We start from the raw sequence: 81,491 nt of genomic DNA, 5'->3' as shown, positions 1-81,491 counted from the left end.
GGCGAGGCCCGCGAGGCCGACCTCGGCGTCGCCTCCGGCAACGGCAAGGGCCAGATCTTCGTCAAGGGCGAGGTCATCAAGACCGTGCCCGAGTCCAAGATCGTCGAGACCCTCATCGAGGAGGCCATGAAGCTGGCCGAGCAGATGGAGGCGGACGGCGTGGCATCGGGCGAGCCGTCGGTGTCGGTGGCCGGCTGACGACGGGGCGGCAGCGCCCCGGAAGGGTTGCGGACCCCGCGCGGTCAGCCCCGCACGATTCGCAGTCGCCCACCACCCCCCACTTTTGAGCCCATGGGCGCCCGGCCCCGGCGGCGTAGCCGAGGGGCGGCATGGCCCAGCTTCCGCAGGTACAGTGCGGAGACCAGCAGCTCCCCCGGAGGGCCCCCGCACGTGTTGACCCAGACCACTTCACGGGTGCTCGAACCGAGTGACCTGGACGCCGCGCTCGCCGTCCTCGACCGCGAGCCGGTCGCGAACGCCTTCGTGACGTCCCGAGTCCAGGTCGCCGGCCTCGACCCGTGGCGCCTCGGCGGCGAGATGTGGGGCTGGTACGAGGACGGCATGCTGACGTCCCTGTGCTACGCGGGCGCCAACCTCGTCCCGATCTGCGCGACCCCGCGAGCGGTACGGGCCTTCGCCGACCGGGCCCGGCGAGCGGGCCGCCGCTGCTCCTCCATCGTCGGACCCGCCGATTCCACCGCCCAGCTGTGGCGCCTGCTGGAACCCGGCTGGGGCCCGGCCCGTGAGGTCCGCGCCCACCAGCCCCTCATGGTCACCGACCGCATGCCGGCCGACATCACCCCGGATCCGTACGTCCGCCGCATCCGCAAGGACGAGATGGAGACGATCATGCCGGCGTGCGTGGCGATGTTCACCGAGGAGGTAGGCGTCTCGCCGCTGGCCGGCGACGGCGGCCTCCTCTACCAGGCCCGGGTGGCCGAACTCGTGGGCTCCGGCCGCTCCTTCGCCCGCCTCGACCAGCACGGCAAGGTCGTCTTCAAGGCCGAGATCGGCGCCGCGACCGACCGGGCCTGCCAGATCCAGGGGGTGTGGGTGGCCCCCGAGTACCGCGGCAAGGGCCTCGCGGCCCCCGGAATGGCGGCGGTTCTGCGCTACGCCCTGGCGGACGTGGCCCCGGTGGTCAGCCTCTACGTCAACGACTTCAACACGGCGGCGAGGCGGACGTACCACAGGGTGGGCTTCCAGGAGGTCGGCGCCTTCATGAGCATCCTGTTCTGAAACCGCCCGGGGGCGCGGGGCACCACGCGAGCAACCGAGGACGAGCCACACCCGGAACACGGCGCGAACCCCCCTGTAGGCTCCCCACATGCGCCTTCCCGGTCACGCACACCGCCGCCACCCCGACGACATCGTGATCGGCCCCCTGGACCTCTCCGCCCACGTCGACGAAGCGCTCGCCGTCCAGGCCGTCGCCTTCGGCCTGGGCCCGGACGAAGTGGCCGTACGCCGCCAGATCGTCCTGCGCCACATGACCTACCCGGGAGCGAGGGCCCTGGGCGCGACCTCCGCGGGCAGCCTCGTCGGGTTCGTGTACGGCATGCCCAACGACCGCACGCACTGGTGGTCCACCGTCGTGGAGCCCTACCTCCGGGCCCAGTCGCGCGACGACTGGCTCGACGACTCCTTCGTCATCACCGAACTCCACGTCCACCCCCGCTACCAGAACCGCGGCATCGGCCGCTCCCTCATCACCACCATCACGGACGGCGCGACCGAACCCCGCTCGATCCTCTCGGCGATCGACATCGAGAGCCCCGCCCGCGGCCTCTACCGCTCCCTCGGCTACCAGGACCTGGCCCGCCAGGTCCTGTTCCCCAGCGCCCCCAAGCCGTACGCCGTGATGGGCGCCCCTCTGCCGCTGCGCCGCCCCTAACCGATTTCCACCGCCCGGTGCCACCCGGCTAACCTCCTGCCATAACCCAAACCCGGCAGGAGTACGAGAACCATGGCGAACGCACCGGTCCAGCGCATGTCCCAGTTGATGGCGAAGACGCTGCGCGACGACCCGGCCGACGCCGAGGTCCTCAGCCACAAGCTGCTGGTCCGCGCGGGCTACGTCCGTCGCACGGCGGCCGGCATCTGGTCCTGGCTGCCCCTCGGCAAGCGGGTCCTCGCCAACGTGGAGCGCATCGTCCGCGAGGAGATGGACGCGATCGGCGCCCAGGAGGTGCTGCTTCCCGCGCTGCTGCCGCGCGAGCCCTACGACGCGACCGGCCGCTGGGACGAGTACGGCCAGGAGCTGTTCCGCCTCAAGGACCGCAAGGGCGGCGACTACCTGCTCGGCCCGACCCACGAGGAGATCTTCACCCTGCTGGTGAGGGACCAGGCGTCCTCCTACAAGGACCTGCCGGTCATCCTCTACCAGATCCAGCACAAGTACCGTGACGAGGCCCGCCCGCGCGCCGGCATCCTGCGCGGCCGCGAGTTCCTGATGAAGGACTCCTACTCCTTCGACACGGACGACGAGGGCCTGGCCCAGTCCTACGCCCTGCACCGCCAGGCCTACCAGCGCGTCTTCGAGCGCCTCGGCCTCGACTACCGCATCTGCGCCGCCACCGCCGGCGCGATGGGCGGCTCCAAGTCGGAGGAGTTCCTCGCCCCGGCCGGCGCCGGCGAGGACACCTTCGCGGACTGCCCGAACTGCGACTTCGCGGCCAACACCGAGGCGATCACGTACGAGCTGAAGCCGGTGGACGGCTCCACCGTCCCGGCGGCCGAGGAGATCCCCACCCCCGACACCCCGACCATCGAGACCCTCGCCGCCTCCCTCGGCGTCCCGGCCTCGGCCACCCTGAAGAACCTCCTCGTCAAGGTCGACGGCGAGATCGTCGCCGTCGGCGTCCCCGGCGACCGCGAGGTCGACATGGACAAGGTGGAGGCGCACTTCGCCCCGGCCGTCGTCGAGATGGTCACCGAGGCGGACTTCGCGGGCCGTGCGGACCTGGTCCGCGGCTACGTCGGCCCGCAGGGGCTGGGTGAGAAGGTCAAGTACCTCGCCGACCCGCGCGTGGCCCCCGGCACCTCCTGGATCACGGGTGCCAACAAGGAGCACACGCACGCCAAGAACGTCGTCGCGGGCCGTGACTTCGAGGTCGACAGTTACGTCGACGTCGTGGTCGTGCAGGAGGGCGACCCCTGCCCGAAGTGCGGCACCGGCCTCAAGCTCGACCGCGCCATCGAGATCGGCCACATCTTCCAGCTGGGCCGCAAGTACGCCGACGCCCTCAAGCTCGACGTCCTCGGCCAGAACGGCAAGCCGGTCCGCGTCACCATGGGCTCCTACGGCATCGGCGTCTCCCGCGCGGTCGCCGCTCTCGCCGAGCAGACCGCCGACGACAAGGGCCTGTGCTGGCCCGCCGAGGTCGCCCCGGCCGACGTGCACGTCGTCGCCGCCGGCAAGGCCCTGCAGACCGAACTGGCCCTGGACGTCGCCGAGAAGCTGTCCGCGGCCGGCCTGCGCGTCCTGTGCGACGACCGCGCCGGCGTCTCGCCCGGCGTGAAGTTCACCGACTCCGAGCTGATCGGCGTCCCGCAGATCCTGGTGGCCGGGCGGCGCGCGGCCGAGGGCGTCGTCGAGCTCAAGGACCGCCGCACGGGCGAGCGCGAGGAGCTGACGGTCGACGAGGCGATCGCCCGCCTGACCGCGTAGCCGCGGCCCCGCACGACAGGAGCCGGGAGGCGCACACCGCCTCCCGGCTCTCACCTTCCCAGGCCGCGTCCGCGAAGCCCCGCCCGCCCGCACGCCCGGCACTGCCGGAAGGGCAGGGGAGGCGCCCCCTCGCCGCAGCGGCCGAGAGCCCGCGTACCACCACCGGTGCGAGGGCATCCGCCCGGCGCCGAGAACACGCACCGCCACACCGCGGGGCCCGCCCTCCCGGCGGCCGACAGGCCTTCACGGACGCGGCCTAGAGCCACCCGGCGAACTCCAGCAGCAGTTCCGCGTCCTTCGGCCGCCCCACCCGAAGCGCCCGCACCCCGGACTCCACCGCCCGGAACAGCGTCCACCCCCGCAACCGCTCCTGATCGACGTCCAGCGACTCCGCGAGCCGCTTCACGCGCCGCCGGGTCGTCGCGGCGCCCGACGGCTGCGCGATGAGATCCTCCACCCGGTCACGTACCAGCCGGGCGAGGTCGAAGGCGCACTCACCGACCACCGGGTCAGGACCCACCGCCAGCCACGGCATCCGCTCCCCGGCCAGCACCTTGCTCTGCCGGAAGGTGCCGTGCAGCAGCCGGTGCTCGGGCGGCGCGGTCAGCAGCTCCTCGCGGGCCGCGAGCGCGGCGTCCACCAGCGGGGCCACCTCGGCACGCGCCGTCGCGGTCGTCCGCATCGTCTGGGCCTGCCGCCCGGTCCGCTCGGCCACGGTCTCGAAGACGTGCCCGGCCGGGGGCTCCACCCACAGCCGCCGCAGCGTCCCCGCCGCCTCCAGCAGCGCCTTCGCCTCCGGCAACGACCGCACCGACAGATCCGGATGCAGCCGCTCCAGCAGCAGCACGCCCTCGGTCACCGGGGCTCCCTCCCGCTCGAGCGAAGCCGAGAGTGAGGGAGGTTCGAGCAGCTGGACGGATCCGCGGCCGCCCCAGTGTGCGAGCGCCGCCCGTTCGCTCTCCGGCCGGGACCGGGGCGGCGCCAGCTTGAGCACCGCCGGGGTGCCGTCCGCGCGCCGCACCAGCACCACGAGGCTGCTGCGACCGCCCGGCATCTGCACCCGCTCGACGGTCAACTCACGCAGGACGACGGCCCGGTGGGCCACCTCCGGCAGCTTCCCCAACCAGTCGTCACCGTCCGGTGCCGTCTCACCGAGCGCCCTGACCAGACGCTGCGGCGGTTCGAAAGCCATGCGCGAGTCGTTCCCTTCCCGTCCTGCCCCCACGTGTCCTCCGCCCCCGTCACGCCGTGGGCGCCGCCGCTGCCGACGGGGCGCCCGCCCGCTCGGCGAGCCCAGGGAAGGCTACGCTCTCGCCCCGCCAGCGCACCGCCCGCACCGCCGCCTCCCGCAGCGCCTCGGCGGCCGTGGTCCGCAGCCCACCCTCGGCTGCCCGCACCAGGTCGGAGTACACCGCGGCGACCCGGTCCTCCAGCTCGGCGGCGAGCCGGACGGCCGCTGCCGGGTCCGGCACCGGGAACGGCAGCGCATAGGCAGCGCTCGCGACGGCCGGATCGGCGCCCAGGTCGCGCACCTCGCGCGCCAGCGCGTCCCGCCGCGCCCGGTGCGCGTCGTACGCCGCCCGTGCGTCCCTGCGCCGTTCCTCGGCGATCCGGGCGCCGACGACGCCGTACCCGTACACCGCCGCGTGCTCGGCGGCGAGCGCCGCCTGCAGGGCCGTCAGCCGCCGCTTCCTCGTCTCGTCGCCCGCCTCGCTCACTTGGCCCCCTCGGTCAGCAGGTACGCGTGCGCCGCCCCGGCCGCAGCCACGGAGGCCAGCAGCCGCGCCAGCTCGCCGGGCACGTCGAGGAGCGCCTTGGAGCGCCGGTCCGCCAGCTCCCGCTCGGCCGCGGCGAGTTCGGCCACGGCGTCCTTCTCGTTCGGCGGAACACCGGGCGAACCGGAGGCGGACGGCGCCGCCTTCCCGGCCTCCGGCGCCCTGGAAGAGCCGTCGTCGGGCCCCGAGGTTCCCGAAGCCCCCGGCGCCCCGCCCCCGAACGCCTCCACATGCCGTACCGCGGCCGCCCGCAGCGGCCCCAGCAGCTCCGCCAGCACCGGGTGGGCGGCGAGCACGGCGTCGTAGCGCCCGACCAGCCCCTCGCTGTCCCGGGCCGCACGCGCGCGTGCCCGCTCGGTGAGCGACGGACCGCCGCCGGTCGTACGGCCGTCCGAGTCCCCGGACCCGGAGGAGCAGCCCACGAGCAGGGCGGCCCCGGCGGCCGAGACGAGCAGGGTTCTTCTGCGCGCGCCCGAGGGGGTGCGCGGCGGCGAGGGGTACGGCACGGCAGACGTCCTCGGGGAACTCGTTCGAAAGCGGTTACGAAGGCACCTGTGCGATCAGCGGATCGCAGGCCCGTGATCACCGTACCCGCGCAACCGGACGGCACCACTCAGCGGCACCGCTCGTACGCAGGTGGACGGCAACACCCCCCGCGACCCGATACCCTTTGACCTGACAGCGACCCATCCCACAACAGCACACGCGGCCGAGGAGTCACCCGGATGAGCACCACCCAGAGCGAGAGGCTGCGAGAACTACTGGAACCGCTCGTCAGCTCCCAGGGCCTGGATCTCGAAGAGATCGCAGTGGACTCGGTCGGACGCAAGCGTGTGCTGCGCGTCGTCGTCGACTCCGACACCGGTGCCGACCTGGACCGGATCGCCGATGTGAGCCGTGTGCTCTCGGCGAAGCTCGACGAGAGCGACGCGATGGGCGAGGGCGAGTACACCCTCGAGGTCGGAACCCCGGGCGCGGAGCGCCTCCTCACGGAGCACCGCCACTACGTGCGCGCCGTCGACCGGCTGGTGAAGTTCCAGCTGGCCGAGGGCGGCGAGCTGGTGGCCAGGATCCTGAAGGTCGACGACGAAGGACTCGACCTCGAAGTACCGGGGGTGAAGGGCCGCAAGGCCACCTCGCGCAGGCTCGGCTTCCCGGAGATCGACCGGGCGCGCGTGCAGGTCGAGTTCAGCCGCAAGGACAGCAAGGACGAGAAGGAAGAGGAGGCGTAGCCGTGGACATCGACATGAGTGCCCTGCGGGGCTTGGTACGGGAGAAGGAGATCTCCTTCGACCTGCTGGTCGAGGCGATCGAGTCGGCCCTCCTCATCGCCTACCACCGCACCGAGGGAAGCCGCCGCCACGCGCGCGTGGAGCTGAACCGGGAGACCGGCCATGTGACCGTGTGGGCGAAGGAGGATCCCGAGGATCTGGAGGAGGGCCAGGAGGCCCGCGAGTTCGACGACACCCCGTCCGGCTTCGGCCGTATCGCCGCCACCACCGCCAAGCAGGTCATCCTGCAGCGGCTGCGCGACGCCGAGGACGACGCGACGCTCGGCGAGTACGCCGGCCGCGAGGGCGACATCGTCACCGGGGTGGTCCAGCAGGGCCGCGACCCGAAGAACGTCCTCGTGGACATCGGCAAGCTGGAAGCCATCCTGCCGGTGCAGGAGCAGGTGCCGGGGGAGACGTATCCGCACGGCATGCGGCTGCGCTCGTACGTCGTCCGGGTGGCCAAGGGCGTCCGCGGTCCGTCCGTCACCCTTTCGCGTACCCACCCCAACCTGGTGAAGAAGCTCTTCGCCCTGGAGGTGCCGGAGATCGCCGACGGATCCGTCGAGATCGCCGCCATCGCCCGTGAGGCCGGTCACCGCACCAAGATCGCCGTCCGCTCCACCCGCAGCGGCCTGAACGCCAAGGGCGCCTGCATCGGCCCCATGGGCGGCCGGGTGCGCAATGTCATGGGCGAGCTGAACGGTGAGAAGATCGACATCGTCGACTGGTCGGACGACCCGGCCGAGATGGTGGCGAACGCGCTTTCGCCGGCCCGGGTCTCCAAGGTGGAGGTCGTGGACATGGCGGCCCGCTCCGCACGCGTGACCGTGCCCGACTACCAGCTGTCCCTGGCGATCGGCAAGGAAGGGCAGAACGCCCGGCTCGCGGCCCGGCTCACCGGGTGGCGGATCGACATCCGTCCGGACACCGAGCAGGCCGGGGAATAGATCCAGGCCGCCAGGCGCTCAGATCACGTCAGGTTATCGCGCGGCAACTGTTCGAATCCTGCCCCAAAGGGGTGAGGTCGGTACGGGGAGGTAGACTTAACTGTGTCTGGCCGGACACGCGTCCGCGCATGCCCTGAACGCACCTGTGTGGGGTGCCGGGAGCGAGCGGCCAAGACTGATCTGCTGCGCATCGTGGCGATCGAGGACGAGTGCGTCCCTGATCCTCGCGGTACGCTGCCCGGCCGGGGTGCGTACGTACACCCCGCACTGGTCTGTCTCGACCAGGCGGTACGCCGCCGGGCGTTCACGCGGGCGTTGCGCGCCCCGGGAGCGCTCGACACAAAGGCGTTGCGCCGGTACGTCGAGCAGGCAACAGTTGCTGAGCAGGCAACACCGTAAGAAGCGTCGTGCGGAACCCCCGTGCGGCCCTGGTACCTCGCGAGTCGGAAGTAGGTCGAGATTGCGATGAGCACTCGATGAGTACGCGATGAGTACGCCCATGAAGTAGCGACGGTCCGGCCGCAACCCGGACCTAAAAGGAGCGAAGTGGCTAAGGTCCGGGTATACGAACTCGCCAAGGAGTTCGGTGTGGAGAGCAAGGTCGTCATGGCCAAGCTCCAGGAACTCGGTGAATTCGTCCGTTCGGCGTCTTCGACCATCGAAGCGCCCGTAGTCCGCAAACTGACGGACGCCCTCCAGCAGGGCAACGGAGGCGGCAAGCCCGCCCCCGCCCGCAAGGCTGCCCCGGCGAAGCCGGCAGCCCCCTCTCCGGCGCAGGCAGCCCGTCCGGCCGCCCCGCGCCCGGCGGCCCCCAAGCCGCCCGCCGCCGAGAAGCCCGCGCCCGCCGCGCCGGCCGCTCCCGGCCCCCGTCCGACCCCGGGCCCGAAGCCCGCGCCGCGGCCCGCCCCGGCGTCCCCGGCTCCGACCACGCCCGAGTTCACGGCACCCCCGTCGGCTCCCGCCGCGCCGGCCGCCTCCCAGGGCTCCGGCCCGCGTCCGGGCGCCCCGCGTCCGGGTGGCCAGGCGCCGCGTCCCGGTGCCCCCCGTCCGGGTGGTCCCGGGCAGGGCGGCCAGGGCCGCGGTGAGCGTCCCGGCGCTCCGCGTCCGGGTGGCCAGGCGCCGCGTCCCGGTGCCCGTCCGGCCGGCCCGCGTCCGGGCAACAACCCGTTCACCTCTGGTGGCTCCACCGGCATGGCGCGCCCGCAGGCGCCCCGTCCGGGCGGTGCTCCGCGCCCGGGTGGCCCCGGCGCTCCCGGCGGCGCTCCGCGTCCGCAGGGCCAGGGCCAGGGCGGTCCCCGTCCCCAGGGTGCCGCGGGCGGTCCCCGTCCGCAGGCTCCGGGCGGCCCGCGTCCCACGCCGGGCGGCATGCCCCGTCCGCAGGGCGGCGGCCCGCGTCCCGGCGGCGGCCCCGGCGGTCCGCGTCCGAACCCCGGCATGATGCCGCAGCGTCCGGCTGCCGGCCCGCGTCCCGGTGGCGGTGGCCCCGGTGGCCGCGGTCCCGGTGGCGGCGGTCGTCCCGGTGGCGGCGGTCGCCCGGGTGGCGGCGGCTTCGCCGGTCGTCCCGGTGGCGGTGGCGGCGGTTTCGCCGGTCGTCCCGGTGGTCCCGGTGGCGGTGGCGGCGGTTTCGCCGGTCGTCCGGGTGGTCCCGGCGGTGGCGGCGGTGGCCGTCCCGGCTTCGGCGGTCGTCCGGGTGGTCCCGGTGGCCGTGGTGGCACGCAGGGTGCCTTCGGTCGTCCCGGTGGTCCCGCGCGTCGTGGCCGCAAGTCGAAGCGGCAGAGGCGCCAGGAGTACGAGGCCATGCAGGCCCCGTCGGTCGGCGGCGTGATGCTGCCTCGCGGCAACGGCGAGTCCATTCGCCTGTCGCGCGGTGCGTCGCTCACCGACTTCGCGGAGAAGATCAACGCCAACCCGGCGTCCCTCGTCGCGGTCATGATGAACCTCGGCGAGATGGTCACCGCGACCCAGTCCGTCTCCGACGAGACGCTCCAGCTCCTCGCCGACGAGATGAACTACACGGTTCAGATCGTCAGCCCGGAGGAGGAGGACCGCGAGCTGCTCGAGTCCTTCGACATCGAGTTCGGCGAGGACGAGGGCGACGAGGAGGACCTGGTGGTCCGCCCGCCGGTCGTCACCGTCATGGGTCACGTCGACCACGGTAAGACCCGACTGCTCGACGCCATCCGCAAGACGAACGTCATCGCGGGCGAGGCCGGCGGCATCACCCAGCACATCGGTGCCTACCAGGTCGCGACCGAGGTCAACGACGAAGAGCGCAAGATCACCTTCATCGACACCCCGGGTCACGAGGCGTTCACCGCCATGCGTGCCCGTGGTGCGAAGTCGACCGACATCGCGATCCTGGTCGTCGCGGCCAACGACGGCGTCATGCCGCAGACGGTCGAGGCGCTCAACCACGCCAAGGCGGCCGAGGTCCCGATCGTCGTCGCGGTCAACAAGATCGACGTCGAGGGCGCCGACCCGACCAAGGTGCGCGGTCAGCTCACCGAGTACGGGCTGGTGGCCGAGGAGTACGGCGGCGACACCATGTTCGTCGACATCTCCGCCAAGCAGGGTCTGCACATCGACTCCCTGCTGGAGGCCGTGGTCCTCACCGCGGACGCCTCGCTCGACCTGCGGGCCAACCCGAACCAGGACGCGCAGGGCATCTCGATCGAGTCCCGTCTCGACCGTGGCCGCGGTGCCGTCTCGACGGTCCTCGTCCAGCGAGGCACCCTGCGGGTCGGCGACACGATGGTCGTGGGCGACGCCTACGGCCGCGTGCGCGCCATGCACGACGACAACGGCAACCTCGTCACCGAGGCCGGCCCGTCGACGCCGGTCCAGGTCCTGGGTCTGACCAACGTCCCGGGTGCGGGCGACAACTTCCTGGTGGTCGACGAGGACCGTACGGCCCGTCAGATCGCCGAGAAGCGCGCCGCCCGTGAGCGCAACGCCGCGTTCGCCAAGCGCACGCGCCGTGTCTCGCTGGAGGACCTGGACAAGGTGCTCAAGGCCGGCGAGGTCCAGCAGCTGAACCTGATCATCAAGGGTGACGCTTCCGGTTCGGTCGAGGCCCTCGAGTCCTCGCTGCTCCAGCTGGACGTCGGCGAAGAGGTCGACATCCGCGTCCTGCACCGCGGCGTCGGTGCGGTCACGGAGTCCGACATCGACCTGGCCATGGGCTCCGACGCCATCGTCATCGGCTTCAACGTGCGCGCCGCCGGGCGTGCGCAGCAGATGGCCGAGCGCGAGGGTGTGGACGTCCGGTACTACTCGGTCATCTACCAGGCGATCGAGGAGATCGAGGCGGCCCTCAAGGGCATGCTCAAGCCGGAGTACGAAGAGGTCGAGCTCGGCACGGCGGAGATCCGCGAGGTCTTCAAGTCGTCCAAGCTGGGCAACATCGCGGGTGTTCTCATCCGCTCCGGCGAGGTCAAGCGCAACACCAAGGCGCGCCTCATCCGCGACGGCAAGGTGGTCGCGGAGAACCTCAACATCGAGGGTCTGCGTCGCTTCAAGGACGACGTCACCGAGATCCGCGAAGGGTTCGAGGGCGGTATCAACCTCGGCAACTTCAACGACATCAAGGTCGACGACGTCATCGCGACGTACGAGATGCGCGAGAAGCCGCGGGCGTAACAGCCGACGGTTCGTGCCGGCCGGCGGGACTCTCGGTCCCGTCGGCCGGCACGGCGTTTGCCGACCTGCGCCGCAGGCGGGCGCGACGGTCCACGGAGCGTAATATCCGTCGATCGTCCTGGCCCCTTCGTTGTACGGTTCTGATGTTCCTGCCTCACAGCCGGCAGGGCCATCGATCCCGTACCGGCGGGTGAACCGGTTACACACATGTATGTGGGGACGCTGTCCTTCGACCTCCTCCTCGGCGACGTACGGTCGCTGAAGGAGAAGCGCTCCGTCGTCCGCCCGATCGTCGCCGAGCTCCAGCGCAAGTACGCGGTGAGCGCGGCCGAGGTGGACCACATGGACCTCTACCGGCGGGCCGGGATCGGCATCGCCATGGTGTCCGGCGACGCCGGTCACCTCACCGACGTACTGGACCGGTGCGAACGGCTGGTCGCCGGCCGTCCGGAAGTCGAACTGCTGTCGGTACGACGGCGCTTCCACGGCGATCACGACGACTGACGACACACAGCCAAGAACGAGAAGAAGAAAGAACGGGAGACGGACCAGTGGCCGACAACGCGCGGGCGAAAAGGCTGGCGGACCTCATCCGAGAGGTGGTGGCCCAGAAGCTGCAGCGCGGGATCAAGGACCCGCGGCTCGGCTCGCACGTCACCATCACGGACACCCGGGTCACGGGTGACCTGCGGGAGGCGACCGTCTTCTACACGGTGTACGGGGACGACGAGGAGCGCAAGGCCGCGGCCGCCGGACTGGAGAGCGCCAAGGGCGTGCTCCGCTCGGCCGTCGGGGCGGCCGCGGGCGTGAAGTTCACACCGACCCTCACCTTCGTCGCGGACGCCCTGCCGGACACCGCACGCACCATCGAGGACCTCCTCGACAAGGCGCGCCAGTCCGACGAGAAGGTGCGCGAGGTGTCCGCGGGCGCGAAGTACGCCGGTGAGGCCGACCCGTACCGCAAGCCGGGCTCCGACGAGGAGCCGGACAGCACTGTCGAGACGGACGGCGACACCGCGGAATGACGCAGAAGCACACCACGCCCGACGGCCTTGTCATCGTCGACAAGCCGTCGGGCTTCACTTCGCACGACGTGGTCGCCAAGATGCGCGGCATCGCGCGCACCCGCCGCGTCGGGCACGCCGGCACCCTCGACCCCATGGCGACGGGCGTGCTCGTCCTCGGCGTCGAGAAGGCGACCAAGCTCCTCGGTCATCTGGCCCTGACCGAGAAGGAGTACCTGGGCACCATCCGTCTGGGCCAGACCACCGTCACCGACGACGCCGAGGGCGAGATCACGGGGTCGGCCGACGCCTCGAAGGTCACCCGCGACGCCGTCGACGCCGAGATCGCCAAGCTGACCGGCGACATCATGCAGGTGCCGTCCAAGGTCAGCGCCATCAAGATCGACGGTGTCCGCTCCTACAAGCGGGCTCGCGAGGGCGAGGAATTCGAGATCCCGGCCCGCCCGGTCACCGTCTCCTCCTTCGCGGTGTACGACATGCGGGACGCCGTCGCCGAGGACGGAACCCCCGTACTCGACCTGGTCGTGTCCGTCGTCTGCTCCTCCGGCACCTACATCCGCGCCCTGGCCCGCGACCTCGGTGCCGGTCTCGGCGTCGGCGGCCACCTCACGGCACTGCGCCGCACCCGCGTCGGCCCGTACAAGCTGGACTCCGCCAGGACGCTGGAGCAGCTGCAGCAGGAGCTCACGGTGATGCCGATCGCCGAGGCCGCCGCGTCCGCGTTCCCGCGCTGGGACGTGGACGCCAAGCGCGCCCGCCTGCTGACGAACGGGGTCCGCCTGGACATGCCCGACGAGTACGCGGGCGTAGGCCCCGTTGCCGTCTTCGACCCCGAGGGCCGCTTCCTGGCGCTCGTGGAGCAGCACAGAGGGAAGGCGAAGAGCCTGGCCGTGTTCGGCTGAGGCGCCGGCAACCGGTGTCCCGTGCGGGTGCCCGCCCGCGGAGCGACGGCCACGGGGTCGTCCACTGCCCGTCGCTCCGCGGTCCCCCTCGGTTCCCCCACCCCTAGGGTGTATCCAACGACCCCCGCCTGTTCACCCGTCCGTGCGGGCGCTCGGAGTGAACCGAGGGAGCGGAAGGGGGCGCGTTCGTCACGCGATCTGTCCCACTGATCATCTCGCGCCTACCGTCGACAGCAGCGCGCGGGTGTGCGGGGCGCGCGGACGTACGGCGTGGAGGTTCGACGATGGCGGAACGGGGCCCGCAGGCGGGCGGGGGCCGCCGGATGCCGGGTGCGGCGGGGGACACGTGGGCGGGCCGGGGGGCCTGGGGGCCGTCCGACGCCGAGGGGGAGCGGTGCACACCGGCCGGGCAGGAGCCGCGGACCGGATGCGCCTCGGGCGGGTCGTCGCCCTCCGGCGACCGGGCCCTGGTCCGGATCCACGACCTCGGCGGACGGCCCCGGGGCCTCGGTTTCGTGGCCGACCACCACGGCACGGTCGTCACCGGCCACGAGGTCGTCGACGGCCTGTCCCGTCTCGTCCTGTGCGCTGTCGAGGGGGGCCGCAGCTGCGCCGTCTCCGCGAGCGCGGTGATCGCGTTGCCCGCGTGCGACCTGGCCCTCGTACGCACGGAGGGACTGGGCGTGGCCCCGCTGCCGGTGGCGGTGCGGGACCGGGCCGAGACGGGTACGTACGTGCGGATCGCGGCCGGTGGCTGGCGGGAGGCACGGGTACTGGGGGCGGCCTGTGCGACGTACCAGGCGACGGACGGGGTCCATCTGCTCGACGGCGCCGTGGAGTTGGCGGTCGGGACCGCCGGGCGGGACGCCTTGCGGATGGGCGCCGGAGCGGCCGGAGGACCGGTGCTGGACGCCGGGACCGGCGCGGTCGTGGGCGTGCTCGGCAGGGCCCTGCGGTCCGGTGACCGTGACGCCGTCCTCGCCGTGCCGCTGCGGCCGACGTCCCACGGACCGCTGGCCGACCTGCTCGCGAAGAACGCGGCGACGGTGCCGGCGTACGGCGCCGACCTGAACGTGGCCGGAGTCCTCGAACTGACGGCCACGTCGGTGGCGCAGGACGGTCCACCGGAGACGCCGGGACGCGCCGGGCGGGCGGACGGCGGGGGAGCGGGGGCTCAGGCGCCCGTCGAACGCGCCTCGGTGGCACGGGAGTTCGACGCCTTCCTGCGGGGCGGGGCCGCGATCCTGGGCCTGGTCGGAGCTCCGGGCAGTGGCCGTACCACCGAACTCGCCGCCCTGGCCGCGCGCCGCCACCACGGTCCCGAACCGGCCCCCACGCTGTGGCTGCGCGGCGCCGACCTCAAGGACCACGACACCTCGGTGGCCGACGCCGCGCGTCGTGCGCTGAACCGGGCGGCCCGCATCGTGGCCGCCTCCCTGCCGGCCGGCTCCACCGCCCTGGGCGACACCTCCCCGGAGCGCCTGGCCCACCTCTCCCACGCCACCGGCCGCCCCCTGCTGCTGCTCCTCGACGGTCCCGAGGAGATGCCGCCGTTCCTGGCGCACCGCCTGGCGAACTGGACGCAGGGCACGGCGCGTTGGCTGCGGGAGACCGGGGCGCGGCTGATCGTGGCGTGCGGGGCCGAGTACTGGGAGGAGGCCGCGTTTCCGGAGGAGTCGCTGCACCGGGCCGGTGAGTGTGCGGTGCGGGAGGCCGACCGGCCGTCTCCGGCCTGCGTACGGCTCGGTGACCTCACCCCCGACGAGGCACGGCAGGCCCGCGCCCGGTACGGCATCCCGGAAGGCGCCCTCGCCGCCCCCGACGCCCGGCACCCCCTCACCCTGCGCCTGCTCTCCGAGGTGCGCGCCGCCCTCCCCGGCACCCCGGCGCCTCGGCGGGCCGACCGTGACGACGTGCTCTCAGCCCACCTCGACCTGATGTGCCTGCGCATCGCCGTGCGCCTCGCCGCGCAGAACGGGCTGCGCGGAACCGCCGTACGCCGCCTCGCCGCCAAGGTCTCCGGCCAGGTCCACGAGGCCGCCCGACGCAGCCTGGGGCCCGGGCAGGGCGAACTCGACCGGGAGTCGTTCGAGGCCGTGTTCCCCTGGGGCCCCGCCCCCGCCAGACTCGGCGGCGGCACCGGCTGGGCCTCCGCGGTCCTCACCGAGGGCCTCCTCGTGCCGGCCGGCAACGGCTACCGCTTCGCCCACGAGGAACTCGCCGACTGGATCCAGGGCATGCACCTGGACCTGGACGAGGCACTCAAGGCCCTGGTGCACCGCCGCCGCAGCCACCCCGACGCCGTGCACCCCCTCCCCGTACCGCACCACCGCATCGGCCCCGTGGTGCAGGCCCTGCTCCACCTGGCGCGGCAGCACGGAAGCGCCCGGCTGGCCGAACACCTCGACCAGTTGACGTACGCCCTCGACGCCGACGGGGACTCCTGGTGGGCCTCCCGGCTCCTGTCCGAGACCCTGGTGCGCGTCCCGGACGCGACGCCGTACCTGGACGTACTGCGCCTGCTCGTCGACCACATCGTGGCCTGGCGGCACCGCGGACGCCCCGCACCGCCGGACTTCGGCCCCGGCTTCTGGACCGCCCTGCGGCTCTCGGACACCGACCGCTTCGACCTCCTGCGCGACCTGGTCCGCGCCGACGGCCCGCCCCAGGGCACCGACGGCGCGAGGACCGACGCCGTGACCGACCCCCTCCCGTACACCACCGGCCCCTTCCACCCCGGCGGCCCCCCGGTGCCGGGACCCCCCTCGACCGGCGTCCACGACGCGCGCTACCTCGACGCCGCCGCCCACCTCCTCGCCACCACCCCCGCCGCCGTCCAACCGCACCTCACCCGCTGGTTCGACGACGACCGCCCCCTGCCCGCCACCCCGCACGCGACCGTCGCCCGCGCGGCCCAGGCACTGCTCTACACCCACCGCCACCGCGCCCTCGACGACCTCACCGAGACGCTCGTCGACAGCGCGCACCGCAAGGCCGACGAACTCCTCGCCGTACTGGCGGAGGAGGAGCCGTCCGCCGTCTGCCGGGCCGTCGACCGCTGGGCACACGACGAACGACCCCGGCGGCGCGTCGCGGCGGTGACCTACGGGCTGCGTGCCGCGCCCCACGTCCACGCCGAGACCGACCTCGAGCTCCTGCGCCGCGCCGCCCGGGCCCTGCTCGCCCGCCCCGCCGACACCACCCTCCACGGCGGCGCCCTCGCCCTCCTCGTCCGGGACCCGCGCACCCGGACCCGCCACCTGCCGCAGGCGCTGGCGCTCTTCGCCGCCGCCGACCCGCAGGTGCCGCCCAGCGCCCTGGTCGCCGCCCTGGCGACCCACCCCGAACCGGTCCTGGAAGCGTTCCGTGAGCGCCTGAAGCGGCCGGAGGCCGGTGAGGCGCTGCGCACCCTCGCCGACGTCACCACACCGGCCCTCGCCCGCCGCGTCGCCGCCCTGGTCCGGGAGGCGGTGGGGCGGCGCCCCGAGACCGCCGCCGATGTGGCCGCTTACGTCGACCGGCGCCTCGACCACGGCCCCGCGGCCCGTGCCGTACTGTTCCCGCTGGTCACCGGGCTGCTGGACGGCGGCACGGACCAGGTGCGGGCCGCCCTCGCCGCCGTACTCGCCGCTCCCGGCGCCCCCGAATCGCGCCCCCTGCGTGGTGAACTCCTCGAGTTCCTCCTCACCCACGAGCACGCTCCGGCCGTCCTGGAAGCCCTCCTGCGCGCAGCGGTCCACCAGGGCGGCGACCGGGCGGACGGCGACCTTCACGGCCTCGTCCGACACACCGGCCTGCTCCTGGTCCGCACCCCGGACGGCGCCGCCCGATTCGACCGGGGCCTGGTCGACCTGGGCCGCCGCGTTCCGGGCTTCGCCGGGCGGGTCGCCGGCTGGCTCGCCGCGAGCCCCCAGGAGTGGGCGGCCGTGGTCGGCCCGAGCACGCGCCGGATGATCGAGAACCTGGCGGGCGTACGAGTTCCCGCATGACCAGCGCGTCCGTGCGTGCACCCGGTCACAGCCCGATGCCGATGCGTGCCCGGGGCGCCCGGCATGGCACCCTTAGACCTGCGTAAGAGCGTCTGAGGCACAGACGGACACGAGTTCGACGAGTTTGCGACAAGGAGCAGGCACAGTGCAGCGCTGGCGTGGCTTGGAGGACATCCCCGAGGACTGGGGGCGCAGCGTCGTCACCATCGGCTCCTACGACGGCGTCCACCGCGGACACCAGCTGATCATCCGGCATGCCGTGGAACGCGCCCGCGAGCTGGGCGTCCCCGCGGTCGTCGTCACCTTCGACCCGCACCCCAGCGAGGTCGTCCGCCCCGGCAGCCACCCGCCCCTGCTCGCGCCGCACCACCGCCGCGCCGAGCTGATGGGCGAACTGGGCGTGGACGCGGTGCTGATCCTGCCCTTCACCACCGAGTTCTCGAAGCTGTCGCCGGCCGACTTCGTCGTCAAGGTCCTCGTCGACAAGCTGCACGCCAAGGCCGTCGTCGAAGGCCCCAACTTCCGCTTCGGACACCGCGCGGCGGGCGACGTCGAGTTCCTCGCCGAACAGGGCAAGGTCTACGACTTCGAGGTCGAGGTCGTGGACCTGTACGTGACCGGCGAGGCGGGAGGCGGCGAACCCTTCTCCTCGACCCTGACCCGCCGTCTGGTCGCCGAGGGCGACGTCACCGGCGCCGCCGAGATCCTGGGCCGCCCGCACCGCGTGGAGGGCGTGGTCGTCCGCGGCGCCCAGCGGGGGCGCGAGCTCGGCTTCCCGACCGCCAACGTCGAGACACTGCCCCACACCGCCGTCCCCGCCGACGGCGTCTACGCCGGCTGGCTGCACGCCCAGGGCGAGGCGATGCCCGCGGCCATCTCCGTCGGCACCAACCCCCAGTTCGACGGCACCGAGCGCACGGTGGAGGCGTACGCGATCGACCGGGTCGGCCTGGACCTGTACGGCCTGCACGTCGCCGTCGACTTCCTCGCCTTCGTCCGCGGCCAGGCGAAGTTCGAGACGTTGGACGCCCTGCTGGAGCAGATGGCCGAAGACGTGAAGCGCTGCCGCGAACTGGTGGCGGCGGCCGAGTAGCCACCCCGCGACGCCGAAGGGCGGCCGGTGCCTCACAGGCACCGGCCGCCCTTCGTTGCGTACGGGGTCGCGCTACTGCTGTGTCCAGCCGGGCGGTACGACGCCCTGCTGCTGGGGCTGCTGGGGGTCCTGGGGCGGCGGCGCCTGCTGCTGCCAGCCCTGACCGGGCGCGGGCTGCTGCGGGGCCTGGCCCCAGCCCTGACCGGGCTGCGGGGCGCCGCCCGGCTGGGCGTACGGCTGCTGCGGCGGCTGCTGCTGGGGCGGGTAGCCCTGCTGGGGGTGCTGGTCGTACCCCTGCTGCGGGTGCTGCTGGTACTGCATGTTCGGGTTGCCGAAGCCCTGCTGGGTGCGGGCGATGTCCTCGGCGATGAGGGCGGCGAGGTCGAAGTAGGCCTCGCGCGTCTTGGGCCGCATCATGTCGAGGTCCACCTCGGCGCCCGCCGCCAGGTGCTCGTCGAACGGGATCACGACGACACCGCGGCAGCGGGTCTCGAAGTGCGCGACGATGTCCTCCACCTTGATCATCTTGCCCGTCTCGCGGACACCGGAGATCACCGTGACCGACCGCTGGACGAGGTCCGCGAAACCGTTCGCCGACAGCCAGTCGAGCGTCGTCGAGGCGCTGCTCGCACCGTCCACCGACGGCGTGGAGATGATGATCAACTGGTCGGCGAGGTCCAGCACCCCGCGCATCGCGCTGTAGAGCAGCCCCGTACCCGAGTCCGTGAGGATGATCGGGTACTGCCGGCCCAGCACGTCGAGCGCGCTGCGGTAGTCCTGGTCGTTGAACGTGGTGGAGACCGCCGGGTCCACGTCGTTGGCGATGATCTCCAGACCGGAGGGCGCCTGCGAGGTGAAGCGACGGATGTCCATGTAGCTGTTCAGCTGCGGGATCGCCTGCACCAGGTCACGGATGGTCGCGCCCGTCTCGCGCCGCACCCGTCGGCCGAGGGTGCCGGCGTCCGGGTTGGCGTCGATCGCCAGGATCTTGTCCTGCCGCTCGGTGGCGAGCGTGGCGCCCAGCGACATGGTCGTCGTCGTCTTGCCGACGCCGCCCTTGAGGCTGATGACCGCGATCCGGTAGCAGGACATCACCGGCGTACGGATCAGACCCAGCTTCCGCTCCCGCTCCGCCTGCTCCTTCTTGGCACCGAGCTTGAAGCGGGACGGGCCCTGGTTGTTCTTGCGGGCCTTGGGCTGGTTGCGCAGCAGCCGGTCGGAGGACAGCTCCACGGCGGCGTTGTAGCCGAGCGGGGTTCCGGGCGCGGCTTGCTGCTGCTGCGGAGCGCCGGGTCCGGCCTGCGGCCCGGGCGGGGCGGTCCAGCCCTGGTTGCCCGGCTGGCCCTGGTTGCCGTAGGCGGCGGGCGGGACGGCCGGGTTCTGGGCGGGGTGCTGCTGCGGCGCCTGCTGCTCCGGCTGGGCCGGGGGCTGCGGGGCAGCCGGCTGCTGCGCCTGGGCAGGCTGCGGGTAGCCGTAGCCCGCCTGCTGGGGCGGGTAGCCGTAACCGGGCTGGGGCTGCTGCGGGTAGCCGTAACCGGCGGCCTGCGGTGGGGTGGGCTGCTGCGGATACGGCTGCGGCTGCGGCTGCGCGGGCCCGCCCGCCTGGCGCGGGTCGACCGGCGCGGGCTGACCGCCCTGCGCCCCGGGGTGGCCGGGTTGCTGCTGCGCCGGGTGACCGGGCTGCTGGGCCGGGTGACCGGGCTGCTGGGCCGGGCCGAAGGAGCCCTGCGGCGGCGCGGGGTGGCCGGGGTGCGGCTGCTGCGGATGGGTGGGCTGGCCCGGGTGCTGGGGGTAGCCGTATGCGCCGGCTTGTGCGGCGGCGGCCTGCGCGGCTGCGGCTGCGGCTGCGGCGTGCGGGTCGGGCTGGGCGGGCTGGCCCGGGTGCTGGGGGTAGCCGTATGCGCCGGCCTGCGCGGCGGCTGCGGCGGCAGCGGCCTGCGGGTCGGGCTGGCCCGGCTGCTGCGGGGCCCCCTGGGCGGGGTTCGCGGGCACGAAACCCTGGGGCAGCGGGGGCAGCGGCTGGCCGGCCTGGGGCGGTGCGGGCACCTGGCCGGCGGGCTGCGGCTGCTGGCCCTGAGCGGCGGGCTGGCCCTGTGCCTCGGGCTGCTGTACGGGGACCGGCGCGGGCTGTGCCTCCGCTTCCGGTTCCGGCTGCGGCGCCTGCGGCTCCGCCTCCGCCGTAACCGGCGCGGTGCCGGCCTCGGGCTGCGTGGCGTCGGGCGCGGGGGAGTCGTCGGACCCGACCGGCGCCGGTCCCTCGTCCTCGGCTCCCGTCACGGACGCGGCGGTGTCGTCCGTCTCCGCCTCGTCGCGCCGCTCCTCCGGCTCATCGTCGTCGGCACCGCCGAACAGCCGTGCCGCCTCCGCGTCGGCGGCGGCGTGGTTGAGCTCGGCCTCCCGCTCCTCGGCCTCCCGCTGTTCGGCCATCGGCTGCTCGGCCATCGGGTGCTCGGCCACCGGCTGGGCCGGGGCGGGCTGTTCGGGCTCGGGCGCCGCCGGAACGCCGGCCGCAGGGGTGGGGGCGGGTGCGGGTGCGGGTGCGGGCGGTGCGGCCTGGGCGTCCTCCTCGACCGGGCGCAGCACGGGGAAGCCGGGCGCGGCGGCGGGCGGTTGGGCCTGGGCGGCCTGCTGCGGTGCGGCGGCGGGCGGCTGCTGCGGTGCGGCGGCGGGCGGTTGCTGCGGTGCCACGGCGGGCGGCTGCGCGGGCGTCTGCTGCGGGGACGCGACAAAGCCGCCCGACGTGCCCTGGGCGGGCTGCTGGGGGTAGCCGTAACCGCCGGACGTGTCGTGGTTCGGCTGGGGCGCGCCGAAACCACCCGACGTGTCCTGGCCGCCCGGCTGCTGGGGATAGCCGTAGCCACCCGCCGCGGGCACCGGACCCGGCGCGGGCTGCTGCGGGAACCCGTATCCACCCGTGGCCGTGCCCTGGGCCGGCGTCGGCTGCGAGGGCTGTGCGGGCGGTCGCGGTGTGCCCTGCGCGGGCGGCTGGGCCGGTGCGGGACCCTGCGCGCCGGGGCCGCCCGGGGGCCCGGTGGGTGTACCGATCGGTGGTCCGGTCGGCGGTGGTGGTGACGTGTGCCCGGTGTCCTGCTGAGCGCCGGACGCGGAGCCACCCTGCGTGCCTTGGGCGTACCAGGCGGGAGGTGTGTAGACGATTTCGAACTCGCCCGTCAGATCCACCTCGTGATCGTCCCCGTCCGAGGAAGGGCTCCCGCCGTTGTACTCGGACCGATCCCTGTTCACTGCTTGCCTCCTGGTCAGCCACTGCTGCTGAGCTGGTCGTCGTCGCGGCCGGGCGGACCGAGTGGCGAGTCCCACGCGACTGCGATCGTCACCGCACCACCAGAAGCCTAATCACTCGCATGGCGGGACGGAAAAGCCCCCATGGGGGCGGACGAAAACGCCCCATGGGAGCGACTTGTCCGCACCCCGCCGCGCAGGCGACGACGCGTCAGTCCATACGGCGGGCCACACCGAGCAGACCCGTCTCCGCATCCGTGGCTTCGGTCATGACGAACTTGTGGTGCTTGCGAGTGCACCACAGTGCGACGCCGTCGTGAAGGGTCGGCAGGTGCTGGAGATGCTCCTCGGGCACGCCCAGGGTGTCCCGTACGACCTCGGTCTCGAACGGCGAGATGCGCTGGATCCCGACGAGATGCGCCTGGGACAGCCAACGCGGCGCGTGTTCGCTGACGAACGGCAGCACCGTCACCACGGACTGCCACGGCACCGACGTGACCCGCCCGCGCGGCGGCCGGATACCGCAGTCCCGGAACAGCACGACCGGACTCGACACGGACGGACCCTGCGCGGGCACCCGGCCCACGGGATAGACCGTCACGCACTGCTGACCGCCGCCGGCCGCCTGGGCCAACTGCTGCCAGGCCTGCGGACGTCCGGTCTCCACACCGACGCGCGCACCGGTCGCCGCGGCGCGCAGCGCCAGCACCTGGGCGAGCCACAGGCCGCCCACGAGGACGACGTCGAACGGGGTGGGGCGGGCCAGCCCGAGCACGGCCGGCTGCGACTCCGGGTCGGTGCCGATGATCACACCGTCGTCACCGAGCGGCATGCTGATCGCCGCGAGTTCGTCGGCGGTCACCACATGGCGGTTGCGGCGCGGACCGCGCAGCCCGAACCCCGGGCTGAAGATACGGCGTTGCTGCTGAGGAGGCTCCGGCTGCCGGATGATCGGGATCATGCCGGTGTCCGTGGGCGAGGCCACGTGCGCGGGCGTGCGTGCGGGGGTGCGGCCCTGCTGTCCCGGGGGCATCGTCGGGGCGGGCTGGGACATCAGTACGTACCTCCGAGCGGCAGAGTGGCGAGGGCACCGGGGACCTGCTCCCGGTCCAGACGGACGAGGCCGACCTTCGCGGCACTCGCGGCCCGCTCCAACTCGCGCCCCACCTGGCCGAGTTCGTCGTCACCGCGGGCCGTGACGCGGATGTGCCCGGTGAGGGCGACACCGCGGTTGCCGGCCCGGCTCAGGGTCATGCTGAACGTGGTGGCGAGCACGGGCAACGACGTGAACCGCGTCACCAGCTCGGGCAGCGCCACACCGCCGCTGCCCAACTGCGGCCAGCGCGACACCCAGTACGTGGTGTGCCAACGGTCGTCCACCCGCCAGGTCCGCACCGCCTCGACCGTACGACGCTGGGGTGCCCGGCCCTCCTGGGAGTGCTGGGCGTTGGCACGCGGGTTGAGGCAGCTGGACGTCGCCAGCGCCTGCACCAGCTCGGTCTCGTCCAGGATCGTCGCCTTGAAACCGGCCCCGGCGAGCCGGCTCGCCAGCTGGTCGGCCACCCGCAACAGCGCCCGCTGCGCACCGGGAACACCGTCCCCGCGCGCCTGCACCGCCTCCGGGCACAGCTCCGGATCGAGCTTGAGGGCGACCCAGGTGAGCCGCAGCGCGGGCGAACCGGCCTGCGACTGAAGGGGGCCGTACGAACGCGCGGCGAGCGACTGCTGCGGCAGGTGCGGCGCGGGCGCCGGCTGGGTGTGCTGCACGACCTGCACGGAGGCGAGCCGGATGCCGTCGACCTCCAGGGCGTCCTGGATCAGCCGCAGCGGCAACTGCCGTCCGGCGGCCCCCGGGCGCAGCGGCTCGTCGCCCGGCTGCACGAAGAGCACGGCCGTCAGGAAGGTCCCGTCACCGATCATGCCGATCGAACGGTCGTCACGGGAGACGAAGGAGTACGTCCGCAGGGCGGGGTCGCACTCCACGACCGGTGCCATCATCGCGTCCGTCCCCGGCGGGACGGGAGCCTTGGCGTCGCGCCGGCGCTGCCTGAGGGCGCGCGACGTCTCGTACCACTCGGGCAGCGGGCGACGACCCCGGCGCAGGACCGCCAGGAGGAGCAGCAACGCCGCCACGACACCGGCCGGAACCAGCAGCCACGACGTGTCGGCGGCCCAGGCGGCCAGCATGACCGCGGCCGCGAGCTCCACCAGGACGAGTTGCTGCAGCCGCACCGGGCCCAGACCGCCGGGACGGGGCAGCGTGCGCGGCGACGCGGCGGCGGGGGAGGCCGGGGCGTTCGGCGTACGTCTGCCGCTCGGCCCTCCCTGTTGCTGCGGTGCGCGGCGTCCGCGCCGAGTGCTCGTAGCGCTGGTCATCCCCCGGGACATCCCTTTCGCGAAGTATCGGCCCATCTCGTGGGGCGGAATCCTCTGTCCGGGATTCCGGCGACGGGCCAGGGGCCCGACGGCCCACGACATCCATGCGAGTGGCTCACGGTACCCGCTGCGGAAGTCGAGGTGACACAGGGGACACCGAAACCCCAGGTGGTCAGAGTGCCACGGACGGGCCCACGGTGGTGGAGCGCTGTGGTGAAGCTCTGTGAAGATGCGGGGTCGGCCGCCCACCTGATGAATCGTCGTCCGGCGGCGCAGGGCATAGTAGGTGCCTGCGTGGCCGACGTGACCTTCGCGCACGACTGCGAGCAGGACTACCAGCACGACTGCGAGCGCGACTGCGAGAAGGACTACGAGTACGACTGCGAGCGCGACCGTGAGAAGGACTACGGGCGTGACTTCGAGTACGACTTCGAGCACGACTTCGAGCACGACAAGGCCGCGCTCACGGAGCATTGTTGAGCTTTCGGGCACGGTCGAGCACCACGAACGCCACCGGTCATCACAAGGTGATCGAGCGGTACGAACGCGATCGAGCAGTACACATCGGGAGACACGGGGACCATGGCAAAGCAGCGTCGGGATGAGCTCGCCGCCTACACGTTCGCTCGCAAGCGCACCGTCGCGGCGTTCCTGGCGCCGTCACCGGGCGGCTCGGAGGAAGGCGCACCGCGCCCCGTCCGCACGGTGATGCCCAGCCTCGCCGTCGGCGTCGTTCTGGTGATCGGCTTCATCGCCTGGGGCGTGATCAAGCCCACGGCGCCCAAGGGTTGGGACACACCGGGCGAGCACATCATCGTCGACAGCGACTCGACGACGCGGTATGTGGTCCTCGACCCCGACCCGAAGGACGGCAAGGTGGAGAAGGTGCTCCACCCCGTCCTCAACTACGCCTCCGCCAAGCTGCTGCTCGACAAGGGCAAGGGCAGCGTTCTGGAGGTCCCTGGCAAGGAGATCGACAAGAGCGGCATCCGGCACGGCGCGACGATCGGCATCCCCTACGCCCCCGACCGGCTGCCCTCCAAGGAGGACGCGGAGAAGCCGAAGACGTGGGCGGTGTGCGAGCGTCCGGCGCCGGGCGCCAAGAACGCCGTCGACCGTGCCGTCTTCGTCTTCGACGACGAGGACGCCAAGTCGCTGAGCGACTCCGGCCGGGTCAACCACCGCGAGGCCCTGTACGTGGTGGACCAACAGACCGGCCGGGAGTTCCTCGCGGACGGCAACGGCAACCTCTTCCTGCTCGGTGACCAGGCGGGGCTCGACGAGACCACCATGGCGCAGCTGCGCGCCGCCGTCATCGGCAGCAGGGCCGAACCGCAGCCGGTGAGCCGGGAGTGGCTGCGCACCTTCAACGAAGGCGGGGTCATCACCTTCCCGACGGTCCCGTCGATCGGCGGGCCCACATCGGTCCAGGGGCTCCCCGCCGAGGCGAGCACCGTGGGCCGGGTGCTCAAGGCGCGGGACGCGCAGGGCGAGCAGTACTACGTCGTCCTCAAGAACGAGGTCGCCGCCATCACGCCGTTCGTCGCCGACCTGCTCAAGCGGTCGCCCGACGCGGACAAGGCGTACGGGACGGACCCGATCACCGACATCGAGGTGAACCCGCAGCAGATCATCGCCGCCAACAACGGCGAGGCGAACTTCTTCTACGCCGACAAGGGCTGGCCCCAGGCCGTTCCGCAGCAGGCCAACCCCGCGAAGACGGCGACCGGCCGGGCCCTCACGACCTCGTGCAGCGTCTACAAGGGAACGATCGGCGAGGGCAACAGGCCGCAGCTCGCCACCTGGGCCGGAACGGCCTACCCCAAGAAGGTCATCACCGACGCGCAGAGCGCGTACGTCTCGTCCGGCTCGGGTCTCCTCTTCCAGGAAGTCACCGGCAAGGCGGGCGGCGGAGGCGGCTGGTACCTGCTGACGGACACGGGACTGCGGTACTCGCTCCCGTCGAACAACGACAGCCAAGCGGGCACGGACGCCGGTGCTTCGTCCTCGTCCTCGTCGCAGGGCGGTGCCACCGAGACGGACAAGGCGCGGACGCGGCTGGGCTACGAGGACGTCGCCAGGCCCGCGATCGTGCCCCAGACGTGGGCGGCGTTCATCTCGAAGGGCCCCATGCTCGACACCGGGAGCGCGGCCCAGCCGCAGAGCCAGTGACGGCGGGCCCTGCGGGGCGACCGACGTCCGACGCGCCCGTCGGCCGACGGCCAACGGGCCGACGGGCAGCAGCACTTGGAGTAAGACGGCGCACGGGTCACAGGATGATCGCCCAAGTGTGTGAGCCGTGTAACTGATTGGCCGTGCCTGTGGTTGAGTGACAGGCTGACGATAGAGTGTTTGCAGCGCTCAAGCGTGCGAAGCTTCTCCGGGCACCGGCACAGGTTTCCCGGATCAACGACGACATGGGGGAAGGTTCATCATGGCCGGCCAGTTCCGGGTAACAGAGGACGAACTCACCAAGCTCTCCGGTGACATCAGCACTGTCAACGGCCAGCTGCAGGGCGAGATCCGCCGCCTCAACGGAGTGATCGACCAGATCGCCGGCGGCTGGAAGGGCCAGGCGGCCCAGTCGTACCGCCAGCTGCAGGACCGCTGGAACGCGGACGCGAAGAGGATGAGCGACATCCTCAACGACATCAAGGAAGCCGTGGACTCCACGCGGAGCAACTACTCCGCGTCCGAAGAGCAGCAGAACTCCGAGATCAGCAAGATCATGTCCGACTTCGGCTGATCCAGCCGTTTCGGTCGGAAGTGCTTCAGCAGCTGACGGAGCCCTCCAACTCTTCCTGATTTCCACCGACTTCCTTAGATTTCTTCCTGAAAGGGAATGACGATGTCGATCCTCGTCAATTACGCAACGATCACCAACGCGTCCACGGACGTGAAGACGACCGCCGGTCGCATCAAGCAGCAGCTGGACGACCTCGAGGCCGCGGTCAAGCGCGTCGCCAACACCTGGGAGGGTGAGGCGCAGGAGGGTTACCAGCGCAAGCAGCGCGAGTGGGACAAGACCGCCGCTGACCTGCACGCGACCCTGCTGAAGATCTCCACGGCGCTGCAGAACGCCGCCGAGAACTACCAGGCCACTGAGAAGAGCAACGCCCAGACCTGGGGCTGAGCCCGTCGGCGACCCGAGGGACATGAGATGAAGAGAATCGGCCCAGCCGACGCGATGGCGTCCGCTGGGCCGACCTCTGCTTCAGGGTCGACCACTGGTTCCGCGGAACCGCACGAGGCTCCTGCGGGGGCACGCGAAGCCTCCACAGAGGCGCACACAGCAAATTCCGCAAACATTCACACACGTCGCCACACCGGTGACACAGACATGACCCAGCTTCGTAGTAGGAAGCACGACGGCAAGGAAGCCCTGGGGGGCCTGAACATGAGAGGCCTGAACGTGGCGGGCCGCACAGCCCGCTCGCGTAGCCGCAACGGTGGAACCCGCGCACTGCAGCGGGCCTTCGGCGTGCTCGCGGTGACCGGGATCTGCCTCGTGTCGGCACCGCCCGCGCCGCTCGCTTCGGCGGCACAGGCTGCACCGGCGGACACGGCGGTACCCACCCACCTCGCGGACTCGGGCGCTCCTGCTTCGGGCGGCGGCTCCGGCAGGACGGACTTCGGCCTGTCGAACAGTACGGAGTGCGTCTTCGGCGGTGACGTCATCAAGTCCACGCCCTGGTCGCTGCAGCGGATCCTCCTGGACCAGCTGTGGGCGCAGGCGGAGGGCGAGGGCGTCACGGTCGCGGTGATCGACACGGGCGTCGACAAGAGCAATCCCCAGCTGACCGCCGCCGTGGCCGGCGGGGACACCTACGTCGACGGCCCCGCCACCGAGGACATCGAGGGCCACGGCACCCGGGTCGCCGGCATCATCGCGGCCCGCCCGATCAAGGGCACGGGCTTCGTGGGCATCGCACCGAAGGCCAAGATCCTCTCCTACCGCTACACCGGCGGGGAGGAGAAGCAGGGCGACTCGGGCACGATGTCCGCCGCGATCCGGGACGCGGTCGCCAAGGGCGCGGACGTCATCAACATCTCGTCGGACACCGCGAACAAGAAGGACAACGGCCCCCTGCGGCGGACCGTCGCGGACGCCGTGCAGAAAGGTGCCCTCATCATCGCCGCCGCCGGGAACGACGGCGCCGACGGCAACACCGGCAAGACGTACCCCGCTTCGTACGAGGGCGTCCTGGCGGTTGCGGCCTCCGACCGCAACGACGAACGCGCCTTCTTCTCCCAGTCCGGCGACTTCGTCGACGTCGCGGCACCGGGCGTCGGCATGGTCTCCACGGTCCCGACGAAAGGCCAGTGCACCGCGGACGGCACGAGCTTCGCGGCACCGTACGTCGCGGGCGTCGCGGCGCTGCTGAAGGAGAAGTACCCGGACTGGACCGCGTCCCAGATCGCCACGCGCATCGAGGAAACGGCACAGCGCCCCGGCCGCGGCCCCAACCCGTTCATCGGCTGGGGTGTCGTCGACCCGGTCGCCGCCTTGACCGACGACTCGACCCCGGGCACCACTCCGAAGCCGGACCAGCCGGTCGCAGCCGGCTCCGGCGGAGTCGTACCGATGGCCGTGACCATGGGCGAGACGGAGACGGAGCGGGAACGCCGGGTGGCGATCTACGTACTCGGCACGGGACTTGCGCTGGCTCTCGTGGTTGCGGGGAGCGGGGTAGCTGTGCGGGACTGGCGTAGTCGGCGAGTTGGCCGGTCCGGCAGCGGAGTTGGGCGATGACTTGGGCACCGGGTGGTGCTGACGACTTGGACAACAGGGGAGAGGACAACGGGGTATGAGTAACGGGATGCGGGTTGATCTCAGCGCGCTGGATGAGGTCATCCGGAAGCTGTGGACGTTGCTGGACGATATGGATAAGGCCGGGCAGACGTCTCGGTACAACACGGAGATCCCGATGGATGCGTTCGGGAATTCGTGCCTCTTCAAGGAGGCCGGGGATCTGCATGCGGCTCACGGGACCATGAAGTCCGATCTCGAGACAGCGATCAAGAGCCTGCATGGACTGATCGACAAGTTCGGCACGAGCACCTCCAAGGTCAAGGACAAGTACACCGAGCAGGAGTACGCGAACAAGAACCAAATGGGTGGTGACACGGGGAACTCGAACGGCTCGTTTGCAAGGTAGTCGGTTCGAGAATCACCTGTAGAGGGAGGAGTTCAAAATGGCTGGTGAAAAGGACCTGCCCAAGCCCGAAATCGTGAACGACACCTGCGTCGCGGATCCTGGGCGACCTCAGACCAAGACTCAATTCATTGAGTACTCGCTGAAGGAACTCAAGCAGATGCTTGAGGGTACCAACCCCGGCGCGATTGAGGAGGCTGGTCGTCACTGGGGCAAGGTCAACGACATTCTTTCCGGTGGCGAGGGTGGTGGCATCGCCGGGCTGCTCGACAAGGCGGTCGACAATGTCCTGGAGCATTGGGAAGGAGATGCGGCTCGGAGCTTCGAGAAGAAGGCCCGAGAAATCTCCCAGAGCATCAGGAATGCGGCTTGGCACGCCGATCTCAACAGCTCACAGATGGCTGACGCTGGCTCGCAGCTCCGGCGGTTCAAGGCGCAGTTGGATCAAATCGAAGAGCCCAGTGGTTGGGCTAAGGTCGGCGACGCTCTCAGCGACTGGAAGTGGGACAATGGCGAAGCCGTCGCCAGTGACCTCCAGGACCGCAAGCTGACTGCTAAGGAAGTAGCGGAGATTAACGAGGGCAAGATCGGCGCAAGCCGGGAAGCCCAGCTCAACGGTGTTGCCGTTATGGAGAATCTTGCGGCCCAGTACATCCGGGTAAAGGGAAACCTGGATAGGAACCGAGTGGTCGTCGATGACAGAGGCAACATCAAGGACCCCAACCGCGACGTAGAGTATCCGCCGCCCGTTACGCCGCCTACCGGTGGGGCGTCGCGCCCAGGGGCATCAGGCTCGGCTCCCAAGCCGTGGAGTGCCGGACCGACAGCTACTGTGAAGCCAGCTCCGACAGTTCCCCGTGACGGGGGCATCACGGGTGGCACGCAACTGCCGACAACCAGGACGAAGGTGGACAGCCTCACGCCTGGATTGACAGGTCCCGGCCTTCCTCCGAGCACCGGAGGTGCTGGGGGCGGTGGCGGAGGCCTTGGCACCGGCGGTGGGCAGGGCCCGGGCTTCGTGGCACCTGGCGGAGGAGCCGGCCTCGGTCGTGGCGCCACGGCCGGGCGTGGTGGCATTGGGGTAGCGGGCGGTCGCGGTGGTATGGCTGGCGGTGGCGCGGCAGCAGGTCGTGGCGCCGGAGGCCGGGCCGGTATCGGTGGTATGGGTGGTGCCGGAGCCGGTGCCGCTGGCCGAGGCGGTGCTGCTGCTGGCGGGGGCCGTGGGGCCCTCGCCAAGGCTCGTGGTGGTGTTGTAGGCGCGGCTAAGGGCATTGCTGGCAAGGGCGCTGGCGGTGGCGCGGGCCTGCACGGCAGCCGTGGCGGAACCCAGCGCGGCGGCATGGCTGGTGGAATGGCTGGCGGCATGGGTGCACGCAACGGTCGACGGTCTGAGAACGAGGGCAACCAGAGCGAACGTCCCGACTACCTGGTCGAGGACGAAGAGACCTGGATCTCGGAAGAGGACCGGAACCGCAACGTGCCGCGGACCATCGAGTAGTACACGAGTCGGGCCGCACGACTAGCGTGCGGCCCGCTCGTATGAGGGCTGGTGGTACCAGTCGTAGTTATGTGAGGAGTAAAGCAGTGAGTTTCAAGCGAGCCCGGTCTGCGGCGGGAGTCGTGGCACTGACAGGAGCTTTGCTCCTCACTAACGCCCCAACCGCATCGGCGGACTACGTAAGAGACCAGCAATGGGTTTTGAACGCGTTTGCGGTAGAAGACGTTTGGGCTGAATCCCAAGGGCAGGGCGTTACCGTTGCCGTAGTCGACTCTGGAGTCGATGCCAGTCATCCCGACCTAACTGGGCAGGTCCTCGCGGGTAAAGACTTCACCGGAGGAGGTAACGCTCAAGAGGACAAGCTCGGACACGGGACGATCATGGCCAGCATCATTGCTGGTCACGGCCATGGCGCGGGGAACGCATCCGGCATGGTCGGTCTTGCACCGAAGGCGAAGATCCTGCCGCTGCGTGCTCTTCAGACGGAGAAGGACCCACTGCATGACGAGACTTGGGCTGCAGCGGTTCGATATGCCGTAGACCAGGGTGTGAAGGTCATTAACCTCTCTTTCGCCAATGATGGCGGAAAGACCCTCAGCGATGGTCGGGAGGCAATCGCTTATGCGCAAGCTCACGACGTTGTCGTCGTGGCTGGTGCTGGAAACGACGGCTCCATCGCTGTCGACGAGCCAGCAGCGCTACCTGGTGTGGTCGCTGTTGGGGCCATCGATAAGAACGCGAACCGCTGGGAGGGCTCAAACAGCGGCAAGGGGCTTGCCCTGATGGCTCCCGGCGTAGAGGTTCTTGCTGCGGATCCGACCAATTCGAGGCAATACACTTTGTCTACCGGTACTTCGGATGCCACGGCCTATGTATCCGCCGCCGCCGCCCTCGTCCGATCCAAGTACCCCGACCTCACCGCAGGCCAGGTGATCAACCGCCTGATCAAGACGGCCACCTTCGCCCACCACAAGGGATTGAAGGCGCCCGACGAGGAATACGGCTACGGAATCGTGCGCCCCTACTCGGCGCTGACGATGGACATCCCCGCCGGGCCCAAGAAGAACCCTCTTGGTCAGCTCTCGTCGTCCACCTCGACTTCCAGCGAGGCGGCCAAGGGGACGGACCAGTCCGCTCGGGCCAAGAAGAAGAAGTCCTCTTCCGGCAGCCTTCTCCTTCTCGCCGGTGGTGTCGCAGTCGTCGTGGTCATCGGCGCCATCGCCTTCGCCGTCCTCCGTAGCCGGCGCAACGGCGGCGGCCCTGGCGCTGGCAGTGGCGGCTCGCAGCATCCCCCGTACCCGTCCGCGGGGCAGCCGTACGCCCCTCCGGGACAGGCGCCACAGCAGCCCGGCCCCTACAATCAGCAGCCCCCGTACCAGGGCCAGTAGGGACAAGGCGACCGCGCTGCTGCCGATGAAATGACCTCGCAGGCTGAGCAGAGTTTCATCGGCATATTGCCTTGCAGCAGCGACTTCAGTTCCGAGAACGAGAAGGGACACTCCTCGAATGGGCGCAATCGTCCTGGTCGTCGGCATCCTCATTGTCGGTGCCGTGATCGCCGCGGTCGTGGTATTCGCCGTGGCTCGAAGCCGTCGTCACCCCGGCGTCGGGCCAGTCGCTCATGGCGTGGCACCCCACCCCGCCCCCGGGTATCCCGCTCAGCAGCCCGTTTACCCGCCTGCCCAGGCCCCGTATCCCATGCCTCCCCAGCAGGGGTACCCCACTCCTCCTGCTCAGCCGCCGCAGCATGCCAATCCGTACGCCCAGCAGCCTCCCCAGCATGGCCAGTAGCCGTGGCTGGTGATGACCAGTGCGCACCCGTGACCAGGCCCCGATTCGCTGAGCAGGCCCAGTTACGTCTCAAACCCGCAAGGCGCTCGCTCGCTGGGGTGTGAGACGGCCCCCACGGATACCGGAGCGGCCGGTCTGCGTACGAACTCCAGTGGGCACGCCGCGGTCCCAAGTGCTGGCAATCCGTGCATACCGGGGAACCGTTCGCCGCGCAGATGGGCGGCTCTGGGTCCTTGTGAATCCACCTGCTGCCACCAGGCTTGCCGCCAGGCCCGTACATGCAGCAACTATCTCCGTTCAGGCCAAGCCGCGGCGGGCTGTGGGAACTGAGCGGGCGGCGCTCAAGCGGCATGAGTCGGCGAGCGTGTCTCCGTGATGAAATGATCGCGTCGCGGCTACCGGAACGGTCGCGTCCATTTAAGTACCGAACTAGTGAGGGGACTTATGAGCGGGGGATTTGATGTCGAAGGCGACGCCTTGCGCAAGTATGCGAAGGCTGTGGAAGCCTCGGCCGGCCGGATCGACAGCATCAGGGCCCGCACCCAGCAATTGGGGCTCACGCAGGAGACGTTCGGCAAGCTGCCTCAGTCGGACGAACTGAAGGCCGACTACGACACTCAGCGCAAGGAATCCGGGAACGATCTCGCCGACGCCGTCGACTCGTTGTACGCGATAGCCGACGCGCTCAAGGACTCCGCGGCCGCGTACGACGACACGGAGCTGGAGAACCGGGGCATGATGGGCGGGGGGAACTGATGGGCGCGGGACAGGCAGCCGGCGACGCACTGAGCCGGATCAACTTCGTCCTGGACTGGAGCAACCCGCTAGCCGGTGTTCTCGACGAAATTATTCGGGGCATTCTCAAGCAGTTCAACCTGGACGAACTCCTCGAGCAGGTCAGCGGGGACAACGAGCTCCTCGCCGAGACCGCGATCCAGTGGCGGAAGCAAGCCAACGAACTGCGCGGTGTGGTCGAGGACCTGGTTGCCGACCGCCGTACGCTCGCCCAGCAGTGGCAGGGCGAGGCCTTCGGCAAGTTCGACACCATGATGACCGAGTTCGAGGAAGCCCTCAGGGGCGAGGCCGCGGACATGGACACCATGGCGGAGCTGCTCGAAATGGCGGCCCAGGAGTGCGCGGCCGCCGAGCAGTTGATGCTCGAGCTCATCGTCGAGATCGTGGAAGTCGCGCTCGCGACCGCCGCGACCACGGCGATCCTCTCGCTCCTGACGGCGGGCGCCGCGGCCGCCATCGGCCCGCTCATCGCGGCTGCGGGCATCGCTTCCAGAGCGGCGAAGGCCGTGAGGATCACCGCGAAACTGGCGGACGCCCTGTCGGACATCGCCAAGCGCATGCAGCTGCTGCGCAAGATGATGAAGCTCCGCAATGCACTGCGTAAGGGACCCAAGCACTTCAAGGGGGGCCTCGGGCGTTACATCCGTGGCACCAAGAAACGCGACGAGTTCGGCAACGAAATCACGGTGCGCAACCCCAACGACCTGGCCATGTATGTGGGCTACAAGGTCGTCAAGAAGGGCGTGAAGGGTGTCGTCAAAGATGCCATCGGCGCGGATCCGGCGGGGGCCGTCCAGGACAGTCTGCTGCAGGACGGGCCGGGGGTGGCGGAGGAGCGCTACGAGTACCACCAGCGTCCTGATCCGCAGCGTTTCGACGAGCGTACGGGCGTGACTCCTGCGGGTGCGGCGAGGACAGTGAGGGACGATTTCGGGTGAGCGGAAAGGGTAGGGCGGACTTCGTCCGTCAGACGGTCGAGCGGGCCAGGGCGTTGGTGCCGGCGGGTGATGTGCTGCGTGCCGATAACGGAGTCACGCTGGCCGAACGGGCGCCGTCGCCCGGACATTTTCGTCGCCCGCGCGTTCTGCGATCAGAACGCCGCACGCTCGGTGGCTGGTTGTGGATCCCGGTGGGCTGGCTCGTGAGGATCTTCACGGTCACTTCCTGGAACCCGATCGAGTGGCTCGTCGAAGCGTTCACGGAGCGTGAGGAGAAGAAGCCGGGCAAGCCGTTTCACGGCGGCTGGGACAGCATGGCCGGCCAGCTGGCCTGCAGCCTGGTTCCTCGGACGAAAAACCCCTCGACTCGGCCGACCGTGATGATGCAGGTGACCGACCGTCGTCTGCAGATCGTGTACGTGTCCCGCGTCCGTTCCTTCACCGGCGCACCCGGCCCGGTGGAAGCGGGGTGGGCCACCGATATGCGGAACGTGACCTGGATCCGGGATCGCAGCGACGTAGTGGGCGGCGACCATGAGATCGGCTTCGTCGACGGTTCGTGGTGCACGGTCCGCTTCTGGGGTGACGGGTGGAGCCGGATGTCGGACGCGTTCACCCTCCGGTTGAGTCACCTCGACCCCATTCCGAACCTGCGATGACCAGCCATATGTGAGTGGGCGTCAGTTCATGCGCCTGGGGCCGGCGGCCCGGCCCCAGGCCACGCCTTGGGAGCACTTCCAGACGGTCCGAGGTGTCCGGCTCAGGCGAGGAGAAGGCCCCGGCGGCCCGGCGCCTGGCGGCGCAGCCGTGGTTGGAGCGTGGCCGGATCGCTAGCCGAAGTCAGCCCGCACGCGATCGGTGACGGTGTGCCTCTGCTCCCCTCCATCGCCCCCGGCTGCGTCGGACCCTCCGCCGCTGGAGACCGTCAGGTCATGCGCGGTCTTCGACAACAGGGAGACGTAGAACGGGAGATCGGGCAACGAGGGTGTGGTGAGGCTCAGGACCAGGAGTCGCTGCATCCGGGGGAGTGGCAGGTACACGTCCGCCCTGGCCAGGGGGAGAGAAGGTGCCGTGCGTCCGCTGGATCCGACCGCCACTCGACACCGCACAGGACCAGAACGCCAGGCCCGGCCGGGACGCGGATCTCCTCGACGGTGTTGTTGTCGTTCGTGGACAGCGCCTCGAAGAGACCGCGCGCGGAGAGTTCAGCGTCAGGTTCGTCCAGTGGGTCGAGGCGGGCCAGCAGTGAGGCTGTGGTGAGGCGGCCGTCAGGGGCCTCGTCGAGGCAGAAGCCGGCGTAGAAGGAGTTCTCGGCCAAGGCGTGGTCGGCCATCTCGCGGTAGGCGTGGAAGGCGACTTCGCGCTGGAAGTCAGTTCCGGTCGGCCAGACCTCCTCGGCGATGGCCCAGAGTTGTTCCAGGCGTTCCTCGCCGGCCAGGTCAAGGCCCAGGGAGTAGAAACCCCCAGGAATGTCCAGATGAAGCTCTGATGTGGCGGACTGCATTACCGGACCTTCCCGTGCTGGGGGAGCAGAGCCACGTGCCGGAGCCCCTTGGAGGCGTCCAGGTTCAGGCCGTGCTTGTACGCGAGGCGGGTGAGTGTGCTGAGAGGGGTCCCTCGGAACTCTCGCGGGGACAGCCACAGGCCCTTGAGGAAGCCGCCGTCGGGCATGAGCGCGGGGGCGCCGAGGTGGTGGAAGTTGGTGCGGCGGCTGAATTCCTGCCGTGCGATCTCGTGCGACAGGCGGGCGAACTCCCTGTCCAGGTACGCCTCGTGCTTGGACGCATCGTGGGACAGCCGGAGCATGAGCCTGTCAGGTGACAGGAACGAATGAAAGGCGAAGCGGTCAGGCAGCAGGGAGCCCACGTCGCCCTCTCCGATCACGAGCACGAGCCGGCACACCAACCGGATGGGGATGTCCAGGGGAATGACGACCCACTGCACGATGAACCACAGGACCAGTCCCAGCCGTGACGGGTGGGGGAGGACGGGGTCCACGGACGACGGGGAGTGCGGTGTGGAAGCCATGCCTATTCTCCGGTCACGCTGTTGTAGATGCCGCTGACCGTTCCGGGCAGGGACTGGGCGAGCTGAGGCCCCCTGGACCACCACGACAGCGGGTCGAGGCTGCCGTCCGGGCGAATGGCCGCCTTGAGGGAGTCCAGGTCCCGGAGTACCGGGGCATTGGCGATCATGTTGTTGAGCTTGCCCTCGGTGAACGTGGAGCCGAGGTTATGGGCGACCGAGTTCTCCCAAGCGAGCTTCAATCGGTTGCCCACACCGCTTGCCGCCTCGAAGACGCGGCCTTCCGCGGCAGGCATGATGCGGCCGGCCTCGCGGGTGAAGTTGCCCGCCTGCGCGACTCCCTCGTCCGCGAGGCGGTTCAGCCGCAGGACCTTCTGTACGTCGTCGACATTGGCGACGACTCGCTCCACGCCCTCTTCCACGACCGTCGCCGTACGCACCGCGACCTTCGCGGATCCGGTGACCGCCGTCTTCGCGAACCCGGCCCCGGGGATGATCCCGACCGCGTCACCTACGAGATCCATGACCCCTACGTCAGCGCCACCGATCTTGGCCGCGCCGTGCGCGAGCAGCGCGCCCGCGGAGAACCCGGCGCTGGCCAGGGCCAGGGCACCGGACAGAGGCGGACACCACAGGGTCAGCAGAGCCAGGACGCCCAGGACCGCGGAGATGTTGCTCAGCCAGTCACCGATCGTCTTCAACAGGTCCTTGTGCCGGGCGCACCATTCCTGGATGGCGTGCCCGAGCTTTTGGAACTGGTCGCCCAGGCGCTCCCAGAACCCCGGGTCGGGTGCCTTCTCGGTCGCCTTGCGCAGCTGACTCGCGACGCCCCGGGCCTGGGACTGGTGCTCCTCCAGCAGGCGCTCGGCCCGCTTGATGATCTCCTCCAGTTCACGCTCGGCCTGGTCGAGTCGCGCCGAGGCCGCAGACAGCTCACCGTCCGCCTGCCGTAGCCGGACGCTCGCCGCGTCGATCTTCGCCTGGGCGTCCTGGAGGGCGGGGCCGGTGAAGTACTGACCGCTGAGACGGAAGGCGGGGTCGGACGCAGCCTGGTTGTAGCGGCTCGTCGCGGTGTCCTTGTTCTTCTCCGCTGAGGCCACCTGCCCCTTGGCCTCCTTGGCCTGAGCCTCGTACGTCCGCGCCGTGTGCTGGTAGTCGGCGAGTGCCTCGCGCCACTTCGTCAGCTCCGAGGACGCGGTGCTCATCGCCTCCTGGCTGTCCTTCAGGTAGCGGGGCAGCTCCCCGACCTTCTTCGAGAAGGCGGAGGCGGCCTCTCCGGCCCATGTGACGTTCCCGGTGAGGCGCTTGATGCTGTTCTGCGCGTTGTCGAGCGCGGCTGCCGCCCTCTTGGTGCGGGCGGCGAGTGAGTCCACGTTGCCGGGGCTGCCCGGAGCAGGATCGAAGCCGAGCGAGGGGTAGGAGTCGCTGCTCACTGGGTGCCGCCCTTCCCGGCGAAGCCGTCGCGAAGTGCCGTCTCGACGTCCCGGTAGGTGTCGCGGGTCTTCTTCAGGCCGTCCTCGATGCCCTGCGTGCCCTCGGCGATCTTCGTGATCGCGTCGTCCCAGCTGTCGTGGAACTCGTCGCAGGCGTTGTCGAGTTCCTTGCTGCCCGTGGTCTTCGGTCCGGTGTCGCGGAGGGCGTTCAGTGCCGCTCGCATCTCGTCCTGGCTCCGGTTAAGTTCCCTGACCAGGGTGTCCAGCTCGGATATGTCTACCTTGAAGCCCGCTCCCATGGCGTGGCATCCCCCTTGTCTTGCACAGGCGCACGTCAATCGCGCCGACACGCTATCCAACGGGACTGTGGAACCACGCTGGGGGTTTGCTCGTTCGCACAACCTTCACGGGTTCTTCCGGGGCGGGTGCCGAAACGGGTGTCAGGAGACATCGGGAGACGCAAGGACCCCTGGTGACGAACGGAGTGTCGGGAACGCGGCAGCCGGGCTCGGCAGAGGTGCAAGGTTCTCGGTGGCTACTTGCACATCGTAAGTCGCATCCATGCGCACCACGGTTGCCGGCGGCTGTCAGGGGCGGCAAAGCGATCCGTCCGGGGACTGCGGCAGTGGGGTTCGGCCCCGCGGTCGTCGCGCTGCCGCCGGTGTTCGTGCCGACGTGGCCCGAGGCCGTGCGCGGTGCGGATCGCCGTTGTCCTGCCCCTGCCGGGCGACCGGCCGGCCGCTATGCTCGCCTGCCATGACAACGCAAGGCGGTGACGCGGCGAACAGCGCGGACGGGACGGGAGGGCGGCCCCTGGGGTCCGGGGAGAGCGCGGACGAACTGCGGGCACGGTTCCACAGCCAGGGCCGACCGGCGCTCGCGGAACAACGGCGGCGCGATGTGCGGCAGGCACGGGGTATGTACGCGGCGTTCGCCGGGTTGGTCGCCGTCGTCTGTCTGGTCCTGCTCGCCGTACGCCTCGGTCAGGGCGACGCGCTCGGCGTGTGGGTGGCCACGTATGCCGTGGGTGTGGTCCTCGGTGGTTGGGGTTTCGTGCTCGCGCGCATCGGCCACACGCGCTGGGCGATGATGGTCGCCTGCGTGGCGGTGGCGTTGGCGGGCCTGGGCGACAGCCCGGCGTTTCGCTGAGCAGCGGGGACGCGGCGTACAGCTCGGCGAGCAGGACCTCGCGCAGCCGCCGGCGGATACCGGCCTTGTTCCAGTGCCGTGGTCGACGCCGGCAGATACCGGCCTCGTTCCAGTGCCGTGGTCGACGCCGGCAGACACCGGCCTCGTTCCAGACCAGCCGTCGATGCCGGCAGACACTGGCCTCGTTCCGGACCAGCCGTCGACGCCGGCAGGTCATGCCCGAGCCGAATCCGAGCTCAGGCATGACCACCAGCCATACGCCCGGCATGAGCGGAACAACCCCGCAAGCCGGCCGATGGACCCACCTCAGGCAGCAGACCCCACGGCACCCGGGTTGCCGCCCGACTGCCTCTCGGTCGCCGGGTCGTGCCGTGCGGCGAGATACAAGCCGTATGCCAGCAGCCCAACCGTGCCGGCGATTCCGACGACCAAGCGCCAAGCCACCCCGGGAACGGGAAGCGCGAGCACGACGACGCAGAGCGTCCAGAGCAGGAGCACGTTCATCGAGCGGTTGGAGATGCTCAGGATCCAGCAGCCGTTGAGGTCCAGCAATCGGCTCTCGCTTCCGGGGTTGACGGGAACCTGGTGATCGATCCCCGCGCTCGCTGACTCCTCGTACTCCGGGGCGAGCCCGCCCGGGATGAACCAGCCGGCCTCGCTGACGAAGACCGCCCCCGTACGCGGCGGCCCCTTGCGACCCCCGTGCCGGTTGCGGCCGGGCACCCAGACCAGATGGCCTTTCGCACGCCCCACCGTCTCCACGTACCTGGCATTGTCCGCATGGACATGCAGCTGCACGGGGCCATTGGCGCCATCGGCGATGTCCAGGGAGATACGTGCCTTGTCAGCCCCGTAACCGTCGTACCCGGAGACACACGCCCCCAGCACGCGTTCGTTCCCGCGCAGCCGCCGCGGAAAACGCTGGTCCCTACGGGTCGCCAGACCCCCGAAGGTGATGGTCGCCATGAGGACCAGCCACGCCGAAGCCAGAATCCAGGTCCACCAGTTGCTCATGGCGCGACCTGACAGCCGACGGTCGACCTCGCCCCTGTCGTTGTCGCCCACGGCCCCCAGTTCCGGTCGGTCGGGGGCGTAGGCGACGTAGACCTTCCCACCGACCACTGCGGGATCCGGGAACTCCGACCTGAAGTCGATGCGCTGCCCGCGCCCGGTCCCGTCGGCCGCGGGCAGCGTCACCGTCACCGTGCAGTGGTACGTGCTGCGGTTCCTGTGTGCGTCCTCGACCACATCCCGCACCGACTCCACCGGCAACGCCCGCACCACGGCGCCCGCGGAGGCGATGTCCGCCGCCTTGCCGGTGGGGGTGGCTTCACCCACCCCGAGGGCGAGCGGGAGGACCAGCGCCAAAATCCCGACGTAGAACACCAGGACTTCGTTGCTCCACAGAGCGGACGCGCCCCGCAACCTTCCGGGCAGCTCTCCGGGGTCGTTCCCGCCCGCCTGTGACAGGTGGTCGGCGAGGGCGCGGTAGACCCGCGCGGGCTCCGAGGGGCCCGACGCGCGTCGCAACGCCCATACCGAGACGGCCAGGACTGCGAGGGCGCCCGCGCAGCCCAGCACCAGAGCGTCCCGCAACGTGGACTTCACCATGAAGAGCCAGCATCCGAGGAGCACCGTCATCAGGATGCATGCTCCCCACACCACCACTTTGCCCAGGACGACGGCCGGGCCGAGCGTGCGCATGTCGCCCTGCTTCATGGCTCCTGTCCGTGTCCCTTCCGAGCCGTTCATCCGAAGTCGTCCACCAGAGTCGTGTTCTTCGCGTGCTCACGGAGCCGCTGGGCCGTCCTCTGCTGCCCTTCGGCCAGGTCGTCCTCGATGCCGTCCGCCTCCTGGAGCCGGTTACCGGCCACACCGAACCCTGCCCCCACTCGGCTGCTCGTGGCTTCGTCACGCATCGCGTCGCGCTGCTCCTGCGTCAGGCCGCCCGCATCGGCTCCGGTGCCGGACGACGTCGCCCGGTCACCACTGTCTTCGCTCGCGCCGACAGCCCCGCTGCTCCCGCCGGTTCCGCCCATGTCGGCGGCCCTGCCGGAAGCACCGTCCGCTGTGCCGCTTCCGTCGGCCGCCCCGCCTGAAGCGCCTTCTCCACCGGTGGCACCTACTCGGAGGCCGGATGCCTCACTTGATCCCGGGCCATGTGCCATTCCACCTCCGACGCCCCCGCCGGCCGCCCCTGCCCCTGCCCCGATCAGCGACTGCGACCAGTCGAACACGTCATCCTTGTCGGCCCACGGACCGGAAGCGTTGACGGCATCCCCGACCAGGCTGCCCGTCGCTCCACCCACGGCACCCGCGCCGATCGACTCACCGATCCCACCCCCGAGCCTTCCGCCGAGCGCCGCATCGGCAAGCTTGCCCATGCCTGCCCCTGCCATCCCGCCGACGAGGTTGTTCTCCCACTCGGGGCCCTTGCCGCTGATCATGCTGGTGGCGACTCCGTTGCCGAACTCTATCGCGGTCCGGCCGGCGAACGTGCTGCCGAGACGAACGCCGTACTGCAGGAACTTCCCCGAGGGCTCGTAGGTCCGCAGCCATGCGAACCCACGGGCGATCGCGGCCAGGATCCTGCCGAGTCGTGCGGCTGCGGCCGCCGCCTGCCCGGCAAGTCGGGCCGCGTTCGCGGCACCGGCTGCGGCGGAGAAACCGAGGGTGATGAAGGAGGTGGCGAGGGAGACACCGATCGTGACGCCGATCTCGGCGTAGATCGCATGAATCTCGTCGTTGATCTCCTTGATCTTGTCCGCTGCCTCGTTCAGGCCCTTCCTCGCCTCGTCGAAGGCCGGTTGGGCGTCCTCGACGGACTTCTTGACCTCCATCCAGTGCTCGACGAAGGCATCGGCAGCCGGCCCTCGCCACTCATCGCCGTGGACGTCACGAACGACCTTGTCCATGTGGACGACGAACGTGTCGAGGGCTTCCCTCATCGCACCCCACGCGGTGGCCGCGTTGCGCAGCACGTCCGGCTCGCCACCGGGGTTCCAGAGCTCCAGACCGGCTTCGTACACGGTCTCCGCGGCCGACTCGCCACTCATGCGCTCTTCCCCTTGAACAGATCCGCCAAGGCATTCTCGGCGGCTGCGGTGTTGCGGGAGTTGGCAGAGAGGTTGTCGGCCATGTCGTAGAGGTGTTCCTGTAACCCCCGGATCGCCTTGGTCATGTGCTCGGCCAAGTCGATGTATGCGGTGGTCACTTCCTCGGACTCCGTCAGAAACCCGAACCCGTCGTGAATGGCCTCGGCATCCGTCTTCGGCTTGAACTTGGCCAACTGCTCACCGAGCGCATCGGCCTCTCTCTTGAAAGCGCCGCTCAACCTTCCGAGCGCTGAGTGGCCGATATAGAACCCGTCCGACACAAGGTCCTCCCTCTGTGCTTGTCGCGCGACACGCAGCCAGCCCTGCGGCTGCGAGCCTCGTGTCACACGTTCCTTGAGCGGAATCGCCGATTCTGCCGGGCAGGCGAGTGCGACTCTGCACATCTGGAGCGCCTGCTGCGCATCGCCACAAGGGTCCACGCCATGCCCTCAGCTGCGGCGCGACGGTCCTGGTGGCCGCTCGGTCGGCGAGCGGCGAGTCACGGCATCATGCATATGAGGGACGGCTTGATATGTCACGTAAGTGCTGTGTGCCCGGTTTCACGGGGAATGGCGTCCCTCAAGAGGGTGAGCCTGTCAGCTCACCGGACGGAAGACGACACGAGCCTCGGGCGCCCGAGTGCGCGGTTCAGGTGGACACCCACCGTGGAGAGGGACGTGCAGATGACGAAGCACACCGACGAATTCCTCGTCGAAATGTAGGGGGAAGGCGCACGGCGGAACAGGCCGGCGAAGACAACTGCATCGCCGTAGAAGGCGTAAGTGCTCTGGGTGGGCCCTTCATGCCGAGCCAGAGGTGTGGGGTGTACGGCCACTTGGGCCCGGCGTGATCGAGCAATCCTGGCCCGACCGTCCACAATCTATGCGGGCAGTCGCGCGACGGCGGTTTTGGCGGGGCTCGGTGACAGCCCCGCCCTCCACTTAGGCGGACCGCCGAGAAGTCACACGTGACGGCGCTTGTTGCCGACGAGGTAGGCAATGCCCCAAGCGGCGGCTGCGGCGATCACGAGACCCAGCGGGGAGGTCCAGTCGACTCCGCCGCTGGCTTCGTCGATCCACCATGCCTTGGCCGGGAAGAAGGGCTCGGACTCCAGCAGTGACTTGAGAGCCATGCCCCCGTCTTCCTTGACGATGAAGATCGGCAGGAAGTTGGCCCAGCCGAAGAAGGCGCCGAGCGCGGCGATGATGGCTCCGCCGATCCGGGCGCCGTTGCTGCGATGACCCACGCTGCCGATCAACGCGCCGACGATCGCTCCGTTGAGGAGCGCGTGCGCCAAGTAGAGGGTGGTGGACGTGGCGAACGTCAGGTCCTTGGCTATGACCACGATGAGGACGCTGAAGAGCAGCGCGACGACGAAGGAGACGAGGAACCCGAGCAGGACCGCGCCGACCGGATTGCCGCTCCTGACCGGCTGTTGCCCGAAGGGAGGCACCTGGTACGACGGTGCCGCGTACATCGGGGCCGGTCCGGGCGGGGACGGCTGCCCGGCCTGCATCGGCGGTTGCCCGGGGACGGGGGGCGCTCCGAAGCCCGGCGGCTGCGGCGGACCGGGCTGGGCGTACGGGTTGTAGGCGGGCGGCGGTTGCTGTGGTTGCTGTGGTTGCTGCGGTGGTTGGGGAGGCTGCGGGGGCGGCTGGAAGGGCGGCTGGCTCATCGATTTCCCACTGAGTGAATTGATGGGAACAGCAAGTTATCAGTGAGATCAGGAGGGGGCCGTCGGAGCAGGAGCGGGCTGCGTGAAGAGCGGCCGTCAGCCCTCGGCCGTTGCGCTCCCCCCGTAACCGTCCTCACGGTCCATCCTCCGGTACTCCTGGTCCAGCCTCAGAATGAGCTTGCGGGCCCGGTCGGAGAGCAGAACTGACGAGAACGCGCACGGCATCACGGTGATCGAGACGGACGCCGATGTGTTGCGGGACTGGCCGCACGGCACGCAGACAACCGCAGTGTGGTGGCTGCCGAGGTGGGGAATCTCGGCTCGTCTTTGTCGAGGGCGGGGAAGCTGAGGCCGGTCAGGGTGGCGCGCCTGCGGTGGACGGCTCGTATTCGTCCGGTCGCGCGCGGAATCTGCCGCCGAACGACCGGGGTCGGCGCGTCAGATCCGGTCCTCGAAGTCGTAGTCCGCGAACACCCTTTGCCAGCCCTGTGTTTGGTAGGCCGCAGGGTCGATGAGGTCCAACCAGTGACGTAGATCCGACTCCGTGTCCTCGATCGACCAGTCGGAGGCGTGCCACCAGTAGTAGAGGCGGACCATGGCGACGAACTGGGCGAGGCTGCTTCCGGCCGGCTCGTCCTCGATCCCCGACCGGCCGTCGCGCAGCACGCGCCCGTCGCGGCCGTCGAGGAGGAGTCGCGCACCTTGCCAGCTGCCGAGGGAGAAGTACGGGGACTGTGTCCCGTCCGGTTTGCCGAACGGCTCGGCAACCGGGTGTAGGCCGGTGTCCTCAAGGCCGGTGGTATCGAGTTCGAGGAAGCCGGTGACACAGGGGAAGCCGACTTCGGAAAGAAAGGTGCGCGCACCGACGTCGGAGAGCGCGGCCGACAGGCTCTCCTGCGGGAACCGTCTGACCGCCGCGGATCCGAAGACGTCCGTCAGCCAATCGGTCGTGGGGGCCAGTGCCCGGGCGGGCAGGTCGGCCCGAGCAAGCGTCGTGTCGGTGCCCACCAGATGCTTGAGGAGGCCTGATGTGCCCTCCTGGCCGGCGCTCTGGTTGATCTCGACCACACAAACCCCGTCCATGGTTGCCAGAGCGATGTGCTGGCCCGAGCGCGTGGCTCGACGGATGTACCGGGGCATGCGGGGCAGATCCACTTCCCCGTCGGCGGCACCGGCGGGGCGCCACCCTCGGGGCCCCTGATCCGCCCGCATGGTGCCGGACGCGTCCGCGGCCTCACCGGGATCGGCTCGTGGTGTGCCCGTGACCAGATCCCAGGTGCCGATGTGGTCGCGGCGCGTGCGGGCTGTGACCAGATCGCCGGTCGGGGTGCGCACGATCTGCAGTGTCCGGACGATCGGGCGCCTGACCACCGCGTCCGTGCCGAACGCGCCGGCCCCGACGCCCTCGGCCCAGAGTGTCCGCCAGGGCAGGAGCCCCGGGTCGGCCGACGACAGGAGTAGATCGGCGGCGGCTTCCTCCGCCGGTCCGGCCTGCATCAGGGCCAGATGCAACAGCGCCAGCCACTCACCTCGGGACGACGGCTGAACGCCGCGGCGCGCCAGGTAGTGGAGGCGGGCCCCGGCACATCCCTGCGGGATCGGCCGTCCATGGAACGCGGCCTCGAACGCCTCGAAGAGCGTCTCGTGGCCGCACCCGACGACTGCTGCCGCGTCTTTGAGGAATGCCTCGAACTGGCCGGCTGCCGCAGCGTGACCGGCCAGCGTGACCGGCCAGGGCGCGTTCGGCGTACCAGCGCGTCGCCTCGGAGGCGTCTGCGGCAGACAGCGCGGTGACTGCGCGCGCGTGCCAGGACCTGGCCTCCTCGGCGGGCATCTGCGTACGCAGTCGTCGGGCCGCTGCCTCCTGTTGGAAGGAGATAAGGGGAGTGCCGGTCCCGTCGCCCGTCCGGCGGAGCCAGTCTCCGGCCATCGGCTCGCCGAGCAGCGACTCCAGCCGGGACTCGGGGACGTCTTGTCCGAGGGCGGAGCAGAGCATGGACCACACGGGGAGGGGAACGAAACGGTGCTCGGCCAACGCCAGCGCATCAAGAGCGGACGTCAGGGCCGCATCCTCGGCCTGCTCGGCGAAGGCGGGCATGCTCTCGAAGCCCCCCTGCAGGGTGAGATGCCGTCCGCCCAACTCGTCGGCCCTTCCCGGGGCATCGTCCACTTCGACCAGCAGGCGCATCCGCAGCCCGCGCGGACGGAACGTGATCAGCGCCCGTGCCACCCGATCGATCACACGCTCCGGTTCGCGCGAGGTGCGCAGCCGGCCCGCCCACTGTGTGTTCGTGAGCACGACCACGGGATCGCCCTTGATCCGGCGGGCCGCGGAGCCGAAGTTGTCGTCGAAGGAGTCCGGGGCGGCGATGCCAAGGGCTTTCGCCAACTCCCGGGCCACCTCCTCCGCTGACCTGCCGGCACAGTCGACGTGGGCCGCGGCCGGATGTCGGGCAACGACTGCGCGCAGCAGTGCTGTTCTGCCGCTGCCCGCACGCCCGCCGATCCACAGCCAGGCGCTGGTGTCGCGAGGACGGTCGATCCACCGCAGCGCACGGTCCAAAGCGAGTTCTGCCGCGACTTCATCGAGGTTCGGGGTCGCGCTCATGCGTCGGGTCTTTCCTACCGTCAGATCTGCTGGCCAGGGTTTTCGGTGTCGGCAAGGCATGAGCCCAGAGAATATCGGCGACTTGTTCGAGCGATCCCGGTAATCGGCTTCCATGGGGCCTGCACCGCAATGTCATGCCCTCGCGCGGATCGCTGAACGGTTCGACCTGTTCGCCTCTTGAGGCGCTCGTTCCAGCGGCCCGAGTGCGGTTCGCAGTGCTCGGGTCGTGGTCCCGCGCGGCTGAACGAATCATCGGCCACGTAGTGCGTCCGTTGGGGTTTCCCGGTCGTACACCTCAATGCCCGGCGAAATGACGCCCGAGAAACTCGGTTTCATGTCCTGGGCGGCGTCCACGACCTGCCAGGACAGTCGTCCGTCGCCTTCCGTTGTGGCCGGTGCGCCTCTCGTGCCTCCTGGGGCTCTTCCGACTCCGACCACCGGTCAGCGGACTGTTCGCTCTCGCGCCGGTACGCGAGGGCGGCGGCGCCCGGTTGACGGTCGCCGCGTCACAACGATGCCGGGACGTCCGACTGTCCCTCGAATGCTGCCTTCCAAGGTCCGCAAGATCCCGCCGGTCGGTCGATCTGCAGTGCCCAGGACGCGAGGCTACGACGAGCGTCGCGTTCCTCGTACCGGGTGGGGAAATCGCTGCGACGCAGCGTGACGTACAGAGCCACCAAGGTCATGAACTGCCGCAGGCTGCTGCCGAGCAGCTGCGGTCCGGCGGCAGAGGCCAGCAGTACGCGGCCGGAACCACCGTTGAGGACGACTTCCTCACCGAGCCAGGTCCCCAAGCGGTAGCCGGACCTCTGGTGACCCCGTGCCACGGTGGCTTCCAGGCCGGTCCGGTCAAGGGCCACGGTGGTCAGGAATCTCGGCTCGTCGCCGTCAAGAGCGGGGAAGCCGAGACCCCTCAGGGTGGCCTGCGCTTGCGGGTGGACGGCTCCGGCAGGGACTGCGTTCGGCTCAAGTCGGCGGAGTGCCTTGGCTTCCAATACCTCCAGGGCGAAGAGCCCTCCGCTGCCGCCCAGTATCCAGCGATCGCCGTCGGCCTGCGCCGTGTCCCGGACACTTCGGGGCAGTTGGGGGCACGGCAGTTCCGCGTACGCGGGCACCGCAGGGGCCGGGTGAGTGTCGACGGCACGGCCGACCACACGGTCTACATCTCCACTGTCGTCGAGGAAGACGTCGACCACCGATGGGACTGCGAGCTCCGTACCGTCCGTGAGACTCCACACCCGTTCCACATAACGCTCGTCGCCCGGTTCCTCCAACTCGTCATCCGTGGGCAGTGGCAACTCGCGCTGAGTGGTCACCACGGGGAGGCCGTCGTTGAGGCCGAGCTCCACGTAATCCACAGCCCCGCTCGTCCCGGGGTGCTTCCCGAAAACGCCGTACGGACGCCACCGCGACCACGAGGTGCGCCAGGGCAGCCGCACGGCAGAGTCAGCGAGTGCGTCCGCCCACTCGGTACGTCCGCGGTTCACGGCAGCCCAGTGCAGCCAGGCCAGCCATTCGCCCTGGGACTGTGGTGCTACGCCTTCCGCATCCAGGTAGTGCGCGTCGGCGGCGATGCCTCCCATGGGCACGCCCTCCGGCCAGGCCCGGGCGATCCCCTCCAGCAGTCCGATCCGGTCGCAGAGGGCCACGAATTCCGGCTGTTCGTCCAGAAGCCGGGGCAGGGCGCCGCCCAGGGCCGCGTGGACAGCGGCGGCACGAGCTCCGTAGGCACGCACACGGGCAGCTGCGTCGGCGGAGGCGGGGGCCGCCGGGGAGGTGCGCGTGGAGGCGAGCAGGGCCTCGGTTATGGAGACCTGCTCGGCGGGGGTCAGTGCGCTGTGCGACCTGATGCCGTACTTCAGCGCATCGGATACGAGCTTCGCACTGAGGCCGGCGGCCGTCTCCTGCACCGCCACTACCTCGGGGAGCTGTTGCGCGAGCCGGCGAAGGGAAATCTCTTGGGTGGGCATCCCCAGCACGGAGCAGAGGAACTCCCAGATTGCCAGTGGGGTTTCGTGTACTTCGGACGCAGCAAGCGCGCGCAGCTGAGGGTGGGATGTGAGCAGTGCCGCGACATTCGCCCCATCGGATTCTTCGTCCAGGACGATCTCGTTCGGGCGGCGGATGTGCACCCGGCTACGAGCAGAGTCGGCCTCGACGACCACACGTACGCACCCACGGCTGTGTGCACCGAACGCAGTGGCCAATGGGCCGGCGATGCGATCCGGCTCGCTCGATGTGAACAAGGGGCCGGACCATTGCACATTGGACAGCAGGACAATGGCATCACCGCGTACCTTCACGACGGCGTCGAACAGCGGGTCCTGTCCCCGAAGTCCTCCGACATCGACGCCGAACTCCGTGAGAAGTCCACGGGCCACTTCATCCATGGTCAGGCCGCGGCAGTCCACGAGGACGGACGAGGGAAACCGCTCGCGAATCCTGCCCAGCAGCTCGCTCTTGCCCACCCCGGCGGCTCAGCGCAGGGGCAGCACCGATCCGCGTTGCCGCGGCTCGACCAGCCAGTCGCTGACAGCGCGCTCGGCTTCAGCAAGGATCACTGGTTCATCACTCCGATCAGCCCTGCGCGGGTGGTTGGCAGTGGTCGGCACGGTAGTACCCCGATGGGGCCGTGCGGGGTGCTCGAACGGCTACCGCAGAAGGAGCCCGCAGCCGTCGTGCTGGTGGGACGGCAGTGCCTGGCTCGGCGGTTTGACGTCGGGTCAGTCGTTCTGCCCGAGACCATGGCTCCATGCCGAGGCGTCACCGTCACTGTGCGGTCGTACCTGCTGCCGTTCTTGGGCTCGTCCTCGGCCTCCTCCCGCACTGACTCGACCGGCAGGGCACGCACTACGGCGTCCGCGGACGCGATGTCCTCCGTAGGCTTGCCGGCTTACAGCCGCTCAGGTGCTGTCCAGATGCCCGCCGAGTGCCTGCTGCCAGCAGAACGATGCTGTGGCTTCGGGGTCGATTTCTCGTGCCCAAGCCTTCACGCTCCGGCGTGCATCCCTCTCCTCGTCGCTCCGGAAGGCGAATCCGCTCAGGATCAGCAGGCGGTACAGGCCGATGAGGATCATGAACAGCCGCAGACTGCTGCCGAGGAGTTCGGTTCCGGCAGGGGAGAGGAGGAGGACGCGACCGGTGCGGCCCTCCAGGACCACGGGTTCCGCGAGCCAGTGTCCCAGGAGGTAGGAGTCTCCGGGAGAATCGACCGGCTCGAGACCGGCCTGATCGAGCGCGACAGTGGTCAGGAACGCCGGTGTGGTCCCGTCGAGTGCCGGCATGCCGGTCTCGGAGAGGAGCGTACGGGCGTGGGGCTCGGTCAGGCCGACTGGTAGGGCGGTCAGAGGAAGGCGGCGCAGTGCATGGTCACCAAACGTGGTGGTGAACCAAGCGTTGAGCGCCTGGCCTTGTTCCGCAATGGGTGCGGGCTCGGGCCACGGAGCCGGCGACCGAAGGGACGGTACCAGGGGCCGTGGCCAGGTTCCGGGCCCCGCCGTGAGCCCCTCGGCGTGCAGAACGTCGAAGGCGTAGAGACCTCTCGTACCGTAGGCCACCCAGCGTTCCTCGTCTGCTGCCTCCGCTCCGGTGCGTGCGATCAGGAGCCCTGGCCAGTCAGGACGGTTCGCAGCGGACGAGCCGACGTATCGGCGGGTGTCGAGGGCGCTTCCGGCCGTCCGTTCCACGTCCCCTGCGTCGCTGATGAACAGGTGGACCGCTCTGGGTTCGATCAACTCCTGGCCGTCGGACAACCGCCACACGCGCTCGCGCACTTGAACGTCGCCCCACTCGCCGAGGTTGTCGGAACACGCCGCCTCAAGCTCCTGCCGGCTGAAGCCGCCGCTGTGCTCGCTGGCCACGACGGGGATACCACCGCAGGTGCCGATGTCCACCCCGTCGACGGGTCCGGGCAGATCGGGGCGCGGTCCCAGCACACCGTAGGGACGCCACTTCGACCATCCGGTGCGCCAGGCCAGCGGCACGGGGCTGGCGCTCTCGAGCCGGTCAGCCCAATCGCGGCGACCGCGGTTCACCGCTGCCCAATGAAGCCAAGCCAGCCACTCGCCTTGGGAGTCGGGTGTGATGCCGTCACGGTCCAGGTAGTGCGCGTCCGCGGCGACACCACCGACAGGAGGGCCGCTCGGCCACGCCAGTTTGATCGCTTGCTGCAGCGAGACGTGATCGGCGAGCGCTGCCAGTACCGGCTGTTCCTCGATAAGCCGCGGCAGCGTGCCGGAGAGCGCCGCGTGGATGGCGAGCGCGCGGCCGGTGTATGCCGCGATCTCCATGTCGGATGTGCCTTGGGCACATCTCGAGGCCTCGGAGAGGAGGGCATCGGTGATGGCCAGCTGCTCCGCGGCGGTGACGGGCTGCGTCTTGCGGAGCAGGTGCCTGAGTGCGTCCGACGCCAGCCGCACCATCGGGGTGCCGCCGGAGCCAACCGCGAAACGCAGCGCATCGGGCTGCTGCTCCACAATGCGGTGCAGCGTATCGTCGGCGCCTGTCCCGCCCAACGCACTGTTGATGAACACCCAGACACGCAGAGGGATTTCACGCAGCTCAGCCGCGGCCAAGGCACGGAGGGCGGGGTGCTCGGTGAGAAGCGCGGTGGGGGAAGGGCCTTCGGGATCCTTCTCCAACAGGATCTCGTTGGGCCGGTCGGCGTGCGCAGGGTCGCTTGGCTCGTCGAACTCCAGGACAGGAAGCACATGGCCACGGCCCTTGCTGCTGAACTCCCCGACCACACGATCGATGAGGTGTGGCTCAGTCGAGGAGCACAAGGTGCCTGCCCATTGCACATTGGCAAGGATGACGATCCCGCCTCTGCGCAGACCTGCCAGCGTGTCCTGCAGCGGGTCGCCCAAGGGGCGATGGATGGGCTGGAGATCGAAGTGCGTGAGGAGTTGCCGGAGCACCTGATCCGCCGTCAAACCGCGGCAGTCCAGGAAGAAGGAGCCGGGCAACTGCTCGTGCAGTCCTGCGAGCAGGGCCGTCTTGCCTACACCTGGTGCGCCGCGCAAAGCGAGTTTCGGCGTGTGTTTCGGCGGGTTGGCCAACCAGCTCACGATCTTGCCATCTGCTTCATCGGCAAGCACGGTGCATCACTCCGATCAGACCGGCTGATCAGGGTACGTCAGTGCTCGCGGCGAGCTTCATCCAGACCCTCGCGAGATCTCCGCGGAAGCGGTGCATATCGGCGTTGCGAGCATCCACAGCGCCGTAGACGACTCTGGTCTTGTTCTTCTGCTCCGGGAGTGCCGCCTTCTCCTCATCGCTTTACGGGGGCGGTCCGGAGAGCCGGGTACGAGACTGTTCACGGCCTACGGCCCCGAGTCCGCTCCTTGTGTCCCTTCACGTCAGGTCGGCCGATGTGCCCCTCCGCGCGCTCCGACTCACCGAGCCAGAGGTGCGGGACGTACCGCTGGACCGCCGTGACCACCTCCTGCCGGCAGCCGGCGGGGAAGGGGACGCGGTAGCACAGGCGGGGCAGGTCGGGGTGCAACGGCTCCTCGTCGCGGACCAGGGTCCACAGGACCGGGTCGTCGCGGTCGACGGGGCCGGTGGGGACCAGTTCCAGGGAGTACATGGTCTGGCGGCCGAACCTGCTCCAGTAAAGGCCGACTCCGGCGAGGGTCTGCCATGGGATGACGTTGCGCAGCTTTCCGTTGTCGATCCACAGGCCGGTGTGGTCGACGAGGATCCTCGTCCTGCGGTTGGTCCAGTTGGCGATGAAGAGGAGCACGCCGACCACGCCCAGCGCCAGCATGAACACGAGACCCGCGTACCCCGCGGGGGTGGATGCGCCCTTCTGGTTCCCGGTGGCGATCACGACAGCGCCGAAGACACCGACGGCGCCGATGGCGATGAGGAGGACGGAACAGGGGAGTCCTACCGAGGCACCACGGCGGCCGGTCCGTATGACCGTGGCATCCGGCGAGGGGGAGGACGGCTGCGAAGGCAACATGGTGCGTGAGCCTAGCGAATTCACCTACGCTGCCTCGTCATGAGCATGGACGGCCGGGAACACGGCAGGGTACAGGCACAGCAGGTACAGGCACTGGTACAGGCACAGGTACAGATGAAGGTGCGAGGCGGCGAAGGCGAACCGGCCCTCCCCGGCGTGGACGAGGTCAGGGCGAGTGCTCCGGAACAGTCGGACCCAGGGTTCGCGGGACAACGGTCGCAGCAGGCGCGGAGCGCTCGCGGTGCCCTCATGGCTGCCGGGGCGCTGGTGGCGCTGGTCTGCCTCGTCGTGATCGCGGGACGTCTGATCAGCGGTGCGCCGACGGGGCTGGGGACCGTGGTCTACGTCCTGTCCCTCGCTTCCGCCGGCCTCAGCGTGGAGTTGGCCCGGCGCGCACGCACCCGCTGGGCCATGATGGCGATCATTCTCGCGGCGGCGGGCGCGTCGCTGGCGGATGTGCTGCCCTGACCTGACCCACCTGCTCGGCAGCTGAGCCGACGCCGACGCCTCAGCCTTCCCCTTGCCGCCGGGGGGACTGGCGCGTCGTAGCCCCACACGCGCCCGAGGCGGCCGGCACGGCATTCGTACGCGACGGGGGATACTGCGGGTGCCGAAGGACGAGGAGCAGCGAGGAGAGTCGACATGACCAGGCGATCGGAGAACTCAGCGAACCCGTCCGGCGATTCGCCGGAGCGCGGCGTGCTGGACGAGGCACTGGAACCGGAGCAGATACGTTCCCTGAACTCCGCCCTGCGCAAGCTGTCCGCAACCGATGGCGTCAGCGACGACCTGAAGGATGCGGCCAAAAGGATGCTCTCCGGCAGCCTCCCCCTCCGCGACGCCCTGGACGACCCGGCGTTCGCCCGCGCCCTGGGCGGGGGCCTGGCGTCCCTGCGTGGCCAGTGGGAGTCGCTGTCGGAGGAGGAGCGCGACCAGATCAGGCACGGAGAGACACCGGCGAGTGGGAACCCTTCCTCCGGGCAGCCCGACGCCGGCACCTCCGCGGATCAGTCCCCGCAGCCCGGGAAGAAGAACCAGGGGCGCCACAGCGGCGGGTTCTCGCTGTACTGATCACGGACAACGGATCACGCACTCGACGTGCAGGTCACGACGTACGCGTCACGACGAGCGCGTCACGACGTACACGTCACGACGTACATGTCACGACGAACGCGTCACGACGTACACGTCCCGATGCGCGAGTCACGGACGTACGCGTCACGACTGGCGCTGCTTGCGGTACAGGGCGATGGCCGTCTCGGTCGGGTAGTTGGGGACGGTGACGGTCTCGCCGTTCTCCTTGGAGACGACGATCTTGCTGCCGCCGGGCGGAGCGGGCTGGGGCCGACCGGCAGCGTCCGTGACCAGAGGGAACACCGCGTACACCAGGTAGCCGATGTCGAACTCCTCGACGCGCATCTCGGCGGGCGTGCCGTCCGGGAGCTTGGGCTGCGCGTACCGGCTGCGGACGAGGGCGAGGGCCTCTTCGGGGGTCGTGGGTGGTGCCGGGTTTTCCGAAGTCACGGCTTCGTTGCTCCTTATTGGCTCGATGGGGATGGTGATGCTGGAGGTCCGGTCAGAACAACCCGTGCCACATCTGCTCGACGATCAGCGACCACCAGGTCTCCGCGTTGCTCAGCGCTGACGCGTCGACGGCCGCCAACTGCTCCTGCAGCGCCGCCACCTCCCCGCCCGCCGCGACCGGGTCCATGCCCTGCATCCGCTGCCGTACCACTGAGATCAGGGCCAGGGAGCGGGCGAAGGCGGCAACCGAGACATTGACGTAGCGAGCCTCGGTGGTGACCGGATCCACCGCCCACACCGCGCCCAGACCGTCCGGCTGCCCGGAACCCGGCTGGCACTGCACTGCTACGACCGCCACCCCGTCGAAGCCGATCCGCGCCAGATGCGCGAGGACACCGATCTTCTCCTCGCCGGCCGGGCTGCGCCGCTCGCGCAGGTTCGTGGCGACGTCGGTGAACAGGCCGCCGGCCGGAGGGGTGTCAGGCCGGTCTGCGGTGAAGAAGAAGGGGAGGTCGGCGGGGATCCCTGCCCAGGTGAGCGTCGCCTTGCAGGTGTCCGGCAACGGGCTGTCGGCGATGGTGTCGGCGTCGTAGCGGCGTACGCCGTCCTGGCCGAGGACCTCGACGAGATGGTGGCCGAGGGCGACGTCCCGCATGGGCTCAGCGGGCGTCACCTGTGCGGGAACCGGAACCCGGCGCGGGCGGGGCGGCGGCTGCTGCCCGGCCATCCGGTGCATCGTCTCCACCTGATCGACCAGCGCCGCGATGCCCTCGGCGCGCTCCTCGGGACGGGTTCCGTAGGTCTGTGAGCAGGAGAGCTCGGCGTTGCGGAAGGAGTTGAGGAGTTCGGCCGTGTAGCCGCCGGGGAGCAGGCTGGGACGCAGGTCTGTGTGGATGGCCACGACGTTGTCGACGGGGACGTTCATCCGCCGCAGCTCGGCCCACGCCTGGTACTCGGCCGGGGGCAGGCCCGGAGCGGAGGTCCGGAAGAGTGTGGTTTCCTCGCCGTTCGCGGGGTCGATGTACGTGAAGACGGCTGTGTTGCCGGGGCCGGTGACCGGACGGGCACCTTCCGGCGTTCCCGCGCCCTGCGCCGCGCCGCCGTGCTTCTGCCGGTACATCTGCACGACCTCGTCGACCGGTACCGACGGCCAGACCGTCAGCTCGCCGGTACGGCGGTCCACGACTCCGCACGCGTCGCCGATCTCGGCGGGCGGCCGACGTTCCCCGGTCACCGGGTCGCGCTCGGGCTCCGCGGCAGCCGCCCACACGACCCAGCCCAGGTCGAACTCCCGCATCCGGACCTCGCGCCGCGGCCCCGCCGAGCCTTCCGGGTTGAGCCAACGGTCGGCGATGGCGAGCGCCTGCTCCTGGCTGGTCACGGGGAGGCTCCTTCGGTGTGGTCGGTCGAGGGTGTGGTCGGTCGAGAGAGGGCGGAGGCCGAGAGTGTGGAGATGACGTGCACCAAGTGCCCACGAGGGCTATATGCCTACGAGGCTATCGCCGGGTCCACCCAGCGGATGCGAAGGGCCTTCGCCCCGCGTTCGGTCGCGACGACCAGGATGCCGTCGGGGGACAGGTCGGCGGAGGTGAACGGGATGTCGGAGACCAGTGCGGCCACCACCTCATTGCTCGCGCGGACCCAGATGCGAAGGTAGTCGGCGCCGCGGCTCAGCCCCAGAGGAGCGGCATCCCGCTCCTCCTCGGACGGGCGCAAGATCTGCCCGAGGTCCGGGTCCGCAAGGTCGTCACCCGCAGCTACCAGGCCTTGAACGAGCACGGCGGATTCGCCACCCTCGCTCGTCGGGCGCGCGCCAGGAGTGCCCGGGGGCACCACGAGCACCGCCACGGGAGTCGCGGACCCCTCGGCGCCGGGAAGCCTGCCGACCGTCACTTCGCTGATGCCGGCGACGGGCAGGCTCCACAGGGTCTGCCAGGGCAGCTCGAAGCCGAGCCGGTGCACGGCGTCGGCATACTCGGGCAACCCGTCCTCGACGAACGCCGTCTCCAGCAGAGCGGCACGCCAGGGCTCGGATACCTCGTTACGGGTCAGCAGGGGTGCGGTCCGCAGATACGTACGGGCCGGTGCGCCCAATTCCTCGACCGGGACCGTCTCGATGGCGGCGCGCAGCGGCACGGGGTCGGCGTGGACGAACAGCCCCGGGTCCGTCAGGAGTTGCGGCAGCAGGCCCGCCGCCAGCGTGTGGCCGGCGATGTGGTCGCGTACGTACGGGTCGGCCTTGCTCCAGTCCTGCTCCGGCACGGACTCCAGCAGAGCCATGGCGATCTGCGTCTGAGCGGCGCGGACGTTCGGCAGGCCGGCCCGGATCGCGTCGCCTATGGCGGGGTGCAGGAGGCGCAACAGCGTCGGCCCGCTGTTGTCGTCCTCTCCGTCTAGCCCCGGGTCCGCCTTCCGTTCCACGGACTGTATGAAGGGGGCGACGAGCGGCATACCGTCAACGATGGCCTGGCTCATGTCCTGGCCGGCGACCGCGCTCGCCAGCCGTGCCCACAGACGGGCGGGCATGCCGTCGGCCTCGGCAAGGGCGAGGGGGGCCAGCATCAGCCGCAGCGTCTGCGGGTCGGCGCCGAGCCGTCCGGCGTGAAGATCGACCGCCTCGCCGACCGAGGCCGGCAACCGGCCCTCGTCGGTCGGGTCGACGCCCTCCGGGGCGATGAGGATGCTCTGGACGGCCAACTGCACGACGAGCGGGCTGGTGCCCGCACGGCGCCCGATGGCCGCGGCGAGGGCGTGCCGGACCTCCGGATCCACGGTGAACGGCAAGTCCGCACCGGCGAACGAAGGCGTCAAAGCCGCTTGCGCATGCCTCACCAGGCCTTCAGGGTCGGCCCACCGGGGCTCGTCGAGGTCGATGATCTGCACGGAGTCCGCTGGGAGGCCCTCGGTCAGCTCCGTGACGAGATGCCGTGGGAGCTCAGCCACCAGGCGGACCGATTCGAGGGCAGCGAGCGGCTTGAGTACGTGGCGTACGAGGTGGGACGGCTCGTCCGTGTGCCGGACCGGACCGGCCTGATCCACATCCAGGACCACGAGTGACACGGGCTCGCCGATGGCCGCGAGTTCCGCGTAGACGTCCTCGCTGCGGGCCACGGCCAGCTCGTAGTGATCGGCGAGGGCCCAGAGGAATTGCTGGGCTGTCAGTCCGCGCGCATTCGTCGCCGCGGGTGCGGGCAGTTCGGGCGGCACGCAGGACGGGTCGAGCCGATCAAGATCCAGTCGCTTGCGGGACTCGGCATCGCAGAGCATCAGAAACCCGGTCAGCAACCTCGAACGCCCACTGCCGGAGTCTCCGGTGAGCGCGACCACACGAGGCGCCCCAGGCCACGCCATGCGCCAGGCCGCGAGCGCACGCAGGGCGTTGGTGCGGCCGCCTATGTGGGGGTGTGGAGCGTAGCCGTCGGTTGAAGCGGTCATGGATCCTGTCCTCCGCTGGCGCGGACGTGGGCTTCAGATGGGCAGGGCGCCCTTGAAGCGGGAGTTCGGTACACCGGGGTGGGTGGTGGCGAGCCAGCCGTGGCCGTGGGTATCTTCCGCGAGTTGACGTCCGGGTTCGACCGACAGGTTCTGGGCTGCCGTGGAGGCGTCGGGAACGCCTTCGGCGTAGGCTTCCGCTTCGTCGTCGTCGGCGTTCTCCATGTACCAGGCCTCAAAGGGCAGTGGTTCTCCTTCGAACTGCGGATAGGCGTAAGTACTGAAACTGCGCCGCGTGTGACCGTCGTGGGCGACGTACCAGTTCTCGGAGGCGTTGTAGGGGTCGAGAACGTAGAAGTGAGCCTCACCGCATTGCTCACTGAGTCTCCTGGCCAGCTCGAAACCATCGAGTGCGTCCAGGAATGAGTTTCCCCACAGCATGCGCCAGTGCTTGATGTCCCCCTCCGCGTAGGAGTTTTCGAATTCCGGCGTGATGAATACCCGATAAGCCGTGCGCGTCGCGCCTTCAGCGTCCTGGAATTCCAGCGAGTCGGTGGACTTGGTGGCGGCCGCCACGCCCATGACCGTGGTGACCGGTCGCAGGTCGTGCAGGCCGAGAGCGGCTACGGCATCGTCGAGTCGGTTCGCCGGGAAGGCCAGCCAACGTCCGGCCTCCGAGGGGACCTCGACCGGGAGTTCGTCCAGGATCTTGATCCGCACGAGGCGTTCCACGGCCCTGCGGTCACTCTCGTCCAGGTTCTCGGTGCCGCCCAGGTCGACCAGGACTTTCAGGGCGTTGCCGCGCAGTCGGCCCGGTCCCTGCCGCCGAATCTCCCGTAGACGGGGCACTGCCCCGTCACCCAGCCGCCGCAGGACGGACTCGGCACTCCATTTCAGTCGTGACGATGCCCCCTCTCCGACATGGGGCAGCAGGTGGTCGACCGCTGGTGCGCCGAGGTCCACCAGACGGTCCTCCGCGGCCTTCCCTACGCTCCGATCATCGTCGGAGAGGTCTCGTACAAGAGCGTCGATGTCATCCGGCATGGTGCACAGCCTAGTTGTCGTGTGTGGAGAGGGTTCCGATGAACGGCGGCTTCCCGCGCTGTCTGGTCATCCCTGAATGTCGGCACGGAGCTTTTGCCAGGTTTTCTGCAAGGCGCCGATGTGTCGATCGAATTCAGCCTTGATGGCGTCTTCCTTGTGAGTCGAAGTTCCCTTGCGCTGGGAGTCGAACTCACCCCGTATGGCCTTGATCAAGTCTTTTCCGCTGTTGTTCTCCAACTTCTTCAGGGCCTTTTCGAGGCCCTTCTGGTCGTCTTTGTAGTGCTTCCGCCACACTTCTTCGGCGAGCTGTCTACGCTCCGCGTCGGACATGTTTTCCATCTGCTTGAGCGTGGCCTTCTTATCTTCTGCCATTCCTCCGCGTTCGGCCACGCCCGCCGGGTCGTCACGGTAAGTCGTGCTGTAATGGATGGGTATGCCCTTCAGCCGCTCGTCCTGGAGGGTGTCGGAGCATTTCGCGTGGCCCTGGCCCTCGCCGCAAGGTTCTCGTTCGGTATACAGGCCAAGAGGCGTGTACGTCGATCCGTCCGGGTCCATACGCTTGAGCCAGTCGAGCAGGTGCCTTTCCGAGTGGCGTGGTTGTACGCCCTTCAGCTCCTTGTTGGCCGGGACGGACGAGTCCACGATGTAATGAACATCGTTCTTCGGTGGAGGGCCCTTCACCTCGAGAACTGCATAGTTCTTCCCGCTGAAATCAGGTCCGTGACGTTTGACTTCCTTGAGCGTTTCAGGCTTAAGTGTCTTGAATTCTGCCTTCTTGAAGAGGGCGTTCATCGCCATGCGATGCAGCCGCACTCCGAGCGACTCCTTGGACAGCTTTGCGCCGCGGTCCGGAGTGTCCTTGTCCGGGACGCTTTCGCCGTCGTTCCTGTACGGATATGGGATCCGTTCCGGACTGCGGCCCACCGCGTGTTCCTGGTGGAAGGAAAGGCTTAGCCGGGCGAGGGACGCCACAACGGCCTGCTGCTCGCCGCGTGACAGGTCACCGAAGCCGGGGAGACTGTGGATGAGTTGGTCCCGAGTAAAGCTGCGGGACCCGTCAGGATGGGCCTGTGGGCCGTTGCCGGTCGTCGCCCGCATGACGTCGGCGAGGGCGCCCGAATCCGCCCAGCGGTCGAGCTGGGCGTGGACCCGGTCGAGTTCGACCCTGTGGACGTTCTGCTCCCGACGCAGCCCTTGCTGCAAGGAGTCGGGTTCGAGGCCGTACTCCTTGGCCTTGTCGCTCTCCGGTGTTTCATGGGTGCGCGAGACATCGCTGTCCGGCCCGCCTTCGGTGACACGGCGGCTTTCCGCCGAGGTGTCGCTGGTACCTCGGTCGTGAGGATCGGTGTAAGGGCGGTCGTCGGGATCCTTGGTGTTGTCCTTGTCGCCTGTCGGGTCCGAAGGGGCGCCGTGCTGGTCAGCGTCTTGTCCCGCGGGATTTCGGGGGCCTCGGGGCACGCTGTCGCGAGTCGTCTCCGCTTGCCGGTCGGAGCGCGCGCGAGTGGGGCCCTTGGCATCAGTCCGTTCGTCCGTGTGCGGTTTCGGGCTGGACGGGTGCTGCACGCGTGGATCGTCCGAACGGACGGAGCCGTCGGAGCGGTCGCTCTGCGAGGGCGCCTGCGACTCGGGTGGTGCGGTGGTGGTCCGGTCGGGGCCGGGCGTAGCAGCCTCGTTGGTGCGAGTGTCGTTGCCGGGAGGTGAGGTGTCGTCTCGGCCGAACGGTGTGACGCGGTCGCTTCCGGTCTCGGTCTCCCTGTCACCGTGTGCGGGGCTGGAGGCCGACTCCCGTGCGGCGTCGGGAGTGTGTGCTCGTGTCTCGCCCGAGGGATCCGCCTGGTCGGCCGGTCCGTTCTCGGAATTCTCCTGCTGGGCCGCGACACCGGTCTGGTCCTGCGACTCGTCGCTCTTGCTGTCGGAGTCCTCGGAGTCCTCGGAGTCCTCGGAGTCCTCGGAGTCCTTGTCGTCGGCCTGGCTGGTGTCGATGGGGTTGCGGTCGGCGTCCAGCGGGATGTGCCAGACGTGCGCGGCCTTGTCGATGTGGAGGGGCTTGTCGCTGACCTCGCCGCTCTGGGTGTCGATCCAGACGATCTTGCCGTTGTGGTTGACGACGTTGAAGGCGTGGCCGCCGCCGCCGGGCCAGTCGACCTGGACGATGGCTGCTGAGCCGGGGCCGGCCTGCTGGAGGGTGGAGGCGATGGTGTTGGCGGTGTCGGGGTCTCCGCCGGGGCCGGCGTAGGTGTGGGCGGCGCCGGTCCAGCGGATCTGGTTGTCGTTCGCGTTGTTCTCGGGGGTGTACGGGTTGTGCTGGCCGTTCTCGTCGAGGTCGACGGTTCGGGGGGCTGAGACCTGGGGGTTGCCGTACCAGGTCTCCAGGAACGAGCGGGAGCAGTCTGCGCAGTTGTTGCTGCGGCCGGGGACGGTGTTGCCGCCGTCGTTCTGGAGCTGGGCCCAGGGGCCGAAGGGGTCGGGGAAGCGCTGTGGGGTGCCGTCCTCGTTGTGCGGGACGGCGTCGACCAGTGCCTGCTGGTCGGCGGGGTCGGGCTGGGACAGGCCTCCCGGGGCGTGGTCCAGGTCGGCGCGGATGTCGTCCAGGCTGTCCTGCTGGGTGTGGTTCTGGTTGCTGGAGCCGTTCGGGGTGGCCTGGGGGGAGCCCGGGTGCTGAGGCGTGGCGGGGTCCGCGTGGGACGGTGACTGCGAGGGACCTGGAGCCGTGACGACCGTGTGGATGGGGACCGCCGTCACCTGCTGCTGCTTGGGCTGCCGGTCCCGGTCGGGCGACGAGTTCTCCGGCTTGTGCGGCTGGGCGGCCGGCTGCTGCGGGGTGGGGTTGTTCGGGTTCGGGTTGGCGGGCGTGTTGGGGGTGTTGGGCGTGTTGCCGGCGGGCTGATGCGGACGCGGCGGGGTGGAGCCCGTGCCGGTGCTCGGTTGACTCGGAGTGCTGGGTGCGGGCGGCGTGCCCGGCGTGTGAGAGCGGCCAGGCTGTGTCGACGGGCTCTGAGCGTTGCTGCTCGGGGTCGAGGTTCGGTCAGGGCCGTTGTCGGAGGCAGTGGAAGGCGTGGCCGTCGGAGTACTGGTGGACGCGGACGGCGTCCTGGAGGGCGATGACTGACCCGTGTGCTGGTTCGGTGTGGTCCCAGTCGGATTCTGGCCGGGCGTACGGGCGCCGGTCGGGTCCGCGTTGCTACGCGGCGGAGTGCGGTCGCCTGGCGTGGTGCCGGCGTTGTCCCGGTTCGAGGTGCGGTCACCCGGCGTCGTGGCGGCGCCGTCTCGCGCAGGAGTCCGTTCGCCCGGCGTCGTGCCCGGGGTGTTCTGAGGCGTCGTGCGGTCTCCCGGCGTGGTGCCCGGAGTGCTCTGGTTCGGCGGTATTCGGCTGTCCGTCGTACCGGAGGCCCGGCCGTCGGAGCCCGGTATTCGGGAATGCGGCGTCTGCGACGGCGTCGGCGTCGGCGTCTGCGACGGCGTTGTCCGCGACGTGGTCGAGGGCGTGGTGGTGCTCGGCGTCGAGGCAGGGCCCGTCCCCGTGGCGGACGCCGTGGTGCCCGGCGTCGTGGCGGATGGAGTCCGCGCCGGGCCGGCGTTGGAGGTGCTCGGGCTCGTAACGGTGGAAGCGGCGGAACTGGCAGCGGACGGCGTGCCGGGCGTACCGGCGGAAGGATTCCTCGCCTGACCGGAACCGGGGTTCGGGCTCGTCGCGGACGAGGTTCCGCCGGAGCCGCCGCCCGGGGTGTGCTGGGTGCCTGGAGTGGCGCCCCCGGTGGAGGGTGCCGTGGGTGACGTCGGCATGGCGGAGCCGCCGTCCGTACGGCCACCCGTGCCCCCCGGGGAGTGGTCGGTCGTCGGCGTGGGCGCAGCGTTGGACTGCGTGGGCGTACTCGCGGCCAGCCCGTCGATCTGGGTGCCGATCGAGCCGCCCCCCGGCGAGGACGACGTACCGCCGGACGACGCGGACGTGGGCGCGGACTGCGCGGTCGGGGACGACAGGCCGGACACGGGGGAGCCGCCGCCGGAGTGCGAGGGGCCGGGCGTACTCGGAGTGCCGGACGAACCGTTGGAGTCCGCGCCACGGGGTGAGGCCCCGCCGGGAGAGGGGTCGTCGAAGTCCGACAGGGACGGTCCTGTGGAGGGCGCCGGCCTGGAGTACGGGGTGTCCGAGGAGGACCGGTTCCCGGAGTCGTTGCCGGGCCCGGAGTCGGAGTTGGGACCCGCACCCACATTCGGGGCGCCGATGTCGTTGCCGCCGGTGTCGGCGGATATCCCGCCGCCGATGTTCACGCCGGGGCCGTTGCTCGCACGCGTCGACGTGGAGGAGTCCGAGTTCGACGAGCTCGACGAGTCGGAGGATGAAGAGCTGGAAGACGAGGAGTCGGGGGAGGACGAGGATTTGGAACCGCCGGTCCCGGAGTCCGCGCTGCCGTCGGAGCTACCGCTCCCGCTGTTCCCGCCGCTGCTCCCGAGGTCGCCCCCCGACGGCCCCGACGGCCCGTCGTAGCCGTCGATACGGCTGTCGATGGCGTGCCGGGCCCGGCTGCCCGCCTTCTGGCCCAGGCTGTCGCGGACGCCTTCGGCGAAGGTCTGCGGGCTCTGCCTGAGTGCGTCGAGGCCGGCCTCGCCACCGGCCTTCATGGTGGCGCCGACGTCGTAGCCCTCCTGGGCGCCGAAGCCGACGTTCACCGTCTGCCGCACGAGGTCGCTGATCATCGCCTCGACCGCGGAGATCGCAGGCTCCTTCAGCGTCTCGATGAGCGCCTCGATCATCGCCTGTTTGAGCTCGTCCAAGATGCGCCGGACGATCAGCCGGGCGGCCTGGGTGGCGCCCATTCCCGCGACCGAGGACAGACCGAAGGTGAAGGGTGCGGCGGCAGCGGCGGCGGCGATCTGGATGGCCAGGGCGATGAGCTGGGCGATCACCGCCCATTTGGCGAACTCGACGAGGTAGGCGCAGGCCTCCAGGACGTTCGCGATGAGGAAGGCGGCCTCGGCGGCGTTGCGGAGGTAGCCGTCCTGGCCGCCTCCGCCGTCGAACTTCTCGTACGTCTTACGGAACTTGTCGATCGAGTCGCCGGCGTTGTGAGCCGTCACCGTGCGGGCGCTGTTGTTGGCCTTGGTGTGGAGCTCGGTGACCTTGCCGCCGAACTCCCGCCACATGGTGGCGCAGTCCCTGAGCTTGTCCTCGTTCGCCGTCGGCCACTTGTAGCCCAGCATCTGGAGAACCCACTCGAGTTCGTCCGGCAGCATCATCGCCACAGCAGAAAAACACCCCCGTCAGCCGACACGGCTGAACAACTCCCTCACCTCTCAAGGGAAACCACACAGGTGTACAGCCGTGCCCACAGCTTACGGACTCACCGGCAGGCAACTTCAGGGGGTTGCTGTCACAAATTCGTTGCAGGGCAGCACGGTTGACGGAAGCCCCACCGGCCTGTCACAGGTGTCCTGTCACCGCGTACGGCCCGGGTCGTCTTCTTGTGCCCTACACCTCGAATGGGTCGATATGCACTCCGCCCACTCGGACTCGTCGCGCAATATGTGCGGGACGCACTACTGGACCGCCGCGACCGCCTCTTGTCGGCGACCACCTTCGTGGCCATCCACCCCGAAACCGCCCCCGCCCCCGCTGGGACCCCGGCCGGAAAGCCCCGCCTACGACGCGAAGCGGTGGACCTACTCGGCCGCTGTCACACCCCCGCTGTGCGGCGCCGGCTCCAGATCGAACTCCCCGTCCCGCGCCCCGAGTACGAACGCCCGCCACTCCGCCTCGGTGTACCGGAGTACCGTGCCGGGATCGAGGGACGACCGCATGGCCACCGCGCCTTCGGGAAGGTACGCGATCTCGACGCGCTCCTCGTGCTGCTCCGTACCGGGCGCGCAGTGCCACTCGACGCCGGAGATGTCGAGGGCGTACAACTCGTCCCGCTCCCGCTCCTTGCGCGCCTTGATGTCCTCGGCCTGAGTCCCGACCTCGTGGTTGCGTGCCTCGGTCATGCCGCTTGGCCTCTCCTGACGTGCGAACGACGTGTGGGGCTCACCCTACTTGCGTCGGTGGGCCCCATGTGTCCGTTGCGGATCAGAGGTTGTGGCTGGGCCGCTTGGTCGTGAGGTCCTGGCGACGCCGCATGGTCGTGAGGTCCTCGCGGCGCCGCTTGGTCGTGAGGTCCTCGCGGCGCCGCTTGGTCGTGAGGTCCTCGCGACGCCGCATGGTCGTGAGGTTCTGGCGACGCCGCATGGTCGAGGGGTCCCGGCGACGCCCCATACTTGCGAGGTCCTCGCGGCGCCGCACGGTTCAGAGGTCCTGGCGAGGCCGCATCGTCGCGTGCACGCCTCCGGACGGCACCTGCACCTGACCGTCGTACTCGGACATCGTCCGCTGCCAGATGGCGTCCTGCTCGGCCTCGTTCTGCTCGTGCGCCACGCCCATCTTGCCGAAGGCGACCCCCATCCCGGCGATGCGCTCCGCCAGGCTCGCCATCGACTCGTACATGCCGTCGCGCAGGCCCTCGTAGACGACGCCGAACTTCTCGCCGATGTCGTCGTCGCCCCAGGGCAGGGTGTCACCCTTCTCCAGCGCGGTCAGCCCGGTCTGCAAGGCCGTCACGGCCTTGGCGAAGTCGATGCCGACGTTGAACATGTTGAGGCCCTCGGTCTTGAGGACCGCGGGATCGGAGTCCATGTATTCCGATGGCACAACTGCCCCCCGTGGCTCGTCTTTTCAGCAGCAACGCCACCTTAGCGGTGCCGTCCGCTCAGCCCCACCCCTCCCGGCGACGCAGAGGGACGGCACCCGCCCGGGTACCGCCCCTCCCACCCCTCCCCGCCGACGCAGAGGGACGGCACCCGCCCGGGTACCGCCCCTCACGCTCGACCGGCCGTTCCTCAGAAGCGGTTCGGCAGCCACCCCGTCTGGATGAGCTGCCCACCGCGTCGGCGCGTGTGGAAGTAACCACGGCCGGGCGGCAGCTGCGTCGCCGTGATGTTGCCGAGCAGCGCGCCCTCCGAGCGGTCGCCGGAGAGGACGATGCCCTGGGCGCCGAGCTCGCGCATCCGCTGCATCACCGGCTCGTACAGCGACCGGCTCGCACCGCCCGAGGCGCGCGCGATGATGATGCGCAGGCCGATGTCGCGGGCGAACGGCAGGTACTCCAGGAGCGGGGCCAGCGGGTTCACACCTGTCGCCACCAGGTCGTAGTCGTCGACGATGACGAACGCGTCCGGGCTGCTGTACCAGCTGCGGTTGCGCAGCTGCTCGGGCGTGACGTCCGGGCCCGGCATACGGCGGTTCATCGAACCGGCCAGGCCCTCCAGCGTCTCCGTCAGGGCGGGCGCCGACGCGCAGTAGCGCGACAGGTGCGTCTCCGGCACGCCCTCCAGGTGGGCGCGTCGGTAGTCACCCATGACGATCTTCGCCTGGTCCGGTGTGTAGCGCTCGGTGATCTGCTTGATCAGCAGCCTGAGCATCGCGGACTTACCGGACTCGCTCTCACCGAACACGATGAAGAGCGGGTCGGTCTCGAAGTCGACGAAGACCGGCGACAGCGAGGACTCGTCGATACCGATGGCGACACCGCGGTCCGGGTGCTCGAAGCCCTTGGGCAGCCGGTCGGACGGCAGCATCGTGGGCAGCAGACGCACCGCCGGGGCGTGGTTGCCCTGCCAGTTGTCGTTGATGCCGCGGATGAGGATCGAGGTCGCCTCGGACAGGTCGTCCGTCTCCGAGGAGCCGTCGACCCGGGGCAGCGCCGCCATGAAGTGCAGCTTCTCCTGGGTCAGACCACGACCCGGCACGGTGGCGGGGACGTTCTGGGCGACCTTGCGGTCGACCTCCGACTCCGTCGGGTCACCGAGCCGCAGCTCGATGCGGTTCTGGAGCATGTCCTTGAGCGCCGGCCGCACCTCGGTGTAGCGGCTCGCGGTCAGGATCACGTGCACACCGAAGCCGAGACCACGCGTGGCGATCTCGGTGACGGTGGCCTCCAGCATCTCGTAGTCCGTCTTGAAGGTCGCCCAGCCGTCGATGACGAGGAAGACGTCGCCCCACGGCTGGTCGGGCAGCTGACCGGAGTTGCGGCGCTGGCGGTACGTCTGGATCGAGTCGACGTTGTGGGTACGGAAGTACTCCTCACGCGTGTTGAGGATGCCCTCGACCTCGCTGACCGTACGGCGCACCTTCTCGGCGTCCAGACGGTTGGCGACCCCGCCGACGTGTGCCAGCTCCTCCATCGAGATCAGACCGCCACCACCGAAGTCCAGGCAGTAGAACTGCACTTCGGACGGCGTGTGCGTGAGGGCGAACGACGAGATGAGCGAGCGCAGCAGCGTCGACTTGCCGGACTGCGGGCCACCGACGAACAGACCGTGGCCGGCACCGCCGGAGAAGTCCCGGTACAGCACGTCGCGCCGCTGTTCGAACGGCTTGTCCACCAGGCCGACCGGCACGTTGAGCCGGCCGAGCGCCGTGTAGTCGGGCGCGGTCAGGCCGCGCTCCGGGGAGACGGCGAGCTGGGGCAGGAGCTGCTCCAACGAGGGTGCCTCGTCCAGCGGGGGCAGCCACACCTGGTGGGCGGGCGGGCCCTGGTTGACCATCCTGGCGACCAGGACGTCCAGGACGGTGTCGGCGAGCGCGTCGTCCACCCTGTTGTCGGGCTCGGGCTCCTCGACCACCGGCTGCGGCGGCAGCGCCACCTGCTCCGCCGTGAACAGCGCCGGACGCAGCTGCGTCGAGCGGCTCACCCGGGAGGGGCCCTCGCCGTGGTACGGGCCCGACACGTACGCCGCCTTGAAGCGGACCATGGTGTCGGTGTCGTAGCGCAGGTAACCGGAGCCGGGGATCGACGGCAGGTGGTAGGCGTCCGGGACGCCGATCGCCGTACGGGACTCGGCGGCGGAGAAGGTCCGCAGACCGATCCGGTACGACAGGTAGGTGTCGAGGCCGCGCAGCTTGCCCTCTTCCAGGCGCTGCGAGGCCAGCAGCAGGTGAATGCCCAGCGACCGGCCGATACGGCCGATCTGGATGAACATGTCGATGAAGTCCGGCTTGGCGGTGAGGAGTTCGGAGAACTCGTCGAGCACGATCACCAGCGAGGCCATCGGCTCCAGCGCGGCGCCCGCCGCCCTGGCCTTCTCGTAGTCGTGCAGGTTGGCGTAGTTGCCCGCCGAGCGCAGCAGCTCCTGACGGCGCTGCGTCTCACCCATGATGGAGTCGCGCATACGGTCGACGAGGGTGAGGTCGTCGGCCAGGTTGGTGATGACCGCCGCGGTGTGCGGCATGTCCGCCATGCCGGCGAAGGTCGCGCCACCCTTGAAGTCCGCGAGGATGAAGTTCAGCGTCTCGGAGGAGTGCGTGACCGCGAGACCGAGCACCAGCGTGCGCAGCACCTCGGACTTACCGGAACCGGTCGCTCCGACGCAAAGGCCGTGCGGGCCCATGCCTTCCTGCGAGGCCTCCTTGAGGTCCAGCATGACCGGCTCGCCGTTCTCGCCGACGCCGATCGGCACCCGCAGCCGCTCGTGCAGCGTACGCGGACGCCAGGTGCGGGACACGTCCACGGTGCCCGCGTCGCCGATGCCCATGAGGTCGGTGAAGTCCAGGTTGGACAGCAGCGGTTCGCCCTCCTCCGCGGAGCCGACCCGGAACGGGGCCAGCTGCCGCGCCAGGGACTCGGCCTGAGCCACGTTGAGCAGGTCCGGCTTGCCGCTGTACGCCGACTCGTGGCCGACGAACAGGCGCATCCGGTCCGGCTTCGCGTAGATCGTCAGACCCGCGCGCAGCTCCTCCTCCAGCTCCCCGGGGGCGATCTCCAGGAAGGTGACGCCCTGCAGGCCCTCGGCACCGGCGAGTTCGGAGTCCGGCGGTACGGTGCCGCCGTCCAGGATCACGATCAGGTGCGGCTGGTCGTAGACCGGGTTCGCCTCACGGTTCCAGCGGGGCCGGTCGTCCAGCTGGTCCGCCAGCGCCTCCTCCAGCTCGCCGAGGTCGTCGAAGAGCAGCCGGGCCGAGCCCGCGCCGTCCTTGACCTTCGGGTGCTGGCTGTGCGGCAGCCACTTGATCCAGTCCCAGTCCGCCGCGGCGGAGGGATGCGCCACCACGGCGATCATCAGGTCCTCGGGCGAGTGCAGCGTGGCCAGCTGGGCCAGCGCGGCACGGGCGTTGCCGTAGACCGTGTCGGTCTCCCCGCAGATCGTCACGTGGTAGAAGGCGCGCAGCGACACGGCGACGGGCAGGTCGGACAGACTGCCGTGCGCGTCGAGGAACGCCTTCATGGCGGCCGCGGTCAGGGGCTCCAGCTCCTCCTTGGGCGCCGTCTCCGGCGCGACGAGCGGGGTGTTGAGCTGCTGCACGCCGCGGCCGATCCGGACCGACGCGAAGTCCGCGTCGGTCGGGCGCCGCTCCCACAGCCGCTTGTTGTCGGCCGCCACCGCCCACAGCTGCTCCGGGTCGGGGTGCTGGAACAGCTGGCTGCGCCGCTGCAGTTCCGCGGTCTTGTGCACGTCCTTGCGGACCTGCTCCAGATAACGGAAGTAGTCACGCCGGTCCTGGGCCATCCCCGCGCCGCCGCCCTGCCGGGACTTGGCGAACTGGGCGATGGCCATCGCCACGGTCGAGGCGAGCATCAGCCCGCCGACCACCCTCATGTAAGGGGGCAGGTTGGGCATGAAGAAGAAGCCGACGGAACCGAGCATGCCCATCATGGGCAGCAGGTTCATCAGCATGCCCTCGTCGGCCTCGCGCGGAATCTCGGGCGGCGTCTCTAGTTTGACCTCGCCGTCCGGGACGGCCGGGGGCACTGTCCGCGGTGGCCGCTTGATGATGACGACGCTCACCGATGCACTCATCCTTAGCGATTGATACGTCCTGGCACCGACGCCCCCGTGTACCGCGACGTGTTCTCGTTCGCGTAGGCGTCGTTCGCGTAGGCGTCGATCCTACTGATGCGTTCGGTGCCCGAGGGAGGCAGGCGCATGGAGATGCGGCGCAGGTCCTGGGAGGAATGAGGGAGGCAGGGGCTGGGCCGGGTACAGCAACGGATATGGTGGCGCTCCGCGTCGTACGAGCGGCGCGAGGAAGCCTTGTCTAGCAGGGGGAACACCAGGTGAGCACGGGGACTTCGACAGGTTTCTGCCGAATCACCATCGCAGCACCGGACAGCCGTGTCGACGTCGCGCTGCCCGAGGACTTGCCGATCCAGGACCTCTTTCCCGAGATCGTGAGGCTCTCGGGCCTGGTCCAGTCGGACACCAGCCCCTCGGGATACCACCTGGTGACCCGCGAGGGCCAGGTGCTCGACGCCAGCCGGTCGTTGCTGGAGCACCGGGTCCGCGACGGCGAGGTGCTGCTGCTGCGCACCTTCGCGGACTCACTGCCTCCGGCCGTGCACGACGACGTGGTGGACGCGATCGCCGCCGCGGTCAAGCAGGACCTGCGCAGCTGGAACGACAACCTGATGCGGCTCGCCGGTCTCGTCGCGGGATCGCTGCTCCTGGTCATGCTCGGCTTCGTCTTCTGGTTCGCGGACCCGATCCGGCACGACATGAACGGCCTGCAGGGCATCCTCGCCGGTGTCACCGCGCTGGCCCTCACGGCCCTCGCCGGCGTCCGCGCCCGGGTGTACGACGACCGCGGTTCCGCCGTCGCACTCGGCATCTCGGCGCTGCCGCACGCGCTCATCGCGGGCTCCGGCATCATCCCCCAGGACGCGGGTGAGGGCCCCGGCAGGATCCAGTTCCTCGTGGGCTGTGTCACCGTCCTGCTCTGCTCCGTCGTCCTGATCATGCTGCTGCCGCAGGGCGACGCCCCCTTCGTGGCCGCCGCGCTGGCCTCCGCGATCGGCACCCTCGCCGTGTTCTTCGGGGTGCTCACCGAGGCCGAGCCCCGGGAGATCGCGGCCGGCACCGCGGTCGTCGCCCTGGCGGTCGTCGGCTTCCTGCCCGGCTGGTCGGCCCGCTTCGCCAAGCTGCCGATCGGCTTCCGCAACCCGGAGGACCTGGCCCGGGCCCGCCGCGAGGGCCGCGAGGGCGACCAGGAGGCCGTCGACGTCCAGCGCATCGTCGCCCAGACCAGCCGGGGTCACGAGCTGCTGCTCGGTCTGGTGGGCGGCTGTGCCGTCGTCATCATCGGCGCGGGCGGCGCGGTGCTCGGCTTCAGCGACAACGGCTGGGCCCAGCTGCTGGCCCTGTGCACCGGCCTCGCCGCGATGCTGCGGGCCCGTCTGTTCCGCTACACCGCCCAGGTCACCTGCCTGTTCGTCGCCGGTGTCGTCACGCTGGGCCTGCTGGTCCTCGGCCTCGCCATCTCGCCGCCCGCCGACATCGTCATGGAACTGCTGCAGGGCAACTCCGGGCCGGTCGACGTCCGCACCCTGTGGCTCGGCGCCTCGGTCGGTGCCGGCGTGCTGCTGCTGATCGCGATCGCCCTGATCGTGCCGCAGAAGGGCCTGTCCCCGTTCTGGGGCCGGATGCTGGACCTCGCGGACTCGCTGGTCCTGCTGTCGCTGGTCCCGATCTGCCTGGCGGTCCTGGACGTCTACGCCAAGGTCCGCGGCGGCTTCTGACCGGCCAGGACCGCTGTCCGGGGCGTGCTCGCGGGCTGGTACGCTGTGTGACGGCCGTTTGTGTACGCGCCCCCGGAGCATCTGGGGGACGCGCCCAGCGGATCCCGCCTCCCGAGTCACGGAAGCTCTCCTGAGAAGAAGACCAGGGGCACTCGGTGGCAATCACAGTTCATGAGGAGTACGCGTGCCGCTCGACGCCGCTACGAAGAAGCAGATCATCGCCGAGTTCGGTCAGAAGGAGGGCGACACCGGCTCCCCCGAGGTCCAGGTCGCCATGCTTTCGCGCCGGATCACGGACCTGACCGAGCACCTCAAGACCCACAAGCACGACCACCACTCCCGTCGTGGTCTGCTGATCCTGGTCGGTCAGCGCCGCCGCCTGCTGCAGTACCTGGCCAAGAAGGACATCCAGCGCTTCCGTGCGCTGGTCGACCGCCTCGGCATCCGCCGTGGTGCGGCGGGCGCCAAGTAAGACGCCGTGAAGGGAGCGGTTCCCGGGACATCGGGAGCCGCTCCCTTTGCCGTACGTACGCATGATCAGCCGTACGTGCGGAAACATGCGGAGTGTCACCCACGCTTTGTAGTGTGGTAGCACAACGCAATACGGACGACACAGCACGACAAGAACGAGGAGAAGCGCGCCTAGCCGCCGCCGGTCCTCGGTAGTGGCCCCCGGGGGAAGCGAGCCCCGGGTGCTTCGATCGAAGACCGGCCCGCACCGCACGGAGCGCTTCTCCGCCACCGTCCCCCTGCCACACGGGCAGCGAGGGACAAAAGACGACAAAGTAACGGAGAAAACGCTAGTGGAGAACGAGACCCACTACGCCGAGGCCGTCATCGACAACGGCTCCTTCGGCACCCGCACCATCCGCTTCGAGACGGGCCGCCTGGCCAAGCAGGCCGCTGGTTCCGCCGTGGCCTACCTGGACGACGACACCATGGTGCTGTCGGCCACCACCGCCTCCAAGAACCCCAAGGACCAGCTCGACTTCTTCCCCCTGACGGTGGACGTCGAGGAGCGGATGTACGCCGCCGGCAAGATCCCCGGCAGCTTCTTCCGCCGTGAGGGCCGCCCCTCCGAGGACGCCATCCTCACCTGCCGCCTGATCGACCGCCCGCTGCGCCCGTCCTTCAAGAAGGGCCTGCGCAACGAGATCCAGGTCGTCGCCACGATCATGGCGCTCAACCCCGACCACCTGTACGACGTCGTGGCGATCAACGCCGCGTCCGCGTCCACGCAGCTGGCCGGCCTGCCCTTCTCCGGCCCGATCGGCGGCGTCCGCGTCGCGCTGATCAGCGGCCAGTGGGTGGCCTTCCCGACGCACACCGAGCTCGAGGACGCCGTCTTCGACATGGTCGTCGCGGGCCGCACCCTGGAGGACGGCGACGTCGCGATCATGATGGTCGAGGCCGAGGCCACCGAGAAGACCATTCAGCTGGTCAAGGGTGGCGCCGAGGCGCCGACCGAGGAGGTCGTCGCCGCCGGTCTGGAGGCCGCGAAGCCCTTCATCAAGGTGCTCTGCAAGGCCCAGGCCGACCTCGCCGCGAAGGCCGCCAAGCCGACCGGCGAATTCCCGATCTTCCTGGACTACCAGGACGACGTGCTGGAGGCGCTGACCGCCGCCGTCAAGCCCGAGCTCGCCCAGGCGCTCACCATCGCCGGCAAGCAGGAGCGCGAGGCCGAGCTGGACCGCGTCAAGGCGCTCGCCGCCGAGAAGCTCCTGCCGGAGTTCGAGGGCCGCGAGAAGGAGATCTCCGCCGCGTACCGCTCGCTGACCAAGACCCTGGTCCGTGAGCGCGTCATCAAGGAGAAGAAGCGCATCGACGGCCGTGGCGTGACGGACATCCGTACGCTCGCCGCCGAGGTCGAGGCCATCCCGCGGGTGCACGGCTCCGCGGTGTTCGAGCGTGGCGAGACCCAGATCCTGGGCGTCACCACCCTCAACATGCTCCGCATGGAGCAGCAGCTGGACACCCTCTCCCCGGTGACCCGCAAGCGCTACATGCACAACTACAACTTCCCGCCGTACTCCACCGGCGAGACCGGCCGCGTCGGCTCCCCGAAGCGCCGCGAGATCGGCCACGGCGCCCTCGCCGAGCGCGCCCTCGTGCCGGTCCTGCCGACGCGCGAGGAGTTCCCCTACGCGATCCGCCAGGTCTCCGAGGCGCTCAGCTCCAACGGCTCGACGTCCATGGGCTCGGTCTGCGCCTCCACCATGTCGCTGCTGAACGCCGGTGTGCCGCTGAAGGCCCCCGTCGCCGGTATCGCCATGGGCCTGATCTCCCAGGAGATCGAGGGCGAGACGCACTACGTCACCCTCACCGACATCCTCGGTGCGGAGGACGCCTTCGGCGACATGGACTTCAAGGTCGCCGGTACGAAGGAGTTCGTGACCGCCCTCCAGCTCGACACCAAGCTGGACGGCATCCCCGCCTCCGTGCTGGCCGCCGCTCTGAAGCAGGCCCGTGACGCCCGCCTCCACATCCTCGACGTGATGATGGAAGCGATCGACACGCCGGACGAGATGTCCCCGAACGCGCCGCGGATCATCACCGTGAAGATCCCGGTCGACAAGATCGGCGAGGTCATCGGCCCGAAGGGCAAGATGATCAACCAGATCCAGGAGGACACCGGCGCCGAGATCACGATCGAGGACGACGGCACCATCTACATCGGCGCCGCCGACGGCCCCTCCGCCGAGGCCGCCCGCACCACGATCAACGGCATCGCCAACCCGACGATGCCCGAGGTCGGCGAGCGCTACCTGGGCACGGTCGTCAAGACGACCACGTTCGGCGCGTTCGTCTCGCTCCTCCCCGGCAAGGACGGTCTGCTGCACATCTCGCAGATCCGCAAGCTGGCCGGCGGCAAGCGCGTGGAGAACGTCGAGGACGTGCTCGGCGTGGGCCAGAAGGTCCAGGTCGAGATCGCCGAGATCGACTCCCGCGGCAAGCTCTCCCTCGTCCCCGTGATCGAGGGCGAGGCCGAGTCCGACGGTGGCTCGGCCGACGACAAGAAGGACGACGCCGACAAGTGACGTCGAGTAGCTCCACGGCGACGGCCCGCACCTCCTCGGAGGCGCGGGCCGTCGCCCGTACCCAAACCCTCATCAAGGGCGCCAACGGCATCGGCACGGTCCGCAAGACCACCCTCCCCGGCGGCCTGCGCATCGTCACCGAGACCCTGCCCTCCGTCCGCTCCGCCACCTTCGGCATCTGGGCGCACGTGGGCTCCCGCGACGAGACGCGCGCCCTGAACGGCGCCACGCACTACCTGGAGCACCTGCTCTTCAAGGGCACCACCCGCAGATCCGCCCTGGACATCTCCTCCGCCATCGACGCGGTCGGCGGCGAGATGAACGCGTTCACGGCGAAGGAGTACACGTGCTACTACGCGCGCGTGCTCGACACCGACCTGCCGCTCGCCATCGACGTCGTCTGCGACATGCTGACCGGCTCGCTCATCCTCGAAGAGGACGTCGACGTCGAGCGCGGCGCGATCCTCGAAGAGATCGCCATGACCGAGGACGACCCGGGCGACTGCGTGCACGACCTGTTCGCGCACACCATGTTCGGCGACAACCCCCTCGGCCGCCCGGTCCTCGGCACGGTCGACACGGTCAACGCCCTCACCGCCGACCGCATCCGCCGCTTCTACAAGAAGCACTACGACCCGACCCACCTCGTCGTCGCGTGCGCCGGCAACATCGACCACAACAAGGTCGTACGGCAGGTCCGGGCCGCCTTCGAGAAGGCCGGTGCCTTCAAGAACCCGGACGCCGTACCCGTCGCCCCGCGCGAGGGGCGCCGCGCGCTGCGCAGCACCGGCCGCGTCGAGCTCATCGGCCGCAAGACCGAGCAGGCCCATGTCGTCCTCGGCATGCCCGGCCTGTCCCGTACGGACGAACGCCGCTGGGCCCTCGGCGTCCTCAACACCGCGCTCGGCGGCGGTATGTCGTCCCGGCTCTTCCAGGAGGTCCGCGAGAAGCGCGGCCTGGCCTACAGCGTCTACTCGTACACCTCCGGATTCGCCGACTGCGGCCTGTTCGGCGTGTACGCCGGCTGCCGGCCCTCGCAGGTCCACGACGTGCTGAAGATCTGCCGTGACGAACTCGACCACGTCGCCCGGCACGGTCTGTCCGACGAGGAGATGGACCGCGCCATCGGCCAGCTCCGGGGCTCCACCGTCCTCGGTCTGGAGGACACCGGCGCGCTCATGAACCGCATCGGCAAGAGCGAGCTGTGCTGGGGCGAGCAGATGTCCGTCGACGACATGCTGGCCCGGATAGCGGCGGTCACCCCGGACGACGTGCGCTCGGTCGCCCGCGAGATCCTGGGACAGCGGCCCTCGCTGTCCGTCATCGGCCCGCTGAAGGACAAGCAGGCGTCCCGGCTGCACGACGCCGTCGCCTGACCAATCCCCTGGTGAAGGAAGCACAAGAGATGAGCAAGCTGCGCGTGGCGGTCCTCGGCGCCAAGGGCCGGATCGGTTCCGAGGCGGTACGGGCGGTCGAGGCCGCCGAGGACATGGAGCTGGTCGCCGCCCTGAGCCGGGGCGACAAGCTGGAGACGCTGGCGGAGACCGGCGCCCAGGTGGCCGTCGAACTGACCACGCCCGACTCGGTGATGGCCAACCTCGACTACTGCGTGAGCCACGGCATCCACGCCGTCGTCGGTACGACGGGCTGGACCGAGGAGCGCCTCACGCAGCTCAAGGGCTCGCTGTCCGCCTCCCCGGAGACGGGTGTGCTCATCGCGCCTAACTTCTCCATCGGGGCCGTCCTGACGATGAAGTTCGCGCAGGTCGCGGCTCCCTACTTCGAGTCCGTCGAGGTGGTCGAGCTGCACCACCCGAAGAAGGTCGACGCTCCGTCCGGCACCGCCACCCGCACCGCCCAGCTCATCGCAGAGGCGCGGCGGGCGGCAGGGACCGCCCCGGCTCCGGACGCCACGGAGACCGCCCTCGACGGGGCACGCGGAGCGAACGTCGACGGCGTCCCGGTCCACGCGGTCCGACTGCGCGGCCTCCTGGCCCACCAGGAGGTCCTGCTCGGCGGCGAGGGCGAGACCCTCACCATCCGCCACGACTCCCTTCACCACAGCAGCTTCATGCCGGGCATCCTGCTCGGCGCCCGCCGCGTGGTGGCCACTCCGGGCCTGACCTTCGGCCTGGAGCACTTCCTGGACCTCGGCTGACACGAGGCCCATCGATGCGCGCGAAGATCTCCTACGCCGTCACGGCCGCCGTCCTGGTCGTCTATTTCGTCCTGGTCGGCAGCCGTGGCGTGATGCTGATTCAGTCCGGCACCGTCCTCACCGTCACCTTCGGTGTCGCGGTGCTGATCCTGCCGGTGATCGGCCTGTGGTTCCTGTGGAAGAACACCCAGTTCGTCCGCAAGGCCAACGCCCTGGCCGCCGAACTCGACGCCGAGGGCGGCCTGCCCGTCGACGAGTTGAAGCGCACGCCCAGCGGCCGTGTCGACCGCGACTCGGCCGACGCGGTCTTCGCCAAGCGCAAGGCCGAGACGGAAGCGGCTCCCGACGACTGGCGCAGCTGGTTCCGCCTCGCCATCGCCTATCACGACGCCCGTGACACCCCGCGGGCTCGCAAGGCGATGCAACGGGCCATCGCCCTGCACGAAGGCAGGACCGTCCAGGCCTGAGACCTCCGCGGCCTGGGCCGTTCCGGCCCCGGCGGTACGCCGTGTGGCGACGACGACCCAGCCCGTCCGGCACTCGTCCGCTCAGCCGTGCCATGGCGAAGGGGCCGGCCCGCACTCACTGCGGTCCGGCCCCTTAGCCGTGCTCGGTGTCGTCAGCCGCGCGTGTTCTCCGCGGCCCACGCCTCGACCGCGTCGGCGGCCCGGTCGAAAGCCTCGGTCCGCGCCAGGAAGTCCGCGTTGTGCGTCGTCATCAGCACCGGCAGATCGTCCGTGGCCCGGCCCCGCCGTACGAGCAGCAGCGCCTGCCCCTGCACCGTGCGCGGCAACCCCAGCCAGCGCACCGGCTGCTGGGTCGTCCGCACGGCGACGACCTGCTCCCAGGGCACCGTACGCGTCACGAGGAAGCCCACCTGACGCAGCCCGTGCGGGCTCACCCACACCCCCATGCGCAGCAGCCGCAGGGCTCCGGCGATGACCGCCAGCGCGACGGCGAAGACGACCGCGGCGCCGGTCACCGTGCCGGTCAGGGCGGTGATGACCGCCGCGAACAGCACGAACGAGGCGAGCAGCAGCCACAGCGCCGCAACGCCCACGCGCCACGGCCCGGGACGGTAGGGACGCCGCCAGCGGTCACGGTCCTCGAAGGGCAGTGCGACATCGTCGGCTGAGTCGAAAGCACGGTCGGCCGTCAGGAAGGGCAGGGGCACGGCTGGTCCTCACTGGTCCATGCGTGGGCTGTGCCCGGTGAGGTTATCGACCAGTGCCCCCGCTCACCACTCTCGGGGGGCCAAGGGGGTGCATCCCACGCCATTCGGGCAGTGGGGGAGGGTCAACGCCCCTGGGACGCCTGCGACTGCTCGGTCTGCGCCCCGGTGTCGGTGGCCAGTGCGGGCATGCCGACCACCAGCGAGCCGACGAGCCCGGCGACGAGGGTGAGCCCCAGCAGCCAGCGCCCGGCTATCTCGCCGAGTGACGCCCGCTCACGGGGTGGGGGAGTGACATTGCTGCGGAACCTGTCGGCTTCGGCGACGAAGGCGAAGGGAACGGGCTCGCGCCGACGGAACATGGGAGGTCCGGCTCCTCTCGGGGATCGAACGGATCGCTGTCATCCACACAGACGACCGGGTGCCCCAAAAGGTGCCGGGATTCGCCGGATTCACAGAAATTCGCCGAAGTTCGCCGAGGTATGTCGCGACCCGGCACCGAACGCCCCGTTGTCATTGCCGGCCCGTAGAGTGGGCGCCGCCCAGAGAAGTGATGGAAGGACCCTCCGAGCCGTGACCGACACCCCCGCCGACGACCTCAAGCCCAGCTTCCGCAGTGACGTCACCGTCGAGCTGGTCAAGCACAGCGCGGCCGACTCCGACGTGCTGTGGGCCGCCCGCGTGTCCACCGCCGGCGAGCAGTCCCTGGAGGAGCTGCAGAAGGACCCCGAGCGCTCCAGGGGCCTGATCAACTACCTGATGCGGGACCGGCACGGCAGCCCCTTCGAGCACAACTCGATGACCTTCTTCATCAGCGCCCCGATCTTCGTCTTCCGCGAGTTCATGCGCCACCGCGTGGGCTGGTCGTACAACGAGGAGAGCGGCCGCTACCGCGAGCTCCAGCCCGTCTTCTACGTCCCCGACGAGTCCCGCAAGCTGGTCCAGGAGGGCCGCCCGGGCAAGTACGTCTTCGTGGAGGGCACCCAGGCCCAGCAGGAGCTGGTCGGCCGCGTCATGGAGGACTCGTACCGCCAGTCGTACGAGGCGTACCAGGAGATGCTCGCCGCCGGCGTCGCCCGCGAGGTCGCCCGCTCGGTCCTCCCGGTCGGCCTGTTCTCCTCGATGTACGCCACCTGCAACGCCCGCTCCCTGATGCACTTCCTCGGCCTGCGCACCCAGCACGAGCTGGCCAAGGTGCCCTCCTTCCCGCAGCGGGAGATCGAGATGGTCGGCGAGCGGATGGAGGCGGAGTGGGCCAAGCTCATGCCGCTGACGTACGCCGCGTTCAATGCGAACGGCCGGGTGGCGCCGTAACGCGCCCGCCTTCCGCAGGCGGGCCAGGAGGCGACCGTCAGCCGCATGAAGTGTCCGTATTGCGGCATTTAGAGAAGTTCATCTAGCCTGATCAAACGGACCCGGCACTGCTTGAACCCCCGAGCAGGCAGTGCCGGGCTCCATCTTTGTCCTGACTTTTCGCGCCCCCCTAGGGCAGACCCCGCCGTGCGCAACGAGTAGCGTGTAACCCATGGCTCCGACCTCCACTCCGCAGACCCCCTTCGGGCGGGTCCTCACCGCCATGGTCACGCCCTTCACGGCGGACGGCGCACTCGACCTCGACGGCGCACAGCGGCTCGCCACGCACCTGGTGGACGCAGGCAACGACGGCCTGATCATCAACGGCACCACCGGCGAGTCCCCCACCACCAGCGACGCGGAGAAATCGGATCTGGTACGAGCCGTCCTGGAGGCCGTCGGCGATCGGGCACACGTGGTGGCCGGTGTCGGCACCAACGACACCCAGCACAGCCTGAAGCTCGCCCGAGCAGCCGAGCAGGTCGGCGCACACGGCCTCCTGGTCGTCACGCCGTACTACAACAAGCCCCCTCAGGAGGGCCTGTACCGGCACTTCAAGGCCATCGCCGACGCCACCGAGCTGCCGGTGATGCTCTACGACATCCCCGGCCGCAGCGGCGTCCCGATCAACACCGAGACGATCGTCCGCCTCGCCGAGCACCCGCGGATCGTCGCCAACAAGGACGCCAAGGGCGACCTGGGCCGCGCCAGCTGGGCCATCGCCCGTTCCGGCCTCGCCTGGTACTCCGGCGACGACATGCTGAACCTGCCGCTGCTCTCCGTGGGCGCCGTCGGCTTCGTCTCGGTCGTCGGCCACCTGGTCACCCCCGACCTGCGCGCGCTCGTCGACGCGTACGTCTCCGGCGACGTCCAGAAGGCCACCGAGATCCACCAGAAGCTGCTCCCGGTCTACACCGGCATGTTCCGCACCCAGGGCGTCATGACCACCAAGGCCGCGCTCGCCCTCCAGGGCCTGCCCGCCGGACCGCTGCGCGCCCCCATGGCCGAGTGTTCTCCCGAGGAGATCGAGCAGCTCAAGATCGATCTTGCCGCAGGCGGGGTACAGCTCTAGCACCAGACTTCGCGCGCCCCGGGTGCGCAACGAAACTCCACAACTGAATACGCGGGCCACCGGTGCCCGCACCCCACAACGACAACTGCTTCTGCACGAACGTCACGCGCGCCACGTGCCCGACCGGTACGTGGCGCGCGTGGTGAGGAGAGTCTTTTGAGTCATCCGCATCCTGAACTCAGCGCGCCCCCGCCGCTCCCCGAGGGCGGCCTGCGGGTCACCCCGCTCGGTGGACTCGGCGAAATCGGCCGAAACATGACGGTCTTCGAGTACGGCGGCCGCCTGTTGATCGTCGACTGCGGAGTGCTCTTCCCAGAGGAGGAGCAGCCCGGAATCGACCTGATCCTGCCGGACTTCTCGTCCATCAGAGACCGTCTCGACGACATCGAGGGCATCGTCCTCACCCACGGCCACGAGGACCACATCGGCGGCGTCCCCTTCCTCCTGCGCGAGAAGCCGGACATCCCGCTGATCGGCTCCAAGCTGACCCTCGCCCTCATCGAGGCCAAGCTCCAGGAACACCGCATCCGCCCCTACACCCTTGAGGTGGCGGAGGGGCACCGCGAGCGCATCGGCCCCTTCGACTGCGAGTTCGTCGCCGTCAACCACTCCATCCCGGACGCGCTGGCCGTCGCGATCCGCACGCCCGCCGGCATGGTGGTCCACACCGGCGACTTCAAGATGGACCAGCTCCCGCTGGACAACCGCCTCACGGACCTCCACGCGTTCGCACGGCTGAGCGAGGAAGGCATCGACCTCCTCCTCTCCGACTCCACGAACGCGGAGGTGCCGGGCTTCACCCCGCACGAGCGCGACATCTCCAACGTCCTGCGCCAGGTCTTCGCGGGCGCCCGCAAGCGCGTCATCGTGGCGAGCTTCGCCAGCCACGTCCACCGCATCCAGCAGATCCTCGACGCCGCCCACGAGTACGGCCGCCGGGTCGCCTTCGTCGGCCGCTCGATGGTCCGCAACATGGGCATCGCGCGCGACCTGGGCTACCTGAAGGTCCCACCGGGCCTGGTCGTGGACGTCAAGACGCTGGACGACCTCCCGGACCACGAGGTGGTCCTGGTCTGCACCGGTTCCCAGGGCGAGCCGATGGCAGCCCTGTCGAGGATGGCCAACCGCGACCACCAGATCCGCATCGTCAACGGCGACACGGTGATCCTCGCGTCGTCCCTCATCCCCGGCAACGAGAACGCGGTCTACCGCGTCATCAACGGCCTGACCCGCTGGGGCGCCAACGTCGTCCACAAGGGCAACGCCAAGGTCCACGTCTCCGGCCACGCGTCCGCGGGCGAGCTCCTGTACTTCTACAACATCTGCCGCCCGAAGAACCTGATGCCGGTCCACGGCGAATGGCGCCACCTGCGTGCCAACGCCGAACTGGGCGCCCTGACCGGTGTCCCGCACGACCGCATCGTCATCGCCGAGGACGGAGTCGCCGTCGACCTCATCGAGGGCAAGGCGAAGATCTCCGGCAAGGTCCAGGCCGGATACGTCTACGTCGACGGCCTCTCGGTCGGTGACGTCGGCGAGCCGGCCCTGAAGGACCGCAAGATCCTCGGCGACGAGGGCATCATCTCGGTCTTCGTGGTGGTCGACTCCTCCACCGGCAAGATCACCGGCGGTCCGCACATCCAGGCCCGCGGCTCCGGTATCGAGGACTCCGCCTTCGGCGAGGTCATCCCGAAGATCACGGAAGTGCTGGAGCGTTCCGCACAGGACGGTGTCGTCGAGCCCCACCAGCTGCAGCAGCTGGTGCGCCGCACCCTGGGCAAGTGGGTCTCGGACTCGTACCGGCGCCGGCCGATGATCCTGCCTGTGGTCGTGGAGGTCTGACGGCCCGTCGGACACACGACCGCGTGAACCAGGAGCGGGGCACCTCGATTTGCATCGGGGCGCCCCGCTCCAGTACGTTTACGGCTCCGCCTGATCGGGAACCCGGCCACCTCGTGCGCCGGAACCAGTCCCCGGAGGGGGCGGGAATTCCGACTCAGAATCTCTGATAAAGTCGGAAGCGCCGGAAAGGGAAACGCGAGAGCGGGAACCTGGAAAGCACCGAGGAAATCGGATCGAGAAAAGATCTGATAGAGTCG

General features: G+C 69.9%; 66 protein-coding genes. 36 read left to right on the top strand and 30 right to left on the bottom strand.

Going from position 1 to position 81,491, the window contains the following annotated elements; genetic code table 11:
- The 4 genes from ACWCPI_RS36935 to ACWCPI_RS36920 all read left to right on the top strand — a co-directional run.
- A partial coding sequence (locus ACWCPI_RS36935; protein ID WP_451042338.1) for a flavodoxin-dependent (E)-4-hydroxy-3-methylbut-2-enyl-diphosphate synthase occupies positions 1–198 on the top strand: 198 nt, incomplete at its 5' end.
- A gap of 192 nt (positions 199–390) precedes the next feature.
- Entirely contained in the window at positions 391–1,239 is an 849-nt protein-coding gene (locus ACWCPI_RS36930) for a GNAT family N-acetyltransferase (RefSeq protein WP_451042337.1), read from the top strand.
- An 88-nt stretch (positions 1,240–1,327) separates the two neighbouring features.
- Entirely contained in the window at positions 1,328–1,894 is a 567-nt protein-coding gene (locus ACWCPI_RS36925) for a GNAT family N-acetyltransferase (RefSeq protein WP_451042336.1), read from the top strand.
- A 72-nt stretch (positions 1,895–1,966) separates the two neighbouring features.
- Positions 1,967–3,670, top strand: coding sequence for a proline--tRNA ligase (locus ACWCPI_RS36920; protein WP_451042335.1), 1,704 nt, complete (start codon positions 1,967–1,969; stop codon positions 3,668–3,670).
- A 256-nt stretch (positions 3,671–3,926) separates the two neighbouring features.
- Here ACWCPI_RS36920 and ACWCPI_RS36915 read toward each other — a convergent pair whose 3' ends face one another.
- The 3 genes from ACWCPI_RS36915 to ACWCPI_RS36905 are packed head-to-tail and all read right to left on the bottom strand — an operon-like array spanning position 3,927 to position 5,951.
- Positions 3,927–4,862: an aminoglycoside phosphotransferase family protein gene (locus ACWCPI_RS36915; RefSeq protein WP_451042334.1), complete on the bottom strand. Its 936-nt coding sequence runs from the start codon at positions 4,860–4,862 to the stop codon at positions 3,927–3,929.
- 49 nt (positions 4,863–4,911) lie between these two features.
- Complete coding sequence (locus ACWCPI_RS36910) at positions 4,912–5,388, bottom strand: ferritin-like domain-containing protein (RefSeq protein WP_451042333.1); 477 nt, start codon at positions 5,386–5,388, stop codon at positions 4,912–4,914.
- On the bottom strand, positions 5,385–5,951 hold the full coding sequence (locus ACWCPI_RS36905; protein WP_451042332.1) for a hypothetical protein: 567 nt from the start codon (positions 5,949–5,951) through the stop codon (positions 5,385–5,387). Before ACWCPI_RS36905 ends, ACWCPI_RS36910 begins: the two co-directional genes overlap by 4 nt.
- A gap of 219 nt (positions 5,952–6,170) precedes the next feature.
- On the opposite strand from ACWCPI_RS36905, the gene rimP reads away from it, so the two are divergent.
- The 9 genes from rimP to ACWCPI_RS36860 all read left to right on the top strand — a co-directional run bounded on the left by rimP (position 6,171) and on the right by ACWCPI_RS36860 (position 18,314).
- A complete protein-coding gene (gene rimP, locus ACWCPI_RS36900) occupies positions 6,171–6,677 on the top strand; it encodes a ribosome maturation factor RimP (protein ID WP_019757214.1) in 507 nt (168 codons plus the stop codon).
- Positions 6,678–6,679: 2 nt separating this feature from the next.
- The gene (gene nusA / locus ACWCPI_RS36895) at positions 6,680–7,666 is read left to right on the top strand and encodes a transcription termination factor NusA (protein WP_030958814.1); all 987 of its coding nucleotides are present in this window, start codon (positions 6,680–6,682) and stop codon (positions 7,664–7,666) included.
- Positions 7,667–7,768: 102 nt separating this feature from the next.
- Positions 7,769–8,065, top strand: coding sequence for a YlxR family protein (locus ACWCPI_RS36890; protein WP_388812578.1), 297 nt, complete (start codon positions 7,769–7,771; stop codon positions 8,063–8,065).
- Between the two features lie 147 nt (positions 8,066–8,212).
- Positions 8,213–11,305 carry a translation initiation factor IF-2 gene (gene infB, locus ACWCPI_RS36885; RefSeq protein ID WP_451042331.1) on the top strand — a complete coding sequence of 1,031 codons (3,093 nt, stop codon included), beginning with the start codon at positions 8,213–8,215 and terminating at the stop codon, positions 11,303–11,305.
- Between the two features lie 207 nt (positions 11,306–11,512).
- Complete coding sequence (locus ACWCPI_RS36880) at positions 11,513–11,809, top strand: DUF503 domain-containing protein (RefSeq protein WP_019755573.1); 297 nt, start codon at positions 11,513–11,515, stop codon at positions 11,807–11,809.
- Positions 11,810–11,856: 47 nt separating this feature from the next.
- Positions 11,857–12,330, top strand: coding sequence for a 30S ribosome-binding factor RbfA (gene rbfA, locus ACWCPI_RS36875; protein WP_451042330.1), 474 nt, complete (start codon positions 11,857–11,859; stop codon positions 12,328–12,330).
- Complete coding sequence (truB, locus tag ACWCPI_RS36870; protein ID WP_451042329.1) at positions 12,327–13,232, top strand: tRNA pseudouridine(55) synthase TruB; 906 nt, start codon at positions 12,327–12,329, stop codon at positions 13,230–13,232. Before rbfA ends, truB begins: the two co-directional genes overlap by 4 nt.
- Before the next feature lie 284 nt (positions 13,233–13,516).
- Entirely contained in the window at positions 13,517–17,221 is a 3,705-nt protein-coding gene (locus tag ACWCPI_RS36865) for a trypsin-like peptidase domain-containing protein (protein ID WP_451042328.1), read from the top strand.
- Positions 17,222–17,366: 145 nt separating this feature from the next.
- Positions 17,367–18,314, top strand: coding sequence for a bifunctional riboflavin kinase/FAD synthetase (locus tag ACWCPI_RS36860; protein WP_388812589.1), 948 nt, complete (start codon positions 17,367–17,369; stop codon positions 18,312–18,314).
- Between the two features lie 72 nt (positions 18,315–18,386).
- On the opposite strand, the gene ACWCPI_RS36855 is transcribed toward ACWCPI_RS36860, so the two are convergent.
- The 3 genes from ACWCPI_RS36855 to eccE all read right to left on the bottom strand — a co-directional run bounded on the left by ACWCPI_RS36855 (position 18,387) and on the right by eccE (position 23,930).
- Positions 18,387–21,557, bottom strand: coding sequence for an SCO5717 family growth-regulating ATPase (locus ACWCPI_RS36855; protein ID WP_451042327.1), 3,171 nt, complete (start codon positions 21,555–21,557; stop codon positions 18,387–18,389).
- Between the two features lie 208 nt (positions 21,558–21,765).
- Positions 21,766–22,608, bottom strand: coding sequence for a hypothetical protein (locus ACWCPI_RS36850; protein WP_451042326.1), 843 nt, complete (start codon positions 22,606–22,608; stop codon positions 21,766–21,768).
- Complete coding sequence (gene eccE / locus ACWCPI_RS36845) at positions 22,608–23,930, bottom strand: type VII secretion protein EccE (RefSeq protein ID WP_451042325.1); 1,323 nt, start codon at positions 23,928–23,930, stop codon at positions 22,608–22,610. The genes ACWCPI_RS36850 and eccE overlap by 1 nt, the downstream gene beginning before the upstream one ends.
- A 213-nt stretch (positions 23,931–24,143) precedes the next feature.
- On the opposite strand from eccE, the gene ACWCPI_RS36840 reads away from it, so the two are divergent.
- The 11 genes from ACWCPI_RS36840 to ACWCPI_RS36790 all read left to right on the top strand — a co-directional run bounded on the left by ACWCPI_RS36840 (position 24,144) and on the right by ACWCPI_RS36790 (position 34,767).
- Complete coding sequence (locus tag ACWCPI_RS36840; RefSeq protein ID WP_451042324.1) at positions 24,144–24,410, top strand: hypothetical protein; 267 nt, start codon at positions 24,144–24,146, stop codon at positions 24,408–24,410.
- A gap of 102 nt (positions 24,411–24,512) precedes the next feature.
- Positions 24,513–26,102, top strand: coding sequence for a type VII secretion protein EccB (eccB, locus tag ACWCPI_RS36835; RefSeq protein ID WP_451042323.1), 1,590 nt, complete (start codon positions 24,513–24,515; stop codon positions 26,100–26,102).
- Positions 26,103–26,364: 262 nt separating this feature from the next.
- Positions 26,365–26,676 carry a WXG100 family type VII secretion target gene (locus ACWCPI_RS36830; RefSeq protein WP_019754507.1) on the top strand — a complete coding sequence of 104 codons (312 nt, stop codon included), beginning with the start codon at positions 26,365–26,367 and terminating at the stop codon, positions 26,674–26,676.
- A 96-nt stretch (positions 26,677–26,772) separates the two neighbouring features.
- Positions 26,773–27,063 (top strand): WXG100 family type VII secretion target, encoded by a 291-nt coding sequence (locus ACWCPI_RS36825; RefSeq protein ID WP_451042322.1) that lies wholly within the window; start codon positions 26,773–26,775, stop codon positions 27,061–27,063.
- 264 nt (positions 27,064–27,327) lie between these two features.
- Positions 27,328–28,683: a type VII secretion-associated serine protease mycosin gene (mycP, locus tag ACWCPI_RS36820; protein WP_451042321.1), complete on the top strand. Its 1,356-nt coding sequence runs from the start codon at positions 27,328–27,330 to the stop codon at positions 28,681–28,683.
- A gap of 55 nt (positions 28,684–28,738) precedes the next feature.
- Complete coding sequence (locus tag ACWCPI_RS36815; RefSeq protein WP_388812610.1) at positions 28,739–29,089, top strand: hypothetical protein; 351 nt, start codon at positions 28,739–28,741, stop codon at positions 29,087–29,089.
- Positions 29,090–29,126: 37 nt separating this feature from the next.
- The gene (locus tag ACWCPI_RS36810; protein WP_451042320.1) at positions 29,127–30,584 is read left to right on the top strand and encodes a hypothetical protein; all 1,458 of its coding nucleotides are present in this window, start codon (positions 29,127–29,129) and stop codon (positions 30,582–30,584) included.
- An 86-nt stretch (positions 30,585–30,670) separates the two neighbouring features.
- Positions 30,671–31,972, top strand: a complete 1,302-nt coding sequence (gene mycP, locus ACWCPI_RS36805) for a type VII secretion-associated serine protease mycosin (protein WP_451042319.1) — start codon at positions 30,671–30,673, stop codon at positions 31,970–31,972.
- Between the two features lie 847 nt (positions 31,973–32,819).
- Positions 32,820–33,131, top strand: coding sequence for a type VII secretion target (locus ACWCPI_RS36800; RefSeq protein ID WP_451042318.1), 312 nt, complete (start codon positions 32,820–32,822; stop codon positions 33,129–33,131).
- A complete protein-coding gene (locus ACWCPI_RS36795; protein ID WP_451042317.1) occupies positions 33,131–34,108 on the top strand; it encodes a WXG100 family type VII secretion target in 978 nt (325 codons plus the stop codon). Before ACWCPI_RS36800 ends, ACWCPI_RS36795 begins: the two co-directional genes overlap by 1 nt.
- A gap of 71 nt (positions 34,109–34,179) precedes the next feature.
- The gene (locus ACWCPI_RS36790) at positions 34,180–34,767 is read left to right on the top strand and encodes a hypothetical protein (RefSeq protein WP_451042316.1); all 588 of its coding nucleotides are present in this window, start codon (positions 34,180–34,182) and stop codon (positions 34,765–34,767) included.
- Positions 34,768–35,105: 338 nt separating this feature from the next.
- On the opposite strand, the gene ACWCPI_RS36785 is transcribed toward ACWCPI_RS36790, so the two are convergent.
- From ACWCPI_RS36785 to ACWCPI_RS36770, 4 genes are read right to left on the bottom strand one after another with little or no spacing between them, the layout of a single operon-like run.
- The gene (locus ACWCPI_RS36785; protein ID WP_451042315.1) at positions 35,106–35,612 is read right to left on the bottom strand and encodes a hypothetical protein; all 507 of its coding nucleotides are present in this window, start codon (positions 35,610–35,612) and stop codon (positions 35,106–35,108) included.
- A complete protein-coding gene (locus ACWCPI_RS36780) occupies positions 35,612–36,136 on the bottom strand; it encodes a hypothetical protein (RefSeq protein WP_451042314.1) in 525 nt (174 codons plus the stop codon). Before ACWCPI_RS36780 ends, ACWCPI_RS36785 begins: the two co-directional genes overlap by 1 nt.
- 2 nt (positions 36,137–36,138) lie before the next feature.
- Complete coding sequence (locus ACWCPI_RS36775) at positions 36,139–37,566, bottom strand: putative T7SS-secreted protein (protein WP_451042313.1); 1,428 nt, start codon at positions 37,564–37,566, stop codon at positions 36,139–36,141.
- Entirely contained in the window at positions 37,563–37,865 is a 303-nt protein-coding gene (locus ACWCPI_RS36770) for a WXG100 family type VII secretion target (RefSeq protein ID WP_451042312.1), read from the bottom strand. The genes ACWCPI_RS36775 and ACWCPI_RS36770 overlap by 4 nt, the downstream gene beginning before the upstream one ends.
- A gap of 457 nt (positions 37,866–38,322) precedes the next feature.
- Between ACWCPI_RS36770 and ACWCPI_RS36765 the strand changes: the two genes are divergently transcribed.
- Positions 38,323–38,715 (top strand): hypothetical protein, encoded by a 393-nt coding sequence (locus ACWCPI_RS36765; RefSeq protein ID WP_451042311.1) that lies wholly within the window; start codon positions 38,323–38,325, stop codon positions 38,713–38,715.
- Positions 38,716–39,021: 306 nt separating this feature from the next.
- On the opposite strand, the gene ACWCPI_RS36760 is transcribed toward ACWCPI_RS36765, so the two are convergent.
- The 9 genes from ACWCPI_RS36760 to ACWCPI_RS36720 all read right to left on the bottom strand — a co-directional run bounded on the left by ACWCPI_RS36760 (position 39,022) and on the right by ACWCPI_RS36720 (position 52,058).
- Positions 39,022–40,434, bottom strand: coding sequence for a hypothetical protein (locus ACWCPI_RS36760; protein ID WP_451042310.1), 1,413 nt, complete (start codon positions 40,432–40,434; stop codon positions 39,022–39,024).
- 29 nt (positions 40,435–40,463) lie between these two features.
- On the bottom strand, positions 40,464–41,771 hold the full coding sequence (locus ACWCPI_RS36755) for a WXG100 family type VII secretion target (protein ID WP_451042309.1): 1,308 nt from the start codon (positions 41,769–41,771) through the stop codon (positions 40,464–40,466).
- Entirely contained in the window at positions 41,768–42,091 is a 324-nt protein-coding gene (locus tag ACWCPI_RS36750) for a hypothetical protein (protein WP_451042308.1), read from the bottom strand. Before ACWCPI_RS36750 ends, ACWCPI_RS36755 begins: the two co-directional genes overlap by 4 nt.
- Positions 42,092–42,771: 680 nt before the next feature.
- The gene (locus tag ACWCPI_RS36745; protein ID WP_451042307.1) at positions 42,772–43,485 is read right to left on the bottom strand and encodes a hypothetical protein; all 714 of its coding nucleotides are present in this window, start codon (positions 43,483–43,485) and stop codon (positions 42,772–42,774) included.
- A 438-nt stretch (positions 43,486–43,923) separates the two neighbouring features.
- Positions 43,924–44,997, bottom strand: a complete 1,074-nt coding sequence (locus tag ACWCPI_RS36740; protein ID WP_451042306.1) for an SUKH-4 family immunity protein — start codon at positions 44,995–44,997, stop codon at positions 43,924–43,926.
- Positions 44,998–45,010: 13 nt separating this feature from the next.
- Entirely contained in the window at positions 45,011–46,207 is a 1,197-nt protein-coding gene (locus tag ACWCPI_RS36735; RefSeq protein WP_451042305.1) for a hypothetical protein, read from the bottom strand.
- A 392-nt stretch (positions 46,208–46,599) separates the two neighbouring features.
- Positions 46,600–48,561 (bottom strand): SUKH-4 family immunity protein, encoded by a 1,962-nt coding sequence (locus ACWCPI_RS36730; protein ID WP_451042304.1) that lies wholly within the window; start codon positions 48,559–48,561, stop codon positions 46,600–46,602.
- Positions 48,562–48,996: 435 nt separating this feature from the next.
- Positions 48,997–51,189, bottom strand: coding sequence for an SUKH-4 family immunity protein (locus ACWCPI_RS36725; protein ID WP_451042303.1), 2,193 nt, complete (start codon positions 51,187–51,189; stop codon positions 48,997–48,999).
- Between the two features lie 218 nt (positions 51,190–51,407).
- Complete coding sequence (locus ACWCPI_RS36720) at positions 51,408–52,058, bottom strand: hypothetical protein (RefSeq protein WP_451042302.1); 651 nt, start codon at positions 52,056–52,058, stop codon at positions 51,408–51,410.
- Between the two features lie 249 nt (positions 52,059–52,307).
- Here ACWCPI_RS36720 and ACWCPI_RS36715 point away from each other — a divergent pair, with 249 nt between their 5' ends.
- Together ACWCPI_RS36715 and ACWCPI_RS36710 are read left to right on the top strand one after the other, a co-directional pair.
- Positions 52,308–52,526, top strand: coding sequence for a hypothetical protein (locus ACWCPI_RS36715; RefSeq protein WP_451042301.1), 219 nt, complete (start codon positions 52,308–52,310; stop codon positions 52,524–52,526).
- Between the two features lie 174 nt (positions 52,527–52,700).
- Entirely contained in the window at positions 52,701–53,129 is a 429-nt protein-coding gene (locus ACWCPI_RS36710) for a hypothetical protein (RefSeq protein ID WP_451042300.1), read from the top strand.
- A gap of 147 nt (positions 53,130–53,276) precedes the next feature.
- Here the strand turns inward: ACWCPI_RS36710 and ACWCPI_RS36705 are convergent, their stop codons facing one another.
- From ACWCPI_RS36705 to eccCa, 9 genes are all read right to left on the bottom strand, one after another.
- On the bottom strand, positions 53,277–53,582 hold the full coding sequence (locus ACWCPI_RS36705; RefSeq protein WP_451042299.1) for a hypothetical protein: 306 nt from the start codon (positions 53,580–53,582) through the stop codon (positions 53,277–53,279).
- A gap of 52 nt (positions 53,583–53,634) precedes the next feature.
- The gene (locus ACWCPI_RS36700) at positions 53,635–54,963 is read right to left on the bottom strand and encodes an SUKH-4 family immunity protein (RefSeq protein ID WP_451042298.1); all 1,329 of its coding nucleotides are present in this window, start codon (positions 54,961–54,963) and stop codon (positions 53,635–53,637) included.
- 107 nt (positions 54,964–55,070) lie between these two features.
- Positions 55,071–57,017: an ATP-binding protein gene (locus tag ACWCPI_RS36695; RefSeq protein WP_451042297.1), complete on the bottom strand. Its 1,947-nt coding sequence runs from the start codon at positions 57,015–57,017 to the stop codon at positions 55,071–55,073.
- A gap of 33 nt (positions 57,018–57,050) precedes the next feature.
- Positions 57,051–58,058: a hypothetical protein gene (locus tag ACWCPI_RS36690; protein ID WP_451042296.1), complete on the bottom strand. Its 1,008-nt coding sequence runs from the start codon at positions 58,056–58,058 to the stop codon at positions 57,051–57,053.
- A gap of 66 nt (positions 58,059–58,124) precedes the next feature.
- The gene (locus tag ACWCPI_RS36685) at positions 58,125–63,296 is read right to left on the bottom strand and encodes a toxin glutamine deamidase domain-containing protein (RefSeq protein ID WP_451042295.1); all 5,172 of its coding nucleotides are present in this window, start codon (positions 63,294–63,296) and stop codon (positions 58,125–58,127) included.
- 423 nt (positions 63,297–63,719) lie between these two features.
- Positions 63,720–64,040 (bottom strand): DUF397 domain-containing protein, encoded by a 321-nt coding sequence (locus ACWCPI_RS36680; protein ID WP_451042294.1) that lies wholly within the window; start codon positions 64,038–64,040, stop codon positions 63,720–63,722.
- Between the two features lie 82 nt (positions 64,041–64,122).
- On the bottom strand, positions 64,123–64,254 hold the full coding sequence (locus ACWCPI_RS36675; protein ID WP_451042293.1) for a hypothetical protein: 132 nt from the start codon (positions 64,252–64,254) through the stop codon (positions 64,123–64,125).
- A gap of 84 nt (positions 64,255–64,338) precedes the next feature.
- On the bottom strand, positions 64,339–64,725 hold the full coding sequence (locus ACWCPI_RS36670; RefSeq protein ID WP_451042292.1) for a hypothetical protein: 387 nt from the start codon (positions 64,723–64,725) through the stop codon (positions 64,339–64,341).
- A gap of 203 nt (positions 64,726–64,928) precedes the next feature.
- Positions 64,929–68,873: a type VII secretion protein EccCa gene (gene eccCa / locus ACWCPI_RS36665; RefSeq protein ID WP_451042291.1), complete on the bottom strand. Its 3,945-nt coding sequence runs from the start codon at positions 68,871–68,873 to the stop codon at positions 64,929–64,931.
- Positions 68,874–69,142: 269 nt separating this feature from the next.
- Here eccCa and eccD point away from each other — a divergent pair, with 269 nt between their 5' ends.
- From eccD to ACWCPI_RS36635, 6 genes are all read left to right on the top strand, one after another.
- Positions 69,143–70,600, top strand: a complete 1,458-nt coding sequence (eccD, locus tag ACWCPI_RS36660) for a type VII secretion integral membrane protein EccD (protein ID WP_451042290.1) — start codon at positions 69,143–69,145, stop codon at positions 70,598–70,600.
- 184 nt (positions 70,601–70,784) lie between these two features.
- A complete protein-coding gene (gene rpsO / locus ACWCPI_RS36655; protein WP_019754236.1) occupies positions 70,785–71,072 on the top strand; it encodes a 30S ribosomal protein S15 in 288 nt (95 codons plus the stop codon).
- A 331-nt stretch (positions 71,073–71,403) separates the two neighbouring features.
- Positions 71,404–73,638 (top strand): polyribonucleotide nucleotidyltransferase, encoded by a 2,235-nt coding sequence (locus ACWCPI_RS36650; RefSeq protein WP_388812689.1) that lies wholly within the window; start codon positions 71,404–71,406, stop codon positions 73,636–73,638.
- Entirely contained in the window at positions 73,635–75,014 is a 1,380-nt protein-coding gene (locus ACWCPI_RS36645; RefSeq protein WP_451042289.1) for a M16 family metallopeptidase, read from the top strand. The genes ACWCPI_RS36650 and ACWCPI_RS36645 overlap by 4 nt, the downstream gene beginning before the upstream one ends.
- 29 nt (positions 75,015–75,043) lie before the next feature.
- Complete coding sequence (gene dapB / locus ACWCPI_RS36640) at positions 75,044–75,796, top strand: 4-hydroxy-tetrahydrodipicolinate reductase (RefSeq protein ID WP_451042288.1); 753 nt, start codon at positions 75,044–75,046, stop codon at positions 75,794–75,796.
- A gap of 14 nt (positions 75,797–75,810) precedes the next feature.
- A complete protein-coding gene (locus tag ACWCPI_RS36635) occupies positions 75,811–76,263 on the top strand; it encodes a hypothetical protein (RefSeq protein ID WP_451042287.1) in 453 nt (150 codons plus the stop codon).
- 152 nt (positions 76,264–76,415) lie between these two features.
- On the opposite strand, the gene ACWCPI_RS36630 is transcribed toward ACWCPI_RS36635, so the two are convergent.
- Both ACWCPI_RS36630 and ACWCPI_RS36625 read right to left on the bottom strand, forming a co-directional pair.
- Positions 76,416–76,970 (bottom strand): hypothetical protein, encoded by a 555-nt coding sequence (locus ACWCPI_RS36630; RefSeq protein WP_451042286.1) that lies wholly within the window; start codon positions 76,968–76,970, stop codon positions 76,416–76,418.
- 122 nt (positions 76,971–77,092) lie between these two features.
- Positions 77,093–77,329, bottom strand: a complete 237-nt coding sequence (locus tag ACWCPI_RS36625; RefSeq protein ID WP_451042285.1) for a hypothetical protein — start codon at positions 77,327–77,329, stop codon at positions 77,093–77,095.
- 211 nt (positions 77,330–77,540) lie between these two features.
- Between ACWCPI_RS36625 and thyX the strand changes: the two genes are divergently transcribed.
- The 3 genes from thyX (at position 77,541) to ACWCPI_RS36610 (ending at position 81,234) form a co-directional block, all read left to right on the top strand.
- Entirely contained in the window at positions 77,541–78,281 is a 741-nt protein-coding gene (gene thyX, locus ACWCPI_RS36620) for an FAD-dependent thymidylate synthase (protein WP_451042284.1), read from the top strand.
- A 211-nt stretch (positions 78,282–78,492) separates the two neighbouring features.
- On the top strand, positions 78,493–79,392 hold the full coding sequence (dapA, locus tag ACWCPI_RS36615; RefSeq protein ID WP_451042283.1) for a 4-hydroxy-tetrahydrodipicolinate synthase: 900 nt from the start codon (positions 78,493–78,495) through the stop codon (positions 79,390–79,392).
- Between the two features lie 156 nt (positions 79,393–79,548).
- Positions 79,549–81,234 carry a ribonuclease J gene (locus ACWCPI_RS36610; protein WP_451042282.1) on the top strand — a complete coding sequence of 562 codons (1,686 nt, stop codon included), beginning with the start codon at positions 79,549–79,551 and terminating at the stop codon, positions 81,232–81,234.
- Positions 81,235–81,491 lie beyond the last annotated feature (257 nt).

Source organism: Streptomyces sp. NPDC001920 (assembly GCF_053594495.1).
Note: the sequence above shows the minus strand (reverse complement) of the source record. Positions and strands in the feature narration are given on the sequence as shown.

Coding starts and splice junctions, on each gene's coding strand:
- ACWCPI_RS36925 (WP_451042336.1), top strand. CDS start 1,328: ATGCGCCTTCCCGGTCACGCACACCGCCGCCACCCCGACGACATCGTG.
- ACWCPI_RS36920 (WP_451042335.1), top strand. CDS start 1,967: ATGGCGAACGCACCGGTCCAGCGCATGTCCCAGTTGATGGCGAAGACG.
- ACWCPI_RS36915 (WP_451042334.1), bottom strand. CDS start 4,862: ATGGCTTTCGAACCGCCGCAGCGTCTGGTCAGGGCGCTCGGTGAGACG.
- rimP (WP_019757214.1), top strand. CDS start 6,171: ATGAGCACCACCCAGAGCGAGAGGCTGCGAGAACTACTGGAACCGCTC.
- ACWCPI_RS36880 (WP_019755573.1), top strand. CDS start 11,513: ATGTATGTGGGGACGCTGTCCTTCGACCTCCTCCTCGGCGACGTACGG.
- truB (WP_451042329.1), top strand. CDS start 12,327: ATGACGCAGAAGCACACCACGCCCGACGGCCTTGTCATCGTCGACAAG.
- ACWCPI_RS36865 (WP_451042328.1), top strand. CDS start 13,517: ATGGCGGAACGGGGCCCGCAGGCGGGCGGGGGCCGCCGGATGCCGGGT.
- ACWCPI_RS36850 (WP_451042326.1), bottom strand. CDS start 22,608: ATGTCCCAGCCCGCCCCGACGATGCCCCCGGGACAGCAGGGCCGCACC.
- eccE (WP_451042325.1), bottom strand. CDS start 23,930: ATGACCAGCGCTACGAGCACTCGGCGCGGACGCCGCGCACCGCAGCAA.
- eccB (WP_451042323.1), top strand. CDS start 24,513: ATGGCAAAGCAGCGTCGGGATGAGCTCGCCGCCTACACGTTCGCTCGC.
- ACWCPI_RS36830 (WP_019754507.1), top strand. CDS start 26,365: ATGGCCGGCCAGTTCCGGGTAACAGAGGACGAACTCACCAAGCTCTCC.
- ACWCPI_RS36825 (WP_451042322.1), top strand. CDS start 26,773: ATGACGATGTCGATCCTCGTCAATTACGCAACGATCACCAACGCGTCC.
- mycP (WP_451042321.1), top strand. CDS start 27,328: ATGAGAGGCCTGAACGTGGCGGGCCGCACAGCCCGCTCGCGTAGCCGC.
- ACWCPI_RS36815 (WP_388812610.1), top strand. CDS start 28,739: ATGAGTAACGGGATGCGGGTTGATCTCAGCGCGCTGGATGAGGTCATC.
- ACWCPI_RS36810 (WP_451042320.1), top strand. CDS start 29,127: ATGGCTGGTGAAAAGGACCTGCCCAAGCCCGAAATCGTGAACGACACC.
- ACWCPI_RS36800 (WP_451042318.1), top strand. CDS start 32,820: ATGAGCGGGGGATTTGATGTCGAAGGCGACGCCTTGCGCAAGTATGCG.
- ACWCPI_RS36795 (WP_451042317.1), top strand. CDS start 33,131: ATGGGCGCGGGACAGGCAGCCGGCGACGCACTGAGCCGGATCAACTTC.
- ACWCPI_RS36785 (WP_451042315.1), bottom strand. CDS start 35,612: ATGCAGTCCGCCACATCAGAGCTTCATCTGGACATTCCTGGGGGTTTC.
- ACWCPI_RS36780 (WP_451042314.1), bottom strand. CDS start 36,136: ATGGCTTCCACACCGCACTCCCCGTCGTCCGTGGACCCCGTCCTCCCC.
- ACWCPI_RS36770 (WP_451042312.1), bottom strand. CDS start 37,865: ATGGGAGCGGGCTTCAAGGTAGACATATCCGAGCTGGACACCCTGGTC.
- ACWCPI_RS36765 (WP_451042311.1), top strand. CDS start 38,323: ATGACAACGCAAGGCGGTGACGCGGCGAACAGCGCGGACGGGACGGGA.
- ACWCPI_RS36760 (WP_451042310.1), bottom strand. CDS start 40,434: ATGAAGCAGGGCGACATGCGCACGCTCGGCCCGGCCGTCGTCCTGGGC.
- ACWCPI_RS36755 (WP_451042309.1), bottom strand. CDS start 41,771: ATGAGTGGCGAGTCGGCCGCGGAGACCGTGTACGAAGCCGGTCTGGAG.
- ACWCPI_RS36745 (WP_451042307.1), bottom strand. CDS start 43,485: ATGAGCCAGCCGCCCTTCCAGCCGCCCCCGCAGCCTCCCCAACCACCG.
- ACWCPI_RS36735 (WP_451042305.1), bottom strand. CDS start 46,207: ATGGAAGCCGATTACCGGGATCGCTCGAACAAGTCGCCGATATTCTCT.
- ACWCPI_RS36720 (WP_451042302.1), bottom strand. CDS start 52,058: ATGTTGCCTTCGCAGCCGTCCTCCCCCTCGCCGGATGCCACGGTCATA.
- ACWCPI_RS36715 (WP_451042301.1), top strand. CDS start 52,308: ATGGCTGCCGGGGCGCTGGTGGCGCTGGTCTGCCTCGTCGTGATCGCG.
- ACWCPI_RS36710 (WP_451042300.1), top strand. CDS start 52,701: ATGACCAGGCGATCGGAGAACTCAGCGAACCCGTCCGGCGATTCGCCG.
- ACWCPI_RS36695 (WP_451042297.1), bottom strand. CDS start 57,017: ATGACCGCTTCAACCGACGGCTACGCTCCACACCCCCACATAGGCGGC.
- ACWCPI_RS36690 (WP_451042296.1), bottom strand. CDS start 58,058: ATGCCGGATGACATCGACGCTCTTGTACGAGACCTCTCCGACGATGAT.
- ACWCPI_RS36685 (WP_451042295.1), bottom strand. CDS start 63,296: ATGATGCTGCCGGACGAACTCGAGTGGGTTCTCCAGATGCTGGGCTAC.
- ACWCPI_RS36680 (WP_451042294.1), bottom strand. CDS start 64,040: ATGACCGAGGCACGCAACCACGAGGTCGGGACTCAGGCCGAGGACATC.
- ACWCPI_RS36675 (WP_451042293.1), bottom strand. CDS start 64,254: ATGCGGCGTCGCGAGGACCTCACGACCAAGCGGCGCCGCGAGGACCTC.
- ACWCPI_RS36670 (WP_451042292.1), bottom strand. CDS start 64,725: ATGGACTCCGATCCCGCGGTCCTCAAGACCGAGGGCCTCAACATGTTC.
- dapB (WP_451042288.1), top strand. CDS start 75,044: ATGAGCAAGCTGCGCGTGGCGGTCCTCGGCGCCAAGGGCCGGATCGGT.
- ACWCPI_RS36635 (WP_451042287.1), top strand. CDS start 75,811: ATGCGCGCGAAGATCTCCTACGCCGTCACGGCCGCCGTCCTGGTCGTC.
- ACWCPI_RS36625 (WP_451042285.1), bottom strand. CDS start 77,329: ATGTTCCGTCGGCGCGAGCCCGTTCCCTTCGCCTTCGTCGCCGAAGCC.
- dapA (WP_451042283.1), top strand. CDS start 78,493: ATGGCTCCGACCTCCACTCCGCAGACCCCCTTCGGGCGGGTCCTCACC.